The 115,343-nt window shown below is 64.9% G+C and carries 85 protein-coding genes (2 of these 85 only partly in view); 47 read left to right on the forward strand and 38 right to left on the reverse strand.

Annotation, left to right across the window (positions count from 1 at the left end):
* The 4 genes from J2X38_RS06740 to J2X38_RS06755 form a co-directional block, all read right to left on the reverse strand.
* Positions 1-94, reverse strand: the 5' portion of a protein-coding gene (locus tag J2X38_RS06740) for a VOC family protein (protein ID WP_310252471.1). The gene continues 455 nt to the left of window position 1, outside the view; only the first 94 of its 549 coding nucleotides appear in the window; the start codon lies at positions 92-94; its stop codon lies off the left edge, out of view.
* Between the two features lie 32 nt (positions 95-126).
* Entirely contained in the window at positions 127-1,098 is a 972-nt protein-coding gene (locus J2X38_RS06745) for a flavin reductase family protein (protein WP_310252473.1), read from the reverse strand.
* Between the two features lie 223 nt (positions 1,099-1,321).
* Positions 1,322-2,179, reverse strand: a complete 858-nt coding sequence (locus J2X38_RS06750) for a tyrosine-protein phosphatase (protein WP_310252475.1) — start codon at positions 2,177-2,179, stop codon at positions 1,322-1,324.
* A gap of 56 nt (positions 2,180-2,235) precedes the next feature.
* Positions 2,236-4,473 (reverse strand): TonB-dependent receptor, encoded by a 2,238-nt coding sequence (locus J2X38_RS06755; RefSeq protein WP_310252477.1) that lies wholly within the window; start codon positions 4,471-4,473, stop codon positions 2,236-2,238.
* 131 nt (positions 4,474-4,604) lie between these two features.
* Here J2X38_RS06755 and J2X38_RS06760 point away from each other — a divergent pair, with 131 nt between their 5' ends.
* On the forward strand, positions 4,605-5,231 hold the full coding sequence (locus tag J2X38_RS06760; protein WP_037511828.1) for a TetR/AcrR family transcriptional regulator: 627 nt from the start codon (positions 4,605-4,607) through the stop codon (positions 5,229-5,231).
* 45 nt (positions 5,232-5,276) lie between these two features.
* On the opposite strand, the gene J2X38_RS06765 is transcribed toward J2X38_RS06760, so the two are convergent.
* Positions 5,277-5,903 carry a TetR/AcrR family transcriptional regulator gene (locus tag J2X38_RS06765; RefSeq protein WP_058539011.1) on the reverse strand — a complete coding sequence of 209 codons (627 nt, stop codon included), beginning with the start codon at positions 5,901-5,903 and terminating at the stop codon, positions 5,277-5,279.
* Between the two features lie 170 nt (positions 5,904-6,073).
* Between J2X38_RS06765 and J2X38_RS06770 the strand changes: the two genes are divergently transcribed.
* The 4 genes from J2X38_RS06770 to J2X38_RS06785 are packed head-to-tail and all read left to right on the forward strand — an operon-like array spanning position 6,074 to position 11,298.
* Positions 6,074-8,254 carry a TonB-dependent receptor gene (locus tag J2X38_RS06770; RefSeq protein WP_310252482.1) on the forward strand — a complete coding sequence of 727 codons (2,181 nt, stop codon included), beginning with the start codon at positions 6,074-6,076 and terminating at the stop codon, positions 8,252-8,254.
* Between the two features lie 11 nt (positions 8,255-8,265).
* Positions 8,266-9,303: a metallophosphoesterase gene (locus tag J2X38_RS06775; RefSeq protein WP_310252484.1), complete on the forward strand. Its 1,038-nt coding sequence runs from the start codon at positions 8,266-8,268 to the stop codon at positions 9,301-9,303.
* 55 nt (positions 9,304-9,358) lie between these two features.
* The gene (locus tag J2X38_RS06780) at positions 9,359-10,144 is read left to right on the forward strand and encodes an SDR family oxidoreductase (RefSeq protein ID WP_310252487.1); all 786 of its coding nucleotides are present in this window, start codon (positions 9,359-9,361) and stop codon (positions 10,142-10,144) included.
* 20 nt (positions 10,145-10,164) lie between these two features.
* On the forward strand, positions 10,165-11,298 hold the full coding sequence (locus tag J2X38_RS06785; protein ID WP_310252489.1) for a tyrosine-protein phosphatase: 1,134 nt from the start codon (positions 10,165-10,167) through the stop codon (positions 11,296-11,298).
* A gap of 52 nt (positions 11,299-11,350) precedes the next feature.
* On the opposite strand, the gene J2X38_RS06790 is transcribed toward J2X38_RS06785, so the two are convergent.
* On the reverse strand, positions 11,351-15,142 hold the full coding sequence (locus J2X38_RS06790; protein ID WP_310252491.1) for a CHAT domain-containing tetratricopeptide repeat protein: 3,792 nt from the start codon (positions 15,140-15,142) through the stop codon (positions 11,351-11,353).
* A gap of 36 nt (positions 15,143-15,178) precedes the next feature.
* On the opposite strand from J2X38_RS06790, the gene J2X38_RS22945 reads away from it, so the two are divergent.
* Complete coding sequence (locus J2X38_RS22945; protein ID WP_405053435.1) at positions 15,179-15,361, forward strand: helix-turn-helix domain-containing protein; 183 nt, start codon at positions 15,179-15,181, stop codon at positions 15,359-15,361.
* Between the two features lie 290 nt (positions 15,362-15,651).
* On the opposite strand, the gene J2X38_RS06795 is transcribed toward J2X38_RS22945, so the two are convergent.
* Positions 15,652-16,557, reverse strand: a complete 906-nt coding sequence (locus J2X38_RS06795; protein WP_310252493.1) for a LysR substrate-binding domain-containing protein — start codon at positions 16,555-16,557, stop codon at positions 15,652-15,654.
* 101 nt (positions 16,558-16,658) lie between these two features.
* On the opposite strand from J2X38_RS06795, the gene psrA reads away from it, so the two are divergent.
* The 16 genes from psrA to J2X38_RS06875 all read left to right on the forward strand — a co-directional run bounded on the left by psrA (position 16,659) and on the right by J2X38_RS06875 (position 40,972).
* Complete coding sequence (gene psrA, locus J2X38_RS06800) at positions 16,659-17,768, forward strand: iron-containing alcohol dehydrogenase PsrA (protein WP_310252495.1); 1,110 nt, start codon at positions 16,659-16,661, stop codon at positions 17,766-17,768.
* A gap of 17 nt (positions 17,769-17,785) precedes the next feature.
* Complete coding sequence (gene phnA, locus J2X38_RS06805) at positions 17,786-19,027, forward strand: phosphonoacetate hydrolase (RefSeq protein WP_310252724.1); 1,242 nt, start codon at positions 17,786-17,788, stop codon at positions 19,025-19,027.
* A gap of 1 nt (position 19,028) precedes the next feature.
* A complete protein-coding gene (gene phnY, locus J2X38_RS06810; RefSeq protein WP_310252497.1) occupies positions 19,029-20,486 on the forward strand; it encodes a phosphonoacetaldehyde dehydrogenase in 1,458 nt (485 codons plus the stop codon).
* Positions 20,487-20,642: 156 nt separating this feature from the next.
* Complete coding sequence (locus J2X38_RS06815; protein WP_156419696.1) at positions 20,643-21,866, forward strand: MFS transporter; 1,224 nt, start codon at positions 20,643-20,645, stop codon at positions 21,864-21,866.
* Between the two features lie 114 nt (positions 21,867-21,980).
* Positions 21,981-25,211: a TonB-dependent receptor domain-containing protein gene (locus J2X38_RS06820; protein ID WP_310252501.1), complete on the forward strand. Its 3,231-nt coding sequence runs from the start codon at positions 21,981-21,983 to the stop codon at positions 25,209-25,211.
* A 38-nt stretch (positions 25,212-25,249) separates the two neighbouring features.
* The gene (locus tag J2X38_RS06825; RefSeq protein ID WP_310252503.1) at positions 25,250-26,548 is read left to right on the forward strand and encodes an ectonucleotide pyrophosphatase/phosphodiesterase; all 1,299 of its coding nucleotides are present in this window, start codon (positions 25,250-25,252) and stop codon (positions 26,546-26,548) included.
* A 14-nt stretch (positions 26,549-26,562) separates the two neighbouring features.
* Positions 26,563-28,494: an acetate--CoA ligase gene (gene acs, locus J2X38_RS06830; RefSeq protein ID WP_405053436.1), complete on the forward strand. Its 1,932-nt coding sequence runs from the start codon at positions 26,563-26,565 to the stop codon at positions 28,492-28,494.
* 514 nt (positions 28,495-29,008) lie between these two features.
* On the forward strand, positions 29,009-31,465 hold the full coding sequence (locus tag J2X38_RS06835; protein WP_310252507.1) for a TonB-dependent receptor: 2,457 nt from the start codon (positions 29,009-29,011) through the stop codon (positions 31,463-31,465).
* 26 nt (positions 31,466-31,491) lie between these two features.
* On the forward strand, positions 31,492-32,730 hold the full coding sequence (locus J2X38_RS06840; protein WP_310252509.1) for a YdcF family protein: 1,239 nt from the start codon (positions 31,492-31,494) through the stop codon (positions 32,728-32,730).
* Between the two features lie 22 nt (positions 32,731-32,752).
* The gene (locus tag J2X38_RS06845; RefSeq protein WP_310252510.1) at positions 32,753-33,742 is read left to right on the forward strand and encodes a nuclease; all 990 of its coding nucleotides are present in this window, start codon (positions 32,753-32,755) and stop codon (positions 33,740-33,742) included.
* A 422-nt stretch (positions 33,743-34,164) separates the two neighbouring features.
* On the forward strand, positions 34,165-35,565 hold the full coding sequence (locus tag J2X38_RS06850; protein ID WP_310252512.1) for a DUF1080 domain-containing protein: 1,401 nt from the start codon (positions 34,165-34,167) through the stop codon (positions 35,563-35,565).
* A gap of 11 nt (positions 35,566-35,576) precedes the next feature.
* Complete coding sequence (locus J2X38_RS06855) at positions 35,577-36,890, forward strand: Gfo/Idh/MocA family oxidoreductase (RefSeq protein WP_310252514.1); 1,314 nt, start codon at positions 35,577-35,579, stop codon at positions 36,888-36,890.
* Positions 36,891-36,904: 14 nt separating this feature from the next.
* Positions 36,905-37,753, forward strand: coding sequence for an FAD:protein FMN transferase (locus J2X38_RS06860; RefSeq protein WP_310252516.1), 849 nt, complete (start codon positions 36,905-36,907; stop codon positions 37,751-37,753).
* Positions 37,746-39,011, forward strand: coding sequence for a Gfo/Idh/MocA family oxidoreductase (locus tag J2X38_RS06865; RefSeq protein ID WP_310252518.1), 1,266 nt, complete (start codon positions 37,746-37,748; stop codon positions 39,009-39,011). The genes J2X38_RS06860 and J2X38_RS06865 overlap by 8 nt, the downstream gene beginning before the upstream one ends.
* Positions 39,012-39,025: 14 nt before the next feature.
* Positions 39,026-40,195 carry a Gfo/Idh/MocA family oxidoreductase gene (locus J2X38_RS06870; protein WP_310252520.1) on the forward strand — a complete coding sequence of 390 codons (1,170 nt, stop codon included), beginning with the start codon at positions 39,026-39,028 and terminating at the stop codon, positions 40,193-40,195.
* A 42-nt stretch (positions 40,196-40,237) separates the two neighbouring features.
* The gene (locus J2X38_RS06875) at positions 40,238-40,972 is read left to right on the forward strand and encodes a FadR/GntR family transcriptional regulator (protein ID WP_058538993.1); all 735 of its coding nucleotides are present in this window, start codon (positions 40,238-40,240) and stop codon (positions 40,970-40,972) included.
* 24 nt (positions 40,973-40,996) lie between these two features.
* Here J2X38_RS06875 and J2X38_RS06880 read toward each other — a convergent pair whose 3' ends face one another.
* Complete coding sequence (locus tag J2X38_RS06880) at positions 40,997-42,004, reverse strand: sugar kinase (RefSeq protein ID WP_310252522.1); 1,008 nt, start codon at positions 42,002-42,004, stop codon at positions 40,997-40,999.
* A 467-nt stretch (positions 42,005-42,471) separates the two neighbouring features.
* Here J2X38_RS06880 and J2X38_RS06885 point away from each other — a divergent pair, with 467 nt between their 5' ends.
* The 4 genes from J2X38_RS06885 to J2X38_RS06900 all read left to right on the forward strand — a co-directional run bounded on the left by J2X38_RS06885 (position 42,472) and on the right by J2X38_RS06900 (position 46,711).
* Positions 42,472-42,594, forward strand: a complete 123-nt coding sequence (locus tag J2X38_RS06885) for a hypothetical protein (protein ID WP_310252524.1) — start codon at positions 42,472-42,474, stop codon at positions 42,592-42,594.
* Positions 42,595-42,663: 69 nt separating this feature from the next.
* Positions 42,664-43,977, forward strand: a complete 1,314-nt coding sequence (locus J2X38_RS06890) for an MFS transporter (protein ID WP_310252526.1) — start codon at positions 42,664-42,666, stop codon at positions 43,975-43,977.
* A complete protein-coding gene (uxaC, locus tag J2X38_RS06895; protein WP_310252529.1) occupies positions 43,974-45,386 on the forward strand; it encodes a glucuronate isomerase in 1,413 nt (470 codons plus the stop codon). Before J2X38_RS06890 ends, uxaC begins: the two co-directional genes overlap by 4 nt.
* A complete protein-coding gene (locus J2X38_RS06900; protein ID WP_310252530.1) occupies positions 45,383-46,711 on the forward strand; it encodes a mannitol dehydrogenase family protein in 1,329 nt (442 codons plus the stop codon). Before uxaC ends, J2X38_RS06900 begins: the two co-directional genes overlap by 4 nt.
* A 125-nt stretch (positions 46,712-46,836) precedes the next feature.
* On the opposite strand, the gene manD is transcribed toward J2X38_RS06900, so the two are convergent.
* From manD to J2X38_RS06920, 4 genes are all read right to left on the reverse strand, one after another.
* Positions 46,837-48,045 (reverse strand): D-mannonate dehydratase ManD, encoded by a 1,209-nt coding sequence (manD, locus tag J2X38_RS06905; protein WP_310252531.1) that lies wholly within the window; start codon positions 48,043-48,045, stop codon positions 46,837-46,839.
* A 221-nt stretch (positions 48,046-48,266) separates the two neighbouring features.
* Positions 48,267-51,215: a TonB-dependent receptor gene (locus J2X38_RS06910; protein ID WP_310252534.1), complete on the reverse strand. Its 2,949-nt coding sequence runs from the start codon at positions 51,213-51,215 to the stop codon at positions 48,267-48,269.
* A gap of 355 nt (positions 51,216-51,570) precedes the next feature.
* A complete protein-coding gene (locus J2X38_RS06915; RefSeq protein ID WP_310252536.1) occupies positions 51,571-52,965 on the reverse strand; it encodes an HlyD family type I secretion periplasmic adaptor subunit in 1,395 nt (464 codons plus the stop codon).
* The gene (locus J2X38_RS06920; RefSeq protein ID WP_310252537.1) at positions 52,962-55,115 is read right to left on the reverse strand and encodes a type I secretion system permease/ATPase; all 2,154 of its coding nucleotides are present in this window, start codon (positions 55,113-55,115) and stop codon (positions 52,962-52,964) included. Before J2X38_RS06920 ends, J2X38_RS06915 begins: the two co-directional genes overlap by 4 nt.
* Before the next feature lie 247 nt (positions 55,116-55,362).
* Between J2X38_RS06920 and J2X38_RS06925 the strand changes: the two genes are divergently transcribed.
* The gene (locus tag J2X38_RS06925; RefSeq protein ID WP_310252539.1) at positions 55,363-60,174 is read left to right on the forward strand and encodes a hypothetical protein; all 4,812 of its coding nucleotides are present in this window, start codon (positions 55,363-55,365) and stop codon (positions 60,172-60,174) included.
* Positions 60,175-60,182: 8 nt separating this feature from the next.
* On the opposite strand, the gene J2X38_RS06930 is transcribed toward J2X38_RS06925, so the two are convergent.
* The 9 genes from J2X38_RS06930 to J2X38_RS06970 all read right to left on the reverse strand — a co-directional run bounded on the left by J2X38_RS06930 (position 60,183) and on the right by J2X38_RS06970 (position 71,530).
* A complete protein-coding gene (locus J2X38_RS06930) occupies positions 60,183-62,276 on the reverse strand; it encodes a calcium-binding protein (RefSeq protein WP_310252541.1) in 2,094 nt (697 codons plus the stop codon).
* Between the two features lie 315 nt (positions 62,277-62,591).
* Positions 62,592-62,765 carry a hypothetical protein gene (locus J2X38_RS06935; protein ID WP_310252543.1) on the reverse strand — a complete coding sequence of 58 codons (174 nt, stop codon included), beginning with the start codon at positions 62,763-62,765 and terminating at the stop codon, positions 62,592-62,594.
* On the reverse strand, positions 62,762-63,901 hold the full coding sequence (locus J2X38_RS06940; protein WP_310252545.1) for a PepSY-associated TM helix domain-containing protein: 1,140 nt from the start codon (positions 63,899-63,901) through the stop codon (positions 62,762-62,764). The genes J2X38_RS06935 and J2X38_RS06940 overlap by 4 nt, the downstream gene beginning before the upstream one ends.
* 4 nt (positions 63,902-63,905) lie before the next feature.
* Positions 63,906-65,039: a TonB-dependent receptor domain-containing protein gene (locus tag J2X38_RS06945; protein WP_310252726.1), complete on the reverse strand. Its 1,134-nt coding sequence runs from the start codon at positions 65,037-65,039 to the stop codon at positions 63,906-63,908.
* Positions 64,940-66,007, reverse strand: a complete 1,068-nt coding sequence (locus J2X38_RS06950; RefSeq protein WP_310252547.1) for a TonB-dependent receptor plug domain-containing protein — start codon at positions 66,005-66,007, stop codon at positions 64,940-64,942. Before J2X38_RS06950 ends, J2X38_RS06945 begins: the two co-directional genes overlap by 100 nt.
* Positions 66,008-66,190: 183 nt before the next feature.
* Entirely contained in the window at positions 66,191-67,120 is a 930-nt protein-coding gene (locus J2X38_RS06955; protein ID WP_310252549.1) for a hypothetical protein, read from the reverse strand.
* A complete protein-coding gene (locus J2X38_RS06960) occupies positions 67,117-68,181 on the reverse strand; it encodes a membrane dipeptidase (RefSeq protein WP_310252551.1) in 1,065 nt (354 codons plus the stop codon). The genes J2X38_RS06955 and J2X38_RS06960 overlap by 4 nt, the downstream gene beginning before the upstream one ends.
* Before the next feature lie 90 nt (positions 68,182-68,271).
* Positions 68,272-68,895: a helix-turn-helix domain-containing protein gene (locus J2X38_RS06965; protein ID WP_082639728.1), complete on the reverse strand. Its 624-nt coding sequence runs from the start codon at positions 68,893-68,895 to the stop codon at positions 68,272-68,274.
* Between the two features lie 193 nt (positions 68,896-69,088).
* Positions 69,089-71,530 (reverse strand): TonB-dependent siderophore receptor, encoded by a 2,442-nt coding sequence (locus J2X38_RS06970; RefSeq protein WP_058538979.1) that lies wholly within the window; start codon positions 71,528-71,530, stop codon positions 69,089-69,091.
* Between the two features lie 176 nt (positions 71,531-71,706).
* On the opposite strand from J2X38_RS06970, the gene J2X38_RS06975 reads away from it, so the two are divergent.
* The 4 genes from J2X38_RS06975 to J2X38_RS06990 all read left to right on the forward strand — a co-directional run bounded on the left by J2X38_RS06975 (position 71,707) and on the right by J2X38_RS06990 (position 77,153).
* Positions 71,707-73,023 (forward strand): amidohydrolase family protein, encoded by a 1,317-nt coding sequence (locus J2X38_RS06975; protein WP_310252555.1) that lies wholly within the window; start codon positions 71,707-71,709, stop codon positions 73,021-73,023.
* Positions 73,024-73,070: 47 nt separating this feature from the next.
* Positions 73,071-74,639, forward strand: a complete 1,569-nt coding sequence (locus tag J2X38_RS06980) for an aldehyde dehydrogenase family protein (protein WP_310252557.1) — start codon at positions 73,071-73,073, stop codon at positions 74,637-74,639.
* A 30-nt stretch (positions 74,640-74,669) separates the two neighbouring features.
* A complete protein-coding gene (locus J2X38_RS06985) occupies positions 74,670-75,665 on the forward strand; it encodes a hypothetical protein (protein WP_310252560.1) in 996 nt (331 codons plus the stop codon).
* 75 nt (positions 75,666-75,740) lie between these two features.
* Positions 75,741-77,153, forward strand: coding sequence for an amino acid permease (locus J2X38_RS06990; RefSeq protein ID WP_405053437.1), 1,413 nt, complete (start codon positions 75,741-75,743; stop codon positions 77,151-77,153).
* Between the two features lie 14 nt (positions 77,154-77,167).
* On the opposite strand, the gene J2X38_RS06995 is transcribed toward J2X38_RS06990, so the two are convergent.
* From J2X38_RS06995 to J2X38_RS07030, 8 genes are read right to left on the reverse strand one after another with little or no spacing between them, the layout of a single operon-like run.
* Positions 77,168-78,844 carry a GMC family oxidoreductase gene (locus tag J2X38_RS06995; RefSeq protein WP_310252562.1) on the reverse strand — a complete coding sequence of 559 codons (1,677 nt, stop codon included), beginning with the start codon at positions 78,842-78,844 and terminating at the stop codon, positions 77,168-77,170.
* A gap of 22 nt (positions 78,845-78,866) precedes the next feature.
* Positions 78,867-79,706 (reverse strand): sugar phosphate isomerase/epimerase, encoded by an 840-nt coding sequence (locus J2X38_RS07000; protein WP_310252564.1) that lies wholly within the window; start codon positions 79,704-79,706, stop codon positions 78,867-78,869.
* Complete coding sequence (locus tag J2X38_RS07005) at positions 79,703-80,263, reverse strand: gluconate 2-dehydrogenase subunit 3 family protein (protein ID WP_405053444.1); 561 nt, start codon at positions 80,261-80,263, stop codon at positions 79,703-79,705. The genes J2X38_RS07000 and J2X38_RS07005 overlap by 4 nt, the downstream gene beginning before the upstream one ends.
* A complete protein-coding gene (locus tag J2X38_RS07010) occupies positions 80,263-81,090 on the reverse strand; it encodes a DUF1080 domain-containing protein (RefSeq protein WP_310252568.1) in 828 nt (275 codons plus the stop codon). The genes J2X38_RS07005 and J2X38_RS07010 overlap by 1 nt, the downstream gene beginning before the upstream one ends.
* Positions 81,091-81,101: 11 nt before the next feature.
* Positions 81,102-81,974: a TIM barrel protein gene (locus J2X38_RS07015; protein WP_310252570.1), complete on the reverse strand. Its 873-nt coding sequence runs from the start codon at positions 81,972-81,974 to the stop codon at positions 81,102-81,104.
* Between the two features lie 35 nt (positions 81,975-82,009).
* Positions 82,010-83,308, reverse strand: coding sequence for a sugar MFS transporter (locus J2X38_RS07020; protein ID WP_058538971.1), 1,299 nt, complete (start codon positions 83,306-83,308; stop codon positions 82,010-82,012).
* Positions 83,309-83,353: 45 nt separating this feature from the next.
* Positions 83,354-84,397, reverse strand: coding sequence for a sugar phosphate isomerase/epimerase (locus J2X38_RS07025; protein ID WP_310252574.1), 1,044 nt, complete (start codon positions 84,395-84,397; stop codon positions 83,354-83,356).
* 16 nt (positions 84,398-84,413) lie between these two features.
* The gene (locus tag J2X38_RS07030; protein ID WP_058538969.1) at positions 84,414-84,803 is read right to left on the reverse strand and encodes a cytochrome c family protein; all 390 of its coding nucleotides are present in this window, start codon (positions 84,801-84,803) and stop codon (positions 84,414-84,416) included.
* Between the two features lie 95 nt (positions 84,804-84,898).
* Between J2X38_RS07030 and J2X38_RS07035 the strand changes: the two genes are divergently transcribed.
* Positions 84,899-86,101 (forward strand): Gfo/Idh/MocA family oxidoreductase, encoded by a 1,203-nt coding sequence (locus J2X38_RS07035; RefSeq protein ID WP_310252576.1) that lies wholly within the window; start codon positions 84,899-84,901, stop codon positions 86,099-86,101.
* Between the two features lie 54 nt (positions 86,102-86,155).
* Here the strand turns inward: J2X38_RS07035 and J2X38_RS07040 are convergent, their stop codons facing one another.
* Positions 86,156-86,911, reverse strand: coding sequence for an AraC family transcriptional regulator (locus J2X38_RS07040; protein WP_310252578.1), 756 nt, complete (start codon positions 86,909-86,911; stop codon positions 86,156-86,158).
* Between the two features lie 183 nt (positions 86,912-87,094).
* Here J2X38_RS07040 and J2X38_RS07045 point away from each other — a divergent pair, with 183 nt between their 5' ends.
* The 12 genes from J2X38_RS07045 (at position 87,095) to J2X38_RS07100 (ending at position 101,481) form a co-directional block, all read left to right on the forward strand.
* The gene (locus J2X38_RS07045; RefSeq protein ID WP_310252580.1) at positions 87,095-87,760 is read left to right on the forward strand and encodes an XRE family transcriptional regulator; all 666 of its coding nucleotides are present in this window, start codon (positions 87,095-87,097) and stop codon (positions 87,758-87,760) included.
* A 219-nt stretch (positions 87,761-87,979) separates the two neighbouring features.
* Positions 87,980-89,959: a serine hydrolase domain-containing protein gene (locus J2X38_RS07050; RefSeq protein ID WP_310252582.1), complete on the forward strand. Its 1,980-nt coding sequence runs from the start codon at positions 87,980-87,982 to the stop codon at positions 89,957-89,959.
* 171 nt (positions 89,960-90,130) lie between these two features.
* Positions 90,131-91,177: a DUF1611 domain-containing protein gene (locus J2X38_RS07055; protein WP_310252584.1), complete on the forward strand. Its 1,047-nt coding sequence runs from the start codon at positions 90,131-90,133 to the stop codon at positions 91,175-91,177.
* Positions 91,174-92,331, forward strand: coding sequence for a hypothetical protein (locus tag J2X38_RS07060; RefSeq protein WP_310252585.1), 1,158 nt, complete (start codon positions 91,174-91,176; stop codon positions 92,329-92,331). Before J2X38_RS07055 ends, J2X38_RS07060 begins: the two co-directional genes overlap by 4 nt.
* The gene (locus J2X38_RS07065) at positions 92,328-93,407 is read left to right on the forward strand and encodes an alpha/beta hydrolase (protein ID WP_310252587.1); all 1,080 of its coding nucleotides are present in this window, start codon (positions 92,328-92,330) and stop codon (positions 93,405-93,407) included. The genes J2X38_RS07060 and J2X38_RS07065 overlap by 4 nt, the downstream gene beginning before the upstream one ends.
* A 44-nt stretch (positions 93,408-93,451) precedes the next feature.
* Positions 93,452-94,234 (forward strand): hypothetical protein, encoded by a 783-nt coding sequence (locus J2X38_RS07070; RefSeq protein WP_310252589.1) that lies wholly within the window; start codon positions 93,452-93,454, stop codon positions 94,232-94,234.
* A 3-nt stretch (positions 94,235-94,237) separates the two neighbouring features.
* Positions 94,238-95,077: an amidohydrolase family protein gene (locus J2X38_RS07075; protein WP_310252591.1), complete on the forward strand. Its 840-nt coding sequence runs from the start codon at positions 94,238-94,240 to the stop codon at positions 95,075-95,077.
* Between the two features lie 4 nt (positions 95,078-95,081).
* Positions 95,082-96,515 carry a serine hydrolase gene (locus J2X38_RS07080; protein ID WP_310252593.1) on the forward strand — a complete coding sequence of 478 codons (1,434 nt, stop codon included), beginning with the start codon at positions 95,082-95,084 and terminating at the stop codon, positions 96,513-96,515.
* Between the two features lie 21 nt (positions 96,516-96,536).
* Positions 96,537-97,547, forward strand: coding sequence for a dipeptide epimerase (locus tag J2X38_RS07085; protein ID WP_310252596.1), 1,011 nt, complete (start codon positions 96,537-96,539; stop codon positions 97,545-97,547).
* A gap of 28 nt (positions 97,548-97,575) precedes the next feature.
* On the forward strand, positions 97,576-98,862 hold the full coding sequence (locus J2X38_RS07090; RefSeq protein WP_310252598.1) for an amidohydrolase family protein: 1,287 nt from the start codon (positions 97,576-97,578) through the stop codon (positions 98,860-98,862).
* Between the two features lie 2 nt (positions 98,863-98,864).
* A complete protein-coding gene (locus tag J2X38_RS07095) occupies positions 98,865-100,850 on the forward strand; it encodes a serine hydrolase domain-containing protein (RefSeq protein ID WP_310252600.1) in 1,986 nt (661 codons plus the stop codon).
* A gap of 259 nt (positions 100,851-101,109) precedes the next feature.
* Entirely contained in the window at positions 101,110-101,481 is a 372-nt protein-coding gene (locus J2X38_RS07100; protein WP_056368368.1) for a pentapeptide repeat-containing protein, read from the forward strand.
* Between the two features lie 84 nt (positions 101,482-101,565).
* Here J2X38_RS07100 and J2X38_RS07105 read toward each other — a convergent pair whose 3' ends face one another.
* From J2X38_RS07105 to J2X38_RS07140, 8 genes are all read right to left on the reverse strand, one after another.
* The gene (locus J2X38_RS07105) at positions 101,566-101,964 is read right to left on the reverse strand and encodes a hypothetical protein (protein ID WP_310252603.1); all 399 of its coding nucleotides are present in this window, start codon (positions 101,962-101,964) and stop codon (positions 101,566-101,568) included.
* 410 nt (positions 101,965-102,374) lie between these two features.
* The gene (locus tag J2X38_RS07110) at positions 102,375-105,083 is read right to left on the reverse strand and encodes a TonB-dependent receptor domain-containing protein (protein ID WP_310252604.1); all 2,709 of its coding nucleotides are present in this window, start codon (positions 105,081-105,083) and stop codon (positions 102,375-102,377) included.
* Between the two features lie 384 nt (positions 105,084-105,467).
* Complete coding sequence (locus J2X38_RS07115) at positions 105,468-106,874, reverse strand: efflux transporter outer membrane subunit (RefSeq protein WP_310252606.1); 1,407 nt, start codon at positions 106,872-106,874, stop codon at positions 105,468-105,470.
* Positions 106,871-108,043, reverse strand: a complete 1,173-nt coding sequence (locus J2X38_RS07120; RefSeq protein WP_310252608.1) for an HlyD family secretion protein — start codon at positions 108,041-108,043, stop codon at positions 106,871-106,873. Before J2X38_RS07120 ends, J2X38_RS07115 begins: the two co-directional genes overlap by 4 nt.
* Position 108,044: 1 nt before the next feature.
* Positions 108,045-109,709, reverse strand: a complete 1,665-nt coding sequence (locus tag J2X38_RS07125) for an MFS transporter (protein ID WP_310252610.1) — start codon at positions 109,707-109,709, stop codon at positions 108,045-108,047.
* 149 nt (positions 109,710-109,858) lie between these two features.
* Positions 109,859-110,827, reverse strand: coding sequence for an ornithine cyclodeaminase family protein (locus J2X38_RS07130; protein WP_310252612.1), 969 nt, complete (start codon positions 110,825-110,827; stop codon positions 109,859-109,861).
* On the reverse strand, positions 110,820-111,941 hold the full coding sequence (locus J2X38_RS07135) for a membrane dipeptidase (RefSeq protein WP_310252614.1): 1,122 nt from the start codon (positions 111,939-111,941) through the stop codon (positions 110,820-110,822). The genes J2X38_RS07130 and J2X38_RS07135 overlap by 8 nt, the downstream gene beginning before the upstream one ends.
* Positions 111,931-113,310: an amidohydrolase family protein gene (locus J2X38_RS07140; protein ID WP_310252616.1), complete on the reverse strand. Its 1,380-nt coding sequence runs from the start codon at positions 113,308-113,310 to the stop codon at positions 111,931-111,933. The genes J2X38_RS07135 and J2X38_RS07140 overlap by 11 nt, the downstream gene beginning before the upstream one ends.
* A 221-nt stretch (positions 113,311-113,531) precedes the next feature.
* On the opposite strand from J2X38_RS07140, the gene paoA reads away from it, so the two are divergent.
* The 3 genes in view from paoA to paoC are tightly spaced (at most 3 nt apart) and all read left to right on the forward strand, a layout consistent with a single transcriptional unit that may run on beyond the window.
* Positions 113,532-114,170, forward strand: a complete 639-nt coding sequence (paoA, locus tag J2X38_RS07145; protein WP_310252619.1) for an aldehyde dehydrogenase iron-sulfur subunit PaoA — start codon at positions 113,532-113,534, stop codon at positions 114,168-114,170.
* Positions 114,167-115,117: a xanthine dehydrogenase family protein subunit M gene (locus tag J2X38_RS07150; RefSeq protein WP_310252621.1), complete on the forward strand. Its 951-nt coding sequence runs from the start codon at positions 114,167-114,169 to the stop codon at positions 115,115-115,117. Before paoA ends, J2X38_RS07150 begins: the two co-directional genes overlap by 4 nt.
* A 3-nt stretch (positions 115,118-115,120) precedes the next feature.
* Positions 115,121-115,343: the 5' end (the start) of an aldehyde oxidoreductase molybdenum-binding subunit PaoC gene (gene paoC / locus J2X38_RS07155; RefSeq protein WP_310252623.1), read on the forward strand. Its footprint extends 1,979 nt past the window's final position; 223 of the gene's 2,202 nt are visible here — the first part of the coding sequence; it begins with the start codon at positions 115,121-115,123; the stop codon falls past the right edge of the window.

Consider the following 115,343-nt stretch of genomic DNA (forward strand, 5'->3'; position numbering starts at 1 on the left):
GGCGCCATTGGTCGATCGCGCGATCCAGATCCTCGGTCAGCCAGGCGATCTGGGCGATCGGGCCATGCCCCGCGATTGTCCGTATCTTCTCCATCCTCGGGCATTCCTTCATTATGGGCGTCGCGTTTACGGTGTCTCCTGCGCCGCCCACGGATCAGGAAGTCCGGGATCGGTGCTGCGGATGACATGTTTGAGCAGATGTTTGAGCAGCGCGGTTTCATTCTCGTCGAAAGCGCCCAGCGCGTCCTCCTCGGCGGCCTTGGCGGCGGCGGCGAGTTCGACGAGGACACGCCGGCCGGTGTCGGTCAGCCATATCCGGTCGGGCGTATCGGTCCGGACGATGTCGCGCGCCGCGAGCGATGCGATACGATCGGGGGTGATGTGCGCGCCGGTATAGCCGATCAGACCGTCGATCTCGGTTATGGTGCGTCCGTCGTTTATTCCCAGCACGCTCAGGATGAAGTGATCGGTGGCGTCGAGATGATGATCGCGCAAGCTTTCCTGCATCCGCCCGTAGAGTTGGAAATGCGCGCGGCCGAGCAGATAGCCGAGAAAATCCTCGCCAAAACTGCCCGCGGGCTGCGTGCCGGTATCGCAGGCGGTGAGCATCGCGGCCTTGCGCGCGGCAAGCGCGTAGCGGCCGCCATGGAAGAGCAGGGGTGCGCGGTCCTCATGGTCGAAGGCAATGACCTCGCCCACGAAGATGATGTGGTCGCCGCCCTCATATTGATAGGCGGTGCGGCACTGGAAACGCGCGGTACAGCCGGTGAGCAGCGGCACGTGGCCTTCGCCGCGCTCGATTTTGGCACCGGCGAACTTGTCCGCGCCGCGTTTGGCGAAACCGTTCGAGAGCGCCTCCTGATCGGCGGCGAGGATATGCACCGCGAAATGCGCGGCGCCCTGAAACGCCTCCATGCTCTTCGACGTGCGCGCGAGGCTCCACAGCACCATCGGCGGATCGAGCGAGACCGAGTTGAAGCTGTTGGCGGTCAGCCCGCAATCTTCGCCCGCCGCATTCCGCGTCGTGACGATCGTGACCCCGGTTGCAAACGCGCCGAGCGCGCTCCGGAATGCGATGGCGTCGGGATTGGCGGCCATGACCTTTTGCTCCTCATCCGGCCGCGATCGATGGGCGGGCAGGTGTCGACCCTATCGCCCGGCCGCGGCCGCGCATCGCTCAATTGGACTAGATAGGACGCCCGGATTGCGGCGCTGGCGGGCGCGCCGCCACCCCCTTTTGGGGGCGGGTCAGCCGAGGACGGCGACGCTGCGCAGGGTGAAGCGGACGAGATCGGCCTGCCGGCTGACCCCACGCCTCATTCTAGCGCAGCATCTGCTTGCGCAGCCGCTGCAAAGCCTTTGAATCCACACCGAGTTCGCGCGCCAGATAGGTGTCGACGTCGCCATAGTCCTTGCGGATCTGGTCGAAGGCGGCGTCGAGATAGGCGCGTTCGACTCCAAGCAGGGGTTTCGCAACATCGGCCGGCAACGCCGACATCGCGGCGTTCATCCCGGCATCGGCGCGCAAAGCCTCCATATCGAGCGCGCTGTTGCTCAGCAGATAATCCTCCATGATCGTGTCATAGGGAACGCCAAGCGCGCTCAGAACGAGCGCCACGCCGACGCCGGTGCGATCCTTGCCCGCGGTGCAGTTGACGATGACCGCCTTGTCGGAGGTCAAAAGCCTGTCGAACAGCATGCGATAGGACGCCGCCTGTTCCTTGGGAAAGCCTCGATAGCCCTGAATCATCACGCCGCGCATCGTTCCGGCGTCGAGCGTCGTACCTTTCGCGAACAGTGCGCCCAGATTGCCGCCCGACAGGTCATAGTCGCGCGCCCAGTAGCCGAGGCCAGAGTCCCGCATCCACGGGGTCTTGTCGGTCTGACGCTCGCGCGTCGAGCGCAAGTCAATGATCGACCCGACGCCCAGTTTGCGGACCAATGCCTGATCGTCCGCGGTGTAGCGGCCGACCGACGCCGAGCGATACAGCTTGCCCCAGGCTATCGAATGACCGTCCTTCGTCCGGTAGCCGCCGATGTCGCGGAAATTGTCGCCGCCGGTGAGCGCGATCTCGCGCGTCCTGGTCGTTGCGGGATCGGTGTGCGCCGCCGTGGGCGCATGCTGAGCGATCGCCATCGTCGGCGTGAGCAACAGCAGCCCGAATAATGCCTTTTTCATGTCCTTTTCTCCCGCAATTGCCCGGCGACGGAAAAGCCGCCGCCGGGCTGGGTTCTTCAGAATTTTACCCGGGCTTCGAGACCATAGGTTCGCGGCTCGTTATAGAGCGTTGCGGTGGTCCTGCCGGGGATGCGGAAATCAAAGAGATTGTAGGTCGCGTTGGTCAGATTCTTGCCCCACAACGCGACTTCCAGCTCGCCGACGCCGCCCAGATCGATGTTGCCCAGCGTCAGCCTGCCATTGAGCAGCAACGCCTTGTCCGCCTTGACCGTCACCGTGCCGTTGGGGATGTAATTCCCGGCGGTATCGAGGCCGACATAGGCACGCAGCTCGCCAAAGGAAAAAGCGGGAAAGACATAGTCGGCCGAAAAGGACGCCGCATGTTTCGGAGTGAAGGCGGACGATGCCTGTTCGATCACGCCGGTGAATATATTCTGCACGGGTGTGGGCGGGGCGTCGGTGTAGACATAGTTCGCCGACAGCGACAGGCCGCGCACCGGAACGAGCGTGATATCGGCCTCGATCCCCTTGATCTTGCGCTTTTCGGGCGCGTTGACCGTTTCCGTATTCGATATGAAAACCGGATTCAGGAAATCCACCTGCTGGTTCGAGAGGCGGCTCATATAGGCGGCGATGTTGACGCGCAGCCGACGGTCGAACAGGTCGGCCTTGACCCCCGCTTCCCACGCCGTCAGTTCCTCCTCGCCAAAGGTGCGCAATATCACCGAGCGCGTGTTGGCGCCGCCGGCGCGATAGGCCCGGCTCCACTTCACATAGGCGTTGATGTCCTCGCTGAAGTCATAGGCGATCGTCGCCATCGGATCGATGCGGCTCGAATCGAAGACGAAATCCAGGTTCGGGTTCACCCCCGCGATGAACAGAAGGCGGCCGTCCTTATGATCGTCGGTGTAGCGCGCGCCGGCGGTAATATGCAGCCCGCGCAGCGCTTCGGGCGACCATGTCGCCTGCCCGAACAGCGCCTTGGATTTGACATCGACCTGCGCCGCGCGATCGGGAAGCCGGGTCGCGCCGCCATCAGGCGACGGCGCGGGGAAGAAATTGACCCCGGTCAGCGTCGAATTGAGCGTTCCCAGCGAATAGACGATCGCCTCGTCCTGGCCCTCTTCCTCGAAATAATAGGCGCCGACGACGAATTTCAGTTCGCCGACATCGCCGACGAGCTGGACCTCCTGGCTGAACTGGTTCTGCTTCACATTGGCATAGCTCAGGCGGGCGAAGCGGCGGTTCGGGCCCCAGGTCGTGTTCGATCCCTCGTCGGTGTCGAGCTGGGTCGAATCGAGATTGCGCCAGGCCGAGATCGAGCGGATCGTCAGCGCGTCGCTGACATCCCATTCGGCGGTCAGGCTGTGGCCCTTGGCCTCCTGCGGATTGCGGAAGACGGGGAAGCCGAAGCGCCCGGTTCGCACGCGGCCGGTATCGAGCTTGATGAAGGATGGCGTGACCGCGGGCGACTGCGTCGACGCCGTGATGTAATGATAATAGCCCGTCGATTTGTCGCGTGAGAGATCATAGGCATAGAGCAGCGACAGATTGTCGGCCAGGCGCCAGAGCGCCGAGATTTTGAAGCCGTATCGCTTGACCTCGCCATAGTCGAGCGCGCTGCCCAGCGGATTTTCCACCAGTCCGCCGCGCCCCTCGAACACCCCGTCGACCTTGACGCTGAGGCCCGCCGCTTCGGGCAGGTTGACGTGCGCGGCGAACGAGCGGCCGCGGTAGTTGCCGATGCCCGCCTTGAGGTCGACGCTCGCTTCGCCTGTCGGTTTTTTGGACACCACGCTGATCGCGCCGCCGATCGTGTTGCGGCCGAAGAGCGTGCCCTGCGGCCCGCGCAGCACCTCGATGCGTTCGATGTCGGCAAGCTCCATGCCGAGCCCGGACACGCGGCCCAGATAGACGCTGTCGATATAGATGCCGACCGTGGGATCACGGCTGACCTGTGTGGCGTCGACCGGAACCAGCCCGCGCATGCCGATGCTGACGGCTGAGACGCGGCCGACGAAGGGCGCGATGCGGATCGAAGGGACCGCGCCGGTGAAGAGGTCGGAAAGCGAGCCGATGCCCTTTTCTTCGAGCGTCTCTGCGCTCAGCGCCACCATCGAGATCGGCGTGTCCTGAAGATTTTCTTCACGCTTCTGGGCGGTCACCACGATGTCGGCGACACCGATATTCTCGCTCTCCGTGCTTTCCTGCGCGGTCGCGGGCGTTGCCGCGAGCCAGGTCGCGGCCGAGGCCGCGAGTGCGATACGTGACAGGCGCAATCCTTCTATCGACATATGCTCTCCCTCCCGTTTTGCGCGGATATTTGTTCCCGCGTCGACTCACCTACTAATGAGTAGGTGAATTTGTAATCGGGGAAGGGAGATTTGCAAGCGGCATTCGGATGCGCCAAATAGCGGCGATGCATATGACGATTCCGATCCCGTCGACGCGCAAGGAGCGCGCGGATGCGACCCGCGAGGCCATCCTGCACGAAGCCGAACGGGTGTTTGCCGCGACAGGCTTCAGGGCCGCGCGCCTCGAGGATATGGCCGATGCGGTCGGCATTCGCCGGCCGTCGCTGCTTCATCATTTCTCGACGAAAAAGATGCTGTACGACGCCGTCGAGCAGCGCATTTTCGAGGCTATGCACATGGCTTGCGAGGCGCGAACCGCGGATGTCGAGGATCCGACCGCCAAGTTGCTCGCCCATCTGGACGCCTGGCTCGACTTCTTCGTCGGTCGTCCGACGGCCGCCCGAATTCTTCAGCGCCTCGTTGCCGATACCGCCGTTCAGCAGGGCAACCCGATGGAGTTCTCTTCTGTCGCGCTAGAAGACATGGACCGGACGCTGGCTTATGGCATCGCGCAGGGTGTGTTTGTCCCGCTTTCGACGATGACCTTTATCAACGGCGTGGCTGGCGGCATTCTCTTCTTCGTCTGCAACAGCCGTCAGGTCGGCGAACAGCGGCGTTATGAACCGTCCGATCCGGCGGATCAGGCGGTCTTCAGGACTTTGCTGCACAAGCTCGCACGCGCCGCCGTGCTGCCCTGACACCGGTGTTGCCGGGGAACGGCAAACGCCGCCTTGCCATGGCGTTTAGCCGGGCGTGGCCGGGGCGACGGCTGCGCGGGTCAGCAAATGAAGCAGCTCGCGGAAACTTTCGAGTTCCGCGGGGTCGGCGGCGTCATAGCTGCGGTTGGAGCCAAGTTGCTTGCTGTTGCACACGTAGAAGAGCGAGCTCGATCCCACCGCGTTGACGACATGCATCGGCGGCAGCGGACGAAAGTCCCCGACGGCCACGCCTTCGTTCACCACGATCTCGACATCGCGCAGCAATATGTTCGAGAATTGCGTGGGGTCGCCGCGGCGCGGTGAGACGTCGGCGACGAGGCGTTGGATGATCCGCGCCGCGGTCGGCCGCGCGACGAGGAAGTCGAGCCACCCATCGAGCAGCGCGAGCAGCTTGTCGATCGGCTTGTCGTGCAGTGCGATGTGGCCGAGTGCTTCGCGGTGCATGGAGGCGAAGATGTCCTCCTCGACCGCGTCATAAAGCTCCTGCTTGTTCGAGAAATAATAAACGATCGACGGGCGGCGGATGCCAACGGCGGCGGCGACGTCCTCCAGCCGTGCCGTGGTGAAGCCGACCTCGGCGAAAACCGTCTCGGCCGCCTCGAGGATTGCCTGACGCGTCGCTTCGCCGCGCGCGTGCCTGATGGGCTTCATGCTCAATGCTCAAAAACCTTTCGTGTCAGCGCCTGTGAAGCGCGCTCCCTTTTGGCGCAATCAAATCCTGCTTGCAATCTACCTGCATGAAGGTAGAAATCTACCTACACGAAGGTAGAATCGTGAAACGAGGCGATCGCTCGCCCGAATGTTCGATGGAGGGGATTACGATGAATAAGGTTTCCGGGCCGCGGGTCCGTCTGCTGCTTTGCACGCTCGCGATGACCGCGGCGCATCCCGCTTTGGCGCAGACCGCCGATGCCGCACCCGACGAGGCGTCGGGCCTTGGCGAAATCGTCGTCACCGCACAGAAGCGCGAGGAATCGCTTCAGGACACCCCGATCTCGATCGCCGCCTTCACCGCCGGCGATCTGGAGACCCGGGGGATCAGCGGGCTCACCGACCTGCGCGCCAACGTGCCCAATCTTCAGCTTACCCCGCACCCCAACAGTGCCGCGACGACGCAGATCTTCATGCGCGGCGTCGGCCTGAGCGACGACCAGATCACGCAGGATGCCGGCGTCGCGGTCTATATGGACGGCGTCTATGTCGCGCGCAGCCAGGGGCAGGCGCTCGAAGTCGCCGAGCTTGAGCGCGTCGAGGTGCTGCGCGGGCCGCAGGGCACGCTCTATGGTCGCAACGCAACGGGCGGCGCGATCAACTTCATCACCAAAAAGCCCGAACTCGGCGATTTCGGCTTCAAGGGGCAGGTGACGCTCGGCAACTACGACAATCGCCGCTTCAAGGCCGCGGTCAATGTGCCGATCGGCAGCACGCTGGCGGCGCGCTTTTCCTATGCGAACATCCAGCAGGACGGCTTTGTCAAGAACCCCGGCACCGGGGTGAAGCGCTGGGGCGACAAGGATCGCCAGGCGATGCGCGCCGATGTGTTGTGGCAACCCGCCGACGCGATCAGCCTGCGCTACAGCTATGATCGTTCGGAGATTCAGGACACGCCGATCTTCGTCGCTTTCTCGCCGCTGCATCCGCTGAAGGCGCCGCGCCCCAAGGCCGGCAGCCCGCTGGTCGGCGACCTGCTCGCCAATGATGTGACGTCGGAGGGGCACAGCCTGATCGGCGAGTGGAACGCCGCTGACTCGCTCACGATCCGCTCGATCACGGGGTATCGCAAGCTCGATAACTTCCAGAATCAGGATTATCTGACGGGCGTGCTCGGCCCGACGCCGCTTCAGAAGAACAGCAGCCGCGCCACGCAGGATCAGTGGAGCCAGGAGCTTCAGTTTGTCGGCGACGCGCTCGATCGCCAGCTCGAATATGTCGTCGGCGGCTATTGGTTCTCCGAAGAGGGCGACAATTTCAGCAACAGCTTCAGCCCGCCGACGCGGACGCGCAGCTTCACGACCACCACGATCGCGAACGAGTCCTGGGCGCTATTCGGGCAGGTGACCTATTCCCCCGAATGGCTCGACCGGCGTCTTCACCTGACGGTCGGTGCGCGCCAGAGCTGGGACAAGCGCGAAGCGACGCTCGCACGCCAGACGCAGGTCAATAATGGCCCGATCGTGCCGGTGCCCGGCGTTGGCGACGGCAGCCGAAAGTTCAAGGATTTCAGCCCCAGCGTCATTCTCGCCTACGACCTCGCCGAAAATGTGAATGTCTATGGCAAGGTGGTGAAGGGCTATAAGTCCGGCGGGTACAATACCCGCGCCAGCTCGATCCCGCGCTTCAACCAGGGGTTCGATTCGGAAACGCTCTGGTCCTACGAACTCGGCATGAAAAGCCAGTTCCTCGACAACAAGCTGCGCTTCAACGTCGCGGCCTTCCAGTCGAAGTACAAGGACATCCAGATCAACGTGCAGTCCGATCCGACCAATGTCCGGATCACCGACGTGCTCAACGCGGGCAAGGCGACGGTGAAGGGCATCGAGGCCGATCTGACGCTCGCGCCCGTTCGCGCGCTGCGTTTCTCGATCAACTACGGCTATCTTGATGCGCAATATGACGAGATCGTCGACGCGACGGGCAACGACATTTCGGCCAATTTCCGCTTCTCCAACGCGCCGAAACACTCGCTGGGGCTGGACGTCAACTATGATCTGCCGACGACGCCGGTCGGCACATTTTCGACCAATGTGAACTACACGATGCAGAGCGACAAGTACGTCAGCTCGAGCATCTCGGGCGGCAAGTTCATCGTCGGCGACTATGGCCTGCTCAACGCGCGGCTGACGTTGGCCGATATTCCGGGCGTCGACGGCCTTCGTGTCGCTCTGTGGGGCCGCAACCTCACCGACAAGGAATATTATGTCACGCAGTTCAACATCGGCCGCCCCGGCGCGCTGTTTGGCGAACCGCGCACCTATGGCGTCGATCTGAGCATCGAATTCTAAGGGGATTCGCGATGCGATATGCGGCCTTGCTGCTCGGCGGCGTGCTCGCCCTCTCTCTGTCCGGCGTCGCCATCGGCGCCGGGCAAGGGGCGAAAGACTTTCGCGCGGGCACGCCCGGCGTCGCCCGCACGCAAAAGGATTTCGCGGGCGGCGCCGACGAGTTCCGCTTCGTCGTCATCGGCGACCGCACCGGCAAGCATCGCCCCGGGGTGTTTGAGGATGCGATGGACAAGGTCGAGGCACTGCGCCCCGATTTCGTCATCAACATCGGCGACCTCATCGAGGGCAATAGCGAGGATCGGGCGCAGCTCGGCAAGGAATGGGACGAGGTCAATGCCGCGATCGACCGGCTGAGCGTCCCCTTCTTCTATGTGCCCGGCAATCACGACCTGACCAACGAGGTGCAGCGGAGCGAATGGCGCAAGCGTCTGGGCGCCGACTATTACAGCTTCACCTATAAGGGCGCGCTGTTCCTCGTCCTCAATACCGAGGATCCGCCCCAGCCCAAAATCGCGCGGGCGAAACTGGTCGAGCAATATGGCGCCGATGCGATGATGTCGGTGTTCAAGGCGATTAACGGCGATCCCGCAAAGGCCGAGGCGCTGTTCGCGAGCGACCCGAAGCTGGCCGAGCTGGCGGGCAAGTTCCGCGCTTCGGAGAATGTCGCGTTCAGCGCCGATCAGGTGAAGATGGTCCGCGATGCGCTGGCGAAAAGCCCCAAGGCGCGCTGGACCTTCGTGCTCATGCATCGGCCGGCGTGGAAGGTCGATTCGCCGGCATTCCGCGAGATCGAGGGGCTGCTCAAGGGCCGTCCCCACACCATGCTCGCGGGGCATTACCACAAATATGCCTATGAAGCGCGCGGCGGCCACGATTATATCCAGCTCGGTACGACGGGCGGCATACCGGGGGGCGCGCCAGACGATCCCGCGGTCGTCGATCATGTGATGTGGGTTTCGGTCGCCGACGGCGCGCCGCGTGTCAGCAATGTGAAGCTCGACGGTTTTTTCGGAAAGCAGGGGCCGTCACCGGTCGCGCCGGCCCGATGACACGGATAATCGGCGCAGAAATTAGAATGGCCCGCATCATGGAGATTGTTCCACAATGACGTTTACTGATCTTTCGCCCGCGCTCGGCGCGCCCGGGACCGCCGTCATCGTCACCGGGGGGGCGTCCGGGATCGGGCTCGCCTCGGCGCGCGCGCTGGCTGCGGTTGGCCGAGCGGTTGCGCTCTGGGATATCAATGCCGGCAAGGCCGAGGCCGAGGCCGCGGCGATCACGCGGGAATTCGGCGCAAAGGCCATCGGCCTAGGCGTCGATCTCACCGATCTGGACGCCTATCCGGCCGCGATCGCCGCCAGCCGCGATGCGCTCGGTGCGCTGGGCGGGCTCGTCCACGCCGCGGGCATCGTCGACACCGCCTCGCTGGAAGGAATCACGCCCGAAAGCTGGGCGGCAGGCATCAACACGCACCTGCGTCCGCTCGCGCTGCTGACGCAGCAACTCCACGGTGACTTTGCCGCCAATCCGGGGTCGGCGGTGGTCGCGATCACCTCGATCAACGCGACGCTCGGTAACGCGATGAACCCGATCTACAGCGCGGCCAAGGGCGGGATGCTCTCGCTCGTCCGCTCGCTCGCCGACCGGCTGGCGCGCGACAAGATCCGGATCAATTCGGTATCGCCCGGCCAGATCATGACGCCGATGATGAAGCCGGCGGTCGACAATTTGCCCGAGGGCTTTTTCGAAAAACGCATCCTGCTCGAACGCATCGGCGTGCCCGAGGAAATCGGACGCGTCGTGCGCTTCCTGCTCTCGAACGAAGCGAGCTACATCACCGCCGCCGAACTCGTCGTCGATGGCGGCAACATCTCGTCGCAGCGCGGCTGAGCGCAGGAAGGAAGCTGAAAATGCGGAATGACGATCACCGGATGTGGCGGGCGGCGCTTGCAGCCGCATTGGTCCTGACGCTGCCGGCATGTGCGACGGTCGACAAGCGGCCGGTCGCCGGCGCGGTTGCCGAACAGTCGGGCGTCATTCCCTTCACCGCCGCCAGCGTATCGGCGGATGGCACGATTAACTGGTCGGCGCCGGGTGCGCGCCGGGTGACGGTGTATGCGGGCACCGATTCCGCAGTGAGCGACCGGTCGAAACCGGTGGGGCAGGGCGATGCTACGGGCAGCATCCACGTTTCCGGCCTAGCCCCCGGCAAGCGCTGGTTTTTCGCGCTCGTTCCCGATCATGGCGAGCCGCTGGTCATCGCCGACCGCGGGCTTCACCTGGGGACGGCCCCCAATTTGCGCGATATCGGCGGCTATCGCACCACCGACGGCCGCTGGGTGAAGATGGGGATGATCTATCGTTCGGATCAGCTCGACCGCCTGAGCGATAGCGACCTCGGTGCGATGGGCGATCTGGGCCTCGCGCTCGTCGCCGATCTGCGCACCGCAAGCGAACGCGGCCATGAACCCGATCGTCTGCCCGCTGGCGCCGAGCATCTCTTGCTCGACGTCGTCGCGGACAGCAAGGGCAGCGTCGGCGGCGACATGCGTCAGGCGATGGCAACGATCGCGGCGGGCAAGGGCGCGGAGATGCTGACCGAGGCGAACCGCGATTTCGTCTCGTTGAACAGCGCGCGCAGCGCCTATCACACGCTGCTCTCCCGCATCAGTGCAGAAGGCGCCGGACCGACGCTATATCACTGCACCTCCGGCAAGGACCGCACGGGCTGGGCGAGCGCGGTGATCCTGACCCTCCTCGGCGTGCCGCGCGAAACGGTGATGGCCGATTATCTTGCCAGCAACGACTATCTGCGCGCCAAGAACGAAGCGACAATCGCCATGCTCGCCCGATTGCCGACGCCGATCGTGCGGGAAAATCTCGAGCCGGTCTTGACCGTGCGCGCCGCCTATATCGAGGCGGCCTTTGCCGAAGTCGATAAGCGCTATGGCTCGTTCGACCGCTATGTTCGCGAGGGGATTGGCCTGGATGATGCCGCGATCGACCGGCTTCGCACGACCTTGCTGGCGGGGGCGCCGCAATAGCCGCCGTGTTTGCGTCCGGCTCTGCACAGCAGGCAGCATTTGGCGTCCTGTGTCAATTGTCCGTCGCAATCAGGGTGAATGGCGCCCAAGCGGCGGGATGCGCCCAGTCACTGGTCCAGCCTTCCACCACGGTGCCGTCTTCGCGCCTGCCCGATCGGATCGCGCGCATGGCCGATTGGAAGGCCGCCGCCTTGCCTGCCTTCCGGTTCCGCGCCGCGTTGACGAGTGTTTCGACCGTGAGCGCAGCCGTGACCCTATCGCCGACGCGCCAGCGGCTCGCGAGCAGTGCGTCGGTGCCGGCATATAGGAATGAACGTGCCAGCGCCGATAGGGCGTCGGCCCCGCCAGGCCCTCCGGTCGTTCCCGTGTTGCAGGCCGACAGAATGACCCACTCGGCCGAGAGGTCGAGCTCGGCGGCTTCGGCGGCGGTCAATATACCGTCGTCGGCGTATGTCGCGTGGCCTGGGGGCGTGAAGATCAGGCCGGGCTCGGCGAAACCTTCGATCTCGCCGGGCAATATGCCATGCGTGGCAAAAGCGACGATGCGCGCGTCGCGCAATCGCGTGTTCGTTCGGACGGCGGTCTCGGTGGCATCGGGGCCGAGGTGGATTGCGTCGATGTCGGCGTCGAGCGCGCGCGCCATCGCGTTCAGCTCGACCTCGGTGCCGGGAAGCGAAGGAAGCGCGCGCAGGCGTTCGGGATCGGCGAGGGCGCCGCCGATCCCTCCGGTCCGTGGCGAGAGTCCCGTGGCAGCGGCCCGTTTGCTCCCCGCTTTGGCCAGCACCGGTGCGCCATAACCGATGAAGGGGCGTGCGTTTCGCCCGGCCGACCGCGGCTTTCCCGTCCGCAAGGATTCGACCGACGGCAGGTTAACGATCGCAAATCGATCGCCGAGCCAGGGGGTGGCGGCGAGCGCCTTCTCGGAGTCGGGCCCTTTGGGTTCGGCGGTGATGAAGGCGGCGAAGGGAAGGTCGGCGAGCGCACCCGAAGTCGTCACATAGAGGGTCTTTACATCCTTGAGCAGCGGCTCATGCGGTTGGACGAGGAAGCGATAGAGATCCCAGGCGTAGCGGCGCTCGAACAGCGGCGAGGCGGTCCAGATGCCGCTGCAAGTCTGGGGATCGACCTCGCAGCGAAACGCTTCGATCGTGCCGCGCAGGAAGGATTGGAGCCGCGGCACCGCGTGCCAGCCCGCCCCCTTGGTCGTCACGACAAAGGTGAAATCATAAAGTTCGCCCTCGGTGACGAGAAGCAGCGCCTCGCCCGGACGCAGACGGCGGCGCACCTCGTCTTCGCTCAGGGGCTGGGGCAGTGCGAGGCGCGCGTAATCGGGGTAGGAACGACGCAGCCGGGCGTCGATTTCACTAAGTTCCCGGCCCAGCGTCCCGATCCTGTCCTTCAAATTTTCGGCGGCGTCGGGCACGCCGATCATGGCCGTGCCAAGGGTGTGGTTGAGGTCGCGGATTTCCGAGGCCAGATCCTGCTGGCGTCGCACCAGCAGGGCGAGCGGGGTATCGCCAAGCGCTTCGCGGGCGACGATACCGGCCAGCGCGCGGGTCGATGCGCTCGATGTCAAATCCTGCGCAATGCGGAAGGATTCGGATCGCAGCTTCGCTTCCTCGCTCCGGACCTGCGTCGCCCGATTGGCGTAGAGAGTGAGCGCCAGCGCGAAGGTGCCGGCCCCCGAGGCGTCGGACCAGCCGCCTTCACTGACGGCGGCGGCGACCGCGCGCTCACCCGCGCTTGCTCCCGCCACATCCCGCGCCGACAGCACGCGCGTTCGTTCCGCGCGCGCGCGCGCGACCGCACCGCGCATAAGGCTGACATATTCGGGCGAAGCGGGATCCTTGCGCGCGATCGATCGGGCCAGTTCCATCGACGCGATCGCGACATAGCGGTGACCGGGATCGAGCGAGCCGGCCGCGCGCGCCAGCGCGCGCCGCTGATAATCGATCGCAGCTTCGGCCTTGCCCTGCTTGGCGAGGATCGCGCCCATTCGGCCGAGGTCGGCGATATTCTCTTCCAGGTTGCTCTCGGGAAGTGCGGAACGCAAGGCGATGACGCGTGCCTGGAGCGCGCCGGCATCGTCATATTTCGCGCTCTTGATGAGCAGGCCGACGAGATTGCCGAGCGAGCGGAGCGTGTCGGGATTGCCCGCTCCCAGGTGGCGCTCGCGGATCGCGATCGCCTGGCGCAGCCGGACCTCGGCTTCCAGCTCCTGCCCTTGACGGTCGAGGTTGGTCGACAGCAAGGCGAGCGTTCGCGCGGACCCAAGGCTTTCGCGCCCCTTCGTGCGGACGAGGGTTTCGAGATTACGGCGATAGATCGCCTCGGCGCCCGGCAGGTCGCCCATTTCCTCAAGGTTCAGCGCAAAATCATTATATTCCTCGAGGACGAAAGGGTCCTCGGGGCCGAGTGCGAGCCTGCCATATTCGATCGCCTTCTGGATTGCCGTCGAGGCTTCCGGCCGGCGGCGCTGCCCGGCGAGCACTTCGCCCAGGGTGCCCCACGCCGCCGACAATGATCGCGTTTCCCCATCCGACGGCGTGAGCAGTTCGATCGCGCGGCGCGCACTGGCTTCGGCCTCCGCATAGCGGCCGCGTACACTCTGGACGAGCGCGAGCCGCCGCAACGCCGCGGCGTGCGCGGCGCGGTCGCCGAGCCGCTCGCGAATGCCGATGGCGTTCCGCATCAGCGTTTCGGCGGTGTCAGCGCGGCCGGTCAGATAGAGAATGTTCGCGAGCGTCTCCATGTCGGTTGCCGCGCCCGGCGATCGGTCCCCGGCTGAACGCCGGGCCATCCGTGCCCGAACCGCGGCTTCGGCCTTGACGAACTTGCCGCCATCGATGAGTTCGCGGATCTCCTTTTCGGTATCGCCGACCATGGCGATGCTCGCCGGGGCTGGCGGCGCTGAATCGCCTTGCTGTTCATGGGCGGGAGCGCGCGCTTCCGCACCGCGGCGGAGTATCGTGGCAAGCTGGTAGAGCGACGCGCGGGTGTCGGCGTGATCGCGCCCGAGCACGCGGGCCTGGATTGCATAGGCCTGTTCCGCGGTCGTTTCGGCCTCTGCGATGTCGCCCTGCAGCGCCAGATAGAGCGACAGCAAATAATGTTCGCGCGCGGTTTCGACACTGTCGCGGCCTGTCGCGTCCGCGACCGCATCGACCTTGCGGCGTTGCCCCGCGGAGCGTTCGCGATAGGCCGACATCTTCGCTTCGGCATCGGCGAGCAGTGATTGCAGTGCAGCGACCACCGCATTGCCGTCGCCGAGCATCCGCCGACCGGCGCCGACCCCTTCGCTATAGGCCGTAATAGCTTCCGGAAGCCGGCCGCGGGCTTCGAGTATCCGTCCGGCATTGCCCCAAGCCGCGATCAGCCGGTCGTCGGCCAGGCCGGGTGCCGAGAGCAGGGTTATGGCGCGCCGCGCTGCGGCCTCGGCCTCTTCATACCGCCCGCGTTCGAGCAGGACCGATGCGAGGCGGTTGAGGCTGCGGCCCGTCAGCCTGTCGTCGCCCAGCTGTTCGCGTGTTCGCACCGCGGACCGGATCAGGGGTTCGGCTTCCTCGGCGCGCTTTGTCATGGCAAGCAGGAGTGCCAGCCATTCGGTGTCGCCCGCGGCCGCGGCGGTCTCCATGCTGTCCGCTGTGACATGCGCCTTCAGGCGATCGCGCAGGATCGTTTCGGCTTCGTCAAATTTGCGGGCATCGATGAGCGGCTGGACCGCGGTGTCGCCCGGTTGCGCCGCGGATGTCGTTTGCGCCCGCAGGGGCGCAGGCTGCGCCGTCATCAGGATGCAGGCCAGCCAGCCAAGGCGATGGATGACGCGAAGTGAATGTTTTTCCATGAATGATTGCGGTCGATCGAAAATCGGTCCCATTGGATGTTGGAACAGGCGGGCACGGCATTGGTTCCGCCAGCACGCTTCCCAGTTCGTACCGCTTTCATCCAGACAACACCCGCGAGCGAGGTGGCTTTCGATGCGGGCTTCGGCGACTTCTCGGAATTCAACCGGCGATTTCGCCGATTTACGGGAGCGACGCCGGTCGTGTTTCGTCACCGCTGACGGCTGCCGGTTCCTCGCGACTGCGGCGTGCGCGTGACCACTGGCGAGGGGAGCCTCATCGAGGAGAAAGCTTGCCTTTTGTACGGCTCGTTAGGTGGAGCAGCCGGCAGCGATCGCAGCGGTATATCCGGAGCTGCAACTCAGAGCGTCGAACCACAGCAAGCGCCTCCTCCTCCGATCGATAGGAGGCCTTCTTTACGCAAATGCTTAGTCTCGTGCGCATACTGCCTCATTGCCAAAGATCGCGGACGGCTGCTTCTCGCACAAAAGAGGCCGAAAGAAATTGTCTGCTATCGGCCCGTAGCAGCCAAGGATCGGTGCTCGGTGGAATGCAATGCGCTGGTGACATCCAGAAACGCGGAAATCAGGCGCGATTGCAACCGGTCCTGCCGGCACACGATATGGGCATAGTTGAAGATTTCGGCATCGACGACCGGCAGGCTGCGGATGCGTTCGTCGGCGATATATTCGGCGCTCGAGACGAAACCGAAGCCGACGCCGCTCGCGACCGCCTCGCGCACCGCTTCGCGGCTGCCGATCTCCATCACGATTTTCGGCCGCACATTCGCCTTCGCCATGGCCTCGTCGCTCGCGCGGCGGGTGTTCGAGCCATGTTCGCGTGCCACCATCGGCTGGTCATGGAGGTCCGCGATGCGGATATGGTCGCGGTCCGGCGCGAATAGGGGATGGTCGCGGCGCCCGAATGCCACGATCGGGCTTTCGCTATATTGGGAATACCAGAGCCGGTCGTCATTTTCGACATAGGCCAGCACCGCGACGTCGGATTCAAACTCGAGAAGGTTGCGCAGGACGACGTTCGAGTTGCCAATCGACACCGAGATTTCGATTTCGGGATAGCGGGCGTGAAAGGCGACGAGCATCTCGGTCACATGAAAAGGTCCGACCGCGCCGACGCGGAGATGGCCGGTGCGCAGCTCGCGGCTCTCGGTCAGGAAATGCCGGGCGTCGGCTTCGTCGGCAATCATTCGCCGCGTGATCTGTTGAAGCTCGCGGCCGGCGTCGGTGAGGCGCATCCGCCGCCCGGTGCGCACGAACAGCTCGACCGCATATTCCTCCTCGAGCTGGCGGATTTGCGTGGTCAGCGTCGGCTGGCTGATGTTCAGCCGGTTCGCCGCGGCGGTGACGCTCTCGGTTTCGGCGACCGCGTGGAAGGATCGGAGCTGTGTGTATCTCATAGATTTTTTATATAGATGCGGCGAAAACTATCAATTGGATAATCTGTCGCGCTTCGGCTTCAAGGCTTTCCAACAAGAGCAAAGGGAGGACGAAAGCGCCGATGTCCGTTTCGTGGAAATATGGAAATCCTGTCGAGGTGACATTTTGCGAGGACGCCGTGGCGGCGGTCGGCGACAAGGTTGCGGGCCGCAGCTTTTGCCTCGTCACCTATAATGACCATCCCTATTTCGACGACATCGTCGCGGCGATTTCGGCCCGTGTCGGCGCCCCCGCAGTCGTAGTGCGCGAGGTTGAGCCGAACCCGAGCTTCAACGGGCTGCGCGGCCTGTGTCGCACCTTTGGCGCTGCCGCGACGACCCCCGAAGTCATCGTTGCGTTCGGCGGCGGATCGGTGATCGATTCGGCCAAGGCGCTCGCGGTCTCGAGCGGCGACTTCGCCAACGTCCAGGACTTCCTCGAAGGTCGCAAGGGCGCCGAGGCGGTGAAAGCGATGCCGATCATCGCCGTGCCGACCACCTTCGGCACCGGCAGCGAGGTCACTTCTTGGGCGACGATCTGGGACACCGATGCGCGCAAGAAATATTCGCTGAACCGCCCCGACCTTTATCCCGAGCACGCGATCATCGACCCGTCCACGTCGCTGGGGGTGCCACGCGGGCTGACGCTGGCGACGGGCCTCGATACGCTGTCGCATGCGCTCGAAAGCATCTGGAACGTCAACGCCAACCCTGTCTCGGCCAACCACGCCATTTTCGCGGCGAGCGAGCTGATCGATGCGCTGCCCAAGCTGGTCGACGACCTTGGCAATCTCGAGCTGCGGACCCGCGTGGCGCGCGCCAGCCTGTTTGCGGGGCTCGCTTTCTCGAACACCAAGACCGCGCTCGCGCATTCGCTGTCCTATTATCTGACGTTGCACCACGGCACCGTCCACGGGATCGCCTGCTCGTTCATGCTGCCCGCCGTGATGCGCAGCGCGATCGGCCAGAACGCGGCCTGCGACCAGGCGCTGGCGCGGATCTTCGGCGCCGACCTCGCCGCGGGCGCCGACCGGCTCGACGCCTTCCTGACCGGGCTCGGCGTGTCGACCGACGCGACCGATTACGGCGTCACGCGCGAGAATTGGCTCGCGGCGATCGACGATGCCCTCGACGGCGAGCGAGGGCGCAATTTTATCGGCACCCGCGATGCCTTTTTGTCCAGCGCGGCCTGAGGAGAATATTTGTGAACATGCCTACCACCCCCGCCGACCTCGTCGTCAACGGCCGCGCTTACGCGCATCCTGACCGGCCTGTTGTCGTCATCTGCCTCGACGGCTCCGAACCCGGTTATATCGAGGCCGCGATCGAGGCGGGGGTCGCGCCGAACCTCGACCGCATCCTGAAGACCGGAACGAACCGGACCGCGCTGTCGGTGGTTCCGACCTTCACCAACCCGAACAATTTGTCGATCGTGACCGGCCGCCCGCCGGCGGTGCACGGCATTTCGGGCAATTTCTTCTATGACCGCGAGGCGGGCGTCGAGGTGATGATGAACGACGCGAAGTTCCTGCGCGTGCCGACCATCTTCGCGACCGCCCAACAGGCCGGGATGAAGATCGCGGTGGTCACCGCCAAGGACAAGCTGCGCACGCTGCTGGGCAAGGGGCTGGACTTCACGAACGGCACCGCGATCGCTTTTTCGTCGGAAAAGGCCGACCTGGCGACCAAGGCCGAAAACGGCATCGAGGACGTGCTCGATTTCGTCGGCCTGCCGCTCCCGAACGTTTACTCTGCCGACCTCTCGGAGTTCATTTTCGCCGCGGGCGTCAAGCTGCTGGACAGCTTCGGCCCCGACCTCATGTATCTGTCGACGACCGACTATGTGCAGCACAAGGCGGCACCGGGCGCCAAGGCGGCGAATGATTTCTATGCGATGTTCGACCGCTATGTCGGGCAGCTCGATGCCGCCGGCTGCACGATCGTCATCACCGCCGACCATGGCATGAACGACAAGCACGACAGCGACCAGCAACCCGACGTCATCTATCTTCAGGACGTGCTCGATGCGGCGCTCGGCGCGGGCACCGCCCGCGTGATCCTGCCGATCACCGATCCCTATGTCGCGCACCACGGCGCGCTCGGCTCCTTCGCGACCGTCTATGTCGATGCCGACAAGGTGCAGTCGGTGATCGACATCGCGGGCGCGGTCGCGGGCGTGACGGTCGCGATTTCGGCCGCGGAAGCAGGCGAGCGCTTTGAACTGCCGATCGACCGCATCGGCGACGTCGTCGTCATTTGCGATCGCCACAAGGTACTCGGCACGACGGCCGCGCGGCACGATTTTTCGGGCCTGACCGAACCGCTGCGCAGCCATGGCGGATTGACCGAGCAAAGCGTGCCGCTGATCTCGAACCGCCCGACCGAGGTGGCCCCCGATCGCGTCCTGCGCAATTTCGACGCGTTCGACATGGCGCTGAACCTGGTGCGCTGAGATGAACATCCACACCAGCCCCAGCCAGCCCGTCCGCCTCGAATCGATGCGCATCGCGGGCAAGCTCGTCCAGACCGACGACGTCATCGAGGTCCGCAATCCCTATGACAACACGCTGACCGGGACAGTTCCGGCGGCGCGGCCCGAGCATGTCCGCGAGGCGTTCCGCACCGCCAAGGCGTTCAAGCCGAAGCTGAGCCGGTACGAGCGCCAGCAGATTTTGCAGCGCACCGCCGAACTGCTGCGCGATCGCAAGGAGAAGTTCGCTCGGCTGATCGTCGCCGAGACCGGGCTGTGCTGGAAGGACGCGCTTTACGAAGCGAGCAGGGCCTATGACGTCTGGTCGTTCGCGGCGCAGCTCACCATCAAGGATGATGGCGAAATCTATGCTTGCGACATCTCGCCGATGGGCAAGGAACGCAAGATCTTCACGACGCGCGTGCCGCTGCTCGGTGTCGTGTCGGCGATCACGCCGTTCAACCATCCGCTCAACATGGTCAGCCACAAGCTGGCGCCGGCGATCGCGACGAACAATCGCGTGGTGCTGAAACCCACCGAGCTGACCCCGCTCACCGCGCTCGCGCTCGCCGACGTGCTGTATGAGGCGGGGCTGCCGCCCGAGATGCTCTCGGTGATTACGGGCAATCCGTCCACGATGGGCGACGCGATGATCACCGACCCCGATGCCGACCTTGTGACCTTCACCGGCTCGGTGCGCGTCGGCAAGCACATCGCCAACACCGCGGGCTACAAGCGCAAGGTGCTCGAACTCGGCGGCAACGATCCGCTGATCGTGATGGAGGACGCCGACCTCGACAAGGCGGCCGAGCTTGCGGTGGCGGGGGCGACGAAGAATTCGGGCCAGCGCTGCACCGCGGTAAAGCGAATCCTGGTGGTCGACAGCGTCGCCGACGATTTCGCGAAACTCGTCGCCGAAAAGGCGAAGTTGCTGAAAAGCGGCGATCCGATGGATCCGTCCACCGACGTCGGCACCGTCATCAACGAACGCTCGGCGATCCTCTTTGAAAACCGCGTCAACGATGCGGTCGAGCGCGGCGCGGAAATCCTGCACGGCGCGCCGCGGCGCGGGGCACTGTTCGCGCCCACCGTCGTCGATCATGTGCCGGCCGACTGCGAGCTGGTGTTCGAGGAAACCTTTGGCCCGGTGATCCCGATCGTGCGCTGCCCCGACGATATTTCGGAGGTGATCCGGATATCGAACTCGACCGCCTACGGCCTGTCGTCGGGCGTCTGCACCAACCGCCTCGATTATGTCACGCGCTTCGTCGCCGAGCTCGAGGTCGGGACGGTCAATGTCTGGGAAGTCCCCGGCTACCGGATCGAAATGTCGCCCTTCGGCGGGGTCAAGGATTCGGGTCTCGGCGACAAGGAGGGCGTCGTCGAGGCGATGAAGGGCTTTACCAACGTCCGTACCTGGTCGCTCCCCTGGAATATTTAATATTTTGTCATAAAAACTGAACAAGAATCACTAAATAGAGAGCACATAAAGTGCCTATTCACGGGACAGATGCAAATGAACGTGGTTCAAAAAGGTGTTACGGATCTCCGTAACTTGACAGATAGTAGTATATTATTTCGCAAGGCTCAGCATCGTATGCTGTTTGCGGCGATGTTTTGCTATCTGTTCTTTTACACCGGTCGACAGACTTTCGGGTTCGCGATCCCGGGCATCCAGGCCGAATTCGGCGTGTCGAAAGAAACGCTGGGCTGGGTCAGCGCGGCACTTTTGTGGTGTTATGCGATCGGGCAGGCGATCAACGGCAACCTCGGCGACAAATATGGTGGCCGCCGCGTGATGAGCGCGGGCGCGATCCTTTCGTGCATCGCCAACTGGGCCGCGAGCTTTGCAACGGGCGTGCTCAGCCTTGGCGCGCTGTGGGGACTCAACGGCTATTTCCAGGCGATGGGCTGGGCGCCGGGCAGCCGGTTGTTGTCGAACTGGTTCGGCAAGCATGAACGCGGCAAGGTGTTCGGATTCTATGTGTTCGCCGCGGGCATGGCGTCGGTGCTGTCCTTCGTCACCTCGATCATCGTCGTCCATGTGTTGCAGCTCGACTGGCGCTGGATCTTTCGCCTGCCCGTGCTGTTGATGCTGGTCGGGGGTATCGCCTTCTATCTGATTGCGCGCGAACGCCCCGAAGACCTGGGGTTTCAGTCGCCGCACGACGATGTCGCCGACGAAGACACCGCCCCGGATGTCGCCGACGACGAGAGTTCGTGGGCGCGCTACAAAGCGGTGCTTTCCAACTGGCGCTTGCTGCTCGGCGGCCTTGCCATCGGTTTCCAGAATTCGGCCCGCTACGGTTTGCTCGTCTGGGTGCCGGTGCACTTCCTCGGCGGTGCGGGGGAAGCGGCTCCATCAAACAGCTTCATCGATCCTCAGTGGATCAGCGTCGCGCTGCCCGTCGGGATGGCGATCGGGGCCGCCACCAACGGCTGGGTATCCGACAATGTCTTCGGGTCGAAACGCTATCTCGCGATCGTCCTCTATATGGTGCTCGCCACCGTCACCTCGCTGTTCATGTACACGATCCCCGCCAGCGACGTGTATCTCGGCCTCGCCACGCTCTTCCTGTGCGGCTTCTTCGTCTACGGCCCGCAGTCCTCCTTCTGGGCGCTGTGCCCCGACCTCGTCGGGCACAAAAGGGCCGGCACCGCGATCGGGATCATGAACTTCTTTGCCTATCTGTTCGCGGGGCTCGGCGAACCGCTGATCGGCGGCTTCATGGACACGCATCACGACACGTCGCTGGTGTTCCTGATCGTCGCGGGGGCGAGTGCCGCCAGCGCAACGGTGGCGTTGTTCATCCGGCGATGAACCGCCCCTGAGGGGCCGCCCGGCAAAGTTTCACGTGCTCAGTTTATCCGGCCGCGCCGATCGGTGGCCGCCTGCCTACCCAGACTGCGATTTTTGCTTAATGCGGAGGGAAACATGAAAGCTCGTCATTCGATTCTATGCGGCACCGCGATGGTGTTCGCGCTCGCCACAGCAACCGGCGCCCGCGCGCAGGATGCGGCTCCGTCCGCCGACGCGGCACCCGCCGAAGCCGATGCGCCGACGAAGGAAATCGTCGTGACCGGCACCAATATCCGGCGCGCCGAAACCGCGCTGCCGGTCACCGTCATCGACCAGTCGGAAATCGACCTGCGCGGCGGATCGACCGGCGCCGATCTTTACGAGACGCTGCCGTCGGCGTCGCCGCCCGAAATCAACGAAGGTACGATCGCCTCGCAGGGCGCGCGTGGCGACGTGTCGTCGCCCGACCTGCGCGGCATCGGTTCGGGCAGCACCTTGCTGCTGATCAACGGCCGCCGCATGGCGCCGCATCCGATTTCCGGGACCGATCAAGGCGTGCCGTCGCTTTCGGCCAATGCCAATGTCATCCCCACCGCGCTGATATCGCGCGTCGAAGTGCTGCGCGACGGCGCATCGGCGATCTACGGTGCCGATGCCGCGGCTGGGGTGATCAACAACATCATCTCGCCGACCAAGGATCGCGGACGCATTTCGATGGAAAGCGCGATTACGCAGCACGGCGGTGCCGAGGAATTCCGCGTTACGGCGGCGAAGACCTTTCAGTTCGGCCAGACGTCGATCGGCATTTCGGCCGACTATTTCCGGCGCAACGACCTGCTGTTCGGCGATCGCAAATGGGGGTCGCAGTCCGACCTGCGGCGCACGCGCAAACTGCCCGCGCCGTGGAACGGCCTGCCGATCGTCAATCCGGCGACGGGCGCGAACTTCTCGCTCGACAACGACCTCGATAACGGCAGCACGATCACCCATTATGGCCAGTTTCGCCGCGGATTCATTCAGTCGGACTTCCTGACGTTCAACGGCGGGCGGCCCGACGGCAACCGCGGGATCTCGACCTCGACCTCACCCGCGGGGGGCGTCGCGACGGTCGCGACCGACGGCACCTTCTTCCTTTATCCCGGCGCCGATGGCGCGGTGAATTTCAAGCAGACGGCGCCGTCGCGCAACCTCGGCAACCCCGAGGACGAATATTATGACAACCGCCTGCCGCACCGCACGCTTGTGCCGGGGCTGAAGCGGCTCAATCTCGCGATGTTCGTCGAACATGAGTTCAACGACAGCTTCACCATATTCGGCGATGTCCTCTTCTCCGGCTCGCACGCGAACAGCCAGCGCGAAGCGGCGAACATGCAGAACGTCAACGAACCGGGCCTCTATGTCCCGGCGTCGAACCCCTATAACCCGTTCGGCTCGCGCTTTTATCATCCGCAGGGCCTGCCCAACGCCGATGGCACCGCGCGCATCGCCGGCACACCCGCCGACGTCACGATCGTGTCGGGGCTGATCCCGCCGGGCACCAAGGATCGCTATATCGAAGTCGATTCGACCTTCTACCGTGCTATGGCGGGCGCGCGCGGCAAGTTCGGCGACAGCTGGGCCTGGGAAAGCGGCCTGCTCGTCTCGGGCGCCTACAGCCACGAGACCGAGTCGAACATCTTCCGCGAATCTTTGCTGCGCCGGGCGCTCGCGCGCACCGATGGCGGCGCCTACAATCCGTTCCCGGTGACGTTCAAGGTGGTGAACAACCGCGTCGTTGTCGATCAGCCCTATGTGAACCCCAACACGGTCACCGAGCCGATGTACGACACCGACAACCGCTATGGCAAAACGCGGATCATCGTGTGGGACGCGAAGATCGGCGGCGAGCTTTGGAAGCTTCCCTTTGGCGGCGGCCCCATCCAGGTCGCGGCGGGTGCCGAGGCGCGCTGGGAAAGCTATCATGCGTGGAAGGCACCGTTCGCGGGCCTCAACCCGCCCGGATCGGGGAATGATTTCCCGTACCTGCGCGAAAACGACAACGACTTCATCGCGATGAGTCCCAATTCGGACATCGACGCCAAGCAGAATGTGCAGGCCGCCTATGCCGAGGTCGCGCTGCCGCTGGTGACCGACGACAACCGCTTCTTCCTGTTCGACCGGCTCGAGCTGAGTGCCGCGATCCGTCACGAGCGCTTCTCGATCCACGGATCGAGCACGACACCCAAATACAGCATCCTCTGGGCGCCCGCGTCCTGGGTGAAGCTGCGTGCGTCCTATAATGAATCGTTCCGCGCGCCGAACCTGGCGCAGACCAACACCACGCCGCTGCTGCGCGTGAACTACACCGCCGATCCCTATCGCCGCGACGTCACCAATTCGGCGGCGGACGACAGCGCGCCGCGGCGCACCTTCCGCCAGGGCAACGACCGGCTCAATCCCGAAAGGGCGAAGAACTTCGGCGCGGGCATCGCGATGGAGGTGCCGGGCATCCGCGGGCTTTCCTTCACGGTCGATTATTGGCGGCTGAACCAGCGCGACGCGATCACCGCGCTCGGCAACACCGAGGTGCTCGCGACCGACGAACTGCTGCTCGACCTCGCCACCCAGGCGGCGCTCGCGTCGGGCAAGACGGCCGATCAGATCGATCTCGGATCGGGGACGGCCAATTATGCGGGCAACAGCCGCGTCACCCGCCGCGCCCCTACGCCGGTCGATATCGCGACCTTCAACGCGTACAACGCCGCGCAGCCAACCAACGCCACCAAGCGCGCCGTCGTCGGTGAGATTACCAGCCTGATCAACGACTATATCAATCTCGGCTCGCGCAAGCTCGCGGGGCTCGACCTCGCGCTGCAATATCGCGTGCCCGACTTCGGCCTCGGCCAATTCACGCTGAAGGCCGAAGCGACGCACTATCTGAAGCGCGACGAGGAACTGGCCGACGATGGCATCGTCAACGACGAACTCGGCAAGAACAAGCGCGCCAAATGGAAGGGCATTGCGTCGGTCAACTGGAAGAGCGACGGCTGGTCGCTGGGCTGGTTCACCAGCTATTACGGCCCCTACGCCGACACGTCGGCGTCGACCACCGAGGCGATCTATGAAGCGCTGGGCCGGCCCAAGAGCATCATGACCTTTGACGATAACGGCATCAAACGCTTCTATCTGCGCGTGAAGCCCGCGATCCTGCACAACGCGCGCATCACCTATGCCTTCGGCCCCGGCAACGACACGCGCGTGACCTTCGGCGTCAACAATGTCTTCGACGCCGATCCGCCCGTCGCGGACGAGGATGAGGGCTATTTCGTGGGCACCGTCAACCCGCGCGGCCGCCAGTTCAAGCTGAAGCTCGAGCACCGGTTCTAAGATTCCGCCCGACCCATCATTCATTTGTGGAGCCAGTCATGAAACTTTGGCGGACAATCCAGTTTTCGATCGCACTCGTGATGGCAACAAGCCTGCCGGTGGGCCAGGCGGGGGCCCAAACGGGGGCGGCGACACCGGACGACGCCGAAGTGTCCGGCCGTCACCCGGTGCTGATGATCTCGATCGACGGGCTGAGGCCCGACGCCGTGCTCGACGCCGATAAACATGGCTTGAAGATTCCGATGCTGCGCAGCTTCCTGATCGGCGGGAGCTACGCACAGGCCGTGATCAACGTGAACCCCACCGTGACCAACCCGAACCATACGACATTGGTCACGGGCGTGCTGCCCGCCGAGCACGGCATCTATAACAATCGGCCCTTCGCGCCGACCGCTAAGCTGCCGAAAAGCTATAGCAGTTATGCGCAGATCAAGGCGCCTACGCTGTGGGGGGCGGCAAAAGCAGCGGGCCTCAAGACCGGGAGCATCTTCTGGCCGGTCACCCAAAGGGCTACCGATATCGATTTCAACCTCGTCGAAGGCAATGACGAGGATGACGCGAAGATCGCCGACGACGCGATCGCGCTGATCGAGCAGAAAAACCCCGAATTGCTGACGGTCCATTTCGTCAATTTCGACCATCAGCAGCATGAGTTCGGTCCGTTCAGCGCCGAGGGCAACGCGGCGCTTGAACGGATCGACACCGCGCTCGGCCGCGTCGTTGCGGCGTACCGGAAGACGCATTCCGGCGGCGTCGTCGCGGTCGTGTCCGATCACGGCTTCGACAGGGTGACGCATCAGGTCAATCTGAACGCCGCCTTCGTCGACGCGGGCTTCATCAAGCTCAGCGGCAAGGGCGACGAGCAGGAAGTCACCTCGTGGAAAGCCTTTGTCTGGTATGTCGGCGGGGCGGCGATGGTCGTGCTCCAGGACCGGAAGGACCAGAAGACGAAGGCAAGCGTCAGCGAATATCTGCAAAAGCTGGCGGCCGACCCGGCCAACGGGATCGAGCGCATCTACGCCCGCGACGAATATGCCAACCGCGGGCTTCCCCCGGCGGCCGAATATGTCGTGGCGTTCAAGCCGGGATACCGGATGGCCAACGCGATGACGGGGCCGATCGTGAAGCCGTCCAAAGGCGGAGCGCATGGTGCCTTCTCGACGCGGACGGTGCGTGCCGACATGCATTCGTCCTTCTTCATCACGGGGCCGGGGATCGCCGCGGGCCAGAATCTGGGCGTGATCGACATGCGGCAGATCGCGCCGACGCTTGCCGCGGAACTGAAAGTTTCGCTCCCTGCCGCCCGCGCGCCCATCCTTCCGATCCGCGGCCAATGACGGAGGAAAAGCGCGTGTCCGACGTGTATCCGGTTCCGGCGGCGTGGACAGAGCGGGCGCTCGGCGAAGCGGCCTATGCCGCGATGTACGAAACCTCGCTCGCAGAGCCCGACGTTTTCTGGCTGGAGCAGGCGAAGCGACTCGACTGGATGAACGCGCCGGACACGGCGGGCGACTGGTCGTTCGACGAAGGCGATTTCCGCATCGCGTGGTTCGCCGACGGCACGCTCAATGTCGCGGCCAATTGCATCGACCGGCATCTCGCGAGCCGGGGCGACGACGTCGCGATCATCTGGGAACCCGACGATCCCGCCGAAGACCCGCGTCGTATCAGCTTTCGCGAACTGCACCGCGAGGTCTGCCGCTTCGCCAATGTCCTGAAGGCGCAAGGGGTCGGCAAGGGCGATCGCGTCACCATCTATATGCCGATGATCCCCGAGGCGGCGTTTGCGATGCTCGCCTGCGCGCGGATCGGAGCGATCCATTCGGTGGTGTTCGGCGGCTTCTCGCCCGAGGCGCTGGCGGGCCGCATCACCGATTGCGACAGCCGCGTCGTCATTACCGCCGACGAAGGGCGGCGCGGCGGCAAGCGCATCGCGCTCAAGGCCAATGTCGATGAGGCGGCAAAGCGCGCGCCCGCGTTGGAGAAGGTGATTGTTGTGCGGGCAACCGGCGGCGCGGTGGCGATGACCGCGGGCCGCGACATCTGGTATCACGAGGCCGCCGCAGAGGTCGCCGCCGACTGCCCGCCTGAGGAAATGAACGCCGAAGACCCGCTGTTCATCCTCTACACGAGCGGCTCGACCGGCAAGCCCAAGGGCGTGCTCCACAGCAGCGCGGGCTATCTGCTCTGGGCGAGCCTGACGCATGAGCTTTGCTTCGACTATCGTCCGGGCGAGGTGTGGTGGTGCGCCGCCGACATCGGCTGGGTTACGGGGCACAGCTACATCCTCTATGGCCCGCTCGCCAATGGCGCGACGACCCTGATGTACGAAGGGCTGCCCAACTGGCCCGACGCGAGCCGCCTCTGGCAGGTCGTCGACCGGCACCAGGTTCACACCCTCTTCACCGCCCCCACCGCGCTGCGCGCGTTGATGAAGGACGGCGACGCCTTCGTGACAAGGACGAGCCGCAAGTCGCTCCAGCTGCTTGGCACGGTCGGCGAGCCGATTAACCCCGAGGCGTGGCGCTGGTATCATGCGGTCGTGGGCGAGGGCCGCTGTCCGATCATCGACACCTGGTGGCAGACCGAAACCGGCGGCGCGATGATCGCGCCGATGCCGGGCGCGACTGCGCTCAAGCCCGGCAGTGCGACGAAACCCATGCCCGGCGTCGATCCGCAACTCGTCGATGGCGAGGGGCATGTTTTGCCCGGCGCAGCCGAGGGCAATCTCGTCATCGCGCGGAGCTGGCCGGGACAGATGCGCGGCGTCTGGGGTGATCGTGCGCGCTTCTTCCAGACCTATTTCACCACCTATCCGGGCAAATATTTCACCGGCGACGGCTGCCGCCGCGACGACGACGGCTATTACTGGATCACCGGCCGCGTCGATGACGTCATCAATGTTAGCGGCCACCGCATGGGCACGGCCGAGGTCGAAAGCGCTTTGGTGCTCCACCCCAAGGTGGCCGAGGCCGCGGTGGTCGGGATGCCGCACGATGTGAAGGGGCAGGGCATATACGCCTATGTGACGCTCAATGCCGGCTGCGCCGCGGACGACGCGCTGCGCGGCGAACTGGTGAAATGGGTACGCAGCGAAATCGGCCCGATCGCGACCCCCGACGCGGTGCAGTTCGCACCCGGCCTGCCGAAAACCCGCTCTGGGAAGATCATGCGCCGCATTCTCCGGAAGATCGCCGAAGGGGATGTGTCGTCGTTCGGCGACACTTCGACACTCGCGGACTCCGCGATCTTGGAAGCTTTGGTGGCCAATCGAATCCGTTGAGAGGCGAAAGCGCCGTATCAAGATTGGTGGAATTGCCACCGCGGGAGCATTGCAAATCGAACGGCCGCATGTTCCCGTTTTTTTCATAAGCGGACATTCCGCAAACGGTGATTTGCTGTCAGGTCGGTCGCTCGTGGAACGGCGCGCCAACGACCTGATGGTGCATGCTCAATCCGCTCGTGTCGCCCGTTTACAGCGATTTCGCAGCCGGTTTCCCGCCGACGCTGATTCAGGGCGGCACGCGCGAAACATCAATGTCTCCGGGTTTTTCGATTGGATAGCGGTGACCCATTCGTCGGCGTGAGCCAGGACATATCGGTGCTTCGCCCCGTCGAGGCATGCGCCGACGGGAAAATTCCGCCCTGTGAGGATCTGAATGGACAGCGTGTAACCGCATTGACGCGAAGCGCCCCTAACCGGCCGAGTTCCATAAGGGGACTCGACAATGCAACTCGCACACAAAAAAACTTACGCTCTGACGCTTCTATCTTCTTTGACCGCGTTGGCATGGTCAATGCCCAGCATCGCTGCGGAACAGGATGCAACCCAAACGGCCGCTCCGGAAGCGGAGGCAGGAGTAGAAGAGACGGCGCAATCGGACATCGTCGTGACGGGAAGCGCCCGCGCCCAGCGCCGGTTCGATGTATCCTATGCCGTGAACTCCCTTGGACAAGAAGAGGTCCAGCGGATCGCGCCCAAGAATTTCGCCGACCTGCTCGGCACCGTTCCGGGTATCCAGGTCGAAGCGACTGGCGGCGAAGTGCAGAACATCACGCGCGTCCGCGGCATTCCTACCGATCGCGGATACCTGATCTTCCAGCAGGACGGGCTGCCGCTCTACCATGAGATTGACGGCGTGTTTTTTAACTCCGGTGAGGGCATGAACCGCTTCGACCTGATGACCGAGCGCGTCGAAATCGTGCGCGGCGGTCCGGCGCCGATCTATGCCAGCAGCGCCGCAGCGATCGCCAATAACATCACCGTGTCGGGCGGGCCCGATGCACGCGGCAAAGCGCAGTTAACTTTGGGTGATACCGGCCTGTACCGGCTCGACGCGATGCAGTCGGGACCGATCGGCGAGCGCACCTATTTCGCCATCGGCGGCTTCCTGCGCCAGCATGACGGCTATCGCGACGGCGGCTTTCCCAGCGACAAGGGTGGCCAGATCCGCGCCAACCTGAAGCACGACCTCGACAACGGCTTCGTCAAGGTGTCGATGCAATATACCAACGACCACAACATCTTCTACCTCCCGATCCCGGTCGCCGATCCGCGCAATCCCTCTCTCTCGCTCGATCCCTATATCGATTATCACACGGGTACGCTGAACTCTCCGGCGCTCCGCAACGTCAACGTCAAATATCGCGATGGTGCCGGCGTGCTGCAGGGTTTGAACCGGGATCTTGCCGATGGCCGGCACATGCGCTTCTTCAACGTCGGCCTGCAATATGAAGGCGATTTCGATGGCTGGCTGGTTTCGGCCAAGGGCGGCTTCACCAAAGGCAAGAGCAGCTTCGACGCTTTCTATTCGACCACCAACCCGGTTAGCGCGAACACCTTTGCGGCAAGCTATCTGACGGCCGCTCGCACCGCTTTCGGGGCCGATGTGGCGCGGCTCGGCTATGCCGTTGCCGGCACCAACGGCGCGACGGTTTATGATCCGGGCGCGGCTTCGGGCCTCATCATGTCGGGCCAGTATCGCGTTTCCGAATCGGACTTTTATTCGGGGCAGGCCGATCTCAGTGTTACCCGCAAGTTCGAGACCGGCCTGGGCACCCATGACGTGCGCATAGGCGTTTATGGGGCGGCTTATGGCAATACGCTCTTCCAGGCCTATCAGGACATGCTGATCGAAGTGCAGAGCCAGCCCCGCACGATCGACCTTGTCGCCTATTCTGCGACGGGCGCCGTGCTCGGCTCGGTCACCCAAAATGGCGTGTTGCGATACACCACCACGCTGAACCAGGGCGAGGCCGATGCGAAGATGGTCGCCGTCTATGCCAATGATACCTGGGAGATTACCGACGGACTGCGGGTCGACGGCGGCATCCGTAAGGAATGGTATGACTATGAAGGCTTTGCGCTGCTGTCGACCGCCGCTGATCTGGGCGATACGACGACGCTGGCCGACAACGCCACCCGCGCTTTCAGCGGGGCTATCGTGTCGAACAAGCTCAAACCCTCGGCGACCAACTGGACGGCCGGCGTCAATTATGACTTCACGGACAATTTCGGCGCTTACGGCCGCGTTTCGAACCTGGAAGTGCCGCCCCAGATGGGCGTGGTATCCAGCACCGCCCCGACAATCATCAAAACCAAGGCGCGGCAGTATGAACTGGGCGTCAAGGCCAGCTTCGGCCCGAACTACCTCTACGTCACCGGCTTTTACACCAAGTTCGATCCTTTCAACGCGACGTTCATCGCGTTCAACCCGGTGACCGGCCGCAATGACCAGCCCGTGCCGTTCATCGGCGAGGCTGTCGCAAAAGGCGTCGAGGTTGACGGCCGGATCAAGCCGGTGAGCTGGTTCGAACTGGCCGGTTCGGTCACCTGGGCCGACCCCCAATATCGTAATCTCGCGAACACGTCGGGCGCCGATCCGACCGCGGTGAACGGCAACCAGATCATCCGCGAGGCCAAGTTTTTCGGCAATGTGCGTCCGTCTGTCCGTTTCCCGGTCGGCGGAGGCGAAGTCGAGATCGCAGGACGTTACGAATGGGTGGGCCGCCGCTACGTCGATCTTTTCAACCTGACGGCGTTGCCCGCTTATCAAACATTCGGCGCAAGCGCGTCGGCGAGCTTTGGCAACTGGCGCTTCCAGGTGGTTGGTGACAATCTGACCAACGCCAAGGGATTGACCGAGGGCAACCCGCGGACCGACCAGCTCGCCGGTCAGGGCGCGAGCGATGCGATCTATGGACGACCTTTATTCGGCCGCAGCTTCCGCTTTATCCTCAGCCGCAGCTGGTAAGGGTGCGCGCAATTCGCACCACAGCCTTGAGCATCTGCCTGGCCGTCGCCTCGTCTCTTTATCCGGGAGTGGCGGCGGCGCAGGACCCGGCCGGCTACGCATCACCCTTTGCCGACACGCTGACGACCCGTGTTTTTCCGCTGTTCGCAATGATGCGAACGGCGCCAGATTGGGCGCAGGCGTTGCGTGACGATCCCGTTCTGGTGGAACTTGCCGCCGCGCGCGCCGCGCGGGTGCCGGAAAACAGCTGTGCGCCGTCTCCGCAATGTCTGGCCGATGCGTGGATATGGACCGAGGCGGACATCGCCCTGGTGCAGGCGCGGTTGCGGCTGATGGTGAGCGATCAAAAGCGCGCCAGGGCGCTCGTGACGCGGCAAATGCGACCTTCCGGGCGCTTCGCCCGCCGTGCGGCACTGTCCGATGCGGATCTTGTCGCCACGGCGTGGGCCGAAACGGCGGCAGCGGTGAACCAGGTCATCGCCGTCTATGCCAAAGGGGCACCGCCGCGTTATCCCGTTATCGACTCCATCATTTTCAATATTGCCGACCCCAAGATGGCGGACGTGCTGGATACGCACGGCGTCGCCACGGTCGCGCAGGCCAAAGCCGATGATCTTTTCTTCGATCCATCGTTGCGTTACGCGATTGGCCTGCTCCAGATGAACGAGCGTATCGACGCGGGCAGCTACCGGCCGCTATTGGGCGGTGACAATGCCGACACGGCCCGGGCGGTCGCCCGGATGAACTGGCGAGCAAAGCCCTATACCGCGCTGCTGGTGTTCGGTCATGGCCCGGAAGACGTGCAATCGCGCACGGGCGTGATGGGGCATATCCGCCTGGCCATTGCGGCCGATCTGTTCGCGCGCGGTTTGGCCCCTTTCATCATCGTATCGGGGGGCAATGTGCACCCCAACCGCACGCCGTTCAACGAAGCGGTCGAGATGAAGCGCCTGCTGGTCACGCAATATGGCATTCCGGCCGACCGCATCCTGATGGAGCCGCATGCGCGCCATACCACCACCAACCTGCGCAACTGCGCGCGGCTTCTGCTTGCCGCCGGCTTTCCAGAGGATCGGCCGGCGCTGATCGTGTCCGACCATCGCACGATCCAGTATATCGGCGGCGAGGAACTGGCGCTCCGCAACCTGAAGGAAATGGGGGTGCAGCCGGGCCGTCTGGCACCCGGCCCCGATCGCTTCACGCTGCGCTTCGTCCCCGACCCGGTCGCGTTTCACGTCGAACCGGCCGATCCGCTCGATCCCTGACGTCCTGTTCGGAGCAAAGTCCGTGCGCCATTTCCTGTTAGTTTTCGCTGCGGCCGCGTGCGCCGCCGTTCCTGTCCCCGTCCTCGCCTGGGGCGAACGCGCCCACGCAGCAATCGACAGAGCGGCCATCGCAGCGCTGCCCGCCGACGGCCCCATATTCCTCCACAGATATGCCGACTATATTGCAGCATCTTCGACCATGCCCGACAGCTGGCGCAGCGCCTCCGAGCCCTTTTCAAAGATCGAGGAGGATCCCAATCACGGATGGTTCAAGGAGCAGTTCGCATTTTTGAACCCCATCCCGCGCTCGCGCTACGAGTTTATCCTCGCCTTGCATGACGAGTATCTGCGGATCAAGGACAGCGATCCGGAGCGGGCCAAGCGGACCAACGTGCGCTGGACCGGCACGCTGCCCTATGCGGCAATGGAAAGCTATGGGCGCCTTGTCGTTTGCATGCGCCAGATTCGCGCTGCGCAAAAAGCGGGTGCCGACGCCAGTGTGCCGGAACAGAACTGTGCCTATCAGGTTGCCCGCCTTGGGCATTATATCGGCGACGGTTCGCAGCCGCTCCACGCTTCGGTCAACAGCGATGGATGGCTGGGCGCCAATCCGAAAAACTATACGACCGATCGAAGCATCCATGGCCGTTTCGAGAGCGAGTTTGTCGATGCGATCGCGCTGGAGCCACAGAACCTCGCCGACCGGATCGGCGCACCGGGGCGGCAGCGAGGCGATTTGTTCGAAGCCGTCCTGTCCTTCCTCGACGAGGCGGGGAGCCATATGGAAACCGTCTACATCATCGAGAAGAGAGGTGGCTTTGCCAATCCGGAGGATCGGGACGCGCGGGCTCTGGTCTACGGCCGGGCGGCAGCAGGCGCTGCGATGCTCAGGGACATGATCTACCGCGCATGGACCGAGAGCGCCGAGCCGTCCGCTCAGGTTAATCCGTCCCCGCTCGATCCTGCAAATCCTCTCTACAATCCGGCCACTGGTTCCGCGCCCAGTCACTGAGCGCGTTCTCGACGGGCTTCGGTCGGGGTCTTCGGCACCGCCCCGCCTGAAGGGACAAATGGCATCGTGCGTGACCGATTCGGTTCAGACCGATCGGATCCTTGCGACGAAGGTCGTGGTGTTCAGAAGCGCGTCGCTACGATAGCAAGGCGCAAATAGCCGCGATGCGAGAAGCGTCGCTCATCTGCGAGCCCCTGATTTGCCTCCAACGTCGATTGACCGCCCCGGTCCGCTCGCCGTCTCGCGAACCACAATCGGTCTGACATATCTATTGCAAGTGGCCTGACCACATATTAGTGGTTGGCAGGCATAAGCTGTGTTCGCGTGTTCACGCTGGCGGCAATATAATGCGAGAGCCTGGCGCGTCAGGAAATGAAGCGTGTTCGGGATGCCCTCGCAATAAAAAATTGAGAGGAGCCACGATGTTTCGAAGGATCGCATTTCTAGCTTTGGCCACCGCACCGCTGATAGCGCTGACGCCCAGTTCGGCTGCGCAGGATCAGCGGCAGGCTCCGTGGCAGGACGTCACGCCGCGCGCTGGACTCGCCGGCTGGCACAGCGCCGGGGGGCAGGCGCCCTATCGCGTTGTCGACGGCGAGGTCGTTGGCAGCGCCGTGCCGAACTCGGCGAACAGCTGGCTGGTGTCCGACGCGCTTTACGGCGATTTCATCCTCGAATTCGATGCCAAGACCGACCCGACGCTGAATTCGGGCGTGATGATCCGCGGCCAGAGCCGGCCCGATTATCGAAACGGTGTGGTTCACGGCTATCAGATGGAGATCGATCCCTCGTCGCGGCGCTGGAGCGCCGGCATCTATGACGAACAACGCCGTCAATGGCTCTATACGCTCGGCCGCAACGATGCGGCGCGGCAGGCCTTTCGCTCGGGCGACTGGAACCACTATCGTGTCGAAGCGATCGGGACGCGCCTGCGCACCTGGATCAATGGCGTGCCGGCCGCCGATGTTGTCGACGATGTGGACGCGCGGGGCTTCATCGCCTTCCAGGTGCACTCGGTTGCCGATGCGGTCGCGGCGCAGAAGCCCGAAGCGCGTTTCCGTAACGTGCGGATCATCACCGACACGCCCGCCCGCTTTGCCTCGCCCGCGACCAAGGTCGAGCAGCAGGGATGGCTGGCCAATCGCCTGACCGACGCCGAGCGCGGCGCCGGCTGGAAGCTGCTTTGGGATGGCAAGACGACGCAGGGCTGGCGGAGCGCCAAGGGGCCCGCTTTTCCGAAGAAGGGCTGGTCGATCGCCGGCGGCATCTTGTCGGTCGAAAAATCGGGCGGCGCCGAAGCGACCAATGGCGGCGACATCATCACCACCCGCGATTACAAGAGCTTCGAGCTGTCGGTCGATTTCCGGCTGACGCCGGGCGCCAATAGCGGGATCAAATATTTCGTCGATCCGAACCTGTTGAAGGGCGACGGATCGGCGATCGGCCTGGAATTCCAGTTGCTCGACGATGAGCGCCATCCCGATGCCAAGATGGGCCGCGACGGCAATCGGACGATCGGCTCGCTTTACGATCTGATCACCGCGCGCAACCTCTCCGATCCCGATAGCCCGGGCAAGCGCGTCAACGCGCCGGGCGAATGGAACCGGGCGGTCATCGTCGTGCGCGGCAAGCATGTCGAACATTGGCTGAACGGGTTCAAGGTCGTCGAATATGAACGTGGCTCGCCCGCCTTTCGCGAGCTTGTCGCGCGCAGCAAATATGCGAAATGGCCGAACTTCGGCGAGTGGGAGCAGGGACCGATCTTGCTCCAGGATCATGGCGACCGGGTCGACTTCCGGTCGATCAAGCTGCGCGAATTCTAAGGGGACAGGACATGATTGACCGCCGTACGATGTTGAAGGGCGCCGCAGCGACGCTGGGCGCCACGATGAGCGCGCGCAGCTATGCGCAGATCAAGGGTGCGAACGATCGCCTGCGTGTGGCGGTGGTTGGCGTGAACGGGCGCGGGCAGGCGCATATGAGCGCTTTTTCGAAGCTGCCGAACGTTTCCGTCACCCATTTCGTCGACGTGGATTCGGCCATCCTCGCGAAGCGCGCGAGCGAATTTGCCGCCAAAGGCCATCCTGCCCCCAAGATCGTGGGGGACTATCGCCGGCTGCTCGACAGCAAGGACGTCGACATCGTCAGTGTCGCGACGCCCGATCATTGGCACGCAAAGCTCGCGATCGATTCGATGAATGCGGGGCGCCACGTCTATCTGGAAAAGCCGATCGGCATCGCCCCCGCCGAAGGCGAAGCGCTGATCGCGGCACAGCGCCGCACTGGGCGTCAGTTGCAGGTGGGCAATCAGCAACGGTCGAGCGTGGAGACGCGGCAGCTTGTCGACATGGTCCGGGCAGGCGAGCTCGGCGACGTTTATGAAGCCCAGACCTGGTATGCGAACAATCGCGGGTCGATCGGCAAGGGACAGGAAATCGCGCCGCCGGCCAATTTGAACTGGGATTTGTGGCAGGGGCCGCGCCCGCGCGGGCCGTACCGGTCGAACCTGGTGCACTATAATTGGCACTGGTTCTGGAAATATGGGACGGGTGAGATTTGCAACAATGCGATGCACGAACTCGATATCGCACGCTGGGCGATGGGGCTGACCTATCCGACCAGCGTATCGACGCAGGGCGGACGGCATTTCCACCGCGGCGACGATTGGGAAATGTATGATTCGCTCGCGCTCGACCTGATCTACGACGATGGTCGCGCGATCCGCTGGAACGGGCAAAGCTGCAATGGCATCAAGACCTATGGGCGTGGCCGCGGCGTGCTGCTGCTCGGCACCAAAGGGTCGGCCATCGTCGATCGCAACGGGTTCGAGCTGTACGATCTGGAAGGCAAGTTGACGCGGGAGGTGAAGGCCCCGGCCAGTTCGGAAACCACCGGAACGGTCGGCGAGGGTGCGCTCGACATCCTTCATGCCGGCAATCTGGTCGACGTCATCCGCGGCCGCGCCAGCGTGCTCGCATCGCCGATTGCCGAAGGGCATATCAGCACCGCGCTCTGTCACCTCGGCAATATCGCCTATCGCACGAGCGGCGCGCTGACGATCGATCCGGCGACGGGCAAACCGGCCAATGCCGATGCCATGAAGCTGTGGTCGGTCGATTATGAGCCGGGCTGGGAGGTCAAGGGCTGACCCCTGGGGCGATCATGACCGACGTTGTGCGCTTTGCTTCGATGGGGACGCGCGTCGAACTGCATCGGTTCGGTGCGGGTGACGACGACGCGTTGACGGCGGCGCAGCGCGCGATCGAGGCGGTCGACGATGCGCTCACCATCCATCGCCCGTCGGCAACGACCGCGCTCAACGAACGGCTGATGGCGGGGCAGGGAGCTGGTATCGACGATGCGCTGCTGTTCGACGCGCTGGTCACGATCGAGGAATTGCACGCCTCGACGCTCGGGCTGTTCGATCCCGCGGCCGATCGTCGCTTCGCGTCGGCGGGGTGGAGTGCCATCGTATTTGATCGCAGCGCCGCGCGGATCGAGATATCGCAGCCTGTCGCGCTCGATTTCGGCGGGTTCGGCAAGGGCTTCGCGCTCGATCGCGCCTGCGCCGTGCTGCGCGAGAAGGGTGTCGTATCGGCGTGCCTGTCGGCCGGGGAAAGTTCGATTGCCGTCGTCGGCGAACACCCGCTTGGCGGCGGCTGGCCGTTCGCGATTGCACACCCGCTGCGCCCCGACGAGATTCTGGTCGAACTCGAACTCACCGACGAATCCGTATCGATCTCGTCGACCGTCGGTGCGGGGACGAACGCGCCGGAACGCGCCGCGATGATACGCCCGACCGATGCCACCATCGTGTCTGCGCCGCGCTGCACGGTTGCCGTCGACCGGCTTGGCGCGCATGCCGAGGCGATGAGCACCGCTTTGCTCGTCGCCGATGAAGATCAGGCGGAGCGCTTGCTGAACGGCGACCGGACGCGCCGTTTTCTATTCGATTTTCCCCGGGGAGCGGCGATCCCCGATCAATCTGCCAGGATGAGTTTTAATGACTGACAATGATTTCGACCTGTCACGGCGATCGTTCATCGATCGCGTGCTGATGGCGACAGCTGGCGCGGGGATGGCCGCAGCGGCGCCCTGGGCAAGCACAGCCGCCCTCGCCGCACCGGTGGCAAAGGGCGATCGCGTACGGCTGGGGGTGATCGGCACGGGCGATCGCGGTCGGGGACTGATCCAGAATATCGCCAAGACCCGCAACTGCACCGTGGCGGCGATCTGCGACAATTTCGAGCTGCATCTGGCAAAGGGGCGCGCGCTGGTCGATGCGTCGACGCGTGCCTTCACCGATCACCGGGCGATGCTCGATGCGGGCGGTCTCGATGCCGTGGTGATCGCGACCCCGCTCGACCTTCATAAACAGCAGAGCTTCGATGCGTTCGATGCGGGGCTTCATGTGTGGTGCGAAAAGGCGATGGCGCGCACGATCGACGATTGTAGCGCGATGGTGAAACGGTCGCAGGACAGCGGCAAGGTGCTGCAGATCGGCCATCAGCGCATGTTCAAACCCACCTATCTGAACGCGGTCCGCCGCGCGAAAGAGGGCGAAATCGGATCGCTTACGCAGATCCGCGCCAGCTGGCACCGGCAAAGCAGCTGGCGCCGGCCGGTTCCCGCCGGGGCCACCGACCGTCAGATCAACTGGCGCCTGTATCGCGACAGCTCGGCGGGGTTGATGACCGAACTGGCGACGCACCAGATTCAGGTCAGCAACCTGTTCTTCGACGCCGTGCCGACCCGCGTGATGGGATCGGGCAGCATCTGTTTCTGGAAGGACGGGCGCGAGGTCTATGACCATGTCGCGCTGATCTATGAATATGCGGGGGGCCGCAAACTGATCTACACCTCGCTGCTGAACAACGCGCGTTATGGCTGCGAAGAGCAGATTCAGGGCAGCAAGGGGACGATCGAACCCGAACTCGGTCGCATTTACAAGGAACTGCCGCCGAAAGAACTGGCGCTGCTACGGATGCAGGCCGACGTGGCGAGCGGGAAAAAACGTGCGGTCCCGATCGGCGGCGCGACCTGGTTCGCCGAGCTTCCCGTCACCACGCCCGGGGAGCCGCTTGGCTGGGGCGAATATGACGAGACGATGCTGCAGTTCGAGGGCTTTGGCGAGGCGGTGCGGACCGGCAAGCCGCTGCCCGGCCTGTTGTCGCAAGCCTATTATGCGAGCGTCGCGTCGCTGCTTGGCGAGCAGGCGATGGATAGCGGTCAAATTTTGGCCTGGCCGACGTCGCTGATCGCCATCTGAAAAAGGAACAAGCCATGACCGACACCAACCGGCGCGATCTTCTGGGGCTTGGCCTGACCGCGGGGCTCGCCGCGGGCTTCGCGGCCGATGCGCTGGCGCAGTCCGCGGCGCGCGGCGATGCGCCGACCGAGGGCGCGCGTGCACGCCCGGCGCCCGAGGCGAAATATCGCGTGCCGTTCGCGGTGATCGGGCTCGATCATAATCACATCTATGGCATCACCGACGCGGTGATCCGGGGTGGCGGCGTTCTCACGACCTTCCATGCGACCGATCCCAAGCAGATTGCGATGTTCCGCGCGCGCTATGGCGATATCGCGCTGGCGCGTTCGGAAGACGAGATTCTGGGCAATCCCGCGATCAAGCTGGTCTGCAGCGCGGCCATCCCCGGGCTGCGCGCGCCGCTGGGCATCCGCGTCATGCGCGCGGGCAAGGATTATCTCAGCGACAAGGCGGCGATTACCTCGCTGAAGCAGCTTGCCGAGGTTCGCCGCGCGATCAAGGAGACCGGCCGCAAATTTGCGATCATGTATTCCGAACGGCTGGAAGTGCCCGCGGCGGTCATGGCGGGCCAGCTTGTCCATGACGGCGCGATCGGGCGCGTCATCCAGACCGTCAACCTCGCCCCGCATCGACTGGCCGCGGCATCCCGGCCCGACTGGTTCTGGGACACGGCGCGTAACGGCGGGATCCTGACCGATATCGGCAGCCACCAAGCCGATCAATTTGTCTATCTGACGGGCAGCAAACGCGCGCATGTCGTCGCATCGCAGACCGGCAATTTCGCGCATCCCGAACATCCGACGTTCGAGGATTTCGGCGATATGATGCTGAGCGGCGACGGCGGCACCGGCTATGTCCGCGTCGATTGGTTCACGCCCGATGGTTTGCCGACCTGGGGCGATGGCCGTCTCTTCATTCTCGGCACCGAAGGTTATATCGAGCTCAGGAAATATGTCGATATCGCCGGCCGGCCCGGCGGAAATCACCTGCTTATCGCCGACCGGAAGGGTGTTCGGTATCTGGACTGCTCCAAAGTGCCTCTGCCATTTGGCCCGCAGTTCGTCACCGACATCGTCGAAGGAACATCGGTGGCGCAAGATCAGGAGGGAGCGTTGCTCGCCGCCGAACTGGTGCTGACGGCGCAGGCGCATGCCAAGCCCGCTCGGCAACAAGCGACCTTGTAACGCATAGGCCAACAAGATAGCGGTTTCCTCATGGGGAATGGCATGGAATCAAAACGGCTCTACGAACGCGTATCCACCGATATCGCGGCCAAGATCGAGGCGGGGGAATATCCGATCGGTACGCGTTTGCCGTCGGAGCGGCAACTCGCCCAGTCCTATGACGTATCGCGGCCGACGGTTCGCGAGGCGATCATCGCGCTCGAGGTCGACGGGATGGTCGAAGTGCGCAAAGGATCGGGCGTCTATGTGACGGCAATTTCGCATGCCGATGTTGACGGCCCCTCCGCCGACGTCGGTCCGTTCGAACTGCTCGAAGCGCGCCGTCAGATCGAGGGGGAGGTTGCCGCGCTCGCGGCCGGACGGATCACCGACGAACAGCTTGCGGAGCTTCGTACGCTCGTAAAAGCGATGGGCGATGCCGGCGGCGACAGCGCGCGCGCCGAAGTGGCCGACCGCCAGTTCCACGAACTGATCGCCAGCGCGAGCCTGAACAGCGCCTTCGTCGCGGTCGTGGAATCGCTGTGGGACATGCGCGCGCGCTCTTCGCTCTATCGTCTGCTCAGCAGCAAGGCGCATATCGCGGGGGTGACCCCGAGCGTTGCCGAGCATGAGGATATTGTCCTCGCGCTGGAAGCGCGCGATCCGGCGGCGGCGCGCGCCGCGATGCAAAAGCATCTGGCGCGCGCGCTCGAAGCGCTGCTGGAGGCAACCGAAGTGCACGAGGTCGAACTGGCCCGAAAGCGGGTCGCCGACGAACGGAGCCGCTACGCCCAGTAATCGGGCTATACCCTTTGCCTATCCCTATCGCCTGACATCGAAACCCTCGCTCAGGAAGGCTTCGATATCGGATCGCCCGAACAGGCTCGCATCGCCGGGAAGCGAATGCTTCAGCGCGGCCAGCGCCAGTCCGGTCTGCGCCGCAACGGCGATGGATTGGTCGCGCAGCAGCGCATCGAACACGCCCGCGGCGAATGCGTCGCCGGTGCCGATGCGGTCGACGATACCGGCCACCCTGATCTCCTCGGTCTGGGCGAAGTCGTCGCGCGTATCGATCCGCGCGGCGAGGCGGTGATGGTCCACATCCTCGACATGGCGCGCGGTCGAGGCGATCAGCGCCAGCTTGGGAAAGGCATCAAATGCCGCGTCCGCCGCGGTCCGTCGACGCGCCGGCCCGTCATCGCCGAAATCGCGGCCGAGCAGGAGCGCGATGTCGCGATGATTGCCGAACATGATATCGGCCAGTCCGACCAGCCGGGACAGGATGGCCCTGGCATCGCCGTCCCAGCTTTCCCACAGGCGCGCACGGTAATTGCCGTCGAACGAGACAGGAATAGCAAGCCGCGTCGCGGCGTCTGCGGCAGCGAAGGCCGCTGCCGTTCCGCCGGGGCCCAGCGCCGGGGTGATTCCCGACAGGTGCAGACGGCCGGCGCCGGCGAGGAGCCGATCCCAGTCCCAGTCCGCTGCGGGGGCGTCAGCGAAAGCGGAATGGGCGCGATCGTAGACTATGTTGGTAGCGCGCAAACCGGCGCCGCTCACTGCATAATAGGCCCCCATCCGTCCGGGCCGCCGCGCGACGGCCGAACAATCGACGCCGTGCCCCCGCAGCGCGGCGACGGCCGCGTCGCCGAGCGGATCGTCGGGCACGGCGCTGACGATCGCCGTGTCGTGGCCGAGCCGCGCGAGCGCGGTTGCGACATTGGCCTCGGCGCCGCCGATCCAGACGTCGAGCCGCGGCGTCTGGAGCAGGAGTTCGCGCCCCGGGGGCGACATGCGCAGCAGGATTTCGCCAAAGGCGACAAGGCGTCCCATGTTGGTCAGTTCCTTTCGATCGGAATCCCGGCCGCGCCGGGCATCGTCCCGGCGGGTAGCCGGTCCGCTCATATCGTCCTCTCCAGGTTCGACCTGCTTCTTCCGGCCCGTCGGCTTGGAGCATGTGCAAGCCTATTTGGTATGGCCAATTTTGACAATCGCTTTTTTATCGCCTCATGACGGGGGCTATGCGAAACCCCGAAAATGCTCGTTTTCATTCAATATGGCCAATTTGGTCGTCGAAAAATTCTCTCCCATTCTATAAAATTACGCCAACATAGGTAGGTTTCGGCTGTGGGTCGATCCATATGGCCTGTTGGCATTTCCGGAAAATATGTGACAAGCCACTTATTGCAATCGGTCTGACCAATCTCTATAGGTGTTGCATAGAGGGGCGCGGAAAGCGTCCGGACTGTTGTGGAGAATCTGATGCGGGCCTTCATTTTCGATAGCGCATGGCGCGGCCTTTGATCGGCGAAGCCTTGCTGCTTGAGGGAGCCTCCGGCGCGCTCGCTCCAGCCCAGGGCGCGCCCGACGCGACGGCGGGCGACATCATCCGTACTGCGCAGAAACGCGAGCAGAACTTCTAGCCATCCCCAGCCTTGCCGGGGTTCGTTCGGACGGATCCCGGCATTTTTCTGATGCCACGGGAGAGACATATGACGCAGGCCATTGCAGCAGGATCGGCGCCGCCGGTGCCCAGGACGGGGCGCTATCGCTGGCTGATCGTCGCGCTGCTGTTCGCGGCGACCACGGTGAACTATATCGACCGCACGATGCTCGGCCTGCTGGCGCCCGTCCTCGGTGAGGAGATGCGGTGGAGCGAGAATGACTATGGCAACATCGTCATGGCGTTTCAGGCCGCCTATGCGCTGGGTTTTCTGGCTATGGGCTGGCTGATCGACCGCTTCGGACCCAAGATCGGATACAGCATTGCGATCGCCATCTGGACGATCGGCCATGTCGCCCATGGTTTTGCGGGGTCGATTGCCTCCTTCATGGCCGCGCGTGTCGTCCTCGGCGTCGGCGAGGCGGGGCATTTTCCCGCGGTCGTCCGCGCGTCGAGCGAGTGGTTTCCCCAAAAAGAGCGCGCTTTTGCGATCGGCTGGGTTAACAGCGCGACGACGATCGGGGTCATTTTGACCGCGCCGACGATCTGGCTGTTCATGGTCTGGGCGGGTTTCGACTGGCGTCAGACCTTCATCTACACCGGCGTATTTGGCGCTCTCTTGCTGATATTGTGGCTGTGGCTCTACAGCAATCCGCGTGAGAGCGGGAAGGTCAGCGATGCCGAGCTCGCGTGGATCGAGCATGATCCGCCCGAGCAGGTCGCGCGCCTCGGCTGGTCGAAAATCGTCACCAAGCGCGAGGCATGGGCGTTCGCGGTCGCGAAATTCCTCATCGATCCCGTCTGGTATCTGATGCTGTTCTGGCTGCCCAAATATTTCGCCAGTACCTATGATGTCGACCTCAAGGTCGTGCTGCTGCCGATGATCATCATGTACCTTCTCTCCGACGTCGGCAGTATCGCGGGCGGCTGGCTCTCGTCGAAGCTGATCCAGCGCGGGCGCACCCCCAATTTCGCGCGCAAGCTGACGATGGTGATCGCCGGTTGTTTCGTCCTGCCGCTGTTGTTCGTCACCGGGCTCGACAATATGTGGCTGGCCATCGTCCTGATTGGTCTCGCGCTCGCCGGGCATCAGGCCTTTTCGTCGACGCTCCTGTCGATCCCGCCCGACATGTTCCCCAAACGCGCGGTCGGGTCGGTGATCGGACTTGGCGGCTTCATGGGCGGCGTCGGCGGGATGATCATGGCCAAGTCGACCGGGCTGGTGCTCGATGCGACAAACGGCAATTACACGATCATCTTCGCCGTGTGCACGACGGTCTATTTCCTCGCCGTGCTGGCGCTCCATCTTCTCAGCCCGCGCCTGACGCCGGTCACTGTCGAAAGCGAAGGCACCCCCGCATGACCCGCCCGTTTCAACTTCATCCCGATCGCCTGTTCCCGTCCGATCTCGCGCAGCGCGATATTTGCCGGCGCCTTTATGCCGAGGTTGCCGACCTGCCGATCGTCAGCCCGCACGGGCATACCGATCCGGCGTGGTTCGCGGGCAACGCATCGTTCGGCAATGCCGCCGAGTTCCTGCTGCATCCCGACCATTATGCGTTCCGGATGCTCTATTCGCAGGGCATTTCGCTCGACGCGTTGGGGATCCGCAACAAGGCGGCCGGCCCGCGCGAGAGCTGGCGGCTGTTCGCCCAAAACTATCATTTGTTCCGCGGCACGCCGACGCGGATGTGGATGGACTGGGTCTTCGCCGAGGCTTTCGGGTTCGATGTGCAATTCTCGGGCGAGACGTCGGACCTCTATTACGACCGGATCACCGAGGCGCTCGCGACCGATGCCTTCCGCCCGCGCGCGCTGTACGACCGGTTCGGGATCGAGGTGATCGCAACGACCGAAAGCCCGCTCGATACGCTCGAGCATCACGCGGCTATTCGCGCCGCGAATGAAAGCGGTGAATGGGGCGGGCGCGTCATCACCGCCTATCGGCCCGATCCGGTGGTCGATCCCGAGTTCGAAGGCTTTCGCGACAATCTCACGCGCTTCTCCGACCTCTCGGGCGAAGATGCCTTCAGCTATGCGGGTTATCTTGCCGCGCACCGCAATCGCCGCGCCTTCTTCGCCGAGATGGGCGCGACCTCGACCGACCATGGCCATCCGACCGCGGCGACCGCAGACCTGTCGGAGACGCAAGCCGAAGCGCTGTTCGCGCGTGTCACCGGCGTCAATGTCAGCGCCGCCGACGCCGAGCTGTTCCGTGCGCATATGCTGACGGTGATGGCAGGGATGAGCCTCGACGACGGGCTCGTCATGCAGATCCATCCCGGCAGTTTCCGCAACCACAACCCTTGGCTGTTCGAGCATTATGGCCGCGACAAGGGCGCCGATATCCCGACCGCGACCGACTATGTCCACGCGCTGCGCCCATTGCTTGGGCGTTATGGCAACGAAGCCGCACTGACGATCATCCTCTTCACGCTCGACGAGACGAGCTACGCGCGCGAACTCGCGCCGCTCGCGGGCCATTATCCGGCGCTGAAGCTCGGCCCCGCCTGGTGGTTCCACGACAGTCCCGAAGGCATGCGGCGCTTTCGCAGCCACACGACCGAGACGGCGGGCTTCTATAACAGCGTCGGCTTCAACGACGACACACGCGCTTTCCTGTCGATCCCCGCGCGCCATGATGTCGCGCGGCGCATCGATTGTGGCTTCCTCGCGCAGCTCGTGGCCGAGCACCGGATGGAGGAATGGGAGGCGGCCGAGCTTGCCGTCGACCTCAGCTATAATCTCGCCAAGGCCGCGTACAAGCTGTGAGGCTTTCGGCCCAAACACCGATCCCGGCGTCGGTGCAGACGCCGGGCTATGATCGATCCGCCCAAGCGGCAGGCATCGTCCATATCGGCATCGGCGCGTTCCACCGTGCGCATCAGGCGGTCTACACCGACGACGCGATGCGCGCGGGCGACCGCGACTGGGGCATCATCGGGGTATCGCTCCGTTCGGGCGACGTCGCGGCGCAGCTGAACCCGCAGGATGGGCTTTACACGGTCAGCACACGGAGCGTCGCCGGAACCGAAATACGATTGATCGGCGCGGTCCAGAAGGTGCTCGTCGCCTCCGAAGATCCGCAAGCCGTGATCGACGCCATCGCCGCGCCGACGACGCATATCATCAGCTTCACCGTAACCGAGAAGGGCTATCTGCGGCGTCCCGACGGATCGCTGGACCTCCCCGAAGCGGCGGGCGGTTCCAGCCTCTATCGCTTCGTCGCGGCGGGGCTCGCGGCGCGCAAGGCGGCCGGGCTGTCGGGGCTGACCCTGCTCAGCTGCGACAATCTCGCGGGCAATGGCGCGGTGCTGCGCGCCTTGATGCGCGACTATCTCGCCGCTTACCATCCCGACCTTTCGGCGTGGTTCGACAGCGAATGCCGATGCCCGGCGACGATGATTGACCGCATCGTCCCCGCGACCACCGATGCCGACCGCGCCGCCGTCGAAGCCGTGCTCGGCGTCCGCGACGAGGGCGCGGTCGTCACCGAAGGCTTCAGCCAATGGGTTATCGAGGATGATTTTGCCGGCCCGCGCCCGCGCTGGGAGAATGTTGGGGCCGAGCTGGTCGCCAACGTCGGGCCCTATGAAACCGCGAAGCTGCGCATGCTCAACGGCGCGCATTCGGCGCTCGCCTATGTCGGGCTCGGGAAAGGCCACGATTTTGTGCATCAGGCGATCGCCGATCCCGCCATCCGGCCAGTGATCGAACGATTGCTGCGCGAGGAGGCCGCCCCGACGATCGACGCCGCGCCGGGGCAGGACCTCGCCGCCTACGCCGATGCCTTGCTCGATCGCTTCGCCAACCCCGCGCTGAACCACCGGCTGATCCAGATCGCGATGGATGGCAGCCAGAAAATCCCGCAACGCTGGCTCGAAACGCTCGCCTGGCACCAGAAACGCGGCGCGCGTTGCCCCGCGCTCGAAACAGCGATCGCAGCATGGATCGCTTTCTTGCGCAGCGACCATCCTATCGACGATCCGCTTGGCGAAAAGCTACGCGAGGCGGTTGCAGCTCCCGATGCAACGCAAAGGCTGTTCGGCGAAGGCGGGCTGATCGCCTCCAAGTGGCGGCCCGAAAGCCTAGCCTAATTCCGTCATCCCGGCGAAGGCCGGGATCTCATCGTCGCAACCTGACGCACCGTCGAGATCCCGGCCTTCGCCGGGATGACGATTAGTTTGGCACCAGCACCCCGGCTCTCCCGCACCTCAACAGCTTACCAGTTGAACATTGTTCCGTCTTCGAGGCGGGCGACGGGCAGATAGGCGGGCTGATAGGGATATTTTGCCGCCAGCTTCTCGTCGATGTCGACGCCGTGCCCCGGGGCATCGCCCGCATACATATATCCCTGCTCGAAACGGTAGCTGTGCGGGAAAACTTCGTCGGTCTCGGGTGTATGGCGCATATATTCCTGGATCCCGAAATTGGGGACCCAGCTATCGAAGTGGAGCGCCGCGCCCATGCACACGGGCGACAGGTCGGTCGCGCCATGGCTGCCGGTCTTGATCTGATAGATCGCGGCCAGGTCGGCGATCCGCCGCAAATGCGTGATTCCGCCGGCGTGGACCACGGTCGCGCGGATATAATCGATCAGCTGGTTCTGGATCAGGTCCTTGCAGTCCCAGATCGTGTTGAAAATCTCGCCGACGGCCAGCGGGGTGGTCGTATGCTGGCGAATGAGTTTGAACGCTTCCTGATTTTCCGCCGGCGTCGCATCTTCGAGCCAGAATAGCTTTGCGGGCTCCAGCGCCTTGCCGAGTTGGGCGGCTTCGATGGGGGTCATCCGATGATGGCCGTCATGGAGCAGATGATGCTCGAAGCCATAGGTGTCGCGGATTTTTTCGAACAATTTGGGGATGTGGTCGAGATATTTCTTCGTATCCCAGATCGTCAGCGACGGAAGCGCGGCGTCGGCGGGCTCATAGAAGAGCTTGCCGCGGCCGACGCCATAAGCGTCCTTGATCCCCGGAACCCCCGATTGTGCGCGAATAGCCTTATATCCGAGGTCGATATACTGGCCGACAGCGTCGACGGTTTCGGCAATGTCGGCGCCATTGGCATGGCCATAGACCATCACTCCGTCACGGCTCTTTCCGCCGAGCAGGTCGTAGATCGGCATGCCCGCCATCTTGCCCTTGATATCCCAAAGCGCCGTGTCGACCGCCGCGATCGCCGACATGGTGACAGGGCCGCGCCGCCAATAGGCGCCGCGATAGAGATACTGCCAGATATCCTCGATCCGGCGCGGATCCATCCCGATCAGGCAGGGGATGACATGGTCTTCGAGATAGGAAACGACAGAGAGCTCGCGCCCGTTCAGCGTCGCATCGCCGATTCCGAAAACCCCCTGATCGGTCTCGATTTTCAAGGTCACGAAATTGCGCCCCGGACATGTCACGATGACGCGGGCAGACTGGATCTTCATGCTATTTTCCTGTTCTCGTTTCGGGGAGCCGATCGGCTGCTCCCATTGCTCATAGCATCTGCCTTACCATTTTCAATAAAATTGGTAATACCAATTGTGACAATTAATGGACCGGTTTTAACCTGGTTTCCGCCGCGCGCACGAGAGCGGTCGCCGCCCGCAACATATCGCCGCGAGCATAGTCGGAAAACCGACCGATGCTCACGGCGACAGGGAGAAGCTCAGAACTGGAAATTGACTGCCAGGCTGAACGTGCGGCCGAAATAGGAGGTGTAGAGCGGGTCTTTCCGCGTGGTGTCGGTGTAGAGGCGATTGGTTTCGTTGGTGATGTTCGACACCTCGGCGATGAGCTTGATATTTTCGTTGATGTTGTACGAGGCCGAAGCGTCGACGAAGATCGAGCTCGCATTGACGTTCGCGTCGCTGTCGGTCGGACCCGGGACGCCGGTGAGGAAGGCCGCCCGATAGTTGACCGTCGACCGGACGCTGAATTTATCGTCCTCATAATAGAGCGTGGCGCTGGCGGTTTCCGGCGAGAGACCGACGAGAGGCGCCCTGCGCGTGAGGGTCGGCGAGATGATGTAATTGATGCTCGAGCGCACCCGCGTGAAGTTGGCGAGCAGGCCGAAATTGCTGAGCGCGCCGGGCAGGAAACGGAACGGCAGCTGGAGGTTCGCCTCGAACCCGCGCAGCGGCCCGCCGTCGGTGTTGTTGCTGCGCGTCACGCTGAACAGTTCGTCGGGCGTGATGCCCGTGCCCGTGCCCTCCAGCAGCGACAGCGGAAGCCCGAGATCGCGGAACGGCACCAGCTGGTTGGTATTCTGGATATAGGTCTCGATATTCTTGTAGAAATAGGCGACCGACAGCAGCGAACCGGGCGCGAAATACCATTCGAGTGCGGCGTCGATCGTGTTGGCCCGGATCGGATCGAGATAGGGGTTGGTGATCGAGGCGGTACGGATCACGATGTTCGCGCTGCCGCTGGGGATGAGCTGCCCATAGGACGGACGCGACATCACGCGCGCCGCGGAGAAACGCGCGATAAGGTCGGGCGTGACGTCGAGCGCGAGGTTTATCGACGGCAGCCAGTCATCATAGCTACGCTCCACCGTCGAGATCACATATCGCGTGGGATAGGGCGACCCGGCCGGCGCGGCGGTGGGGATCGGCCCATATGTGTCGAAGCTGGTGCGGACATAGCGGACGCCGGCATCGCCGCGCAGCGCGAATGGCAAGACGTCTTCGGTGTCGAACTTCACCATGGCATAGCCCGACGTATATTTCTCGTCGACCCCGCCATAGGTGCCCTTGGCGCACTCCAGGTTGCAATATTGATAGCTGCTGAAGTTCACCGCTTCGCGGAACTTGTCCGGATCGATCGCGAGGAAATCCTGCATCTGGCCGTTCAGATTCTTGCCGATGTTCTTCGTCACGAAGGTGATGTCGGCGAGCGACACGCCGGCGGGGAGCACCTGCGGCAACGACTGGGCGGGGATCAACTGCCGCTCGCGCGCGGTATATTTGTTGGTGCGATACTGGCCACCCACCTGAATGGTGAAGTTCGGCGCCGCCTCCCACTCGGCGTTGAGTTCGAAGGTCTTGCTGACGATCGTATTTTTACGGATGAAGCTCGAAATCTGACCGCGCTGCGTGCCGTCGGCCAGCGGCGGGCCAAACAGGAAATTGGCCGGATTGGTCAGGTCGATGCCGTAACCGATCTTCGGGACATCCGGATTGTCGCGGAAGTCGATCGAGAAATTATCGGTGTCGTTCGAATCCATCGCGACCTGGAGGCGGTCGACGTTCAATTTGGAATCGTTGATGCCGGCCAGGCCGAAGACGCGGAACGTGTCGGAAAAGCGATGGTCGAAGTTGAGGTTCACCTGGCGGAAGGTCGAGGTGAAACGCTCGTCCTGCATTTCCGATCGCAGGTCCACGCCGTCCCACAGGCCATGGATCAGCGACCCGTTGTCGTCGACTTCGATGTCGCGGATCGACATCATCGGCTGGCCGTTGTTCGAGGCGGTGCGGCCCATCGAGCGTGCATCGAGCATCGTGTCGAGGCGATTGACCTTGAAGCGGGAGTACAGGCCGTCGAGCGAGATATCGGTGTCGTCGGTGGGTTTCCATTGCAGCGTCAGCGACCCGGCCATACGCTCCTGATTCTGGCTGCCCTTCACCGGACGGGGAAGGCGCGGCAGGAACACCCCGCCACCCGGTCGGCCCGACACGCCCGTGCGGCTCATGATATAGTCGTAGGCTTCCTTGGTGCTGGTGCGGGGGTTGCCCGCGCTGCAGTTGTTGGCGTCGGCGCCGACCGGGGTGCCGCCATTGGCATAGCCCGGCGCGGGGCTGTTCACCGGTACGCCGCCAAAAGTGTAGCCGACAGGCGTGCAAAAGGGAAAGATGATGCCGCCCTGCGACTGCCCGGCGACGTAGGACGGCAGGATGTCGACCGCCGAATAGGCGTATTCGTCGATGTGGCGCTTCGAATAGGCGAGGCTGGCGAGCACGCCGAATGTGTCGCCGAACTGCTTGGAAACGAGCGCGGACAGGCGCGGATCGGCCTTCTTGCTGATGTCGTTGTAAATTCCGCGCGCCGTGCCCGAGAAGACGAAGTCCTCCTTCTGGTCGAACGGCCGGGGTGCGCGCAGGTCGACGGTCGCGCCGAGCGAGCCTTCCTCGACGTCGGCGGAGGTCGTCTTGCGGACCGAAAGCGCGGAGAAGATTTCGGTCGGGAAGGTCACGAAGTCGAACGAGCGCCCCGTGGCGACGCCGCCGCGGATATCGCTGCCGCTGACCTGCGAGGTGCCCTCCATCCCGTTGATCCGCACGCGGGTGAATTGTGCGCCGAGACCGCGAACCGAGATATTGCGCCCCTCGCCGCCATCGCCGCGTGACAAGGCGACGCCAGGAATGCGCTGCATCGATTCGGCGAGGTTGGAATCGGGAAATTTGCCGATGTCTTCGGCGACGATGCTGTCGACCGCCGCGGTTTCCTGCCGCTTCAGGTTCAGCGCGCTATTTAGCGAACCACGGAAACCGGTGACGATGATCTCTTGCGTATCGGCTGGGGGGGATTCGGTGTTCTCGGCTGTCGGGCTGGTTTGTTCGGCCGGTGCCTGCGTAGCCGTCTGGCCATGGGCCGGCGACATGATCAGCAAGCTCATCAGACTCGTTGAAATAAGCAGGTGGCGCCTGCTGCAGCTCTCGCGACTCATTCTTCTCTCCCTTCGGCCTGCACCAAGATCCGACGCCCTTTTGTGATCAGGGCGACCGATTTGACGTCGTGTGTCCTGTTGCCGGATAGACTTGTCAGTCCAATTTGGCAAGAGTGCCTTACCAATTATCGGAATGACGGGGATTATGCGCAGATTTCGCGCGTATAGGCGGCCGCCGTCGCGCGTTCGGGACATTTGGTCAGGCCAATATTGACCCTGTGGAATGGGCCGGCCCGCATTAACGTGCGGGCTCCATGATGCCGTGCGTCATCGGCGCTTCCCTCTCTTCAGAGGGGAGAAGGCGTTAGCGCTCCCGCGCCGCCGTCGCGCGGATCTCGTCGATCGGGCTCAGCAGATAGGAGGCGAGCGAACGGCGGCCGGTGCGGATGTCGGCGGTGACCGCCATGCCGGGGGTGAGGGGGATCGCCCTGCCACCGCGCACGATCGTTGCGCGGTCCAGCGTCACCCGCGCGGTGTAGATCAGCCCGCGCTTCTCGTCCTGCACCGCGTCCGAGCTGATCTGCTCGAGCCTGCCCGGCACCGCGCCGTAGCGCGTGAAGGAAAAGGCTTCGACCTTGAGCGCGACGGGTTGGCCGGCGCGGACGAAGCCGACATCCTTGTTGGCGATCGCCACTTCGGCAACCAGCTTCCCGCGTGCCGGCACGATCACCATGATCGGCTTCGCAGCCTCGACGACGCCGCCGACGGTGTGGACGGCGAGCTGCGTGACCGTGCCGTCGACCGGGCTGACGAGGCGCTGGAGGCTGCTGCGTTTCGTTGCCTTGGTCAGCTCCTCCTGGCGCAGCCGTGCGTCGCTCTCGGCCTTGGCGAGATCGGCGAGGATGCGCGCGCGCGCCTCGGCGGTGGATTGGCTCGAATTGCCGCCGGCCACCGCGATCTGCGCCTCCGCCTTGCGTGCGGTGGCGAGCGCGGCATCGCGGTCGCGCGCGGCGACGAGGCGCTGGCGGCGCATCTCGATCACGCGCAGCTTCGAGACATAGCCCTTTTCGAGCAGCGTCTCGTTGGCGGCGATCTGCTCGTCGAGCAACGGCAGGGTCTCAGCGAGCTTGTCGGCCTGGATCTGCGCCTCGGCGCGGGCGGCGCGGGCGGATTCGGTGTCGGCGGCACGTGTCTGGCTACCCGCCCGGATCTCGGCGAGCTGGGCGCGGGCGAGCGCGATCTGGGTGGCGGCGACGTCGGCCGTGGTTCCGGCTGGCGGGGTGAAGCGCAGGCCCTGGCCGTCGAGCGCGGACAATATGGCGCGCAGCCGCGCGGCGTCGAGCATAGCGGTCTCGAGCGCCTTGCCGGCTTGCGCCGTGTCGGCATCCGAGACGGTGGGATCGAGCTCGACCAGCGGCTGACCGGCGCGGACGCGCTGGCCGTCGCGGACCAATATGGCGTGGACGATCCCCGCCGCGCCGGGCTGGATCAGCTTGACGTCGTCGGCGGGGACTAGCTTGCCCGGCGCCGAGGCGACGACATCGACGCGGCCAAGGACGAGCCAGAGCAACGCGACGGCGAACAGGCCGAGCAATAGCCAGGAAGTGACCCGCGCGGTCGGCGACACGGGGCGCTCGACCACTTCGAGCGCGGCGGGAAGGAAGTCGGTCTCCTCGGTGCGCAATATCCCGCGCGACCGCGCGCGCTCATTGTCGAGCGCGTCGCGAACGGCGGTCCAGTGGCGCGTGAGCGCGGTCATGCCGCGGCCCCCGCCTGAACGCCGATCTGACGGTGATGGAGCGCGGCATAGCGGCCGCCGAGACGGAGCAGCTCGTCATGCGTGCCGCTTTCGACGATCCGCCCCTTGTCGAGCGTCAGGATGCGGTCGCACTGGCGGATCGCGGACAGGCGGTGCGCGATGATCAGCACGGTGCGGCCGGCCGCGATCGCCTTGAGATTGCGCTGGACGATCTCCTCGCTCTCGGCATCGAGCGCCGAGGTCGCCTCGTCGAGGATCAGGATGCGCGGGTTGGTGATCAGCGCGCGGGCGATGGCGAGGCGCTGGCGCTGGCCGCCGGAGAAATTGACGCCGCGCTCCTCGACAATCGTGTCATAGCCGCGCGGCAGCTCCAGAATGAAGTCGTGCGCGCCGGCGAGGCGGGCGGCGGTCATCACGCGCTCGATCGGCGTGACGGGATCGGCGAGCGCGATATTTTCGCGGATCGAGCGATTGAACAGGATATTCTCCTGCAACACCACGCCGATCTGGCGGCGCAGCCAGGCGGGATCGATCTGGGCGATGTCGACGCCGTCGATGAGCACGCGGCCGCTGGCGGGCAGATAGAGGCGCTGGAGCAATTTGGTGAGCGTCGACTTGCCCGAGCCCGAGGCGCCGGCGATGCCGAGCGTCGCGCCGGCGGGCAGGTCGAGGTCGATGTCGTCGAGCGTCCAGGGGCCTTCGGCGGCATAGCGGAAGCGGACGGCCTCAAAGCGGACATGGCCGGCGAGCGCAGGTAAAGCGGTGCGCGATCCGGCGCCGGGCTCAGGGCCGGCATTGAGGATGTCGCCGATCCGCTGGACCGAGAGGCGGACCTGCTGGAAGTCCTGCCAGAGCTGCGCCATGCGGATCACCGGGCCGGAGACGCGCTGGGCGAACATGTTGAACGCGACCAGCCCGCCGATGGTCAGCGCGCCGGCGATCACCTGCTGCGCGCCGAAGAATAATATCGCGGCGAGGCTGAGCTTCGAGATGAGCTGGACCGCCTGGCTTCCCGAATTGCCGAGGTTGATCACGCGCTGGTTGGCGGCACTGTACGCGGCGAGATGGCGTTCCCAGCGGTCCTGCCATTGCGGCTCGACCGCCGCGGCTTTGAGCGTCTGCATGCCCGAGACGCTCTCGACGAGCAGCGCGTTGTTGGCGGCGCCGCGCGCGAACTTCTCGTCGAGCCGGCGGCGCAAGGGGCCGGTGACGACGAGCGAGACGATCACATAAGCGGGGAGGGTGAGCGCGACGATGACGAAGAGCAGCGGCGAGTACAGCCACATCGCGACGAGGAAGACGATCGTGAACAGCGGATCGACGAGTACGGTGAGCGAGGCGCTGGTCATAAATTCGCGCACCGTCTCCAGCTCGCGGACGCGGGTCACCGTGTCGCCGACGCGGCGATTCTCGAAATAGGCAAGCGGCAGCCGGAGCAGGTGGCGGAAGAGGCGGCTGCCCAGTTCAACGTCGAGCTTCTGGCTCGTCTCCGAATAGAGCCGGGTGCGCAGCCAGCCGAACGCGACTTCCCAGAGCGAGACGATCACGAGCCCGATGCTGAGCACCTGCAGCGTTGCCAGGCTGTTGTGCGCCAGCACCTTGTCGACGACATTCTGGAAAAAGAGCGGCGCGGCGAGGCCGAGCAGGTTGAGCGCGAGGGTGATCAGCAGCACCTCGCCGATCAGCTTTCGATATTTGACGATCTGGGGAACGAACCAGGTCATGTCGAAGGCGGGCGCCGCGACTTGCGCGGCGTCGCGGGTGGCGACGAGGAGCAGCGCGCCCGACCAGCGGGCCTCCAGCGCGGCGCGGTCCCATCGCTCGATTTCGGCACCGGGGCGCTGGATCGCCACGGCATCCTCGCCGACGCGGCCGATCACGAACCAGCCCTCGGCGCCGCTCGCCATAACAGGCATGGGCAGGCGTCTCAATCGCTCGAAATCGGCGGTCGTGGCGCGGGCGCGGACACCTTCGATGCGCTTGGCCAAGCGTAGCAGATCGGATGCCGTGACAGGGTCGGCATGGCCGAGATCATGGCGCAGCTCGGCCGGGTCTGCGACGATGCGGTGCATGGCGAGGATCAGGGCGAAGGCCGCGAGCCCGTCGTCCGCGGGCGGCTGCGACGTCCCGAGGGACAGGTCCTGCTGCACGGTGGATCTCCGATCGGATTCTTGAGGCGTTGACAATCTGCGGGGTGCGGCAACGTGAAGCGTCCGGCGCGAACCTTGGTAGCGGCCAAAGTCTGGAGAGCGAAGGCGCGGCGGCTCCGGTCGTCGGAGCAAAGGGGCGATTCGGCGTTCGCAGATGCAGCATATGGTTGACCCGGGTGCCGTCGCGGGCTGTTTGGTCGCGATTGCGCGGGGGGTGTCTTTTCAGGCTTATGACGGGAACCTTGCCATGCCGACCCTCTACATCTCGCCGACCGGCAGCGGTTCGGGCGACGGCTCGAGCGCCGCGAACGCCGCGACGCTGAAGGACCTGCCGCAGCTGATCGCGGCGGCGGGACCGGGTGGGCAGGTGCTGCTGCTCGCCGACCAGGGGGCCTATACCGCGCCGACCGGGGCGCTGGCGATCGTCGCGGGCGGGGCGGCGAGCGCGCCGGTGACGATCCGCGGGGTCGATGGCGCGGGCAACGCGATGGCGGCGACCATCGCCGGCACCCGGACCGAGCCGTTCGATCCGGCCAGCCCCTCGGGCGAGGAGGTCTTCCGTCTGCTCGGCGGCGCGAACAATCTGCGCTTCAGCGACCTTGCCTTTGAGAATGTCGGCACGGCCTTTCGTGTCGGCGCGGACGTGCGCAACCTCACGGTCGAGCATGTCGACGCCGCGAACGTTTCGCGCTTCTTCGACAATATGGTCTCGGGGGCCAACGCCAGCGCGACGATCACCGGCCTGACGATCCGTGACGTCGCCGTCGATGGTTATTCCAAGGGCGCGATCCGCGTCCAGTACGACAGCAGCAACGTGCTGATCGAGGATGTGCGCGGCGATAGCCAGTTCCAGGACGGCGACAATTTCGCGATCGGCGTCCATATCACCGGAACCGCGCACGACGTGACGATCGATCGTGTCGCCATGCGCAACGCGCTCGATACGGTGAACGACTATCGCAACGGCGACGGTTTCGCGACCGAGCGCGGCACCTACAATATCACGCTGCGCGACGTGATTGCCACGGGCAACAGCGATGGCGGGCTCGACCTGAAGAGCGATAACATCGTGGTCGACGGCGCGATCGTGTCGGGCAATGGGCGCAACATCCGGCTGTGGGGCACGGGCGCGCAGCTCAGCAACATCGTCAGCCTCGACGCGGGCGCGCCGCTGGCGGGCGGCAATCGCGAGCATATCTGGCTGGCCGAGGGTGCGAGCGCGACGATCGACGGGGCGTTCTTCTCCGATCCCGGTTCGCCGACTTTGTTCAACCTCGCCGAGAGGAACGGCCTGCTGACGGTGCGCGACTATGGCCTCGCCACCGGTGCGGGCACGGTGACCTTGAAGAAGGGCACGGGATCGGTGCTGACGCTGGACGGGCAGCGCGTCGTGGTCGCGGCGGGGACTGCGGGCGACGACTTGATCGGCGGCACGGCGGACGCCGATGTGCTGATCGGCGGCGCGGGCAACGACATGCTGGTCGGCAATGCCGGCGATGATGTGCTGTCCGGCGGTTCGGGCACAGACATATTGGTCGGCGGAGCCGGACGCGATCTGCTTAGCTACGCAGGCAGCGATGCTGGGGTGCAGGTCGACCTGATGCGGCTCTCCGCCAGCGGCGGCGATGCCGCGGGCGATCTGTTCGACGGGTTCGAGGATGTCGAGGGTTCGGCCTTTGCCGATGTGCTGGCGGGGGACGCGGGCGCGAACCGGCTGTTCGGCGGTGCGGGCGACGACGCGCTTTCGGGCGGTGCCGGCGATGACCTGCTCGACGGCGGCGCGGGCGCGGACCTGCTCGATGGCGGGGCCGGGATCGATCGGGTCGATTATGGCAGCAGCGGCGCGGGCGTGGTCGTCGACCTCGCCAATGGCGCGGCGAGCGGCGGCGAGGCGGCGGGTGACCGGCTGATCGGGATCGAGGGGGTCAAAGGCTCGGGCTTTGCCGATACGCTTTCGGGCAATGACGGCGCGGACTGGATCGGCGGGGGCGCGGGCGACGACCGGATCGACGGACGCGGCGGCGACGATCTGCTCGTCGGCGGTGCAGGTGCCGACACGCTGATCGGCGGCGCCGGGTTCGACAGCGCGGACTATTCGGGCAGCGACGGGGCGGTCACGATCGACCTTGTCGCCGGCACCGGCAGCGGCGGCGACGCCCAGGGCGACCGGCTCCAGGGGGTCGAGCGGCTGATTGGCTCGGGCTTCGGCGATGTGCTGACCGGCGACGGCTTCGACAATGTGCTGATCGGCGGGGCTGGCGCGGACCGGCTGACCGGCGGCGCCGGGATCGACACCGCCGATTATGCGGCGAGCGGCGCCGCGGTGAACGCGGTGTTGGGCGGCACCGGCAGCGGCGGCGATGCCGAGGGCGATGTGCTGGCGGGGATCGAGAATCTGGTCGGCTCGGGCTTTGGCGACGTGCTGGTCGGCGATGGCGCGGCCAATGCGCTGTCGGGCGGCGACGGGGACGACCGGCTGGCCGGCAAGGGCGGGGCGGACCGGCTCGACGGCGGCGCGGGCACTGACGTTGCGGACTTTTCGACCAGCGCGGGCGCGGTGACGGCGGACCTTGCGGCGGGCACGGCTTCGGGCGGGGTGAGCCTCGTCGCGATCGAGGGCCTGATCGGCTCGGCGTTCGACGATGCGCTGAACGGCGATGCTGGCGACAATCTGCTGTTCGGCGGCAAGGGCGCGGACCTGATCAATGGGCGCGACGGCCTCGATACCGCCGACTATTCGGGCTCGGCGGCGGCGGTGCAGGTCGATCTTGCCCTGTCGGTACAGGGCGGCACCGGCGATGCCGCGGGCGACCGGCTGATGAGCATCGAGGCGCTGGTCGGCTCGGCGTTCGACGATGTGCTGGCCGGGGTGGGGGCTGACGAGGCGTTGTACGGCGGCGCAGGCGCGGACCGGCTCGAAGGGCGCGGCGGTGATGATCTGCTCCAAGGCGGCGCGGGCGCCGATGTGCTGATCGGTGGGGACGGTATCGATACGGTCGACTACAGCGCCAATTCGGGTGCCATCTCGATCAACCTCCAGACCGGCGCGAGCAGCGGCGGCGATGCCGAAGGCGACCGGTTCGACGGGATCGAGCATTTCATCGGCACGGGCTTCGCCGATACGATCATCGGCGATGGCGGCGATCAGATCCTCGCCGGCGGCGCGGGCGGTGACCGCATCGACGGTGCGGGCGGGTTCGACACTGTGGTCTATTCAGACAGCGCCGTGGGCGTGAAGGTCAACCTCGCCACCGGCGCCGTGTCGGGCGGCGATGCACAGGGCGACGGTCTGTCGGGGATCGAGGCGGTGGTTGGCAGCGCCTTCGCCGACACGCTGACGGGCGATGCGAACGCCAACCGGATCGAGGGCGGCGGTGGCAATGACACGCTCGATGGCGGCGCGGGCGCGGACGTGATGATCGGCGGCGCGGACGACGACAGCTATGTGGTCGACAATGCGGGCGACCAGGTGACCGAGACGGTCGGCGGCGGACTCGATATCGTGCGCACGGGCCTGTCCTCGCTGACGCTCGCCAATGGGGTCGAGGATCTCAGCTATACAGGCACCGGCGGCTTTACCGGCACCGGCAATGCGCTCGATAACAGCCTCTACAGCAAAGCGCTGGACGACGCACTCTACGGGCTCGACGGCGACGACAAGCTGGTGGGCGGCGCGGGCGCGGACCTGCTCGACGGCGGGGCGGGGCGCGATCAGGTCGATTACACCAAATCCGCTGCGATCACCGTGAACCTTGTCACCAACGTCAATCGCGGCGGCGAGGCCGAGGGCGACCGGCTGGTCGGTATCGAGACCGTGATCGGCTCCAACTATTCCGACAGCATCACCGGCGGGGACGATCCGCTGCTCGGCGATATCCTCTATGGGCGCGGCGGCGACGATCGCCTGTTCGGCGGAGCAGGCGACGACCAGCTCGATGGCGGCGGCGGCAACGATGTGCTGCGCGGCGGCACCGGCAACGACCTCTATGTCGTCTTTGAGGCCGGCGATCAGGTGATCGAGGCGGCGGGCGAGGGACGCGACCGCATCCGCACCGCCGCGACCAGCTACACGCTCGGCGCCAATGTCGAGGAGCTGGTCTATACCGGGACGATCGGCGCGACGATGACCGGCAACGCGCTCGACAATTTCGTCGTTGGCAGCGGCGGCGAGGATCGGCTTAGCGGTGGCGACGGCGCGGACGTGCTGCGCGGCGGCGCGGGCGGCGATCTGCTCGACGGCGGCGCGGGATCGGACACCGCGGAATATGCGGGCTCGCTCGGCGGCGTGCTGGTCAACCTGCGCGCCCAGACCGCGACCGGCGGCGATGCCATGGGCGACCGGCTGGTGAGTATCGAGAATGCGCAGGGCTCGGCCTTCGCCGATGTGCTGCTCGGCAGCGTCGGGGCCAATGTGCTCACCGGCGGCGAAGGCGACGACGCGCTGTCCGGCGACGACGGCAACGACACGCTGCGCGGAGGTATCGGCGCCGACCGGCTCGATGGCGGCAAGAACGAGGATATGCTCTCGGGCGAAGACGGCGACGACACGCTGTACGGCGGGTCGCAGACCGACCGGCTATATGGCGGCGCGGGCAACGACCTTCTGGTCGGTGACACCGAATGGGTCTCGTCGGTCGCCGCCAGGGACACGCTGGATGGCGGCGATGGCGACGACATGCTGGTCGGCGACGGGATGAACATGACGGCGAGCGGCGTCGGCGGCGCGGACACGCTGATCGGCGGGCTCGGCGACGACATATTGTACGGTGACGCGGTGACCATGGCGGCTGGCGCGCGCGGGGGCGCGGACAAGCTGACCGGCGGCGGCGGGGGCGACCGCTTCGTCTTCGCGGTCGGGTCGGGCGCCGACGAGATCACCGATTTCACGCGTGGCGGCGCCGAGGCAGACCGGATCGACCTCAGCGCTTTCGACATCGCCTATGAGGCGCTGCGCTTCACCACCAGCAGCGCGGGGGTGACGATCCAACTGAGCGCCACCGATACGATCTTCGTGCGCGGCGTCGGCGCGCTCGATCAGGCGGACTTTGTCTTTGGCTGACGTACGCGTCAGCCGAAGACGAAATCATTGGGCGAAAACCCCTGTGCGCCGCGGACGAAGATGCTGTCGGTGCCCATGGTGATGCGGGTCCCATCCGCGCTCGTGGTGAACTTAAGTTGCTCATACGCGATGTCGAAGGCGCTGAGGTCGATATAGTCTGCGCCCGAGGCGAAATCGCTGATCTCGTCGGCGCCCGAGCCCGGCGCGAAAACGAACCAGTCGGCGCCCGCGCCGCCCGCAAGCAGGTCGTTGCCGCCGCCACCGATCAGGTGATCGGGGCCGTCGCCGCCATAGAGCTTGTCGGCGCCGCCGGCGACCGCCGCGGTCGTCTCGCGGCCGTCGCCATAGAGCCAGTCATTGCCGTCGCCGCCCTCCAGCGTGTCGGCGCCGCCCCTGGCGCTGTCCGTCATCACGTCGCCGTCGCCGATCAGGATGTCGTTGCCCGCGCCGCCGGTCAGCCGGTCGTTGCCGCCCCTGCCGCTGCCATAGACATTGGTCGCATCGCCGATCAGCAGGTCGGCATCGTCGCCGCCGTCGAGCCGGTCGTTGGCGCCCTGGCTGCTCAGCCATTCCTGGTCGCCGACCAGCCGGTCCGCGTCCGTGCCGCCGAAGAGCGTGTCCGACTGCCAGCCGCCGATCAGCATATCGGCACCCGACTGGCCCCGGAGCAGATCCTCGCCATTGCCGCCCACGAGCGTATCGTCGCCCGAATTGCCGGCGATGTCGTCGCCGCCACCGAGTCCGCCCAGCGTGTCGCTGCCCGCGCCGCCGATCACCGCGTTGGCGAGTGCGTTGCCATTGCCCGTGAAATCGCCGTCGCCGCGACGGATCAGTGCCTCGATATTGCCGGCGAGCGTGTAGCTGTCCAGCGTCGTCTCGACCCGGTCGAACCCGGCGTCGGCGGCCTCGGCGATCCGGTCGTCGGCGTGATCGACAAGAAAGATGTCGTCGCCAGCGGTGCCTTGCAGCGCATCCGCCGTGGCGGTGTCGGGCAGGGGGAGCAGCGCGATATAGTCGGTCGCGCCGGGCGAGGCCTCGCCCTGATCGACGGTCAGCGTTTCGCGGATCGTGTCGATGCCGACGAGGCCCGGGAGCGAATCGCGCGTGGCGAGCGTCGAGAGTTCGGACCGGGTGATCTCGACGCCCCGCAACGTGAGCTGCCCGTGCGAGGAGATCACCTTGGTGCGCGATCCGGCATCGTCGAAGCGCCCGCCGATCACGGTGACGTCGGCGTCGTCGTCGAGCCAGAGCTGGTTCTGCTCGGAGATGCCGCCGCGCAATACCGGGTTCAGGCCGACCGAGTCGATCAGCGTCGCCTCGTCCCAGAGGCGGTAGTTGCGGCCATTCTCCTCGCTGAGCGCCCGGACGATCAGGGTGCCGCTCGACTTGAGGTCATAACCGCCGTCGCTGTTGCCGCGCGCGACCGTGTCGATGAAGCGTATGTCATGGACGCCGCGCTCGCTCGCGAAACCGTCGCCGTTGAAATAGGCGCCGGCGGTGCTCTGGATATTCTCCATGACCACCCGGCTCAGCGTGACGTTGTGGACGGTGCCGTCGAGATGGACGCCCGCGGGCAGGTCGTCGCCCGTCTGCCCGGCCATGTCCGCCGTGACATTGTCGATCACCACATTGTTGGTGTCGTACTGGACGCGGATCGCGACCCTCGAGAAGCCGTGTATGTCGACGTCGCGGATCGTCAGCCCGGTGATCGTCGCGGTGCCCGAAGGCGCGCTGGCATAATCCTCGAAGAAGCGGCGGACATTGTTCGCGTCGACATCCTCGATATGGAGGTTGGCGAGGTCGGCGGTGACGCGGAAGGCCGTGCCGACATTGTCGATCTGCAGGTCGCGGAATATGAGATTGTCCGCGCCCGCCCCGAGCTTGAACAGCTCGTTGCCGGAGGCGTCGCCCGCCTGCCAGTCGGCCGGTCGCGAGCCGGTGAAATGCGCGGCCATGGCATTGCCGCCCGAATCGACGCCGCGCACCACCACCGACTGGCCCTCCGTCCCGCCGCGAGTGATGCCGAGGATGCCGGTGACGTTATAGTCGCCCTGGTCGGCCAGCAGCAGCACCTCGCCCCCCGGTCCCGCCCTTCCGATCATATTGTTGAGCGAACCGATGGACGCTGCGTTATTGATATCGCTGCCACTTTTGTCCCCGGAACCGGCTGGCGAGATGTACAGGCTTGGCATGGCGAACGACCCCTTGCTGTTACGACGAGGTTAACCTCGGCCAATCCGCCATGCTGCACTGCACTATGGTTAAGCCAGCGTTAAGCTGATCATCGGAGTGGTTATCGCGATGGACCGCCTGCCCCGGGGTGCAACCTGGCCCGGCGCTTAACATATTGGCATGTGGGCTTTTGAAGGCCGAGCGGCCGGTTCGAGGACGGCGGGATCATACCCAAAGGGGCCGACCTATTTGCGCGCGAAAAGCCGTAACAGGCAATAACCCGGAACCGCCGCCAGGGCGATGACGGCCGAAATGTCGAAGAGGCCGACCGTCAGCAGGCCCGTCACGAGCGAAGCGATCGTGACAATCGCCATCAGCAGCGGCCAAGCATATGTTCGGCGGACGGTCTGCCTGGTCATATTGCGTCTCCGCCTTCGACGACTTCGTGGACGCGCCGCTGCAGCGACTGGCCGCGATGCCCGATCCAGAGATAGATGCCGCTGCCGAGGATGACGATCGCGATGATGTCGAGCAGCGCCCAGACGATCTTGAGCGGCAGGCCCGCATAGTCGCCGAAGTGCAGCGGCTGCGACAGATACATGGCGCTGAGGCTGAGCGGCCAGGTCGGGACGCCGGTCAGCTTTGACGTCGCGGCGTCGACGAGCACGGGTTGATAGTTGCGCTGGTCGAGCTGCGATTGGCCGATCATGAACACGCCATAATGATGCTCGCCGCTATAACCCGTGCCCGGGTAGCTGACGAAGGCGGGCTTGAGTTCGGGCCGCGCCGCTTTCGCCTCGGCGACCGCCTTTTCGATCAGGCCGAATTGTGCGGGGGCGGGGCGACCCGCCCATTCGCGGGTCAGCTCGGCAAGCTGGTCCTTCTGCCACTGGTCATAGAGCGGCTCGTCGAGCGTGTTGATGACGCCGGTGAGCCCGACGACCAGCAGCCAGGCGGTGGCCGCGATGCCGAGCAGGTTGTGGATGTCGAGCCATTTCAGTCGTTTGCTGCGTGCCTTGCGAATCGTCCCGAACTCGAGCTTGCGCATGAACGGACGGTAGAGCACGACGCCCGATATGGTCGCGATGGCGAAGAGCAGGCCCATCGCGCCGAGAAAGAGCTTGCCGGGAAGCCCCGCGAACATATCGGTGTGCAGCCGCAGGATGAAGAACATGACGCCTTCGTTGAACTGCGGCGCGGGAACGGCCGTGCCGGTGTAGGCATCGAAAAGCGCGGTCTTCATCTCGGCCGGCGGGGTATCGGCGGTGGGGCCGAGATTGACGTAGACGATCGGTTCGTCGGGATACCAGCCGAGGAACAGCGGCCGGTTGCCGGGATATTGCGCCTTCGCGTCCTCGATCAACCGGTCGAGATTCGCCGGCTGCGCGCCGGGTCGCGGCGCCGACAATTCGGGCTCGGCGCCCGCGAGATGCGCGATCTCCTCGCCGAAGATCAGCGGCAGCCCGGTGATGCAGAGGAGCAGCAGGAAGACCGTGCAGACAAGGCTGGTCCATTTATGAACCAGATACCAGGACTGCACGGTCTTGCGTTTCATCGCGTCAGAACCGGTAGCCGAGCGAGGCGACGACATAGCGGCGATTGCCGCTGAAGCAGTCGCCGAAGGTGCGGCAGGCGGTGAAATAGCTCTTGTCGAACAGGTTCGAGGCGTTGACCGCGGCGGTCCAGCGGTTCCAGTCGACCGACACCAATGCATCGACGAGTGTGTAGGAGGGCGTCGTGATCGCGCTCGTCGGGCCGGTCGAGCGGGTGTTGCCGATATGGCGCACGCCCGCACCGATCCGCAGCAGCGCATCGGCGCCGAGCGGGACCGCCTTCACCGCCCAGAGCGACGCCTGGTCGCGCGGCACGTCGTTGACGCGCGCGCCCTCTTCATAGGTGTAGAGGCTTTCGGAAACGCGCGCATTATTGTGGCTGTACGCGGCGGTCAGCTGGAAGTTGCCGGGCAGGTCGAACGCGCCTTCGATCTCGAACCCTTTCGAGGTCACTTCGCCGGTCTGGAAGACATTGATCGGGTCGGCGGGATCGTTGGTCGGGCGGTTCTGCTCGACGATGTCGTAATAGGCCGCGGTGACGAGAATGCCGCGCTGCGGCTGCCACTTGATGCCGCCTTCATACTGCCGTCCGCGCGTCGGGACATAGGGTTCGCCGGTGCGCGGATTGATCCCCGAAACCGGCTGGAACGCCTCCGAATAGCTGAGGTAGGGGGACAGGCCATAACCGATCTCGCCGATCAGGCCGACCTTGAAGGTCCACGCCGTATCGACGACCGCGGGGGCGCCTTCGGTCTTCGACCGCGCGCGGTCGTGGCGGACACCCGCGACCAGCGTGACGCGGTCGGCATAGCGGATCTGGTCCTGGACATAGACGCCGAGCTGCGTGTTGCGCTGGTCGGGCAGGGCGGCGTAGGGCAGCACGTCCGCCGCGACGCCGCTATTGTTCGGGTTATAGGCGTCGACCGGGGTGATGCCGGGGGTGAACGCGCTGCCGCCCGAGGCGCCGAGCGTCTGCTCGAAATAATTGGTGTAGTCGAGGCCGACGAGGAGCTGGTGGCTGAACGGCCCGGTGTCGAAGGTCAGGCGCGCGTTCGTGTCGCTGGTAAAGATCTTGCCGTGCGGCTTGGTCTGATAGGCGTAGCGATGCAGCGTACGGCCCGTTTCGGCGGTGCCGTCGATGAACGGATTGGCCGGGTTCGAATAGACGTCGGGATACAGCTCGCGGAAAGTCGCCTTGGCGTCGTGTAACGCGCCCGCGCGCTGAGGCTGAGCAGGTCGGAAACCCGCTGGTCGACGATGAGCGTCGCCGACAGCGTGCGCTGGCGGAGCGTGTCATAATTCTCGTCACCCAGGAAGGTGCGGTTGCTGAGCCGCCGGGCGTCGTTGGGCGCGCCGATCGCCGACACGACGGGAATAAACTGCTGACTCGATGCCGAGCGGTCGCGCTGGTAGAGGCCGATCAGCGTCACCGCGGTGTCCGAACTCGGCCGCCAGCTCAGCGACGGCTGGACGAGCACGCGATTGTCGTCGAGCAGCCGCATCTGCTGGCCCGCGTCGCGCACGACCGCGACGATGCGGCCGGCGAGCGTATCGCCGCCGAGCGGGCCGGTCAGGTCGACCATCGCCTGCTTGCGGTCCCACGATCCATATTCGATCCGCGCGCTGCCGCCGGCTTCGAATTCGGGGCGCTTGCTGACGCTGTTGATAATGCCGCCGTTGGATGCCTGCCCGTAGAGGACCGAAGACGGTCCGCGCAGCACTTCGACGCGCGAGAGTGTGTCGACCGCGGCGCGGGCGAAGGGCGCGAAGGTGTAGAGGCTGCGCATCCCGTCGAGGAACTGGACGGGTGCGAGCCCGCGCACGACGCTCGCGTCGCCGCGCGTGTCGAGGCCATAGGCCTCGCCGGTGACGCCGGCTGAATAGCGGAGCGTTTCCTGCAAATTGAGCGCGCCGCGGTCGCGGAAAAGTTCTTCGGTGACGACGCTGATCGCCTGAGGGGTTTCGACGAGCGGCGTGTCGCTCTTGGTCGCGGTGACGGCTCGGTCGGCGGTGACGGTGATCTCCGCGCTGGTCTGGCTTTCCTGCGCCTGCGCGGCGCCCGTCCAGGCCACCGTTACCAGCAAGGCATTGATCATTCTATATTTCATCGCGATCCTCCAATATGGGAAGCGCGCTAGACGCGAATGATCGCTACTGCAACCCATTTGCAAGAGCGCAGCCTGCCAGCCGGAAAGATCGCGCGTCGAGCGCGCGACCGAGCAATCCGCAACCGGACCAAAGCTGGCCCCTCCGCCTGATGAACAGGCTTGGTGGAGCCGGGCAGGAAGGGATCAATAGGCTTTTCGGTCCGGGTGCGCCAATTCGGCTTCCGAAGGCCAATGGCCCTGCGGATTTTCCCGAACGATCTCGGTCAGCAGCGCCTTTGCGCCCATCTCGTCGCCGGCAAAGCGACGCTCCATCGCGATCGCGAACTTGATGGTGCTGTCACGGCTGTCCTTGAAGCCCGTGGGGTCGAGGCGACCCTGCATGATCTGGACCGCCTGGTAATATGTGAAATTCTCGATCAGCTTCAGCCCCGGCTCGATCGCATCGATCGCCGCGCGCGCCTTGTCGTGCTGCCCCATCTTCCGGTACGCGAGATAGGTCCAGTAGGTCGTCGGCACGCGCATGTCGTCGCGCGCGAAATCGGCGGCAAGCTCCAGCGATTTCGCCATGCCCGACACCATCGTCGGATAGTCGCCCGTCGCAAAGCTCGTTTGCGCGTGATAATAAACGATGTTCCCGCGATAGGTGCTGATCGTGAGGCCGATCGGGTTGGGCATGCCGTCGGGTTCGAAACTGTCGGGCGTGTCGCCCATCAGCGCGAGCGCCTTTTCATAATCGGCGAGCGCCTCCTTGAACTTGCACGCGCGCGTCAGGTCGCGGGCGCGGAAGCGGTAGAGCTTGTAGCTCTCCGGGAACTGCTTGATCCCGGCGCTGAACGCATCGACCGCGTCGCAGATGCGCCCGGCATAGTCGAGGCGCCGCCCGTACCAGATGTGGCTATCCTCGCGGCCCGGCGCGATGCGCAGCGCTGCCGCGGCGATCGCGATATCCTCGTCGAGCAGCTTTTGCGTCGCGGGTGAGAATTTAGGCACGGTCAGCGGCGTGCCGATCAGGCTGGTCGCGCAATTCCCCGCGTCGGCGCCAGGGACGTTCGCCGACGCAGGGGCTGCCGTCAGCAGCAAGGCAAGGGTGAGGGCGGAAAGACGGAGGCTCATCCGATCACTTCCTGATAGATGCGGCGGACGTTTGTCCCCATGATCTTTTCGACCGTGCTGGTCGGATAGCCGAGCTTGCGCACGCCATCCCACACCACCTCCATGCGCCGCGGACCGTTGAGTTCGTTGATGAACAAAGGCCAGTCGGGCTCGTGGAAATTGGCGCCCTCCTCGCGCTTCAGCTCGGCGATATAGGCGTCGGTCATCTCGACGACGCGGTGGTCGCGGTCGCTGCCGATCGCGACATGGTCGGCGCCCATCACCTTCACCGCATGGTCGATATGGCGGAAATATTCGGGCAGCGCGTCGTCGCGCTTCGTCGTCAGGAACGGCCGCATCTGGCAGATGCCAGCGACGCCGCCCTTGTCGGCGAGCAGGCGCAGGTTCGCGTCGGTCGTGTTGCGGACATTGCTGTGCACCGCCATGCACGCGGTGTGCGAGACGATCACGGGCATTTTCGACGCGGCGATCGTATCGGCCATCGTCTGCATGTTCGAATGCGACAGGTCGATCAGCATGCGGCGCTCGTTCATCCGCCCGACGAGGTCGCGGCCGAAATGGGTGAGGCCGTTGGCGCCGAGTTCCTTGCACCCCGCGCCCGCCCAATTCTGGTCGTTATAGGTGATCTGCGCCGACCGCACCCCGAGCTTGTGGAACAGGTCGACATTGTCGAGGTCGCGGCCGAACTGGGTGCTGTTCTGGAACAGGTAGAACAGCGCGAGCTGGCCGTTCGCCCGCGCGGCGTCGATATCGCTGGTCTTCGTCGCCTTCAGGAACAGCTCGGGATGCTTGGCGATATGCGCGTCATGGTCGAGCACCGCCTGCACCGCCTCTTCATAGGCTTGCCCCTCATAGGCCTTGGGGTCGCAGAGCGTGACCGTGATCGCGTCGAGCCCGCTGGCGCGCATCTGGCCGATCAGCGCGGCGTCATATTCGAAGCGCACCTCGCCCATCGCGTCGAAGGTGAGGGGCCGCGTCTTCGATCGTGCCGCCGCCGCGGGCGCGAACGCCATCGTGGCCGACAAGGCCGCCCCCGACAGGATGAAATTCCGTCTGTCCATCGCTTCGCCCTCTCCAATTTTCTATTGGAAAGAAATTAGCGTATCGGAAAATTATTGCAAGCCCGATGATCGGTACGAGCGCACGGGCGCTCAGCCGGTGTTGACCCACAACACGACGGCATCTTCCTCGCTCGTCGAATAGGCGGCGTGCTGCATGCTGCTGTTGATATAGATGCTGTCGCCGACGCCGAGATATGCGGGCTCATAATGCTCGGTCTGGAAGCAGATTTCGCCTTCGAGCACATAGAGGAATTCCTCGCCGCTGTGCTGCGACCAGCTCTTGAAATCCTCGAGGCTGCGCGCCTTGATCGTCGTGACGAACGGCAGGATCTTCTTGTTCTTGAGTTCGGCGGCGATCAGCCGGTGGCGGTAGACCGCGGTTTCCATCAGGCGGCCCGCGCCGTCCATCGTGACGCTGCGCCGGCCCGCGGCATCCTGCCCCGAATTGCTCGCGAACAATTCGGTGATGTCGATGTCGAAGCCGGTCGCGAGTTTCTGCACGACGTCGAACGTCGGCGACATCTGGTCATTCTCGATCTTCGACAATGTCGAGGCCGCAAGCGCGGTCAGCCGCCCCGCATCCTCCAGCGTCATCCCGCGTTCCTTGCGCAATTGGCGCAATCGCTCGCCCAGGTGGAAGCCTTCGGATCGAGGCCGCTTCGCGGTACGAACGGCACCCAAAACTTCCGGCTCGTCTCCATTTCTGGGCGGCATAAATCTCCAATCCTTCACTTGCTCGAGATCGCATGGCATCGGCCGATGGGGACGGCTGGGGGAAGAGGTCCGGCCAATCAGCCGCCGCCATCTATAAGGCACAAATTTCCGATAGGCTACGATATTGGCATATCCGCTATGCCAATGCCGTATGTGCCCACCGGAAATACGCGTCGATCTCTAACAGACGAGATCAGAATTTATACTTAGCATTCAAATAATAGAAGCCGCCGGCGACCCCGAATACACTGTGATTGTCATAGATCAGGCCGGCGCGGGCGCGCGCAGGGCCGCGACCCGGCGGGAAGATGTTGAAGATGTTGCGTGCGCCGACGCTCAGCTCGACATCCTGAATGCCCGAATAGGTCACCTCGGCGTCGAACAGCGTCACCGCCTTGCGCGGCAGGAAGGTCGCGCCATCGAGACGGCGCCACGCGCCATAATGGATCGCGCGTGCCATGAAGCCGAAATCGCCGACCTTGGTCGTCGCCGAGAAATTGCCGCGCCAGCGCGGCGTGCCGCGTTCGAACTCGGTCACGATCGCCGGGCTGAACCCCGGAGGCGGCGCGCCGCGCAGGTGCTGTTCGTTATAGTTCACGGCAAGGCTGAAGTCGGTCGAGGCATTGTCCGACCAGCTGTGACGATAGGTGCTCACCAGGTCGAAACCGCGCACGCGCGTGTCCATTTCATTCTGGAAATAGCGCACCTGCTGGATGTCCGCGCCGTTCGGGAAATTGATCGCGGCCAGCGCGGCGCGCTCGGCGGCGGTGGTGTTCCGCGACGGCGTCAGCAACAGGCGATCGTCGACGTCGATCTGATAGAAATCGAGCGTGGTCAGGAAGCCGTCGAGGCCGGTGAAGACGACGCCCGCCGACATGTTGAACGAGGTTTCGGGCGTCAGCGCCTCCGAGCCGAAGACCCGCGCCGCGGGCGACCCCGGAACGAGTACGGCGTCGAGGATGAAGCCGCCGACGCCGTCGAGCTGCGAGGTCAGGCTGGTGCCGAAGACCTGTCCGGCGGCCGGCGCGCGGAAGCCGGTGCTGACCGAACCGCGAAGCGCAAAGGCATCGCTCAGCTCGAAGCGCGTCGAGGCCTTGTAGCTGAAATTGTCGCCGAACTGGTCATAATCCTCGTAGCGGGCGGCCGCCGACAGGTTCCACCAAGGCGTGATGTCGGCATCGATTTCGCCGAACACCGCATAGCTGTTCGAATCGAAGCTGCCGGCAAATTCGGGCGAGAAACCCTGGAAACCGTTCGAGCCCGCGGGCAGGTCCCGCAGCGGACCCGTCGTGTAGCTCGCGACGTCGCCCTCGCCGATGACATAGGTTTCCTTGCGATGGCTGGCCCCGGCAAAGACGAGGATGTCGTTGCTCAGCTCATAGGAGACTTCGGCGTCGAACTGGATTTCGCGCTGGGTGAGCGAACCGGGCTTGAACGCGGTCGGCGACTTGACCCCCATCGACGCGTTGATCGTGCCGGTGATCGTGTAGTCGACGGTGTTCGTGCCGTAGCGCGCCGACAGGTCCCACGTGAGCGGACCTTCCTGGTCGCGCAGCCCGACAAGGGCGCTGAAATCCTCGAGATGGCCGCGGAATTCCGGCGTGAAGCCGCCCGGATAGACGGCGGCCAGGTTGAACAATTCGGGGTGCGCGGGCGTCAGGTCGAACGCCGAATTGGCATAGGTGCCGTGGCGGTTCAGGCCGCCCGCCGTGACGGGCTGGCGCAGACCGAAGGTGACCGAGCTCTTGCCCGTCATATAGTTGCCGAAGCTATAGAGTTCGAGTTCGTCGCTGAGTTCGATGCCGGCGTTCCATACCGACTTGAACGCCATGTAGCGCGGATCGAGATTACCCTCGGGATGCTCGGGAATACCGGGAATGCCCATCGCCCGCATCGCCTCGGCGCCCGAATGGGTGGCCTTCTTCGCATAGGCCTTGGCCTGGTCGGTATATTGGGCGGCGATGTTGAAATAGGCATTGTCGCCCACCGGAACGGCCAGATGACCCTGGATGTCATAGGTGCGGCCGCCGGACGTATAATATTCGCCAACCTGGCCGATGATCGAGCCGCCGCTCCTGGCCTTTTTCAGCTCCAGGTTGATCACGCCGGCGATCGCGTCCGAGCCATATTGGGCCGACGCGCCGTCGCGGAGCACTTCGACGCTCGACAGCGCGATCGGCGGAATGACGTTGAAATCCTGACCCTGCGAACCCGAGGTCGAGGCATGGCCGGTGCCGATCTGCACGATCGAGGCGCGGTGGCGGCGCTTGCCGTTCATCAGCAGCAGGACATGATCGGCCGGCGAGCCGCGCAGCGTGACAGGCCGCACGAAAGAGGAACCGTCGTTGCCCTGAAGGCGCTGCGCGTTGAACGCGGGGACGAGCGTGCGCAGCGCGTCGTTCACGTCCGAATAGCCGGTCGTCGCGATCTGTTCGGGCGCGATGACGTCGATCGCGACCGAGCTATCGGTGATCGAGCGGTCCTTGCGGCGCGTACCGATGACGACGATGTCGCTGCCGCCGGCACTGGTCTCTGCGCCATCCTCTTCGGGCGGCGCCGACTGGGCATGCGCCATCGGCGTGATCGCGAAGGCGAGCGCGGACGACAACAACAGGCGTGACACGAACTTCGACATTTTTCCCTCCTTTTGGACCCGTTTCCCCACCGGAAATTCGTTGATTTCCGCAATGTGTCGTAATTTCCAGAATTTTCCTATCATAAAAATTCTTGCTCAACTAGCAAAAACTTCCTATGCAAATGGGGAGTGCTGCACGGGCGGCCTCGCGGCGTGGGCCGACGGGAGAATTTCGCTTGAGCGGCATTGGGAAATGGGCGGCGCTGGCGATCGGCGTGTCGCTTTCGGGCATGGCCGTCGCGGCGCCTGCTGGCGCCGAGCTTGCCGATACGCTGGTAATCCACGCGGGCGCCGTCGTCGCAATTCCGGGCGAAAAGCCGCTGGGACCGAGCACGATCGTGGTCCGCGATGGGCGCATCGCCGAAATCCAGCCGGGCTATCTGGAGCGGGCGGACGTGCGGGTGATCGACCTGAAGGACCGGACGCTGCTGCCCGGGCTGATCGACACGCATGTCCATTTCAGCTTCTCGCCCGAAACGAAACTATGGGCGGCGGCGGTCGATACGCCCGAGGATGTCGCGCTGTTCGCTTTTTCCAATGCGAAAAAGACCCTCGAGGCCGGGTTCACGACGGTTCGCGACGTCGGCTCCGACGGCACTTCGATCCACGCGCTGCGCGACGCGGTCAACGAAGGCACGGTCGTCGGCCCGCGTATCTTCCTGTCGGGCACGTCGCTGTCGATCGTCGGCGGGCATGGCGACATGTCGGGGCTCAACCGCAAGACGACCGAGGCGCTCTATCCCTATGACTATACCGGCGCCTGCACCGGCGGCGTCGAATGCGCGCTGCGCGTGCGCGAAGCCGCCAAATATGGCGCGGACCTGATCAAGGTCACCTCGACCGGCGGCATCATGTCGCAACAGGCGCGCGGACTGGGCCAGCACCTGACCGACGAGGAACTCACTGCGATCGTTACCACCGCGCACAGCCTCGGGCTCAAGGTCGCGGCGCACGCGCATGGCGGGGAGGGCGTTGCCGCCTCGGTGCGCGCGGGGGTCGATTCGATCGAGCATGGCACCTATCTCGACGAGGAAACCGCGAAGCTGATGGCGAAGCGCGGCACCTGGCTCGTGCCGACGCTCGGCCTGCTCGATTCGCGGAAAGAAAGCGAGGCCAGCCCCGCCGTGCAGGCGAAGATGACCGAAGCGCGCCGCGTCGCGGGGCGGAATATCCGGCTCGCGGTCCAGCATAAGGTCAAATTCGCCTTCGGCACCGACGCCGGCGTGTCGCCGCACGGACAGAATGCGCGGCAGTTTCGCCTGATGGTCGAGCAAGGTCCGATGACGCCGATGGCGGCGCTGCGATCGGCGACCGTCGATGCCGCGGCGCTGCTGGATCAATCGGACAATATCGGCACGATCGAAGTCGGAAAATATGCCGACATGATCGCGGTCGCGGGCGATCCCTATCGCGATGTGACGGTGACCGAGCGCGTCTCTACGGTGATCAAGGACGGCCGCGTCATCATCCACGATGACCGCGCGAGTCCGTGACGCAAACCCGCCAACGCCATGCTTTTCCCCTTTCAACGGACAATTAGATGAACGCTCTTGATAAGATGATTTCTCCCGGTGCCGGCCACAGCGTACAGGGCGGCTTTGCCCGTTCGGTCACCGATATATTCGGCGCGCTCGGGCTGTCGCTCGATGCCCATCTGGGTTCGGACCTCAAGGTTTTCTCGCCGATCGACGGGTCGGAACTCGCAGCCCTGCGCACCGACAAGGCGGGCGATATGGACGCGATGGTCGCGAACGCGCGCGCAGCCTTTGCCACATGGAAAGACGTACCCGCGCCGCATCGCGGCGAACTCGTCCGGCGCTATGGTTTGCTGGTGCGCGAGCATAAGGAGGCGTTGTCGCACCTCCTGACCATCGAGAATGGCAAGATCCTGACCGAAGCGCGCGGCGAGGTGCAGGAGGTCATCGACATCTGCGAATATGCCGTCGGCCTGTCGCGCCAGCTTTTCGGGCTGACGATCGCGTCGGAACGCGCCGAGCACCGGCTGACCGAATATTGGCACCCGCTCGGCGTGCTCGGGTTGATCTCGGCGTTCAATTTCCCCGCTGCGGTCTGGGCGTGGGGCACCACCGTCGCGCTCGTCTGCGGCGACAGCGCGATCTGGAAGCCGTCCGAAAAGACCCCGCTCACCGCGCTCGCCTTCGCCGGGCTGCTGCAGAAGGCGGCGGCCGACTATGAGCTCGCGCCCGACCATCTGGTGCAGGTCGCGATCGGCGATGCCGCGTGCGGCACGATGCTCGCCGACCATCCCGATGTCGCGATCGTCAGCGCGACGGGCAGCGTCCGCATGGGGCAGGATGTCGGCGTGCGCGTCCAGCGCCGCTTCGGACGTCCGGTGCTCGAACTCGGCGGCAACAACGCCGCGGTTGTCGCGCCGAGCGCCGATATCGGGCTCGCGCTGCGCGGAACGATCTTCGCCGCGACGGGCACGTGCGGCCAGCGCTGCACGACCTTGCGCCGCCTGATCGTCCACGAGGACATCCGCGCCGATTTCGTGAAGCGCCTGATTGCGGCGGTCGGCAGCCTCAACATCGGCAGTCCGCTCGACGACGCGACGCACGTCGGCCCGCTGATCGACAAGGCCGCCTTCGACGCGATGCAGCGCGCGCTCGAACAGGCGCGCCGCGACGGCGGCATCGTCCACGGCGGCGACCGGATCGAGGTCGCGGGACCCGACGCCTATTATGTCCGCCCGGCGATCGTCGAGATGCCCGCGCAGAGCGAAATCGTCCGCGAGGAAACCTTTGCGCCGATCCTCTATGTCCTCGCCTACACCGGCTTCGACGAAGCGATTGCGCTGCAGAACGGCGTCCCGCAGGGGCTGTCGTCGTGCGTCTTCACCAGCGACGTGCGCGAGGCCGAGAAATTCCAGTCGGCGCAGGGCAGCGACTGCGGCATCGTCAACGTCAATATCGGGACGAGCGGCGCCGAGATCGGCGGCGCGTTCGGCGGCGAGAAGGTCACGGGGGGCGGCCGCGTGTCGGGTTCCGACAGCTGGAAGAATTATATGCGCCGCGTTACCGCGACGGTGAATTACTCGACCTCGCTCCCGCTCGCGCAGGGTGTGAAGTTCGATCTCGATATCGATTGAAGACACAGGATCAGTTCGGAGAGGATGTTTATGATGAAGCCCAGGCATTTGAAATTGCTGGTGTCGGCCGGCCTGTTGCTGATCGCCGCGCCGGTGACGGCGACGGCGCAGGAAGGCAGCTTTCAGGGCATGTCGCTGCTCGGCGAGCGCATGGTCACCAGCCCCGCGCGCAACGCGAACGTGGCATCGACCGAAACGCTCGAGCGCGCCGCGCGCGATGCGAAGGCGGCGTTCGAGGCCAATATGACCGTCGATAGCGCGACCTGGTACGGCCGCATCCTCTTCTATCAGGGCTATACGAAAGAATCGGCGGCGGTCTACGATCAGGCGCTGAAGCGCTTCCCCAATTCGGGCAAGCTGCTGCGCCACCGCGCGCATCGCGCCTTTTCGCTGCGCGAGTTCGACAAGTCGATCGAACTGGGGCTGAAAGCGGCGAAGCTTTATGAGAACCAGCCGCTCGAACGCGAAAAGCCGGGCCCCGACTATTTCCCGGGCGACCCCGATGTCGTGCAATATTATCTCTATTACCATCTGGGGCAGGCTTATTTCGGCAAGCATGATTTCGAAAATGCGGCGAAATGGTTCGCAAAGTCGGCCGAATCTGCCGCCTTCACCCATGACGTCGAGGCACGCACCGCGAACGGCTATTGGGAATATCTTTCGCTCGCGCGCGCCGGGAAGCTTCGTGAGGCACAGAAGCTGCTCGACGATTATGATCTGACCTTGTTCGAGGTTCACCCGAAGGGCGGTTCGGACACCTATTTCGACGGGCTGCAGCTGTTCAAGGGCAACCGCGCGGCCGACAGTTTCTTCAGCGACAAGGACAGCGGCCGCGCTTTCGCGACCGCCGACGGGGTGGCGGCGTCGACCGCCTACAGCCTCGCCAACTATTATATCCTCCGCGGCGAGCCCGAAAAGGCGAAGCCCTGGCTGAAGCGGTCGATCGCCGTCGACAGCTGGAGCTTCTTTGCGCGCATCCAGGCCGAGGCCGACTGGCTGCTGCTGTTCCCGAACGAAAAGCCCTGAAGAGACGCATCGAACTGACGCATTTGGGGTGAGCGGCGGACCCGAACCATCGGGCCGGATATTGGGAGACGCATCGTGAAGAACTGGACCCGCCGCAAACCCATCCCGCCGCCCGGCGAACGCAGCGCCGGGGGGCTGCCGCCCAGCCTGTCGTGGCCGCAGCTGATGGCGATGGGCGTCGGCGCGATCATCGGCACGGGAATCCTGACGCTGATCGGCGTCGGCGTCGACCGCGCGGGCCCCGCGGTGCTGCTGTCTTTTGCCATCGCGGGCGCGGTCTGCGCCTGCGCGGCGCTCGCCTATGCCGAACTGTCGGCGATGATGCCCGCGGCGGGCAGCGCCTACAGCTATTCCTATGCGGGGCTCGGCGAGGCTTTTGCGTGGATCGTCGGCTGGAGCCTGATCCTCGAATATTCGCTCGTCGTCTCGACCGTCGCGGTGGGCTGGTCGGGTTATGCGTCGCCGCTCCTGATGGGGATCGGGTTTCCCGAGGTGCTGACGCGTGGGCCCGAACTCGGCGGGCTGATCAATCTTCCCGCGGTCGCGATCATCGCGATCGTCGCGGGCCTGCTGCTGCTGGGGACGCGCGAGAGTGCGCGGATCAATTCGGTGCTCGTCGTCGTGAAGATCGTCACACTGCTGCTCTTCGTCGGTTACACATTGCCCTATTTCGACGCCGCGCACCTCGATCCGTTCATGCCCTATGGCTATGCCGCGCAGGTCGACAGCGACGGCGTCCAGCGCGGGGTCATGGCCGCCGCCGCGATCATCTTTTTCGCCTTCTACGGCTTCGATGCGATTTCGACCGCGGCTGAAGAAACAAAGCGCCCCGCGCGCGACTTGCCGATCGCGATCATCGGTTCGATGGCCGTCTGCACGCTCATCTACATGCTGGTCGCCGCTACGGCGGTCGGTGCGACGCCTTTCACGACCTTTGCCGACAGTCCCGAGCCGCTGGCGCTGATCCTGCGCTCGATAGGGCAGGGCGGTATCGCGCAGATCGTCGCGACCACCGCCGTTGTCGCGCTGCCGACCGTGTTGCTCGCCTTCCTCTACGGGCAAAGCCGCATTTTCCTTGCGATGGCGCGCGACGGCTTCCTGCCGCAGCGCCTCGCGCATATTTCAGGGCGCGGCACCCCGGCGCGCATCACGCTGCTGACGGCGGCGATTGTCGCGGTCCTCGCCGGGTTGCTGCCGATCGGAAAGGTCGCCGCACTCGCCAACGCCGGAACGCTGATCGCCTTCATCGCGGTCGGCGTCTGCCTGCTCGTCCTTCGCCGCCGCGCCCCCGATGCGCACCGGCCCTTTCGCGTGCGCGCGGCGTGGCTGGTCGGGCTTGGAACGATCGGCGGCTGCCTCTACCTGTTCCTCAGTCTGCCCGCCGAAACGCTCTTGTGGTGCCTCGTCTGGAATCTGATCGGTCTCGCCCTCTATGCGGCCTATGGGCAATACCGCAGCACCTTGGGCAAGGCAGCTCGCGGCGGATAATCCCTTTGGCGCCCCTAGATCGTGCCGGCCTTGAGCAGCTTTACGGCGTGGTCGGCGGCTCGCGCCGTCAGTGCCATGAAGGTGAGCGACGGGTTGACGCACGAGATCGAGGCCATCTGCGCGCCGTCGGTGACGAACAGATTGGCGGCGTCGTGCGCCTGGCCCCATTTGTTGAGCACCGACTGGCGCGGATCGGCGCCCATGCGCGCGCCGCCCATTTCGTGGATCGCGTCGCCGGGGACATGTTCGCGGCGCTCGCTGGTGACGTTCTGCAGCCCCGCCTTGCGCAGCATCGCCTCGCCCTCGGTCCGCGCATCGTCCATCATGCGGATCTCGTTGTCGCGGAAGGTGACATCGAAGCGCATCAGCGGGATGCCGAACCGGTCGACCTTGTCGGCGTGCAGGCTGACGCGATTGTCCTCATAGGGCAGGCATTCGCCGAAGGCGCCCATGCCGAACTTCCACGGGCCATAGCCGCGCATGCCGTGCTTCATCGCCGCGCCGAAGCCCTTGGGCGGTAGCGGATCGCGCCGCGCGCTGCCCTGATAGCCATAGCCGCGCTTGAAGCCGATCCCCTCTTCGCCGCCGACATTGCGGAAACGCGGGATATAGACGCCGCCCGGACGCCGGCCATATTCGATAAAGTCGGTCATGCCAGGTATCTCGCCCGAGATGTTCACGCGGAAGATATGGTCCATCACATAGCGGCCGAGCGTGCCGCTGGAATCGAAATGGCTCTTGGCCGTTCCGGGGATACGCGAGTTCATCAAGATCTGGGTCGAGGCCATCGCCGAGGCGCAGAGGAAGACGAGGCGCGCGGGGATCACCTCCGCCCGCTTCGTCTTCGTATCGATCACGCGCACGCCGGTGACCTTCTTCGTCTTGGGATCATATTCGAGATTCGAGACCACCGCGTCGGAACGCAGGGTCAGCCGCCCGGTGGCGCGCGCCGCGGGCAGGGTAACCGCCTGCGTCGAGAAATAGGCCCCGAACGAGCAGCCGCGCCCGCACTGGTTGCGGAACTGGCATTTGCTGCGGCCCTGATCTTCCTTGTCCTCGGTCATGTTCGACAGGCGGGTGTTGATCAGCTTGCGGCCCGGCGAGCTTGCCTCGAGCCGTTCCTTCACCCATTTTTCGGCGACGTTCATCTGCATCGGCGGCTGGAACGCGCTGTCGGGCAGCTGCGGCAGATTCTCGCGCGATCCCGACACACCGATATATTTCTCGACATAATCGTACCAGGGAACAAGGTCGTCATAGCGGATCGGCCAGTCGCCCCCGACATTCTCGCGCTTGTTCGCCTCGAAATCCTCAGGGCTCCAGCGGAAGCTCCAGCGCCCCCAGATCAGCGACTTGCCGCCGACCGCGGCGGGCCGGATCCAGTAGAATTTCTCGCCCTCGTCATAGGCATAGGGGTTGAGCCGGTCGTTGTTGTAGAATTTCTGGTTCGACGGCGAGACATAGCCATGCGTGGCGATGAAATAGTCGCTCTTGACCAGCGCCGCGGGCATCCGGTCGCGCGCCGGAATCTCATAGGCCGGCTTGCCGTCATAATCATAATCCTCGCCGTGCTCGACCATCACCCCGCGGTCGAGCATCAGGACCTTGAGGCCCTTTTCGGTCAGTTCCTTCGCGGCCCATCCACCGCTCACTCCGGAGCCGATGACGATCGCATCGAACATGTCGGTCATATCTTGATCCTCGAATATCGGGTTAGGCGCGAAGGCGGCTGAGCGTGGTGAAACTGGTCTGAATGTCGGGAAGATAGGGGGCGGGCGACTGATCGTTCTCGACATAGAAATGCTTCACGCCGGCAACAGCGTTGAGCGTGAAGATGTCGGCGAAATCGATGACGCCTTTGCCGACGCTGGTCATCTTGCCGTCGGCGGTGCGATCCTTGACGTGATAGGCATAGATGCGCCCCGGAAGACGCCGGATGATCGCCTTGGGATCCTCGCCCGCGGCGACCGCCCAGAACAGGTCGAGCTCAAGCCGGACGAGCGCCGGATCGGCGTCGGTGATCAGCGTGTCGAACAGGCTGGTGCCGCCCGGCTTCAATATGAACTCGAAATCATGATTGTGATAGGCAAAGCCCAGCCCGGCCTTTTTGAGCCGCTCGGCATAGCGGTTGAAATTGGCGACCGCGGCCTTCCAGCCCTCGGCAGTGCGATGTGCGTCGCCTATATAGGGAACGACCAGCGTGTCGGCGCCCAGCGCCTTGGTCATCGCGACCGCGCCGTCGAAATCGCTGGCGAGCGCCTCATAGGCGACATGGATCGAAGGCGACGTCAGGCCCAGCCGGTCCATCGTCTTGCGGAGCGCGGCATGGTCCATCTTGTCGTAGCCGCCGCCGCCATATTCGACCTCGCGATAACCGATCGCCGCGACCTTTTCGAGCGTTCCCATCGGGTCCTTCGAGAAGAGCTCGCGCACGGTGTAGAGCTGGATGCCGATGGGCTTTGATTTGAGGCTCTTTGCCATGAGCGGTCCCGCTGCCAGTGTCGCCCCGAGCGCGGCGCCGCCCGCCATCCATTGCCGCCTGCCAATCATCATGACGAAAACACCTTTTTGATCTCGGAATAGGGATAGGCACCGTCGTAGCGGCCGGGAACGGGCAGATATTCGCGCTCCTGCGTGATACCGACTTCCGACGTGAAATATCCGGTGAGCACGAGCTGGCGGAACTTGTCGAAGAAGTCCGCGCCGCCGGGCAGCTTGTCTTCCATCGCCAGCGTCAGCAGCGCGTCCTGCTGCGCGGGCGTCGCCTTGTCGGCGGCGATCTTGTAATCGGCCCGGCTGCGCGCCTCGATCGCGTCGAGCCCCGCGAGGATCGGTTTGCGATCGTCGGGCGACGCCCAATCGGCGAGCAGCTTTTCGATATATTCGGGGACGCCAGCGGTAATCGCGCCGGGGGTGTCGGTGGTCGGCATCACTCGCTCGCTGAGCGCGGTCATCAGCGCGCGCTGCTGCGCGGTGAACACCGGCGACGAGGGCGGGCCGCTGCTGATGAGCGGGGGCGCTTCTGCCGCCGCGGCGCGCGCGATCGGCGCGAACAGGCTTGCGCCGAACATCGCGGCCATCCCGGCCAGCGCGTCTCTGCGGTCGATGATCATTTCACGGTTCCTTCGAAGTCATGGCTCGCCGCCGCTTCGGGCAAAGGGCGCACCCAGATGTTGCGGAACGAAACCGGCGAATTATGGTCCTGGAGCTGGATCGGCGCGGCGTCGCCATGCGCTTCGTATTGCGCGACCTTGCGCCAGACGGTGCTGCCCAGCCACGGCTGGCGGTTCTGCACGAGCACGCCGTTGAGGAAGGCGGTGATATAGGCCGGGCGCAGCAGCTTGCCGTCGGGTCCGAAGTGCGGGCGCTCGAAAACGATGTCGTAGCTCTGCCATTCGCCGGGCTTGCGCGATGCGTTCACAAGCGGCGGCTTCCAGGCGTAGATCGCGCCGACGGTGCCGTCGGCGTAGGTGGGGTTCTGATAGCCGTCGAGGATCTGGATCTCGTAGCGCTGCATGAACCAGATGCCGCTGTTGCCGCGATCCTGCGAGCTATGATCCGGCGGGTTGGGTGAGCGGAATTCGAGATGGAGCTGGACGTCGCCGAAGCTCGCCTTGCTGATCAGCGCATTCTCGCCGCGGCCGCCGAGCGGTGGGATCGACGTCATCGCGCCATCCTCGACGATCCATGGCCTTGCCTTCGCCCGCCACGCATCGAGCGACTTGCCATCGAACAGCACCACCGCGTCGGAGGGCGGGGCGCCGGGAACGGTGCCCGGGGTTACTACGGTCGGATGGGGACGGTCGGAATCATGCACCTGCCATTTGCCGTCGGGCAACATCGGCGTGTCCTTGAAGCCGGGCTTTTCCTGCGCAGTGGCGGGATTGCCCGCCGCCGCGGCGACCGCGATTGCCGCGGCCCAAACGATATGCTTCACTTGTGTCTCCCTCATGCCGCGTCGATCGCGCGATAGGCGGCGACCAGCCGCTCCTCGCCCGCGCGCCCGTCGACCGAATTGCCGTGTTCCATGCCGATCACGCCCACGAAATTCTTCGCGCGCAGCCAGCGGACGATATTGCGATAGTTGATCTCGCCCGTTCCCGGCTCCTTGCGGCCGGGATTGTCGCCGAACTGGACGTAGGCGATCTCGTTCCAGCAGCTGTCCAGCGTATTGATGAGGTTCCCGGCCTGGATCTGCTCGTGATACAGGTCCGCCAGCACCTTGATCGCGGGGCTGTCGACCGCGCGGGCCATCGCATAGCCTTGCGGGACGGTCGACATGAAGACGCCGGGATGGTTCACCAGCGTATTGAGCGGCTCCATCACCATGACCAGCCCGTGCGGTTCATAGATGTCGGCGGCGCGGCGCAGCACGTCGATCACGCGCGCGGTCTGGATATCGACCGGCAGCTTGCGGTCCATAAAGCCCGTGACGATCGTCATATGCTTCGAATTCAGCCGTTTGGCGACGTCGACCGAACCCCGGATATCGGTCAGGAAGCGCTCGCGATCGCTATCGTCGTTGCCGCCCAGCAGCGGCCGGAACTCGCTCCATCGCGGCATGCTCGCGACGAACACGCCCATCGTCATGCCCCGCTGCTGCAACGCGCGCGCCATCGCGGTCTGGTCGGCGACCGAACGGCTGGCCGCCTCATTATCCTCCCACGCGGTAAAGCCCTGATCGGCGGCAAAAGCGATCTGTTCGAGCCGGTCGCCGCGGCTTTTGAAGCTGCCCTCGTGCGGGGCGTATTTCAGCGAAAAGCGCGGCGCGTTCGACGCCATCGCACTGTTTGTCGCCGTCGCCGCGGCCGCAGCCGCCATGGCGCCCCCCGCCAGAACCGCTCGGCGCGATACGCTCATGCCGTCTGACCTGCGAGCGCCGCGCGCGACTTGCCGCGCTCGCGCAGCCAGATGAAGCCAAATACCGCCAGCAGGATGACGGGCAGGATCGCCAGCCGCTGGAACGACAGCGACGCCGCCGCATCCTCGACCGCCAGCTTCGCCGCGCCCGTCAGCCGCGCGAACGCTTCGGGACCGCCCGCGAACTCGATCTTGGCCTGGTCGAACATCGCGCCCAGTTGCGGCAGCACGAAGAAGCTGGCGAGCGCGCCCGCCGATCCGACCAGCCCCATCGCCCACGATCCGCCGCGCGGATAGCGTTCGGCGACCGAGGCGAGCATCGTCGGCCACATCACACAGACGCCAAGGCCCCAGACGGTCGCGGCGACGATCGCGGCGACCGGCGACTGCGCCTGGCTCAGCATGAACAGGCCGATCGCGGCGAGCAGGCTCGATACCCAGAGCAGGCCGGGGTTCGAGATCCTGTTGGCGAGCCGCCCCGCGAAATGGCGGAAGATGAACATCAGCGCGTTGACATAGACGAGGAGCAAAATGCCGCGCATGCCGACGCGGTTCGACAAGGCGACGTCGATCCACTGCCCCGGTGCCAGTTCGGACGCCGCGGTCAGGAACATCGCGCCGAACCAGATGAAGAAGCTGGGGCGGCGAAACACCTCGCCCATCATCTCGCCGAAGCTGACGCCGCTTTGCTCACGCAGCGGCGGCGGGAAGGTGGTGGTGAGGGCGATCACGACGGTCGCTACAGCGGGGATCATCACCAGCGCCATGATGCCCTGCCACGGCAACGCTGCCGAAAGGAAGAAGCCGGCAAGCCCGCCGACGATGATGCCGCCGGGGAACCAGGCGTGCAGCACGTTGAGCCGGTGCGTGGTATCGTCGGGGTAAAGCTGCGCGGTCAGCGGATTGATCGCGGCTTCGGTCAGCCCCCAGCCGATGCCGCTGAGCAGCATGCCCGTCCAGACGAGCCAATAGATGGTCATGCCGGTCGCGAGATGGCCCGCGGTGACGATCATCAACGGGCCGAGGATGAAGCACAGCCCCGCGCCCGCGAGGCACCGTTTCATGCCGATCTGGTCGAGCAGCGCGCTGGCGACGAACAAGGTGATCGCAAAGCTGAGGAACGCCGCGCCCAGCGCAGCGGCGATCAACTCGCCCGCTTGCAACGGGGCGACCGGGTCGATCCATTCGGCCTTGAGCCCGCTGGCGATCGCACCGCGGATCGCAAGGCTCGCCGCGGCGGTGAACAGCGCGAGCACGCCCAGCCAGAACAAGCGCCCCTTGTGCAATGTCGTCATCCTGCGTCCCCTTTGATTATTATCGTTTGGTTCGTCTTGGCGTCGTCAGCTCAGCCCCAGCATCGCGCGGTTGAGTGCGGGATCGCTGCCCCCTGCGAAATCGTCGAACGCCTTGTCAGCCTTGCGGATCATGTGGGCGGCGATGAACGGTGCACCTTCGCGCGCACCGTCTTCGGGATGCTTCAGGCAGCATTCCCATTCGAGCACCGCCCAGCCGGCAAAGCCGTACTGCGTCAGCTTCGAGAAAATGCCGCCGAAATCGACCTGCCCATCGCCCAGCGAGCGGAAGCGCCCGGGGCGATCGACCCAGTCCTGAAAGCCGCCATAGACCCCCGATCGCCCGGTCGGATTGAGCTCCGCATCCTTGACGTGGAACATGCGGATTCGCTCATGATAAATGTCGATGAAGGCGAGATAGTCGAGCGCCTGCAGCACATAATGGCTGGGGTCGTAGAGGATGTTGGCGCGCGGATGATTGTCGACGCCGGCGAGGAAGCGCTCGAAGGTCACGCCGTCGTGGAGATCCTCGCCCGGATGAATCTCATAGGCGAGGTCGATGCCCTGTTCGTCGAAGGCGTCGAGGATCGGCCGCCAGCGCTTCGCAAGCTCGGCGAACGCTTCCTCGACCAGTCCCGCGGGGCGCTGCGGCCAAGGATAGAGATAGGGCCAGGCGAGGGCGCCCGAAAAGGTCGCATGCGCGTTCAGGCCCAGCCGCCGGCTCGCTTTTGCGGCAAGATGAAGCTGCTCGACCGCCCAGAGCTGACGCTCGGCCGGCTTGCCCTTCACCGCGTCGGGCGCGAAGGCGTCGAACTGGGTATCATAGGCAGGATGCACCGCGACCAGCTGGCCCTGCAGATGCGTCGACAATTCGGTGATCTCGACCCCCGCCTCGCGGCAGGTGCCCGCGAGCTCGTCGCAATAATCCTGGCTTTCGGCGGCCTTACGCAGGTCGATACAGCGGCTGTCCCACGTGGGGATCTGAATGCCGATATAGCCGGCATCGGCCATCCAGCGCGCCGCCGAGGGCAAAGTGTCGAACGGCGCGGCGTCGCCCATGAACTGCGCAAGGAAAACAGCCGGGCCCTTCATGCGCTTGCCTTTCGCGTCACTTGGTTTCGGTCTTGAGAAAGGCGATCAGCGCCGCGCGGCGCGCCGGGTCGGCTACCTTGACGACCATGCGTGTACCGGGGACTTTCTTGGTCGGCGCGGCGAGATATTCGTCGAGCGTCTTGTCGTTCCAGCGGATTTTCGATGCCTTGAGCGCCGGGCTGTAATTGAACCCGGCAACGGTGCCAGCTTGCCGGCCGAACAGGCCGTGCAGATTGGGACCCATCGTGCTTTTGCCGCCAGCCTCCAGCGTATGGCAGGCGCGGCATGCCGCGAAGGCCTGCGCGCCGGGACCTTGGGCCGGCGCCGCAACCACCGCTGGCGAAGGCGCGAGCATCAGCGCAATCAATATTGCTCCTGCCGGTGGCAGGGCGAACAGAAATTTCATTATCCTCTCCCGTCTGGCAACAGCCGGCGCGATCAGGTAACCGTTCGAAATCCTATTATGCAAACAATTTTGGAAATTCGGACCAAGGGAATGCGATGAATACGAATACGAGGTCAAAAACGCGCTACGGCATGGTCGGTGGCGGCGAAGGCGCCTTCATCGGCGCGGTACACCGGATGGCGGCCGCGCTCGACGGCGAGTTTGCGCTGGTGTGCGGGGCGTTCAGCAGCGACACCGAGCGTAATGGGCGGAGCGCCGCGGCGCTCGGGCTCGACCCCGCTCGCGCTTACCCGACGCTCGACGCCCTGCTCGCGGGCGAGGCCGCGCTGCCCGTGGATCAGCGGATGGAGGCGCTGGCGATCGTCACCCCGAATCATCTGCACGCCCCGATGGCGATCGCCGCGCTCGATGCCGGTTTTCACGTCCTGTCCGAAAAGCCGATGGCGCTGGACCTCGCCGAGGCGCGGGCAATTGACGCGGCGGTTGCCCGCAGCGGCAAGCTCTATGGCCTGGCATTCACCTATAGCGGCTATCCGCTGATCGAAGAGGCGCGCGTGCGCGTCGCGCGCGGCGATTTCGGCAAGATCCGGCTGGTGCAGGTCGAATATTCGCAAGGCTGGCTCAGCCGGCCGATCGACCAGGACGGCAACAAGCAGGCCGAATGGCGCACCGATCCCGCGCGCGCGGGGCTGGGCGGCTGCCTCGGCGACATCGGGACGCACGCCTTCCAGCTGGCCGAGCATGTCTCCGGGCTTGCGGTCGGCTCGCTCAGCGCGGATTTGACCACGCATGTTCCGGGGCGCCGCCTCGACGACGATGTGGCGGTGTTGCTGCGTTTCGACGGCGGTGCGCGCGGCGTGCTGAAGGCCAGCCAGATCGCCGCGGGCGATGAAAACGGTCTGCGCCTGCGCATCCATGGCGAGGAAGGCGGCCTCGAATGGTCGCAAATGGAGCCGAACAGCCTGACGCTACGCTGGCTGGACCGACCGACCGAGGTGATCCGCGCCGGCGGACCCGGTCTCGGCCCATCGGCGATGGCGCGGCTGCGCACCCCGGCGGGACATCCCGAGGGTTATATCGAGGCGTTCGCCAACCTCTATCGCAGCTTCGGCCGCGCCCTTCGCGCGGACGCCGCGACCCCGCCGCCGCCCGGCACGGCTGATTGGTTTCCAGCGGTCGGCGATGGTCTGCGGACGATGGCCTTCGTCGAAGCGGTGATCGAAAACAGCGCCGGCGAGGCGAAATGGACCGCACTTGCCGACGTCGCGAACGATCGCCGAACGGCCGGTGGCAATTAGCGGCGCGCTATTTACTATCCCTCTTCGGGGGATGCCGCTTTACGGCCGCGCCGCTCAGGCGGTGGCTTCGCGCCCGCGCATCTTGGTCGGCGCCATGCCAAAGCGGCGCGCGAAGGCGCGCGTGAAGCTCGCGTTGCTCATATAGCCGCAATTATAGCCGATGCTCGATATGGGGAGGTCGCTCTGCGCCAGAAGCTGGCGGGCGCGTTGCAGCCGCCGCTCGCTCACAGCTTCGGCAACGCTGCATTGATACAGTTCGCGAAAGCCCCGCGTCAGCTTGGCCTTGCTGAGGCCGCAGCGCCGCGCGACGCTCCCGACGGTCAGCTTTTCCTGCCACTTCTCGTTGACCAGCTGATGCGCGGCGGCGACGCGGGTGATGTCGAGTTCGCTGAGCGACGTGCTGCCGCCCACCTCGACCATGCGGTCGGCGGCGAGCTCGGCGAAAAGCTGGCAGAGCAGTTCCTGGCTGCGCGCGCTGCGCAACATGTCGTCGACTTCGCTGTCGCCTTCGACCGCGACCACCGCGCGGCCGAGACCGCGAAGATTGGCGGGGAGATACCAGCGCCCATCCGCCTTGGGGCGGCGTCCGAACAGCCGGTCGCACGCCGCGCGGCTGATCGCGAACACGACCAGATGATCGTCGGCGAGGCCCGCAATATCGCCGGGAAGGAGCATCGAGACGGCGGGCTCGCCAATATCGCCAAAGCCGAAGATGAGCGCGTCGGGCGGCAGGAACGCGGCGTCACAGGGGCCGCGGCCGACGAAGCTCGTAAACTCCGGAGAAATGCGAATGGATAGCTTGTTTGTCATCCTGTCATCCCAGCGAATCGGGGCATCAGTGGCGGCGCCATGCCGTATGTGCAATCATCTTGGTCCTATCCGATACGCAAATTTTCTTTGCCGATTGTTCCGACAGATTGTGCCGTTCGGCTTGATCGATGCGATAAATGCGCAAATATATGCTAGATGAGAAAATCGATTGAAAGGACACCGATGCCGGCAACGCGTCAGCCCATTCCGACCAGCGGCGACCGGCGGACCGCCGTCGACGGCAATCCGGGCGTATTCCTGCGCGAACTGCGGACCGAAAAGGGATGGACGCTCGCCGAGGTGAGCGAACGCACGCGCATTCCGGTTTCAACTTTGTCAAAGATTGAAACCGGCAAGATGTCGCTCAGCTACGAAAAGCTGCTGCGGCTGAGCCAGGGTCTCGAAATCGATATCACGCAGCTCTTCGCCGCGGCGACCTCGATCCCGGCCGCCACGCATACCGCCACGGGCCGGCGCAGCATCACCCCCGCCGGCGAGGGGCCTTCGATCAAGACGGCGACGTATAACTACACCTATCCGTCGGCGGATTTGCTCAACAAGACGCTCAATCCGATGATCATCGACATCAAAGTGCGGTCGATCGACGATTTCGGCGATCTGATGCGCCACTCGGGCGAGGAATATGTCCTCGTTCTGGAAGGCGAATGCGAGTTTCACACGGACATGTACGCGCCATCGCACCTGAAAACGGGCGATTCGGCCTATTTCGACGCGTCGATGGGGCATGGCTATGTCGCGGTTGGCGAGGGGCCGTGCCGTATCCTGTCGGTCTGCTCGGCAACCGATGCCGATCTGAAATCGGCGCTTCATCCCGTCGACGCCGAATAATCGTTTAGCACCGCGCCCTCCGGTAATCGGCCTTCGCGGCCGCTTCGGAGAAAATTCTTCCATCTTGAAATCACGCCTCCCGCACTGCGGGCGCGGCGCCGCGTCCCCCATTGACAAATTTCCATTCAGGATGCCTATATCCAGAATTGAAAATATTTCAAAAAGTGAAATTTCGATGACGCGACCGTGCGGTCGGCCAAATCGGAAAGGGGAGGATGAATGCGGTTCATAGGTTCATGCGCAGCGCTGGCTGCGGCGGTGCTGGCCGGGTTGATGGCGCCCCCGATGACCGGAGCCGCGGCGCAAACGGCAGCCAAGCCGGTCGCGGAGACGCGCGGCGGCGGTGGCCTGCTCCCCGCTCCCGATATGGTGAAGAGCGACGTCGACGCGTGGCTCGACGGCTATATGCCCTACGCGCTCAAGCGCGGCGATGCGGCGGGTGCGGTCGTGGTGGTGGTCAAGGACGGCAAGGTCCTGACGCAGCGCGGCTTCGGATATGCCGATGTCGGAACGCGCCGGCCGGTCGATCCCGAAACCACGCTTTTCAAGCAGGCGTCGGTGTCGAAACTGATCACCTGGACCGCGGTGATGCAGCTCGTCGAGCAGGGTAAGATCGACCTCGACCGCGACATCAACGCTTATCTCGATTTCAAGATTCCGGCCTTCGGCGGCAAGCCGGTCACGATGCGCAACCTGATGACGCACACCGGCGGCTTCGACGAAGTGCAGCGCGGGCTCAACAGCTATGACCCGAAGAAAATCCCGTCGCTCGGCGACGCGCTGAAACGGCAGGTGCCGCACCGCATTTACGCGCCCGGAACAACGCCGGCCTATTCGAATTATGGCACCTCGCTCGCGGGCTACATTGTCGAGCGCGTGTCGGGGCTCCCCTACGACGATTATGTCGAGCGGCGCATCTTTGCGCCCGCGGGCATGACGCGATCGACCTTTCGTCAGCCGCTTCCTGCGGCGCTGCGGCCGCTGATGGCGAGCGGATATATGCTCGGGTCGGGCAAGCCGGGGCGGTTCGAGCTCAGCAGTCTCACGCCATCGGGCGCGATGACCGCCTCGGGTGCCGACATGGGGCGCTTCATGCTCGCGCACCTCGCCGATGGCGGCGCTCTCATGAAGCCCGCGACCGCGGCGCAGATGCAGGGCACGATCCTGCGCCTGATCCCGCCGCTTAACGGTATGGCACTCGGCTTCTATGAACAGAATATCAACGGTCGCAAGGCGCTCTCGCACGCCGGCGACAGCCTCAATTTCCACAGCCAGCTCTGGATCTTCCCGGAGGAAAATGTCGGCATCTATATGTCGATGAACGCGGCGGGCACGCAGAATGTGTCGGGGCCGATCCGCAGCTATTTGTTCGAAGCCTTCGCCGACCGCTACTTTCCGTTCGAACAGCGCGACGGCCGCGTCGATGCGGCCACCGCGCGCGAGCATGCGCGGATGATGGTCGGCACGTACAACAAGACGCGGCGGCTCGAATCGAGCTTTCTGAAGGCGATGGAATTGGTCGGGCAGACGAAGGTCTCGCTCGATGGCGACGGCGGCATCCGGCTGAACGCCGTGCCGGACATCGGCGGACAGCCGCGCAAATGGGTGGAAATCGCGCCGTTCGTGTGGCGCGAGCAGGGGGGCAAGCTACGCCTCGCCGCAAAGGTGGAAAAGGGCCGCGTCGTGCGTTTCAGCGTCGATTCGGCGTCGCCCTATATCGCGTTCGATCGCGTGCCCTGGCATCTGTCGAGCGCGTGGCTCACACCCGCGATGCTCGCCAGCCTCGGCGCACTCCTGCTGACCGCGATCGCCTGGCCCGCCGCGGCGCTGGCGCGTCGCCGCTATGGCGTGAAGGCCGACCTCGCGCCCGCCGCGCTCAAAAGCTACCGGCTGACGCGCGGCTTTGCGGCGCTGGCCGTCGCGGTGATGGTCGGATGGCTATGGTTCGCGACCAGCCTGCTCGCCGATTTCTCGTCGCTCAGCGGCGAACTCGATTGGGCGCTCGTCACGCTCCAGATCGCAACGCCCGTCATTTTCCTCGGCCTGCTCGCGAGCGCGATCTGGAATATCCGGCATGTCTGGACGTCCAAACGTGGCCGGTTTGCGAAATTCTGGAGCCTCGTGCTGCTGCTCAGTGCTGTCGTTCTGCTGTGGATAGGCGTCGGTTTCCACCTGATCGGCTTTGGCACCCGCTTCTGATCGGGGTTTGGCGGGCCGCACGCCGGCCCGCCAACAAAAGAAACTTCTCTAATCGTATTGCAATTATCAAAATTTGAAAATAATGTCTCAAACAGGTCAACAGGAGCAGATGCAGGATCGGCGCCGCGACGGCGCCGGATTCTGCCTCGCTTCGGATTTTTGGTGAAAGACGTGAACATTCAAACTTCCCTCGATATCGCCGCCGGCGCATTGCAATTGCCCCAGCCCTATCTGCTGTTCCTCGGGGACACGACGGTGCGCGGCTATGCGAAGACCGCTTTCGGTCTTCGCGACTGGGCGCCCGAGAAATGCGTGGGCGAATATGCCCTGCCGGGCGCGACGGTCAGTGCGGGGCTGGAGCAGCTCGCGCCGGCAGAGGCGCAGGCGCGGGGTGCGCGTTCGCTGCTCATCGGCGTCGCGAACAGCGGCGGCGTGATTCCCGAGAGCTGGATGCCCGCGCTCTTCGAGGCGCTCGATGCGGGGCTCGATATCGTCAGCGGCATGCACATGCGGCTGGCCGACATGCCCGAACTCGCCGCGCGCGCGCAGCGCCTCGGTCGCCAGCTGATCGACGTGCGCCATCCGCCCAAGGGCCTGCCCGTCGGCACGGGGCGCAAGCGGAGCGGCAAGCGGCTGCTCACCGTCGGAACCGACTGCGCGCTGGGCAAGAAATATACGGCGCTGGCCCTCGCACGCGCCTTTGCCGAGCGCGGTGTCGACGCCGATTTCCGCGCGACGGGGCAGACCGGCATCATGATCGCGGGCGGCGGCGTGCCGATGGACGCGGTGGTCTCGGATTTCGAGGCGGGTGCGGCGGAGACGGTGAGTCCCGACGCGGCGCCCGATCACTGGGATGTCGTTGAAGGGCAGGGGTCGCTGTTTCACCCCGCCTATGCCGCGGTCTCGCTCGGCCTGCTGCATGGAAGCCAGCCCGACGTGATCGTCGTATGCCACGAACCCGGCCGCGAAGAGATTTTGGGCTCCCCCGGCTACCGCTTGCCGAGCATCGAGGAAACGATCGATCTCAATTTGCGGCTGGGTAGTCGGACCAATCCGGCGATCCGCTGCGCCGGCCTGTCGTACAACACGTCGCATCTGGGCGAGGAAGAGGCCATTGCGCTGATGGCGGCCGAAAGCGAACGGCTCGGTCTCCCCGTTGCCGACCCGATCCGCGGCGGCGAAGCCTTCGCGCGTCTGGTGGATAGCTGCCTCGCATGAGCGCAGCGGCCACCCCGGCAGCCGCGGCTGGATCCTCGTGGTTCCAGCGTTTCCTGCTGCCGGGTTTCGCCTTCAAGGCCGTGGTGATCGGCGGCGGTTATGCCACCGGGCGCGAGCTGGCGGAATTTTTCCTGCCGAGCGGGCCGTGGGGCGGGTTGGCCGCGATGGTGCTGGCGATGGTGCTCTGGAGCATCATCTGCGCAACCACCTTCGCGTTCGCGCGGGCGATCGGCGCGTTCGATTATCGCAGCTTTTTTGAAGGCCTACTCGGCCGCGCGTGGATCCTGTTCGAGATCGGCTACGTCCTCCTCGTGACGCTGGTCCTCGCGGTCTTCGGTGCCGCGGCGGGCGAGATTGGCGCGTCGATCTTCGGCTGGCCGCCGCTCGCCGGAACCGCGTTCCTCGCGGCGTCGATCGCGCTGTTCGTGGCCTTCGGAAACGCGTCGGTCGAGGGGCTGTTCAAATATGTCTCTTTCCTGCTTTACGGCGTCTACGCGCTGTTCATGGTCTTTGCGCTGAGCAGTTTCGGTGACGAGATTGCGGCACGTTTCGCCATTCCCGCGCCGTCTGACGGCTGGATTCTCGGCGGACTGACTTACACGGGGTACAACGTCATCGGCGCGGTGGTAATCCTGCCGGTGATCCGCCACCTTACCAGCCAGCGCGACGCGGTGACCGCCGGGCTGATCGCCGGCCCGCTCGCGATGGCGCCCGCGATCCTCTTCTTTGTTGCGATGATCGCTTTCTATCCGGGCATCATGGGCGAGACCTTGCCGTCCGATTTCATGCTGCGGCAGCTCGACATGCCGCTGTTCCACTTGTTGTTCCAGTTCATGATCTTTGCGGCGCTGCTCGAAAGCGGGGCGGGGTCGGTGCACGCGATCAACGAGCGGGTCGATGCGGCGCGCCGGTCGCGCGGTCATGCGCCGCTCGGTAAGCGGGCGCGCGCCGGCATCGCAGGCGCGCTGCTCGTCGGCTGCATGTTCCTTGCCGACCGTTTCGGGCTCGTGACGCTGATCGCCAGCGGCTACCGTTTTCTGTCGTGGGTGTTCCTCGCCGTCTATGTCGCGCCGCTGCTGACGGTCGGCCTGTACCGGCTGGTTCGCAGCCAGAAACAAGAGCTTCAACCCGCCGTTCAGGGGAATGTGACGTGACAAAAGCAACTGGCTGGGCGCGGTTCCGGCGCTGGACGAAGCGCATCTTGCTGGGCCTGCTCATACTGTTGGTCCTGCTCGTCGTCGTGGGTTCGATCTATGAAGCGCTGGGACGCAAGAACGCGGCCGCGAACTATCCGCCCCCTGGCAAGCTCGTCGATATCGGCGGACGCAAGATGCACATCGATTGCCGCGGCACCGGATCGCCGACGGTCATTCTGGAATCGGGGCTCGGTACGGGCGGGTCGACCGACTGGACGCTGGTCCATGACGAGATTTCCGGGTTTACCCGCACCTGCGCCTATGACCGCGCGGGCATCATGTGGAGCGACGCCAAGGATACGCCGCAGGACGCCGCGGCTGTGACCGAGGACCTGCACAAGCTCCTGAAGGGCGCAGGAATATCTGACCCGCTTGTGCTCGTCGGCCACTCAATCGGCGGTCCCTACACACGGGCCTATGTCGGCAAATATGGCGAACAGGTTGCCGGGCTGGTGATGGTCGATCCGTCGCACCCCGACCAGATCGCGCGGCTCGGGAAAGTCGTAAGCATCGACGTTCACCCGAAACGCGCGTCGACGCTGATCCACACGGCCAAGGCGCTGGCGTGGACCGGCATCGTCCGCTTCGTCATCTCGCTTGGCGACAAGCCGCAGCTTCGCACGCCGGCCGAAACCAAGAGGCTCGGCGACGCGCTGGTCAAAGCGGCCGCCTATGCCAGCACGTCGATACGGGGGTCGGCATCCGAACTCGACGGCTTCGATCGCACGATGGATCAGGCGCGCGCGGTTCACAGCTTCGGAAACCGGCCGCTGATCGTGCTGACCGCGATGGCTCCGATGAAGCCCGAGCAGCTGAAAGGATTGAGCCTGAAGGCCGAAGACGGCGCGCGCTTCAAGCAGGAATGGAAGACGCTCCACACCGAGCAGGCGGCATTTTCGACGCGCGGCCGCCAGCAGATCGTGCCCGACGCGACCCACTATATCCAGGTCGACCGCCCCGAAGTCGTGATCGCCGCGGTCCGCGAGGTCGTGGACGAAGTGCGCGCCGATGCGCAGGCGACCGCAAAGAAATGAAAGCAAAACCGTCAGTCCCCCGGCTGGCGACAGGGAGATGAATGATGAAGCGTAAGATCCTCTTGGGTGCCATGTCGATGCTGCCGCTGCTGCTCGCCGCGAACACCCCGGCGCCCGAATATGACATCGTGATCCGCGGCGGCCGCGTGCTCGACGGCGCGGGCAGCCCGTGGGTCAGTGCCGATGTCGCGGTCAAGGACGGCCGCGTCGTGCGCATCGGCCGCGTTGCAGGGCGTGGCGCCAAGGAAATCGACGCGAAGGGCCGCTACGTCTCGCCCGGCTTCATCGACATGATGGACCAGTCGGGGCGCGTGCTCGTCAAGAATGGCGCCGCCGAGAACAAGCTGCTGATGGGCGTGACCACCGTCATCGCCGGCGAAGGCGGCCCGCCTGCCGAGGCCGCCGAGATTCCGGCGCATTTCAAGACGCTCGAACAACAGGGCATATCGGTCAACTATGGCACCTATTATTCGGCGACGCAGGCGCGCGTGAAGGTGATGGGTGACGGCGCCGGGCAGCCGACGCCGGCGCAGCTCGAGGCGATGGGCCGCGAGGTCAAGATCGCGATGGACAATGGCGCTTTCGGCATCACCAGCGCGCTGATCTATCCGCCGAGCAGCTTCCAGACCACGTCCGATCTCGTCACCTTGGCGAAGGTCGCGGCGCAGTGCGACGGTTTCTACGCCACGCACATGCGCGACGAGAGCGAAGGGCTGGTCAAGGCGATCGAGGAAGCGATCGAGATCGGCGAAAAGGGCGGGGTGAAGGTCGAGATCTTCCACCTGAAGGCCGCATACGCCCCCGGCTGGGGCAAGCTGATGCCGTAGGCGGTGGCGACGATCAATGCGGCGCGCGCGCGCGGCGTCGATGTCGCGGCGGACCTTTATCCTTACACCGCCGGCGGCACGGGGCTTGAGATCATCGCGCCGAGCTGGGTGTGGGCCGACGGGGTCCAGAAGGGGATCGAGCGGCTACGCGATCCGAAGGTGCGCGAGCGGATGAAGAAGGAAGTCGCCGCGGGATCGATGCCCGGCTGGTCGAACCTCGTCCACGCGTCGGGCGGCTTCGCCAATGTCCGCCTCGCCAACGGATTCAGCGAGAAGTACAAACCCTATCACGGCAAAAGCCTCGCCGAGATCGGCAAGGCGCTGAACCGCGATCCGGCCGATGTGGCGTGGGATATCCTGCTCGAAGGGCTGCCGAACCGCTCGGTCGCGCTCTATTTCATGATGAGCGAACAGGACATCGAAACCGCGATCAAGCAGCCGTGGGTCAGCATCGGCAGCGATGCCGCGGCGTCGGAAAAGGCGGGCGAGATGGACGCGCTCGGCCTGCCGCACCCGCGCGCCTATGGCACCTTTCCGCGCATCATCGCCGAATATGTGAAGCGCCGCCCGGTGTTGTCGCTCGAGGATGCGGTGCGCAAGATGACCGGCTGGCCGGCACAGCGCATGGGGCTGACCGACCGCGGGCTGATCCGCGACGGGATGCGCGCCGATATCGTCGTCTTCGATCTCGACAAGCTCGACGATGTCGCGAGCTGGGAAAAGCCCACCGCATCGCCGACGGGGATCGAGACGGTGATCGTCAACGGCGTCGTCACGATCGCGAACGGCAAGCACACCGGCGCCAAGGCCGGCGCGGTGCTGCGGCATAGCTGTGGCGTCTGAGGATATGGCGCGGAAAGTTTCGAGCCTTTGCTTCACCGGTCTTGCGCTCGCCGTTTCGGCTCCGGCCTTTGCCGCGGCTCCGGCAATTTCGAAGCCGGAAGACCTCGGCACTGCGGTGTCGGCGCAGATTGCGTGCGCCAGCATCTTCGTGGCGGAGCGCGCCGAGGCTGATGTCCTGCGCGACGACATCCACGCGTTCGCGCCGTTCATGACGGCGGTGACGCTGGCGGTCGACCGCAAGGCGCGGACCGTCACCGCATCGGCGCCCGGCGCCGCGACGCGCACCGCTTTGTTCCGGCCTGTCGCTGGTTGCACCCTGCTGACCGGCGATGTTTCGACGACCGTGCTCGACGCACAAGCGGCAAAGCTCAAGCCGACGCGCGGGAATGCCGCGAAGCCCTGGCCGATCGGCGACGCCTCGGTGGCCGAGCTTGCCGCCGCAGCCGAGGCGAAACTCGACCGTGCCGCGCTCGACAAGGCGGTGACCGCCGCCTTCGAAGAGCAGAACAAGGGCGGCTATCCCGACACGCGCGCGATCGTCGTCGTGCAGGGCGGGGCGATCGTCGCCGAGCGCTATGCGCCGGGGTTCGACCGCAACACCGAACTGCTCGGCTGGTCGGCGTCGAAGAGCATCATGGGAACGCTGGTCGGCCTGCTGGTCGATGATGGCACCCTCAAACTCGACGAACCCGCGCCCGTCCCCGAATGGCAAGGCGCGGGCGATCCGCGCGCGAAGATCACGCTGCGCCAGTTGCTCACGATGTCGAGCGGGCTGACTTTCAGCGAAAGCTATGTGCCCGGCAATGACTCGATCAAGATGCTGTTCGAGGCGGGCGACATGGGCGCGATGGCGGCGGCTTTGCCGCTGAAGGACGCGCCCGGCACGAACTGGAGCTATTCGTCGGGGACGACCAACATATTGTCGCGTATCGTGTTCGATGCGACCGGCGGCACGCTCGAAGGCATGACGCGCTTTGCGCAAAAGCGGTTGTTTGAACCCACTGGCATGACGAGTGCGCTGATCGAACCCGATGAAGCGGGGGTGCAGGTCGGCAGTTCCTATGCCTATGCCACTGCGCGTGACTGGGCGCGCTATGGGTTGCTCCACCTCAATCAGGGCCGGGTGGGGAGCAAGCAGTTACTCTCGAAGCAATGGCTCGATTTTGCGGTCACGCCGACAAAGGCCGCACCGCGCCCCGTCTATGGCGCGCAGCTCTGGCTGAACCACGCCGAAGGCGAGCGGCGAAAGCTCTACCCCGGCCTGCCCGAAGATACCGTGATGGCGCGCGGGCACAGCTTCCAGATCGTCGCGGCGATCCCGTCGCAGGACGCGGTGATCGTCCGCCTCGGCTGGACGCCCGAGGGCCACGCGTTCGACTGGAACAAATATCTCTCGCAGATCGCGGCGGCGCTCGCGCCCGCCGCCCCTGCGCCCTGAACCGACCGAAGGACAATTTCGATGACGACGCTTACCCCTCTCTCGCTCGACCTCGCGATTGAATCGCTCCCGCTGGCCAAGCCGTTCCGCATCTCGGGGCATGTCTTCACCGACACCCCCGTGGTCCTCGTAACGCTTTCGGACGGCGAGCACAGCGGGCGCGGCGAAGCGTCGGGGGTCTATTATCTCGGCGACGATGTGCCCGCAATGGCGGCCGCCATCGAAGGCGTGCGCGGCGCAATCGAGGCCGGGGTGACGCGCGACCAGCTGCAGACGCTGCTCCCCGCGGGCGGCGCGCGCAACGCGCTCGATTGTGCGCTGTGGGAGCTTGAAGCCCGGCGCAGCGGAGTCTCGGTATGGGAACTCGCCGGCCTCGCCGAACCGCGCCCGCTCCGCACCACCTTCACGCTCGGCGCCGACGATCCCGACGTAATGGCCGAGGGCGCGCGCCACTATGCCCAGGCGCGCGCGCTCAAGCTCAAGCTCACCGGCGACCTCGACGTCGATATTGCGCGGGTGCAGGCGGTGCGCGCGGCGCGGCCCGAATGCTGGATCGGGGTCGATGCCAACCAGGGATTCGCGATCGGCGATCTCGACGCGCTGGTGGCAGCGCTGGTCGCCGCTGACGTGAAACTGCTTGAACAGCCTTTGGCGCGCGGTCGCGAAGCCGACCTCACCGGCTACCAATGCCCGATCCCGATTGCGGCGGACGAAAGCGCGCTGACGCTTGGCGATGTCGAGGGGCTGGTCGGCCGGTTCGACGTGGTGAACATCAAGCTCGATAAATGCGGCGGGCTGACCGAGGGACTGGCGATCGCCAATCGCGCGCGCGAACTCGGGCTGGGCGTAATGGTCGGCAATATGGTCGGCTCCAGTCTCGCGATGGCGCCCGCGTTCATTGTCGGACAGCTCTGCGACATCGTCGATCTCGACGGCCCGATCTTCCTCGCGGACGATCGCAAGCCGTCAATCGAATATACCGACGGCGATGCATGGTGCGGCGAGGCGATCTGGGGCCGCGAAGTCAGCTGAGAGCGATATCGGGACAGGGAGAGACAGGGTGAAAAAAGCAATATTCGCAGGCTTGGCGCTGGTCGCGCTGATCCAGCCCGCCGCCGCACAAGAACCGGCGACGACATACATCCACGCCGGCCGCCTGCTCGCCGATCCCGCGAGCGGCCGTGTCGAAACGAACAAGACGATTGTCGTCACCGCCGGAAAGATCGCCGAAATCCGCGACGGTTTCGTCGGCGAGGGCAATGTCGTCGACCTTCGCGACCAGTTCGTCATGCCGGGCTTTATCGACAGCCATGTCCACCTGACCTTTGAATCGAGCCCGACGAGCCGCCTCGACGCGGTGACCAAGTCGACGGTCGATCAGGCATTCGACGGCGTCGTCTTCGCCAAGCGCACGGTGCGCGCCGGCTTCACGACGGTGGTCGATCTCGGTTCCGATCCGCAGGCGATCAACGCGCTGCGCGACGCGACCGCGACGGGCAAGGTCGTCGGGCCGCGGATCATCGCCGCGGGCGGCGTCGCGGCGCACGGCGGGCATGGCGACATCCACGGCTATCGCCAGGAAATCATCGACCTGTTCCGCGCGCCGACGCTCTGTTCGGGCGCCGACGACTGCGCACGCGCGGTACGCTTGGCGGTGCAACAGGGCGCCGATGTCATCAAGACCGCCTCGACCGGCGGCGTGATGTCGAACACCGCGGCGGGGCTGGGCCAGCAGATGAGCGACGCCGAACTCGTCGCGATCGTCGACACCGCGCACCGCCTCGGGCGCAAGGTGGCGGCGCATGCGCACGGCACCGACGGGGTCAATGCCGCGCTGCGCGCCGGCGTCGATTCGGTCGAGCATGGGACTTATCTGGACGCCGAATCGATCCGGCTGTTCAAGGCAAAGGGAAGCTATCTGGTTCCCACCCTGCTCGCCGGCGACACCGTCGCGCGGCAAGCCGAAACCGCCGACTGGATGCCTCCGCCGGTTCGCGCCAAGGCGCGCACCGTCGGCCCGCTGATGGTCGATGCCCTGCGCCGCGCGCATCAGGGCGGCGTTCGCATCGCGTTCGGGACCGACAGCGCCGTGTCGAAGCATGGCGAGAATGCCCGCGAATTCGCGCTGATGGTGAAGGCGGGGCTGACCCCGCTGGAGACGATCAAATCTGCAACCGTCTGGGCGGCAACGCATGCCGGGCTCGAAACCGAAATCGGCACGCTCGCCGCCGGCAAGTCGGCCGATATCGTCGCGGTGAAGGGCGATCCGCTGACCGATGTACGCAGCCTCGAAACGATGGGCTTCGTCATGGCGCGCGGCGTCGTCGTGCGGGCGGCAGGGGAATGAAAATGCGCTCGATCAAATTGTTTGCGCTGCTGCCGCTCGCCATGATGCTCGGCACGGCGGCGACGAAGCCCGCAACGCCGCTGGCGCCGGTTCTCGCGCCGAAACCGGCGGCAGAAGCGCAAAAGGCAGCGCCGCCCGTAACGACCCCGCTCGCACCCTCAGCAACGCTGACCAAGCAGGACGTCGACAGCTGGCTCGACGGCTTCGTCCCGTTCGCACTCAAGCGCGGCGACCTCGCCGGTGCGGTGATCGTCGTGGTCAAGGACGGCCAGGTGCTGACGCAGCGCGGATTCGGCTATGCCGACGCCGCCAAGCGCACCCCGGTCGATCCCGCCCGCACTTTGTTCCGTCCCGGTTCGGTGTCGAAGCTGTTCACCTGGACCGCGGTGATGCAGCAGGTCGAGGCGGGCAAGATCGACCTCGACGCCGACGTCAATACCTATCTCGATTTCAAAATCCCGCTGAAGGACGGCAAGCCCGTCACGATGCGCCAGCTGATGACGCACACCGCGGGCTTCGAGGAACATGGCAAGCTCACCATGTTCGAGGACAAGAAATTCCAGATCCCGCTCGGCGATCTGGTGAAGGGCGGCATTCCGAACCGCATCTACACGCCGGGAACGACGCCTTCCTATTCGAATTACGGCACCGCGCTCGCGGGCTATATCGTCGAGCGTGTCACGAAAATGCCGTTCGACGATTATGTCGAGCAGCGCATCTTCCAGCCGCTCGGCATGGCGCAGTCGACCTTCCGCCAGCCGCTGCCCAAGGCGTTCGCGCCGTGGATGGCGACGGGCTATCGCCAGCTTTCGGCCGGGCCCTCGAAGTTCGAGATCGTCGGCCCGTCACCCGCGGGCGGCCTCTCCTCGACCGGCGCCGACATGGCGAAATTCATGATCGCGCATCTGAACCAGGGCGCGGGGCTGATGAAGCCCGAAACCGCGCGGATGATGCACGACACGCCGCTCACGATCCTGCCGCCGCTCAATCGCATGGAACTCGGCTTCTTCGAAACCAACATCAACGGCCGCCAAGTGATCGCGCACCTCGGCGATACGCAGCTGTTCCACACCGCGCTGCACCTGTTCACGAATGAGAATATCGGCATCTATATGTCGTTCAACGCGACGGGCGAGCAGGCGTCGGTCGGTCCGGTGCGCCGTGCGCTATTCGAGGATTTCGCCGATCGCTATCTTCCGGGCAACGAAATGCCTGCGACGCGCGTCGATGCGAAAACCTCGGCCGAACATGCCAGGATGCTCGCGGGCAACTGGCTCAACAGCCGCCGCGCCGAAACGAATTTCTACGCGATCGCCTCGCTCTTCGGACAGGTGAAGATCAGCGTCGGTCCCAAGGGCGAACTCATCGTCCCGGCGGGGCGCGACCTCAACGGCAAGCCCGCGAAATGGGTCGAGACCGCCCCGTTCGTCTGGCACAATGCCGACGGCCACGGCCGGCTCGCCGCGCAGGTGGTGGGCGGCAAGGTCGTGCGCTGGAGCATCGACGGCATCTCGCCCTTCATGGTGTTCGACCGCGCCCCCGCGTCGAAATCGGCGGGGTGGATCATGCCCGCGATGTACATCAGCCTCGGCGTCCTGCTGATCACCTTGCTCCAGTGGCCGATCGCGGCGCTGATCCGCCGCCATTACAAGGCACCGCTGACGCTCGATCGCCGTTCGCTGCGTGTCTATCGCGGCGTCCGCGTTGGGGCAGGGCTGGTGCTCGCGCTGGTCGCGGCGTGGGTGATCAGCATGTCGAAACTGAAGGCGCTGCCCTCCTATGATCCTTGGCTGTGGTTCCTCCAGATTGCCGGATTGATCGTCCTCGTCGGCGGGGTTGTGCTGGCCGCATGGAACTTCCGCATCGTCCGTCAGGAGAAACGCGGCTGGTTCCGCACCCTCTGGGCGCTGCTCCTGCTCTTCGCGACGATCATGCCGCTCTATGTCGCATGGACCTTTGGCCTGATCGCGATGACGGTGAATTACTGACGGCATAATTCGCATGGGGAGGGCCCGGCCGGGCTTCTCCGTCAGCGCTCTGTTCTGCAACCTCCCCGTCGCCGCGCGACGGGGAGGTTTTTTATCCTCGGCATCCTGGATCGAGTGGAACGAGACACATAGCGCGGTCGAGAATGATTGCGTCGGGAAACGACCGATTTCGGACGTTTGGCTCGGTCAGGCGGCGACAATGCTCACACCACGCTGGAGGCAGGGTTGATGAACAGTCAAACGGGCCTATGCTGGCAGGATGATTGTCGTTCATGAAGAGATTACGCAGTCTGAGTTGCTGCTTAGATATGTGTCGGGGCAGCGACGTTTCCATAATCTGGACGTTTGCGATGATGGTTCAGACGCTCTGGTAGGCGCCCATCTTGACAATATTGAGATCATCGACTGCTTCGTAGTCGCATCTTTCCGTAACGCTTCTCTTAAAAATGCGGTCGTCCATGCCAACGTGAAAACTTGCGACTTTTCGGGTGCCGACCTGTCCGGCTCTGACTTTCGAGGGGCAGCACTTTGCGCAACGGTTTTCACCGGCGCCAATATGGAAGGTGCCGATTTCACCGGGGCCTTTTACTTCAGTGACGCCTTGGGAACGGGCGAGAAGCCCGACTGGTAAGGCAGGCCCGGCAATAGCTGCGTTCCACCGTCTTGGTAGCGCGGTTCCGAATTAGCCGCTTTGGCGGCTAACGACCAATGTTGGTCATTCGCTGGCGTTTAAATTGGCGACAAAAGCTGACACGGCTAGTTGATCGTTCTCGCTCGTCGCCTCTTCTAGCAATGGGTTGAGATGATAGAGAAGCAACTCGCTCTTCTCTCCGAATTGCGGCGATAACCTCCCGAGGATTTCCAACATCCCAGCAAGCCCCAGAAATTTTGCGAACAGACGATAGGTGCGATCTGAAGCGTATGGCGCGCGGCTCAAGTAATAGGTCGCGAGTTGCGCGGCCTCCCGCTTGGGAAATGAGGCATGTTCAAGCAGAGTAATTGCCTTTCCCCAATTATCACCTTCTATCGGGAAATGCTGGATGAGCCAGTCGACGGCTTCCGGGGGTGCTTTTCGACGAAGCTCAGCCCCCATGGTTCGCATTTCCTGATCCATTCACCCCCTCCGATACAGCGTCAGCTTGCCGAGGCTATAAGCCACAAAGCAGGCGGTCGGCAAACCACCCCAAAGCAGGCGTCGCCTTCAAATAGGCCTTTCCTACATTATCCGGCTGTGCCAGCCTTTATCCCGGCTCTTTCATTTGGTGGATAAAGGCGGTCGCTGCCCGGCGACTACGGCGGGGGCGTGGCGGCGTCGAGCACGCCGCGAGGTCCAAAACGGGCGCGCACAGGGCTGAACTTTACTGAACTTTGGAATTGCACGGTCCTTGCGCCGACCGGATCCCGGATCCAACCAACGATGACGGTGGGCGACCTCGATTACGCTTCGAAATCGCCATTCCGACACAGAAAAAGGGCAGCGGTATCACCGATACCGCTGCCCCCGGGACTAGCTTTTGAGACGGGTCAGAAGCTCAGCTTCACGCCCCCCGAAATATAGCGGCCGATCACGTCGAAATTGGGACTGGTGTACGGCGTGATCGGCGGATCGCGGTCAAACAGATTGTTGACGTTGCCGAACAGCGTGAACGGCCCCGCTTTGAACTGGGCGCCAAGATCGACATAGGTGCGGCTGCCCACCTTGTTGTTCACGATCGGCACGGCGACCCCGTTCACGACCGTCAGCGGGCGGTCGAGGCCGCCGTCGACGTAGCGGACGCGCAGATTGGCGCCGAAGCTGTCGTTGTCGAAGGCAATCGTGCCCGTTCCGCGCCATTTCGGGGTCGAGAAGGCCGTGTCGCCGCCAACGTAACCCGACACGTCCGCGCCATTGATCTTCAGGTTGAAGACATGGTTGGCCAGCGCGCGGAACGACAGGTTCCCGTCGCCCAACGGCATGCGGTACGACGCTTCGATATCGAGGCCCTGGGTGCGGTAATTGGCGAGGTTGCGATACCCGTTCGTGATCGATCCGATGGTGCCGTTCGCTTCGCGGACGACGATGCCATTGCAGGTTGGATCGCCCGGAGCGTTGGCGAAGCACTGCTTGAGCAGATCGTTCGCGGTGACCGTCGTGATCACATTGTCGATGTCGATATCGTAATAATCGACCGACAGACGCAGGCCAGGCGCGAAGGACGGGGAGTAGGATCCGCCGAGCGTCAGCGTATGCGAGATTTCGGGCGTCAGGAGCTTGTTGCCGCCGCCATAGACGACCACATTGTTCTGCACCGTGCCGTTCTGACCCTGGAACGGATCGAAGACGGTGCCGATGTTGGTCGAGCGATTGAGGAAATATTCGGTGATGCTGGGCGAACGGATATCCCGCGAATAGACGGCGCGCAGCAGCAGGTCGTTGACGACGCGCAGCGTGCCGCCGGTCTTCCACGACCAGATCCCGCCGCTGGTGCTGTAATCCGAATAGCGCGCGGCGCCGTTGATTTCGAGCTTCAGCGTGTCGGTGATGTCGAGCAACGGCACGTTCACTTCGGCGAAGACTTCCTTGACGTTGAAGCTGCCGTTCGTCGCCGACGAATTGAGCGTGCCGAGCGCATTGGCGAGCGACAGCGGGTCGACGAAGTTGGTGACCTGCTTTTCCCAGCGGACGTCGGTGCCGAACGCGATGTCGACGGGGCCGGCCCAGGTCGAGAAGGGCTGACCCGAAACGCTGGCGCCCGCCGCATCGAGCTTGATCGTGTAAATCAGCTGCGAACCGCCGAACGCCCACGCTGCCGCTTCGTCGGAAATGCTGCCATTGCCGAACAGGTTGATCGGCACGCAATTGGGGTCGTTGTTGGTCGTCGAGGCATCGGCGTTGATGCGGCACGTCGGCGTGCCGTTCACCAGGACCGAATCAACGCCATTGTTGAAGCGCGACTTGATCCGCTGGTTGTTGAGCTGCTGGTTGAGCCGGATTTCGCCATGATTATAATAGGCGTCATATTTCCACCCGTCGCCGAAGCTCCCGTCGAGCCCGATCGCGCCCTCGAGGTTGCGGCGGCTGTATTTGAACTTCATCACCCCGTCGGCGCCGACATCGTCCATGACGCGGCCGAGGAGGAACGGACCCGCGACGCCGGCGGCGGCGAGCTGATTGCGGTTCGCCTGCGTCAGGAAGGCGTTGTCGGGCATGATGACCACGGCGGGCGTTTCGGGGAAGAAGCTATAGTCCGCCGACATGCGGTGATAGCTGAAATTGGCCCAGACCTTCAGCGAGTCGGTGAGGTCATAGCTGGCGCGGGCGAAGAGGTTGACGCGCTCATAGGGCGTGCTGACCGCGACATAGTCGAAGATGTTCTGGCCGCCGCCGCCGATCGTCGTGACGCCGTTCGTCACGCTGCCGAGCGGGAAGGCGCCGATGTTGCCGTCGGGATTGAAAACCAGATTGCGCGGCGCGCCGGTGAGACCAAGGATCGAGCCGCCGTTGTACAGCTGAGTCGAATTGGGATCGCGCACCAGTTCGAGCTTGTTGTCGGCGCGCTGGAACAGGCCCGCCTCGAGGTTGGGGCGGTCGTCGCGGCTGAGCGCGCCGCGTTCGTTCATATATTCGCCCGCGACCATGAAATGACCGCGCCCGCCCGCGAAATCGGTGCCCCAAGCGATGTCGGCGCCATAACGTGCCGCGTCGCCGCGCGACGAGATGCCGCTCTGGACGCCCATGCGCCAGCCGGTGAAATCATCGTCGAGGATGATGTTGACGAGGCCCGCGACCGCGCCCGAGCCCCATGCCGCCGATGCGCCGCCGGTGACGACGTCGATCCGCTTGACCAGGCTTTGCGGCACGATGTTGAGATCGTTGGCGCCGGCAAAGCGGTGCCCGTTGAGCAGGGTGAGGGTGCGGACCGACCCGAGGCCGCGCATGTCGGCGGTCGAGACGCCGCTGCTCGTGTTGCCGGGCGTCGTCGACGGCGTCGAAGTTGCGCGGAACTGGGGGGTGTCGTTCAGCACCTGCGCGATGCTCGGGCGGTTGCCCAGCGCCAGCTCAGCCTCGCCGATTACCGTCGTCGGGGTCGGTGCATCGAAGCCTTCGCGTTGAATGCGCGATCCGCTGACCACGATTTCCTCGTTTGAAATCACGTCGGTCGCGGTGTCGGCGGACTGCGCATAGGCCGGGTTCAGGCTGACCAGCATCGACAGGGCGGTGCCCGCATACAAGCCGGATTGAACGAACTTCATAATTATCCCCTTCGCCTGTGGACGGCAATTTCGCTGTCCGGTGCTCGCTTATGTTTTTTACCGCGAGGCTCCTGCGATCCTCGGGTTTGCGATTTTCTATAAAGTCGGATTTTTTTGAAAAATCAACCCCAATCAAGACATAATTTTCAATAATAGAAAATATGTCGTGGGAAAGTCGAACGACTTGGGTCGATAATCCTATGAATCAGCGCGTTTTTGCGCCAAGAGCCATGTTTCAAAAATCCGGATTCTTCAACCGGCATCTTTTCGGATCTTTATGATCCATTTCGCTGGCTGCCCCGTTCGGGCGAGCGGCGGGGCGCAGCAACACCGCGCGCGGCGCGCGAGCGTTAGCGGCCGTTTCGATTCAAACGAGACGAGGCGTCAAGGCGCCGGCGTGCAGGGCGATTCGGACGCCCTGCAGTTCGTCCAACCGCCACCCATCGCCTGAAACAGCTGGATGCGCGCGGCGAGCGCGTCGGCGCGGAGCTGGATCAGCGACAGTTCGGCACCGAGCAGGCCACGCTGGGCGTCGAGCTGTTCCAGATAGGGTGAATAGCCTTCACGATAGCGATTGGTCGCGAGCCGCAGGCCCTCGGCCAGCGCATCGCGCTGCGACTGCGCGAATGCGATCTGCGCGTCGATCCGGCTGACCGCGGCGAGCGCATCCTCGACTTCGCGAAATGCGGTCAGCGCGGTGCGGCGATAGACGAACGCTGCCTGATCGCGCTGCGCGCCCGCGGCTTCGGCCTGCGCGGTCAGCCTGCCGCCCTGAAAGATCGGGGCAAGGATGCTGCCGCCGACCGACCAGATCGAAATCGGGTCGCCGATCAGCGTCGAAAAGGCCGCGCCCGCTGCCGAGGTCAGCCGGATCTGCGGCAGGAAGCGCTTGCGCGCCGCGGCGAGATTCTTGTCCGACGCCGCGAGTTGATATTCGGCCTGCGCGACGTCGGGACGGCGGCGCAGCAGTTCGGACGGCAGGCCGTCGGGAACCGCGGGCACCGCGAGCCGGTCGAGCGCCGAGCCGCGCTCGACCGCGCGGGGTGTGTCGCCGACCAGCAGGCTGAGGCCGTCCTCGGTTCGCGCGATGGCGAGCTCGATCTGCGGGACGATCTGCGCCGTCGCGTCATATTCGGCTTGCGCCTGCTGAAGCTCGAGCTTGGGCGAATAGCCCCGCCCGACGCGCGATTTCGCAATCCGCAGCGATTCCGACCGCGCGCGCACCGTCTCGCGCGCGACCTCCAGCCGCGCATCGAGACTGCGCAGCGAGACATAGCTGCTCGCGACCGCGGCGGCGATCGACAGTTGCACCGCATCGCGTGCCGCTTCGCTCGCGAACCAGCTATCGCGCGCCGCCGATTTCTGGTCGGCGAGGCGGCCGAACAGATCGACTTCATAAGCGACCTGGATTTGCGGCTGCGCGAAATTCTGTTCGGACGGCTGGCCGAACGGACTGACCGAGCGCGACCGCCCGCCGCTGATCGCCGCATCGATCGTCGGCAGCGTCTGTGCCCGCGCGAGCGCGAAATTGGCGCGCGCTTCGCGCACGCGCGCCGCCGCGACGCCGATGTCGCTGTTATTGGCCAGCGCCTTGTCGACCAGCGCGGCGAGCGTCGGATCGCCGAACGAGCGCCACCAGTCGCGCGGCAACGGCGCGGCGGGATCGGCGTTGGTTCGCCATGCCAGCGGCGGCGTGACGGGCGCCACGCCGGTCGCCCTGACGTTCGGCCCGGCGCAAGCGGCGAGCGCCGCCGCCAGCCCGACCATCGGCGCGAGCCGCAGGGCCTTCATCGCTTCGATCCGCCGCGTGTGTCGATCCGGACCTCGACCGACATGCCGGGCCGCAGCCGCGCCGCCAGCGGTTGTTTCTCGTCGATCTTGATCCGCACCGCGATGCGCTGCGCGACCTTGACGAAATTGCCCGTGGCGTTGTCGGCCTTGAGCACCGCGAATTCGGACCCCGCCGCCGGCGACAGATTCTCGATCCGCCCGGTCAGTTCGGCGCCGCCCAGCGCATCGACGCTGAACCGCGCGCGCTGGCCGATCGCCATATCGCCGGTCTGAGCTTCCTTGAAGTTCGCAATGACCCAGACATGGTGCGGGACGACCGACAGCAATTGGGTTCCGGCGGTGACATAGGCGCCGACGCGCACGCCGATTTCGGACAGCTGGCCGTCGGCGGGCGCGCGGATGACCGTGTTGTCGAGATCGATCTGCGCGAGGCGAAGCTGGGCTTTCGCCGATTCGACTGCGGCTTCGAGCCCGGCGCGCCCGACGACGACGGTGCGGACGTCCTGCGTCCCGATCGCGCGGCTGGCGCGCGCCTGTTGTAGCGCCGCCTGCGCCGCGAGCAGCGCCGCGCGCGTCTGGTCGAACTCGCGCGTCGAGATCGAGCCGTCGGCGACGAGCGCGCGGGCGCGGCGCATGTCGGCGTCGGCTTTGGTCAATTGCGCCTGCGCGTTGGCGATCCCGGCATTCTGGCTGTCGGTAGCGACCTCGCGCGAGCGCTGCGCCTGCGCCGAATTGGCGAGCGCGGCCTGCTGCGCCGCGACATTGGCTTCGGCCTGCGCGACGCGCGCGCGATAGATGCGGTCGTCGATCGTCGCGAGGATCTGGCCCGCCTTGACCTCGGCGAAATCCTGCACGGGCACGCGCGTGACATAGCCGCTGACCTGCGGGCTGATGATCGTCACGCGCCCGCGTACATAGGCATTGTCGGTCTCTTCCGAGGCGCCGGCGAAAGGCGGCAGGTCCCACGCGTAGAGGATGGCGAGGATCGCCAGTACCGCGGAGGCGATGATGACAATCACCGTCGTGCGCGTCTTGTCGGGCGGCCGCCAGGAGGATGGCGGCGCGTCGATCTGCGGATCGGAGGGAGGCGCGGCGTCCGCCGCTTCGGCAGGCTGCGTTACCGTTTCCGGTTCGGGTTTCGGCGTGTTCGCCTTGGGCTTGTCGCTCATCCTATTGCCCCTGTCGAGCTTGTGCCTGCGCCTGCAGACGCTGGGCCAATAATATCACCGGCGACGGTTCGTTTCGCCGCCGGATAGACCAGCTGATCATGAAACCCCATAGTGCCGTCAAGATCGCGAGCACCCCGACCAGCAGGAATACGTCATTATACGCAAGGATATGCGCCTCGCGCGTGACTTGCTGGCTCAGCAGCGCGGCGCCCTCGGCAGTGCGTAGTACCGGGTCGCCGATTGTCCCGGCAACGACGCGGCTGCCCGCGCCGAGCCGTGCCGCGACCAGCGGGTCGCTCGCGACGATGTTCTGGACCAGCTCGTGTGAATGATATTTCTCGCGGACCGTCTGGAACGTCCCGAGCAGGGTGCCGCCGGCGAGACCGCCGATGCTCTGGCTCATGCTGAAGATCACGACGAAGCTGATGAAATTCTTGCCGCCCGCGAGCAGGGTCCGCGCGATGCCGATCACCATCGCCTGCGCAAGGAAGAGCAGCGAGGCAAAGCCGATCAGCGCCTGGCTGAGATAGAAATGGCTTGGCCGGGTAAGGTTGGTCGTATGGGCATCCATGAAGGATGCGATCACGATCAGGACGACCGCGATGATGATCGGCCGCGACAGATTGTCGGGACGAAAGGTCAACACCGCGGTCACGAGGCCGGCGATCGACGCGAAGACGACGATCAGGTTCAGCGTGACCATCTGGTCGTTGATCATGCCCACGGTGCTGAGGAATCCGACCGAGCCGAACGCCTGTTCGGACAGCAGGATGCGGACCGATGCGGCGACCGCGATCAGCCGGAGCATCTCGCGCGTGCCGAGCCAACGCGTGTTGATGAGCGGGTTCCGGCGATGATGTTCGACGAGCACCGCGGCGGCGATCAGCGCGACACTCGCCGCCAGCGACCAGCCGATCCACGGCCGTTCGGTCCACCATTGGATCCGCCCTTGCGACAGCACCGCGATCAGCAGCCATAGTCCCGGCGCGAGGAGGAAGAAGGTCAGGAAGTCGAGCGGCTCGAACACTTTTTCGCGCTCGCTCGGCGGCAGCGGCTGCGCCATCACCGCGGCCAGCGTCGCCAGCGCGAGCCCGAATTCGAACCAGTAGAGATTGTGCCAGTCGCCCCAGATGAGCAGTCCCGGCGACAGCACGCGCGCGAGCGGCGTCGCGATCTGCGGGATACAGATGCCGATCATCACCGCGGCAAGCCGCTTCGATGCCGGAAGCGCCTGGAAGAAATAGAGGATGGTCAGCGTCGAGAGGCCGCTCGCCGCAATCCCGCTCATCGCGCGCACCGCGACCGACGTCCAGAAATCGTGGATGAACAGGTGCATCAGCGTCGTCACGGCATAGGCGACGAGCGTGTAGCGGATGAACGGCTGGAGCCCGAACTGCTGGCGATATTTGACGAGCAGCAGGTTCGCCGTGACGTTGGTCATGAAATAGGCGGCGGTCAGCCACGCCGCTTCGTCGCTGTTGAGCCCGAGCGTCCCTTGCGCGAAGTTGAGGTTGACCGTGACCAGCGCGTTGCCGAGCCCGCCGGTGATCCCGATCAGGCAGCCGATCAGGAAATGGCGCACCATGCGCGCGGTCGGATGATCGGGATTGGCGGGCGATCCCGGAAGCGTCGGCCGCTCGTGGGGTTTGAAGACATATTCCGCCATAGCGGGTCAGGCCGGCTTCGCGGTCATGGACGCGCCACGAGCGGAGCGAGTCGGTTCGGTAATCATGATTTTCCTTACCGCATCGACGGGGCGCATGCAGCCTATTCGGTGGAATAGGAGTCCCACGATGCTGACATAGAAGCGGCCGGTTATGCCCCGGATACGCGATCGCGGTGCGTCTTCCAAAGCCAGGCGGCGCAGGCCAGATCCTGGACGATCGAGCCCAGCGATTTATAGATGGTGACGTCCGATGCCGTCAGGCGGCCCGGGGTGGAGCCCGAAAAGACATGCCCGATCTCGGGCAGGACGTGCGCTTCGGTGACCAGCCCCGCGTCGCGTGCGCGCAGATATTCCGCGCCCTGCGCCAGCACCCCCTCACGATGATCGGGCACGAAACGCGCCCGCGCTACAAGCGCTTCGTCGATTTCGGTCGGTCCCGCGCGGCTGGAGCCGACGGCGTTGATATGCGTTCCGTCCGCGACGTGCGCGTTGAGCAGGAATGGTTCGGCCGCCCCGGTCAGCGTGCAAATGATATCGGCGCCCTCCGCCGCCTCGGCCACCGAGGCCACCTCATAGGCAGCAAAACCGAAGTCGTCGGCGATCCGGCCGGCAAGCTCGCCCGCCTTTTCAGGCGCGCGTCCCCAAATTCGCACTTCGTCGAGCGCCCGCACGTGGCGGATGGCGGCGACATGATGCCATGCCTGTTCGCCCGTCCCCATGATCGCGAGACGGCGGGGGCCGGGCCGTGCGAGCGCGTCGGTCGCGGCTGCGGAGGCGGCGGCGGTGCGGATCGCGGTGACCTCGCTCGCATCGATCACGCACACCGGCGCGCCGCTCGTGCGATCGAACAGGATGATGACGCCTTGATGCGAGCTGCCGTGCGTGGCGGCGGCCGGGAAGATGCTGATGATCTTCGCGCCGAAGCCGGCGCCGTCGAGCGCGCCGGGCATCACGCCGAACAGATCGCCGCCGTCGAGGTCGATGATGCCGCGCAGCAACTGCCGGCTGCGTCCTTCGGCAAGCGCGATCATCGCGGGGCGCATCAGGTCGATGCACGTCCGGTGGTCGAGCCGCTTGCGGACTTCGTCCGCATCGATGAAGCGGATCGGATCAGCCACCCCAGACGCCTTCGGCGTGGCGCAGGAAATTGAGCCCCATGATCTTCTCGATCCGGCCACTCGAATAGCCGCGCGCGGCGAGCAGGCCGATAAGTTTGCGGAACTGGTCGGGCCCGCGCAGGTCGACGACGAAGGGGTAGGTGTCGGGGCGCTCGCCCGCGGCGCTGATCCCCGCGGCGCGGCGCTCGGCGATCTCCTTGGCGAGCACGGCTTCATACGCCTGGAGATCGTCGATCTGGCCGACGGTGCCGTCGGTGCCGATTCCGACATGATCCTCGCCGCAGATGTTCACCGCATGATCGATATGCGCGACGACATCCTCGGCGCGGGCGTGGCCCGAGACGTTGAGGAAGGGCATGAAATAGATGCCGACGAAGCCGCCTTTTTCGGCGACCAGCCGCAGTTCGGCGTCGGTCTTGTTGCGCGGGAGGTCGGTGACCGCGCGGCAACCGGTGTGGTTGATCGAGATCGGCGCCTTCGACGCGCGCGCGGCTTCGAGGCAGGTCTTCTCGCCGCTGTGCGACAGGTCGACGATCATCCGCTGCGCATTGAGCCGCTCGATCACTTCGCGCCCGAACGGCGTCAGCCCGCGATTGTCGGGTGCCATCGATCCGTCGCCGAGCTGGTTCGCCGGATTATAGGTGAGCTGGAAGATGCGCACGCCCATGTTGGCGAAAATGTCGACGCGGCCCGCATCCTTGCCCATCATCGCGCCGTTCTGGAAGCCGTAGATGATCCCGATCTTCTTCTCGGCCTTGGCGCGGCGGATGTCGGCGGCGCTCAATATCTTGACGAGGTCGCGCGGATAGCGGCGCAGCAGCATGTCCATTTCGGCGACATCGGCGACGCTCTTTTCGAACGGTTCGGCCGGACCCGCGACATAGCCGAGGGTGCAGTTGATCGCGGTGACGCCCGACGCATGCGCCTCGGCCAGCACGCGCGGCGAGAACGGGTCGGGGGCATCGCGTATATTCGGATCGGCGAGCCCGCCGAGCGCATTGACGATCACCCATTTGCGGCCATCGGGCACCGCGGCGCGGCTCGCTCCGGGAAGCAGCGATGTTGCGGCCAGCCCCGCCGCACCCGCCAGCATTGCGCGCCGGTCAATCGTCATTGCCAAGCTCCTTCGCGGTCGGCGCGATATAATCTGCGCGCCGGTATTCGCGGCCGCGCTTCACCGTCATTTCGATCTTTTCGATATTGTCGATGTCGGCGAGCGGGTCCGCCGCGAGCACGACGAAGTTCGCGAGCTTGCCGGGCTCGATCGATCCCATCTCCTTGTCCTGCCCCGCGGCGCGCGCGCCGACGAGCGTCGCCGAATGGATGACCGCGAGCGGGGGCATGCCGACGTCCTTCGCCAGATAGCGAAGCTCGGCGTGGACTTCGGGCCAGGCGTCGCCGGCCGGGTTGACGAAGTCGGTGCCGGTCGAAATCGGCAAGCCCGCGCGCCATGCCTGCTGCGTCAGCCGGATCGTGCGGGCGCCGCTGCAACGCAGCGGCTTGGCCCCTGGGTCGGCCTTGCGGGAGGCCTCGAACTTCACGAACAGGCTGCCGGTCGCGTCGAGGATCGTGCCGCGCGTCCGCATCGCGTCGAAGAGGCGGGCGACCACCGGATCGTCGCCGGTCGCGGCAAGGCGCGCCTCGTCGACCGGGGTGCGGTCCTGATAGGCGGCGAGCATTTCGGGCTGCGCTTCATAGCCGAGATAACAAACATGGCTGACCGAATCGACGCCCGCCGCGATCACCTCGGCGGGGCGGGCAGGGAAGACCGCGCTGTGCGCCCAGATCATCAGCTTCTGGCGGTGCGCCTCGGCGGTGATCGCCGCGACGCGTTCGGCCGGCAGGTTCGCGTAGATCTTGATCGCGCTCGCGGAGGTGCCGCGCGCTAACGTGACCGCGGTGCGGAGGTCGGTCTTTTTGTCGATCGCCTGCATCCACGGCGCGGTGCCGGGCGTGAAGCCGCGGCTGACCGCGAGCACGCGGGGATCCTCGAAAAAGGACGGCCCGGCCATCAATGCGGCATAATGGATGTCGGGCGCGGGAATCTCGCCGACCAGCGACGCACGCGAAAGCTCGCCCACCGCGCGCAGATCGTCCGCCATGTCGCGCACTGCGGTCACACCCCCATAAAGCTGGCGGCGCAGGATCGCTTCGGCGCGCGCGCGGTTCGGCGGGGTGGCGAGATGGACGTGGCTGTCGATCAGCCCCGGGATCACGAAGCGCCCGGTCAGGTCGACCCGGCGCGCGCTCCCCGCCTGCGACGCCAATGTATCATGCGCGCCGATCGCTATGATCCGTTCGCCATCGATCAGGATGTCCTGATGGCCGCGCGCCGGACCACCGGTGCCGTCGATAACCGACGCATCGGTATAAAGCACCCGTTCGGCCGCGTACGAGGGCGCCGCCGCCATCAGCGATGCGGCGATACCAAGCGACTGAAAGGCAGCGACGAGCGCGGGCGGACGTGAGCGAACCGATGTCATGGCCCGTCGCTAGCGCCCTCATTTCATGTCCGCAATCGACTTGCCACGCGATCGCATGGACCAGCGTCTATTCCCCGGTCCCGCACTATGATACCGGTGTATCAGGAATCCGAATTTTCTGTGCCGACGCGGTCCCAATAAGCCGTGCGGTATCGACTGCCTGAACCTTCCCCGTGGGCCTTCGCGTCCATTGGCAAACAGAACAGAAACGGACGAATGCGATGCAAACTCCCGAAGAATATGAGCTGTCCCGGCGCGGCGTGCTCGTGGGCGGCGCGGCCTCGGTCGCGACGGTGACGATGGTCCCGATCGGGACCGCGGCCGCCGCTCCTCCTGCCAAATCTCCGCCGACCGCCAAAGTGGCCTTCGAGGTGAATGGCACGGCGCGCGAGCTGGAACTCGACACGCGAACGTCGCTGCTCGACGCGCTGCGCGAGCATCTGCATCTGACCGGGACCAAGAAGGGCTGCGACCACGGCCAGTGCGGGGCTTGCACCGTGATCGTCGACGGGCGGCGGATCAACAGCTGCCTGACCTTGGCGGTGATGCACGCGGGCGAGAAGATCATAACGATCGAAGGGCTCGGCACCCCCGACAAGATGCATGCGATGCAGGACGCCTTCGTGACGCACGACGGCTATCAATGCGGCTACTGCACCCCGGGGCAGATTTGTTCGGCGGTCGCGGTGCTCGACGAGATCAAGGCCGGGGTCCCGAGCCATGTCACCGCCGACCTCGGCGCCGCGCCCGCGGTGACGAAGGTCGAGCTGCGCGAGCGGATGAGCGGCAATATCTGCCGCTGCGGCGCCTATTCGAACATCATCGATGCGATCACCGATGTGGCGGGAGTGAAGGCATGAAAAGCTTCACCTACGAACGCGTCGACAGCGCGGCGGCGGCGACCGCGGCCTTTGCCCGGACCCCCGGCGCGCGGTTCATCGCGGGCGGCACCAACCTGCTCGATCTGATGAAGCTCGAGATCGAAACGCCGCAGCATTTGATCGATGTCAGCCGCCTCGCGCTCGACAAGATCGAGGCGACGGCAGATGGCGGCCTTCGCATCGGCGCGATGGTCCGCAACACCGATTTGGCGAGCGACGCGCGCGTGCGGCGCGATTATGGCCTTTTGACCCGTGCGCTCGTCGCGGGCGCATCGGGGCAACTCCGCAACAAGGCGACGACCGCGGGCAATCTGCTCCAGCGGACGCGCTGCCCCTATTTTTACGACACCAACCAGCCGTGCAACAAGCGCAAGCCCGGCAGCGGCTGCGCCGCGATCGGCGGCTTCAACCGGCTGCACGCGGTGGTTGGCGCCAGCGACGCGTGTATCGCGACGCATCCCAGCGACATGGCGGTTGCGATGCGCGCGCTCGACGCCGCGATCGAGACGGTCGACGCGGCGGGCAAGGCGCGGGCGATCCCCATCGCCGATTTCTACCGTGCGCCGGGCAAGACGCCGCATCTGGAAACGGTGCTGGCGCCGGGTGAACTGATCACCGCGGTCACGTTGCCGAAGCCCGTCGGCGGCACACATATCTATCACAAGGTCCGCGACCGCGCGTCCTATGCCTTCGCGCTGATCGCGGTCGGCGTGATCGTCCAGCGCGACGGGACCGGGCGCGTCGCGCTCGGCGGGGTCGGCTACAAGCCGTGGCGCGTCGAAGCGGCGGAGGCGGCGTTGCCGCGCGGCGCGAAGCCTGTCGCCGACGGCCTGCTCGCGGGCGCCAAGACCACCCATGAAAACGCCTACAAGCTGCCCCTCGTCGAGCGCACGCTCGCCGGGGTGCTGGCGCAAGCGAAGGGCTGAGCCATGAAATTCGACACGCCCGCCACCACCAACCCGATCGATCAGATGAAGATCGTCGGCAAACCCACCAATCGCATCGAGGGGCCGCTCAAGACGACGGGCACCGCGCCCTATGCCTATGAACGGCACGATGTCGCGGCGAACCAGGCCTATGGCTATGTCGTCGGATCGGCGATCGCCAAGGGGCGGATCGCGTCGATGAACCTCGACGAAGCGAGGGCGGCAC

This window comes from Sphingopyxis sp. BE235 (assembly GCF_031457175.1).
Lineage (GTDB): Bacteria > Pseudomonadota > Alphaproteobacteria > Sphingomonadales > Sphingomonadaceae > Sphingopyxis.

What these genes read in the sequence shown, in the direction of transcription:
- J2X38_RS06745 (WP_310252473.1), bottom strand. Translation starts at nt 1,098, where the DNA reads ATGGCCGCCAATCCCGACGCCATCGCATTCCGGAGCGCGCTCGGCGCG.
- J2X38_RS06750 (WP_310252475.1), bottom strand. Translation starts at nt 2,179, where the DNA reads ATGAAAAAGGCATTATTCGGGCTGCTGTTGCTCACGCCGACGATGGCG.
- J2X38_RS06755 (WP_310252477.1), bottom strand. Translation starts at nt 4,473, where the DNA reads ATGTCGATAGAAGGATTGCGCCTGTCACGTATCGCACTCGCGGCCTCG.
- J2X38_RS06760 (WP_037511828.1), top strand. Translation starts at nt 4,605, where the DNA reads ATGACGATTCCGATCCCGTCGACGCGCAAGGAGCGCGCGGATGCGACC.
- J2X38_RS06765 (WP_058539011.1), bottom strand. Translation starts at nt 5,903, where the DNA reads ATGAAGCCCATCAGGCACGCGCGCGGCGAAGCGACGCGTCAGGCAATC.
- J2X38_RS06770 (WP_310252482.1), top strand. Translation starts at nt 6,074, where the DNA reads ATGAATAAGGTTTCCGGGCCGCGGGTCCGTCTGCTGCTTTGCACGCTC.
- J2X38_RS06775 (WP_310252484.1), top strand. Translation starts at nt 8,266, where the DNA reads ATGCGATATGCGGCCTTGCTGCTCGGCGGCGTGCTCGCCCTCTCTCTG.
- J2X38_RS06780 (WP_310252487.1), top strand. Translation starts at nt 9,359, where the DNA reads ATGACGTTTACTGATCTTTCGCCCGCGCTCGGCGCGCCCGGGACCGCC.
- J2X38_RS06785 (WP_310252489.1), top strand. Translation starts at nt 10,165, where the DNA reads ATGCGGAATGACGATCACCGGATGTGGCGGGCGGCGCTTGCAGCCGCA.
- J2X38_RS06790 (WP_310252491.1), bottom strand. Translation starts at nt 15,142, where the DNA reads ATGGAAAAACATTCACTTCGCGTCATCCATCGCCTTGGCTGGCTGGCC.
- J2X38_RS22945 (WP_405053435.1), top strand. Translation starts at nt 15,179, where the DNA reads ATGTTGGAACAGGCGGGCACGGCATTGGTTCCGCCAGCACGCTTCCCA.
- J2X38_RS06795 (WP_310252493.1), bottom strand. Translation starts at nt 16,557, where the DNA reads ATGAGATACACACAGCTCCGATCCTTCCACGCGGTCGCCGAAACCGAG.
- psrA (WP_310252495.1), top strand. Translation starts at nt 16,659, where the DNA reads ATGTCCGTTTCGTGGAAATATGGAAATCCTGTCGAGGTGACATTTTGC.
- phnA (WP_310252724.1), top strand. Translation starts at nt 17,786, where the DNA reads ATGCCTACCACCCCCGCCGACCTCGTCGTCAACGGCCGCGCTTACGCG.
- phnY (WP_310252497.1), top strand. Translation starts at nt 19,029, where the DNA reads ATGAACATCCACACCAGCCCCAGCCAGCCCGTCCGCCTCGAATCGATG.
- J2X38_RS06815 (WP_156419696.1), top strand. Translation starts at nt 20,643, where the DNA reads ATGCTGTTTGCGGCGATGTTTTGCTATCTGTTCTTTTACACCGGTCGA.
- J2X38_RS06820 (WP_310252501.1), top strand. Translation starts at nt 21,981, where the DNA reads ATGAAAGCTCGTCATTCGATTCTATGCGGCACCGCGATGGTGTTCGCG.
- J2X38_RS06825 (WP_310252503.1), top strand. Translation starts at nt 25,250, where the DNA reads ATGAAACTTTGGCGGACAATCCAGTTTTCGATCGCACTCGTGATGGCA.
- J2X38_RS06835 (WP_310252507.1), top strand. Translation starts at nt 29,009, where the DNA reads ATGCCCAGCATCGCTGCGGAACAGGATGCAACCCAAACGGCCGCTCCG.
- J2X38_RS06850 (WP_310252512.1), top strand. Translation starts at nt 34,165, where the DNA reads ATGTTTCGAAGGATCGCATTTCTAGCTTTGGCCACCGCACCGCTGATA.
- J2X38_RS06855 (WP_310252514.1), top strand. Translation starts at nt 35,577, where the DNA reads ATGATTGACCGCCGTACGATGTTGAAGGGCGCCGCAGCGACGCTGGGC.
- J2X38_RS06860 (WP_310252516.1), top strand. Translation starts at nt 36,905, where the DNA reads ATGACCGACGTTGTGCGCTTTGCTTCGATGGGGACGCGCGTCGAACTG.
- J2X38_RS06865 (WP_310252518.1), top strand. Translation starts at nt 37,746, where the DNA reads ATGACTGACAATGATTTCGACCTGTCACGGCGATCGTTCATCGATCGC.
- J2X38_RS06870 (WP_310252520.1), top strand. Translation starts at nt 39,026, where the DNA reads ATGACCGACACCAACCGGCGCGATCTTCTGGGGCTTGGCCTGACCGCG.
- J2X38_RS06875 (WP_058538993.1), top strand. Translation starts at nt 40,238, where the DNA reads ATGGAATCAAAACGGCTCTACGAACGCGTATCCACCGATATCGCGGCC.
- J2X38_RS06880 (WP_310252522.1), bottom strand. Translation starts at nt 42,004, where the DNA reads ATGGGACGCCTTGTCGCCTTTGGCGAAATCCTGCTGCGCATGTCGCCC.
- J2X38_RS06890 (WP_310252526.1), top strand. Translation starts at nt 42,664, where the DNA reads ATGACGCAGGCCATTGCAGCAGGATCGGCGCCGCCGGTGCCCAGGACG.
- uxaC (WP_310252529.1), top strand. Translation starts at nt 43,974, where the DNA reads ATGACCCGCCCGTTTCAACTTCATCCCGATCGCCTGTTCCCGTCCGAT.
- manD (WP_310252531.1), bottom strand. Translation starts at nt 48,045, where the DNA reads ATGAAGATCCAGTCTGCCCGCGTCATCGTGACATGTCCGGGGCGCAAT.
- J2X38_RS06910 (WP_310252534.1), bottom strand. Translation starts at nt 51,215, where the DNA reads ATGAGCTTGCTGATCATGTCGCCGGCCCATGGCCAGACGGCTACGCAG.
- J2X38_RS06915 (WP_310252536.1), bottom strand. Translation starts at nt 52,965, where the DNA reads ATGACCGCGCTCACGCGCCACTGGACCGCCGTTCGCGACGCGCTCGAC.
- J2X38_RS06925 (WP_310252539.1), top strand. Translation starts at nt 55,363, where the DNA reads ATGCCGACCCTCTACATCTCGCCGACCGGCAGCGGTTCGGGCGACGGC.
- J2X38_RS06930 (WP_310252541.1), bottom strand. Translation starts at nt 62,276, where the DNA reads ATGATCGGAAGGGCGGGACCGGGGGGCGAGGTGCTGCTGCTGGCCGAC.
- J2X38_RS06935 (WP_310252543.1), bottom strand. Translation starts at nt 62,765, where the DNA reads ATGACCAGGCAGACCGTCCGCCGAACATATGCTTGGCCGCTGCTGATG.
- J2X38_RS06940 (WP_310252545.1), bottom strand. Translation starts at nt 63,901, where the DNA reads ATGAAACGCAAGACCGTGCAGTCCTGGTATCTGGTTCATAAATGGACC.
- J2X38_RS06950 (WP_310252547.1), bottom strand. Translation starts at nt 66,007, where the DNA reads ATGAAATATAGAATGATCAATGCCTTGCTGGTAACGGTGGCCTGGACG.
- J2X38_RS06955 (WP_310252549.1), bottom strand. Translation starts at nt 67,120, where the DNA reads ATGAGCCTCCGTCTTTCCGCCCTCACCCTTGCCTTGCTGCTGACGGCA.
- J2X38_RS06960 (WP_310252551.1), bottom strand. Translation starts at nt 68,181, where the DNA reads ATGGACAGACGGAATTTCATCCTGTCGGGGGCGGCCTTGTCGGCCACG.
- J2X38_RS06965 (WP_082639728.1), bottom strand. Translation starts at nt 68,895, where the DNA reads ATGCCGCCCAGAAATGGAGACGAGCCGGAAGTTTTGGGTGCCGTTCGT.
- J2X38_RS06970 (WP_058538979.1), bottom strand. Translation starts at nt 71,530, where the DNA reads ATGTCGAAGTTCGTGTCACGCCTGTTGTTGTCGTCCGCGCTCGCCTTC.
- J2X38_RS06980 (WP_310252557.1), top strand. Translation starts at nt 73,071, where the DNA reads ATGAACGCTCTTGATAAGATGATTTCTCCCGGTGCCGGCCACAGCGTA.
- J2X38_RS06985 (WP_310252560.1), top strand. Translation starts at nt 74,670, where the DNA reads ATGATGAAGCCCAGGCATTTGAAATTGCTGGTGTCGGCCGGCCTGTTG.
- J2X38_RS06995 (WP_310252562.1), bottom strand. Translation starts at nt 78,844, where the DNA reads ATGACCGACATGTTCGATGCGATCGTCATCGGCTCCGGAGTGAGCGGT.
- J2X38_RS07000 (WP_310252564.1), bottom strand. Translation starts at nt 79,706, where the DNA reads ATGATGATTGGCAGGCGGCAATGGATGGCGGGCGGCGCCGCGCTCGGG.
- J2X38_RS07015 (WP_310252570.1), bottom strand. Translation starts at nt 81,974, where the DNA reads ATGGCGGCTGCGGCCGCGGCGACGGCGACAAACAGTGCGATGGCGTCG.
- J2X38_RS07020 (WP_058538971.1), bottom strand. Translation starts at nt 83,308, where the DNA reads ATGACGACATTGCACAAGGGGCGCTTGTTCTGGCTGGGCGTGCTCGCG.
- J2X38_RS07025 (WP_310252574.1), bottom strand. Translation starts at nt 84,397, where the DNA reads ATGAAGGGCCCGGCTGTTTTCCTTGCGCAGTTCATGGGCGACGCCGCG.
- J2X38_RS07030 (WP_058538969.1), bottom strand. Translation starts at nt 84,803, where the DNA reads ATGAAATTTCTGTTCGCCCTGCCACCGGCAGGAGCAATATTGATTGCG.
- J2X38_RS07035 (WP_310252576.1), top strand. Translation starts at nt 84,899, where the DNA reads ATGAATACGAATACGAGGTCAAAAACGCGCTACGGCATGGTCGGTGGC.
- J2X38_RS07040 (WP_310252578.1), bottom strand. Translation starts at nt 86,911, where the DNA reads ATGACAAACAAGCTATCCATTCGCATTTCTCCGGAGTTTACGAGCTTC.
- J2X38_RS07045 (WP_310252580.1), top strand. Translation starts at nt 87,095, where the DNA reads ATGCCGGCAACGCGTCAGCCCATTCCGACCAGCGGCGACCGGCGGACC.
- J2X38_RS07050 (WP_310252582.1), top strand. Translation starts at nt 87,980, where the DNA reads ATGCGGTTCATAGGTTCATGCGCAGCGCTGGCTGCGGCGGTGCTGGCC.
- J2X38_RS07060 (WP_310252585.1), top strand. Translation starts at nt 91,174, where the DNA reads ATGAGCGCAGCGGCCACCCCGGCAGCCGCGGCTGGATCCTCGTGGTTC.
- J2X38_RS07070 (WP_310252589.1), top strand. Translation starts at nt 93,452, where the DNA reads ATGAAGCGTAAGATCCTCTTGGGTGCCATGTCGATGCTGCCGCTGCTG.
- J2X38_RS07080 (WP_310252593.1), top strand. Translation starts at nt 95,082, where the DNA reads ATGGCGCGGAAAGTTTCGAGCCTTTGCTTCACCGGTCTTGCGCTCGCC.
- J2X38_RS07085 (WP_310252596.1), top strand. Translation starts at nt 96,537, where the DNA reads ATGACGACGCTTACCCCTCTCTCGCTCGACCTCGCGATTGAATCGCTC.
- J2X38_RS07095 (WP_310252600.1), top strand. Translation starts at nt 98,865, where the DNA reads ATGCGCTCGATCAAATTGTTTGCGCTGCTGCCGCTCGCCATGATGCTC.
- J2X38_RS07100 (WP_056368368.1), top strand. Translation starts at nt 101,110, where the DNA reads ATGATTGTCGTTCATGAAGAGATTACGCAGTCTGAGTTGCTGCTTAGA.
- J2X38_RS07105 (WP_310252603.1), bottom strand. Translation starts at nt 101,964, where the DNA reads ATGGATCAGGAAATGCGAACCATGGGGGCTGAGCTTCGTCGAAAAGCA.
- J2X38_RS07110 (WP_310252604.1), bottom strand. Translation starts at nt 105,083, where the DNA reads ATGAAGTTCGTTCAATCCGGCTTGTATGCGGGCACCGCCCTGTCGATG.
- J2X38_RS07115 (WP_310252606.1), bottom strand. Translation starts at nt 106,874, where the DNA reads ATGAAGGCCCTGCGGCTCGCGCCGATGGTCGGGCTGGCGGCGGCGCTC.
- J2X38_RS07120 (WP_310252608.1), bottom strand. Translation starts at nt 108,043, where the DNA reads ATGAGCGACAAGCCCAAGGCGAACACGCCGAAACCCGAACCGGAAACG.
- J2X38_RS07125 (WP_310252610.1), bottom strand. Translation starts at nt 109,709, where the DNA reads ATGGCGGAATATGTCTTCAAACCCCACGAGCGGCCGACGCTTCCGGGA.
- J2X38_RS07135 (WP_310252614.1), bottom strand. Translation starts at nt 111,941, where the DNA reads ATGACGATTGACCGGCGCGCAATGCTGGCGGGTGCGGCGGGGCTGGCC.
- J2X38_RS07140 (WP_310252616.1), bottom strand. Translation starts at nt 113,310, where the DNA reads ATGACATCGGTTCGCTCACGTCCGCCCGCGCTCGTCGCTGCCTTTCAG.
- paoA (WP_310252619.1), top strand. Translation starts at nt 113,532, where the DNA reads ATGCAAACTCCCGAAGAATATGAGCTGTCCCGGCGCGGCGTGCTCGTG.
- J2X38_RS07150 (WP_310252621.1), top strand. Translation starts at nt 114,167, where the DNA reads ATGAAAAGCTTCACCTACGAACGCGTCGACAGCGCGGCGGCGGCGACC.